This is a genomic window from Xanthomonas cucurbitae, assembly GCF_002939885.1.
In the GTDB taxonomy this organism is placed as follows: domain Bacteria; phylum Pseudomonadota; class Gammaproteobacteria; order Xanthomonadales; family Xanthomonadaceae; genus Xanthomonas; species Xanthomonas cucurbitae.
This window is the reverse complement of record NZ_MDED01000015.1, coordinates 1-105,102: the sequence shown is the minus strand read 5'-3', so window position 1 is coordinate 105,102 and position 105,102 is coordinate 1. Positions and strand designations below refer to the sequence as shown.

General features: G+C 65.4%; 79 protein-coding genes, 1 tRNA gene and 4 pseudogenes. 34 read left to right on the top strand and 50 right to left on the bottom strand.

Features of this window, described 5'->3' with window-relative positions:
- The 3 genes and pseudogenes from XcuCFBP2542_RS10020 to XcuCFBP2542_RS10010 form a co-directional block, all read right to left on the bottom strand.
- Positions 1-882 (bottom strand): annotated as a pseudogene (locus XcuCFBP2542_RS10020) (site-specific integrase); the annotation flags it as partial.
- A 251-nt stretch (positions 883-1,133) separates the two neighbouring features.
- Positions 1,134-1,207 (bottom strand) — tRNA-Gly (locus XcuCFBP2542_RS10015).
- Between the two features lie 216 nt (positions 1,208-1,423).
- On the bottom strand, positions 1,424-3,208 hold the full coding sequence (locus XcuCFBP2542_RS10010; RefSeq protein ID WP_104603433.1) for an autotransporter outer membrane beta-barrel domain-containing protein: 1,785 nt from the start codon (positions 3,206-3,208) through the stop codon (positions 1,424-1,426).
- Positions 3,209-3,394: 186 nt separating this feature from the next.
- Between XcuCFBP2542_RS10010 and thiS the strand changes: the two genes are divergently transcribed.
- From thiS to XcuCFBP2542_RS09990, 4 genes are all read left to right on the top strand, one after another.
- Positions 3,395-3,595, top strand: a complete 201-nt coding sequence (gene thiS / locus XcuCFBP2542_RS10005; RefSeq protein WP_104603432.1) for a sulfur carrier protein ThiS — start codon at positions 3,395-3,397, stop codon at positions 3,593-3,595.
- A gap of 49 nt (positions 3,596-3,644) precedes the next feature.
- Positions 3,645-4,439 carry a thiazole synthase gene (locus XcuCFBP2542_RS10000; RefSeq protein ID WP_104603431.1) on the top strand — a complete coding sequence of 265 codons (795 nt, stop codon included), beginning with the start codon at positions 3,645-3,647 and terminating at the stop codon, positions 4,437-4,439.
- A 286-nt stretch (positions 4,440-4,725) separates the two neighbouring features.
- Positions 4,726-5,511 carry a tRNA (guanosine(46)-N7)-methyltransferase TrmB gene (gene trmB, locus XcuCFBP2542_RS09995; RefSeq protein WP_104603430.1) on the top strand — a complete coding sequence of 262 codons (786 nt, stop codon included), beginning with the start codon at positions 4,726-4,728 and terminating at the stop codon, positions 5,509-5,511.
- Positions 5,512-5,580: 69 nt separating this feature from the next.
- On the top strand, positions 5,581-7,443 hold the full coding sequence (locus XcuCFBP2542_RS09990) for an SLC13 family permease (RefSeq protein WP_104603429.1): 1,863 nt from the start codon (positions 5,581-5,583) through the stop codon (positions 7,441-7,443).
- 95 nt (positions 7,444-7,538) lie between these two features.
- Here the strand turns inward: XcuCFBP2542_RS09990 and XcuCFBP2542_RS09985 are convergent, their stop codons facing one another.
- On the bottom strand, positions 7,539-7,880 hold the full coding sequence (locus tag XcuCFBP2542_RS09985; RefSeq protein WP_104603439.1) for a Rieske (2Fe-2S) protein: 342 nt from the start codon (positions 7,878-7,880) through the stop codon (positions 7,539-7,541).
- 253 nt (positions 7,881-8,133) lie between these two features.
- Here XcuCFBP2542_RS09985 and XcuCFBP2542_RS09980 point away from each other — a divergent pair, with 253 nt between their 5' ends.
- The 5 genes from XcuCFBP2542_RS09980 (at position 8,134) to XcuCFBP2542_RS09960 (ending at position 12,473) form a co-directional block, all read left to right on the top strand.
- Positions 8,134-8,409: a hypothetical protein gene (locus XcuCFBP2542_RS09980; protein ID WP_104603428.1), complete on the top strand. Its 276-nt coding sequence runs from the start codon at positions 8,134-8,136 to the stop codon at positions 8,407-8,409.
- 222 nt (positions 8,410-8,631) lie between these two features.
- Positions 8,632-9,345 carry a fumarylacetoacetate hydrolase family protein gene (locus XcuCFBP2542_RS09975; RefSeq protein ID WP_104603427.1) on the top strand — a complete coding sequence of 238 codons (714 nt, stop codon included), beginning with the start codon at positions 8,632-8,634 and terminating at the stop codon, positions 9,343-9,345.
- 62 nt (positions 9,346-9,407) lie between these two features.
- Positions 9,408-9,839, top strand: coding sequence for a large-conductance mechanosensitive channel protein MscL (gene mscL, locus XcuCFBP2542_RS09970; RefSeq protein ID WP_104603426.1), 432 nt, complete (start codon positions 9,408-9,410; stop codon positions 9,837-9,839).
- A 111-nt stretch (positions 9,840-9,950) separates the two neighbouring features.
- The gene (locus XcuCFBP2542_RS09965) at positions 9,951-11,369 is read left to right on the top strand and encodes a M28 family peptidase (RefSeq protein ID WP_104603425.1); all 1,419 of its coding nucleotides are present in this window, start codon (positions 9,951-9,953) and stop codon (positions 11,367-11,369) included.
- Between the two features lie 51 nt (positions 11,370-11,420).
- On the top strand, positions 11,421-12,473 hold the full coding sequence (locus tag XcuCFBP2542_RS09960; protein WP_104603424.1) for a LacI family DNA-binding transcriptional regulator: 1,053 nt from the start codon (positions 11,421-11,423) through the stop codon (positions 12,471-12,473).
- Between the two features lie 137 nt (positions 12,474-12,610).
- Here the strand turns inward: XcuCFBP2542_RS09960 and XcuCFBP2542_RS09955 are convergent.
- From XcuCFBP2542_RS09955 to XcuCFBP2542_RS09940, 5 genes and pseudogenes are all read right to left on the bottom strand, one after another.
- Positions 12,611-13,651 (bottom strand): annotated as a pseudogene (locus XcuCFBP2542_RS09955) (cytochrome P450).
- 116 nt (positions 13,652-13,767) lie between these two features.
- Positions 13,768-13,857 carry a tryptorubin family RiPP precursor gene (locus XcuCFBP2542_RS20025; RefSeq protein ID WP_218956274.1) on the bottom strand — a complete coding sequence of 30 codons (90 nt, stop codon included), beginning with the start codon at positions 13,855-13,857 and terminating at the stop codon, positions 13,768-13,770.
- A gap of 340 nt (positions 13,858-14,197) precedes the next feature.
- Positions 14,198-15,880 carry a glycoside hydrolase family 6 protein gene (locus XcuCFBP2542_RS09950; protein WP_104603423.1) on the bottom strand — a complete coding sequence of 561 codons (1,683 nt, stop codon included), beginning with the start codon at positions 15,878-15,880 and terminating at the stop codon, positions 14,198-14,200.
- Positions 15,881-16,569: 689 nt separating this feature from the next.
- The gene (locus XcuCFBP2542_RS09945) at positions 16,570-19,506 is read right to left on the bottom strand and encodes a TonB-dependent receptor (protein WP_104603422.1); all 2,937 of its coding nucleotides are present in this window, start codon (positions 19,504-19,506) and stop codon (positions 16,570-16,572) included.
- Between the two features lie 139 nt (positions 19,507-19,645).
- The gene (locus XcuCFBP2542_RS09940) at positions 19,646-23,113 is read right to left on the bottom strand and encodes a glycosyl hydrolase 2 galactose-binding domain-containing protein (protein ID WP_104603421.1); all 3,468 of its coding nucleotides are present in this window, start codon (positions 23,111-23,113) and stop codon (positions 19,646-19,648) included.
- A gap of 216 nt (positions 23,114-23,329) precedes the next feature.
- Between XcuCFBP2542_RS09940 and XcuCFBP2542_RS09935 the strand changes: the two genes are divergently transcribed.
- Positions 23,330-25,294 (top strand): glycoside hydrolase family 97 protein, encoded by a 1,965-nt coding sequence (locus XcuCFBP2542_RS09935; protein ID WP_104603420.1) that lies wholly within the window; start codon positions 23,330-23,332, stop codon positions 25,292-25,294.
- A gap of 143 nt (positions 25,295-25,437) precedes the next feature.
- On the opposite strand, the gene XcuCFBP2542_RS09930 is transcribed toward XcuCFBP2542_RS09935, so the two are convergent.
- The 8 genes and pseudogenes from XcuCFBP2542_RS09930 to cysD all read right to left on the bottom strand — a co-directional run bounded on the left by XcuCFBP2542_RS09930 (position 25,438) and on the right by cysD (position 39,835).
- Positions 25,438-26,925: a neprosin family prolyl endopeptidase gene (locus XcuCFBP2542_RS09930; RefSeq protein WP_158251446.1), complete on the bottom strand. Its 1,488-nt coding sequence runs from the start codon at positions 26,923-26,925 to the stop codon at positions 25,438-25,440.
- 526 nt (positions 26,926-27,451) lie between these two features.
- Positions 27,452-28,963, bottom strand: coding sequence for a carboxylesterase/lipase family protein (locus XcuCFBP2542_RS09925; protein ID WP_372372298.1), 1,512 nt, complete (start codon positions 28,961-28,963; stop codon positions 27,452-27,454).
- Positions 28,963-29,874: a TrmH family RNA methyltransferase gene (locus XcuCFBP2542_RS09920; protein WP_104603418.1), complete on the bottom strand. Its 912-nt coding sequence runs from the start codon at positions 29,872-29,874 to the stop codon at positions 28,963-28,965. Before XcuCFBP2542_RS09920 ends, XcuCFBP2542_RS09925 begins: the two co-directional genes overlap by 1 nt.
- Before the next feature lie 478 nt (positions 29,875-30,352).
- Complete coding sequence (locus XcuCFBP2542_RS09915; protein ID WP_104603417.1) at positions 30,353-33,028, bottom strand: M1 family metallopeptidase; 2,676 nt, start codon at positions 33,026-33,028, stop codon at positions 30,353-30,355.
- 102 nt (positions 33,029-33,130) lie between these two features.
- Positions 33,131-35,627: pseudogene (locus XcuCFBP2542_RS09910) on the bottom strand (efflux RND transporter permease subunit).
- Positions 35,624-36,695 (bottom strand): annotated as a pseudogene (locus XcuCFBP2542_RS09905) (efflux RND transporter periplasmic adaptor subunit). The pseudogenes XcuCFBP2542_RS09910 and XcuCFBP2542_RS09905 overlap by 4 nt, the downstream one beginning before the upstream one ends.
- A gap of 255 nt (positions 36,696-36,950) precedes the next feature.
- Positions 36,951-38,927 carry a sulfate adenylyltransferase subunit CysN gene (cysN, locus tag XcuCFBP2542_RS09900; protein WP_104603416.1) on the bottom strand — a complete coding sequence of 659 codons (1,977 nt, stop codon included), beginning with the start codon at positions 38,925-38,927 and terminating at the stop codon, positions 36,951-36,953.
- On the bottom strand, positions 38,927-39,835 hold the full coding sequence (cysD, locus tag XcuCFBP2542_RS09895; RefSeq protein ID WP_104603415.1) for a sulfate adenylyltransferase subunit CysD: 909 nt from the start codon (positions 39,833-39,835) through the stop codon (positions 38,927-38,929). The genes cysN and cysD overlap by 1 nt, the downstream gene beginning before the upstream one ends.
- A gap of 178 nt (positions 39,836-40,013) precedes the next feature.
- Here cysD and XcuCFBP2542_RS09890 point away from each other — a divergent pair, with 178 nt between their 5' ends.
- The 3 genes from XcuCFBP2542_RS09890 to XcuCFBP2542_RS09880 all read left to right on the top strand — a co-directional run bounded on the left by XcuCFBP2542_RS09890 (position 40,014) and on the right by XcuCFBP2542_RS09880 (position 44,398).
- Positions 40,014-41,861 carry an assimilatory sulfite reductase (NADPH) flavoprotein subunit gene (locus XcuCFBP2542_RS09890; RefSeq protein ID WP_104603414.1) on the top strand — a complete coding sequence of 616 codons (1,848 nt, stop codon included), beginning with the start codon at positions 40,014-40,016 and terminating at the stop codon, positions 41,859-41,861.
- Positions 41,862-41,969: 108 nt separating this feature from the next.
- Positions 41,970-43,676: an assimilatory sulfite reductase (NADPH) hemoprotein subunit gene (gene cysI / locus XcuCFBP2542_RS09885; protein WP_104603413.1), complete on the top strand. Its 1,707-nt coding sequence runs from the start codon at positions 41,970-41,972 to the stop codon at positions 43,674-43,676.
- Positions 43,673-44,398, top strand: a complete 726-nt coding sequence (locus tag XcuCFBP2542_RS09880; RefSeq protein ID WP_104603412.1) for a phosphoadenylyl-sulfate reductase — start codon at positions 43,673-43,675, stop codon at positions 44,396-44,398. The genes cysI and XcuCFBP2542_RS09880 overlap by 4 nt, the downstream gene beginning before the upstream one ends.
- 1,470 nt (positions 44,399-45,868) lie before the next feature.
- On the opposite strand, the gene XcuCFBP2542_RS20015 is transcribed toward XcuCFBP2542_RS09880, so the two are convergent.
- The 4 genes from XcuCFBP2542_RS20015 to XcuCFBP2542_RS09860 form a co-directional block, all read right to left on the bottom strand.
- On the bottom strand, positions 45,869-47,667 hold a 1,799-nt coding region (locus XcuCFBP2542_RS20015), incomplete at its 3' end, for a zeta toxin family protein (protein ID WP_249027635.1).
- A gap of 14 nt (positions 47,668-47,681) precedes the next feature.
- The gene (locus XcuCFBP2542_RS09870; protein ID WP_104603411.1) at positions 47,682-48,305 is read right to left on the bottom strand and encodes a hypothetical protein; all 624 of its coding nucleotides are present in this window, start codon (positions 48,303-48,305) and stop codon (positions 47,682-47,684) included.
- Between the two features lie 234 nt (positions 48,306-48,539).
- Positions 48,540-50,543 (bottom strand): TonB-dependent receptor, encoded by a 2,004-nt coding sequence (locus XcuCFBP2542_RS09865; protein ID WP_170066976.1) that lies wholly within the window; start codon positions 50,541-50,543, stop codon positions 48,540-48,542.
- A gap of 193 nt (positions 50,544-50,736) precedes the next feature.
- Positions 50,737-51,171 (bottom strand): DUF2946 family protein, encoded by a 435-nt coding sequence (locus XcuCFBP2542_RS09860; protein WP_104603409.1) that lies wholly within the window; start codon positions 51,169-51,171, stop codon positions 50,737-50,739.
- Positions 51,172-51,482: 311 nt separating this feature from the next.
- Here XcuCFBP2542_RS09860 and XcuCFBP2542_RS09855 point away from each other — a divergent pair, with 311 nt between their 5' ends.
- The gene (locus XcuCFBP2542_RS09855; RefSeq protein ID WP_104603408.1) at positions 51,483-52,679 is read left to right on the top strand and encodes a sensor histidine kinase; all 1,197 of its coding nucleotides are present in this window, start codon (positions 51,483-51,485) and stop codon (positions 52,677-52,679) included.
- 612 nt (positions 52,680-53,291) lie between these two features.
- On the opposite strand, the gene XcuCFBP2542_RS09850 is transcribed toward XcuCFBP2542_RS09855, so the two are convergent.
- Positions 53,292-54,275, bottom strand: a complete 984-nt coding sequence (locus XcuCFBP2542_RS09850) for a LysR family transcriptional regulator (protein WP_104603407.1) — start codon at positions 54,273-54,275, stop codon at positions 53,292-53,294.
- A 163-nt stretch (positions 54,276-54,438) separates the two neighbouring features.
- On the opposite strand from XcuCFBP2542_RS09850, the gene cobA reads away from it, so the two are divergent.
- The 4 genes from cobA (at position 54,439) to XcuCFBP2542_RS09830 (ending at position 58,124) form a co-directional block, all read left to right on the top strand.
- Entirely contained in the window at positions 54,439-55,638 is a 1,200-nt protein-coding gene (gene cobA, locus XcuCFBP2542_RS09845; RefSeq protein WP_104603406.1) for a uroporphyrinogen-III C-methyltransferase, read from the top strand.
- 16 nt (positions 55,639-55,654) lie between these two features.
- Complete coding sequence (gene cysK, locus XcuCFBP2542_RS09840; protein ID WP_104603405.1) at positions 55,655-56,614, top strand: cysteine synthase A; 960 nt, start codon at positions 55,655-55,657, stop codon at positions 56,612-56,614.
- A gap of 343 nt (positions 56,615-56,957) precedes the next feature.
- On the top strand, positions 56,958-57,401 hold the full coding sequence (locus tag XcuCFBP2542_RS09835) for a methyltransferase family protein (RefSeq protein ID WP_104603404.1): 444 nt from the start codon (positions 56,958-56,960) through the stop codon (positions 57,399-57,401).
- A gap of 183 nt (positions 57,402-57,584) precedes the next feature.
- Positions 57,585-58,124 (top strand): O-acetyl-ADP-ribose deacetylase, encoded by a 540-nt coding sequence (locus XcuCFBP2542_RS09830; protein ID WP_104603403.1) that lies wholly within the window; start codon positions 57,585-57,587, stop codon positions 58,122-58,124.
- 281 nt (positions 58,125-58,405) lie between these two features.
- Here XcuCFBP2542_RS09830 and XcuCFBP2542_RS09825 read toward each other — a convergent pair whose 3' ends face one another.
- The 5 genes from XcuCFBP2542_RS09825 to XcuCFBP2542_RS09805 form a co-directional block, all read right to left on the bottom strand.
- Positions 58,406-59,410: a class I fructose-bisphosphate aldolase gene (locus tag XcuCFBP2542_RS09825; RefSeq protein ID WP_104603402.1), complete on the bottom strand. Its 1,005-nt coding sequence runs from the start codon at positions 59,408-59,410 to the stop codon at positions 58,406-58,408.
- Positions 59,411-59,778: 368 nt separating this feature from the next.
- Positions 59,779-61,245: a pyruvate kinase gene (pyk, locus tag XcuCFBP2542_RS09820; RefSeq protein WP_104603401.1), complete on the bottom strand. Its 1,467-nt coding sequence runs from the start codon at positions 61,243-61,245 to the stop codon at positions 59,779-59,781.
- 248 nt (positions 61,246-61,493) lie between these two features.
- Positions 61,494-62,141 carry an HAD family hydrolase gene (locus XcuCFBP2542_RS09815; protein ID WP_104603400.1) on the bottom strand — a complete coding sequence of 216 codons (648 nt, stop codon included), beginning with the start codon at positions 62,139-62,141 and terminating at the stop codon, positions 61,494-61,496.
- Positions 62,138-63,313 (bottom strand): phosphoglycerate kinase, encoded by a 1,176-nt coding sequence (locus tag XcuCFBP2542_RS09810; protein WP_104603399.1) that lies wholly within the window; start codon positions 63,311-63,313, stop codon positions 62,138-62,140. The genes XcuCFBP2542_RS09815 and XcuCFBP2542_RS09810 overlap by 4 nt, the downstream gene beginning before the upstream one ends.
- A 331-nt stretch (positions 63,314-63,644) precedes the next feature.
- The gene (locus XcuCFBP2542_RS09805; RefSeq protein ID WP_211292994.1) at positions 63,645-64,073 is read right to left on the bottom strand and encodes a hypothetical protein; all 429 of its coding nucleotides are present in this window, start codon (positions 64,071-64,073) and stop codon (positions 63,645-63,647) included.
- A 287-nt stretch (positions 64,074-64,360) separates the two neighbouring features.
- Here XcuCFBP2542_RS09805 and XcuCFBP2542_RS09800 point away from each other — a divergent pair, with 287 nt between their 5' ends.
- Entirely contained in the window at positions 64,361-64,840 is a 480-nt protein-coding gene (locus XcuCFBP2542_RS09800) for a hypothetical protein (protein ID WP_104603397.1), read from the top strand.
- Between the two features lie 104 nt (positions 64,841-64,944).
- The gene (locus tag XcuCFBP2542_RS09795; protein ID WP_104603437.1) at positions 64,945-65,343 is read left to right on the top strand and encodes a hypothetical protein; all 399 of its coding nucleotides are present in this window, start codon (positions 64,945-64,947) and stop codon (positions 65,341-65,343) included.
- A gap of 74 nt (positions 65,344-65,417) precedes the next feature.
- Here the strand turns inward: XcuCFBP2542_RS09795 and gap are convergent, their stop codons facing one another.
- The gene (gap, locus tag XcuCFBP2542_RS09790) at positions 65,418-66,419 is read right to left on the bottom strand and encodes a type I glyceraldehyde-3-phosphate dehydrogenase (protein WP_104603436.1); all 1,002 of its coding nucleotides are present in this window, start codon (positions 66,417-66,419) and stop codon (positions 65,418-65,420) included.
- Positions 66,420-66,818: 399 nt separating this feature from the next.
- Here gap and XcuCFBP2542_RS09785 point away from each other — a divergent pair, with 399 nt between their 5' ends.
- The 8 genes from XcuCFBP2542_RS09785 (at position 66,819) to modC (ending at position 72,897) form a co-directional block, all read left to right on the top strand.
- Entirely contained in the window at positions 66,819-67,331 is a 513-nt protein-coding gene (locus XcuCFBP2542_RS09785; RefSeq protein WP_104603396.1) for an SgcJ/EcaC family oxidoreductase, read from the top strand.
- Positions 67,332-67,632: 301 nt separating this feature from the next.
- The gene (locus tag XcuCFBP2542_RS09780) at positions 67,633-68,256 is read left to right on the top strand and encodes an OmpW/AlkL family protein (RefSeq protein ID WP_104603395.1); all 624 of its coding nucleotides are present in this window, start codon (positions 67,633-67,635) and stop codon (positions 68,254-68,256) included.
- Between the two features lie 122 nt (positions 68,257-68,378).
- Positions 68,379-68,993, top strand: a complete 615-nt coding sequence (locus XcuCFBP2542_RS09775; protein ID WP_104603394.1) for an OmpW/AlkL family protein — start codon at positions 68,379-68,381, stop codon at positions 68,991-68,993.
- Between the two features lie 81 nt (positions 68,994-69,074).
- Positions 69,075-69,890, top strand: a complete 816-nt coding sequence (locus XcuCFBP2542_RS09770) for a S1/P1 nuclease (RefSeq protein ID WP_104603393.1) — start codon at positions 69,075-69,077, stop codon at positions 69,888-69,890.
- A gap of 13 nt (positions 69,891-69,903) precedes the next feature.
- Complete coding sequence (locus XcuCFBP2542_RS09765) at positions 69,904-70,728, top strand: MBL fold metallo-hydrolase (protein ID WP_104603435.1); 825 nt, start codon at positions 69,904-69,906, stop codon at positions 70,726-70,728.
- Positions 70,729-70,803: 75 nt separating this feature from the next.
- Entirely contained in the window at positions 70,804-71,580 is a 777-nt protein-coding gene (gene modA, locus XcuCFBP2542_RS09760; protein WP_104603392.1) for a molybdate ABC transporter substrate-binding protein, read from the top strand.
- A 16-nt stretch (positions 71,581-71,596) separates the two neighbouring features.
- Positions 71,597-72,283 (top strand): molybdate ABC transporter permease subunit, encoded by a 687-nt coding sequence (modB, locus tag XcuCFBP2542_RS09755; RefSeq protein WP_208800673.1) that lies wholly within the window; start codon positions 71,597-71,599, stop codon positions 72,281-72,283.
- The gene (gene modC / locus XcuCFBP2542_RS09750) at positions 72,283-72,897 is read left to right on the top strand and encodes a molybdenum ABC transporter ATP-binding protein (RefSeq protein WP_104603390.1); all 615 of its coding nucleotides are present in this window, start codon (positions 72,283-72,285) and stop codon (positions 72,895-72,897) included. The genes modB and modC overlap by 1 nt, the downstream gene beginning before the upstream one ends.
- A gap of 30 nt (positions 72,898-72,927) precedes the next feature.
- Here modC and XcuCFBP2542_RS09745 read toward each other — a convergent pair whose 3' ends face one another.
- The 3 genes from XcuCFBP2542_RS09745 to XcuCFBP2542_RS09735 are packed head-to-tail and all read right to left on the bottom strand — an operon-like array spanning position 72,928 to position 75,150.
- Positions 72,928-73,515, bottom strand: coding sequence for a hypothetical protein (locus tag XcuCFBP2542_RS09745; protein ID WP_104603389.1), 588 nt, complete (start codon positions 73,513-73,515; stop codon positions 72,928-72,930).
- Positions 73,515-74,795 (bottom strand): TonB family protein, encoded by a 1,281-nt coding sequence (locus tag XcuCFBP2542_RS09740; RefSeq protein WP_104603388.1) that lies wholly within the window; start codon positions 74,793-74,795, stop codon positions 73,515-73,517. The genes XcuCFBP2542_RS09745 and XcuCFBP2542_RS09740 overlap by 1 nt, the downstream gene beginning before the upstream one ends.
- Positions 74,785-75,150, bottom strand: coding sequence for a BlaI/MecI/CopY family transcriptional regulator (locus XcuCFBP2542_RS09735; RefSeq protein ID WP_104603387.1), 366 nt, complete (start codon positions 75,148-75,150; stop codon positions 74,785-74,787). Before XcuCFBP2542_RS09735 ends, XcuCFBP2542_RS09740 begins: the two co-directional genes overlap by 11 nt.
- A gap of 147 nt (positions 75,151-75,297) precedes the next feature.
- Between XcuCFBP2542_RS09735 and XcuCFBP2542_RS09730 the strand changes: the two genes are divergently transcribed.
- The 3 genes from XcuCFBP2542_RS09730 (at position 75,298) to XcuCFBP2542_RS09720 (ending at position 79,176) form a co-directional block, all read left to right on the top strand.
- Positions 75,298-77,256: an acetyl-CoA hydrolase/transferase C-terminal domain-containing protein gene (locus XcuCFBP2542_RS09730; RefSeq protein ID WP_104603386.1), complete on the top strand. Its 1,959-nt coding sequence runs from the start codon at positions 75,298-75,300 to the stop codon at positions 77,254-77,256.
- A 271-nt stretch (positions 77,257-77,527) separates the two neighbouring features.
- Entirely contained in the window at positions 77,528-78,454 is a 927-nt protein-coding gene (locus XcuCFBP2542_RS09725; protein ID WP_211292993.1) for a L,D-transpeptidase family protein, read from the top strand.
- A 2-nt stretch (positions 78,455-78,456) separates the two neighbouring features.
- Positions 78,457-79,176: a M23 family metallopeptidase gene (locus XcuCFBP2542_RS09720; RefSeq protein ID WP_104603384.1), complete on the top strand. Its 720-nt coding sequence runs from the start codon at positions 78,457-78,459 to the stop codon at positions 79,174-79,176.
- A gap of 81 nt (positions 79,177-79,257) precedes the next feature.
- Here XcuCFBP2542_RS09720 and fhuE read toward each other — a convergent pair whose 3' ends face one another.
- Positions 79,258-81,450: a ferric-rhodotorulic acid/ferric-coprogen receptor FhuE gene (fhuE, locus tag XcuCFBP2542_RS09715; protein WP_104603383.1), complete on the bottom strand. Its 2,193-nt coding sequence runs from the start codon at positions 81,448-81,450 to the stop codon at positions 79,258-79,260.
- Positions 81,451-81,844: 394 nt separating this feature from the next.
- Between fhuE and XcuCFBP2542_RS09710 the strand changes: the two genes are divergently transcribed.
- Entirely contained in the window at positions 81,845-82,837 is a 993-nt protein-coding gene (locus tag XcuCFBP2542_RS09710) for an alpha/beta fold hydrolase (RefSeq protein ID WP_104603382.1), read from the top strand.
- Positions 82,838-82,943: 106 nt separating this feature from the next.
- Here XcuCFBP2542_RS09710 and tkt read toward each other — a convergent pair whose 3' ends face one another.
- The 11 genes from tkt to XcuCFBP2542_RS09655 all read right to left on the bottom strand — a co-directional run bounded on the left by tkt (position 82,944) and on the right by XcuCFBP2542_RS09655 (position 96,399).
- Positions 82,944-84,944, bottom strand: a complete 2,001-nt coding sequence (gene tkt / locus XcuCFBP2542_RS09705; protein ID WP_104603381.1) for a transketolase — start codon at positions 84,942-84,944, stop codon at positions 82,944-82,946.
- Positions 84,945-85,132: 188 nt separating this feature from the next.
- On the bottom strand, positions 85,133-86,413 hold the full coding sequence (locus tag XcuCFBP2542_RS09700; RefSeq protein WP_104603380.1) for a dicarboxylate/amino acid:cation symporter: 1,281 nt from the start codon (positions 86,411-86,413) through the stop codon (positions 85,133-85,135).
- A gap of 332 nt (positions 86,414-86,745) precedes the next feature.
- Positions 86,746-88,005: a hypothetical protein gene (locus XcuCFBP2542_RS09695; RefSeq protein WP_158251445.1), complete on the bottom strand. Its 1,260-nt coding sequence runs from the start codon at positions 88,003-88,005 to the stop codon at positions 86,746-86,748.
- A gap of 93 nt (positions 88,006-88,098) precedes the next feature.
- Positions 88,099-88,488: a 4-carboxymuconolactone decarboxylase gene (gene pcaC, locus XcuCFBP2542_RS09690; protein ID WP_104603378.1), complete on the bottom strand. Its 390-nt coding sequence runs from the start codon at positions 88,486-88,488 to the stop codon at positions 88,099-88,101.
- On the bottom strand, positions 88,485-89,942 hold the full coding sequence (locus XcuCFBP2542_RS09685; RefSeq protein WP_104603377.1) for an NAD-dependent succinate-semialdehyde dehydrogenase: 1,458 nt from the start codon (positions 89,940-89,942) through the stop codon (positions 88,485-88,487). Before XcuCFBP2542_RS09685 ends, pcaC begins: the two co-directional genes overlap by 4 nt.
- 55 nt (positions 89,943-89,997) lie before the next feature.
- Positions 89,998-91,389: a purine-cytosine permease family protein gene (locus XcuCFBP2542_RS09680; protein WP_104603376.1), complete on the bottom strand. Its 1,392-nt coding sequence runs from the start codon at positions 91,387-91,389 to the stop codon at positions 89,998-90,000.
- Between the two features lie 171 nt (positions 91,390-91,560).
- A complete protein-coding gene (locus tag XcuCFBP2542_RS09675) occupies positions 91,561-93,030 on the bottom strand; it encodes an aldehyde dehydrogenase (protein WP_104603375.1) in 1,470 nt (489 codons plus the stop codon).
- 2 nt (positions 93,031-93,032) lie between these two features.
- Positions 93,033-94,073, bottom strand: a complete 1,041-nt coding sequence (locus tag XcuCFBP2542_RS09670; RefSeq protein ID WP_104603374.1) for an LLM class flavin-dependent oxidoreductase — start codon at positions 94,071-94,073, stop codon at positions 93,033-93,035.
- Position 94,074: 1 nt separating this feature from the next.
- Positions 94,075-94,992, bottom strand: a complete 918-nt coding sequence (locus XcuCFBP2542_RS09665; RefSeq protein ID WP_104603373.1) for a flavin reductase family protein — start codon at positions 94,990-94,992, stop codon at positions 94,075-94,077.
- 41 nt (positions 94,993-95,033) lie between these two features.
- Complete coding sequence (locus XcuCFBP2542_RS09660) at positions 95,034-95,828, bottom strand: alpha/beta fold hydrolase (RefSeq protein WP_104603372.1); 795 nt, start codon at positions 95,826-95,828, stop codon at positions 95,034-95,036.
- On the bottom strand, positions 95,800-96,399 hold the full coding sequence (locus XcuCFBP2542_RS09655) for an amino acid synthesis family protein (protein WP_104603371.1): 600 nt from the start codon (positions 96,397-96,399) through the stop codon (positions 95,800-95,802). Before XcuCFBP2542_RS09655 ends, XcuCFBP2542_RS09660 begins: the two co-directional genes overlap by 29 nt.
- A 259-nt stretch (positions 96,400-96,658) precedes the next feature.
- On the opposite strand from XcuCFBP2542_RS09655, the gene XcuCFBP2542_RS09650 reads away from it, so the two are divergent.
- The gene (locus tag XcuCFBP2542_RS09650) at positions 96,659-97,330 is read left to right on the top strand and encodes a GntR family transcriptional regulator (RefSeq protein ID WP_104603370.1); all 672 of its coding nucleotides are present in this window, start codon (positions 96,659-96,661) and stop codon (positions 97,328-97,330) included.
- Positions 97,330-97,644, top strand: coding sequence for a DUF1330 domain-containing protein (locus tag XcuCFBP2542_RS09645; RefSeq protein WP_104603369.1), 315 nt, complete (start codon positions 97,330-97,332; stop codon positions 97,642-97,644). Before XcuCFBP2542_RS09650 ends, XcuCFBP2542_RS09645 begins: the two co-directional genes overlap by 1 nt.
- A 101-nt stretch (positions 97,645-97,745) precedes the next feature.
- On the opposite strand, the gene XcuCFBP2542_RS09640 is transcribed toward XcuCFBP2542_RS09645, so the two are convergent.
- From XcuCFBP2542_RS09640 to XcuCFBP2542_RS19365, 7 genes are all read right to left on the bottom strand, one after another.
- Positions 97,746-99,479, bottom strand: coding sequence for a BatD family protein (locus tag XcuCFBP2542_RS09640; RefSeq protein ID WP_104603368.1), 1,734 nt, complete (start codon positions 99,477-99,479; stop codon positions 97,746-97,748).
- Positions 99,476-101,296 carry a VWA domain-containing protein gene (locus tag XcuCFBP2542_RS09635; protein ID WP_104603367.1) on the bottom strand — a complete coding sequence of 607 codons (1,821 nt, stop codon included), beginning with the start codon at positions 101,294-101,296 and terminating at the stop codon, positions 99,476-99,478. The genes XcuCFBP2542_RS09640 and XcuCFBP2542_RS09635 overlap by 4 nt, the downstream gene beginning before the upstream one ends.
- Positions 101,287-102,294, bottom strand: a complete 1,008-nt coding sequence (locus XcuCFBP2542_RS09630; RefSeq protein WP_104603366.1) for a vWA domain-containing protein — start codon at positions 102,292-102,294, stop codon at positions 101,287-101,289. Before XcuCFBP2542_RS09630 ends, XcuCFBP2542_RS09635 begins: the two co-directional genes overlap by 10 nt.
- Positions 102,291-102,752 (bottom strand): DUF4381 domain-containing protein, encoded by a 462-nt coding sequence (locus XcuCFBP2542_RS09625; protein ID WP_104603434.1) that lies wholly within the window; start codon positions 102,750-102,752, stop codon positions 102,291-102,293. Before XcuCFBP2542_RS09625 ends, XcuCFBP2542_RS09630 begins: the two co-directional genes overlap by 4 nt.
- A 2-nt stretch (positions 102,753-102,754) precedes the next feature.
- A complete protein-coding gene (locus XcuCFBP2542_RS09620; protein WP_104603365.1) occupies positions 102,755-103,717 on the bottom strand; it encodes a DUF58 domain-containing protein in 963 nt (320 codons plus the stop codon).
- A 22-nt stretch (positions 103,718-103,739) separates the two neighbouring features.
- Positions 103,740-104,759 carry an AAA family ATPase gene (locus XcuCFBP2542_RS09615; protein ID WP_104603364.1) on the bottom strand — a complete coding sequence of 340 codons (1,020 nt, stop codon included), beginning with the start codon at positions 104,757-104,759 and terminating at the stop codon, positions 103,740-103,742.
- Positions 104,756-105,102 (bottom strand): hypothetical protein (locus XcuCFBP2542_RS19365; protein WP_211292992.1); only part of this gene is annotated, 347 nt, incomplete at its 5' end. The genes XcuCFBP2542_RS19365 and XcuCFBP2542_RS09615, both read right to left, overlap by 4 nt.

The window sequence follows — 105,102 nt, the reverse complement described above, 5'->3', positions numbered from 1 at the left end:
TGCCCAAGGTGGCCGAGGCGTGGGTATGGCTGGCTCAAGCGCGATTGCTGCTGGCGCGGCTGACTGGTTAATTATGTAAACACCCTCTGAGTAAAGCCCAAGCATCGGACCGAACCATCTGTGCGGATACTTCTTGGCCCATGCAGGAAACGCCACCGGATCGAAGATGGCCTTCAACTGGTCGTCGGTGAAGGGCTCGCCCGTGTCGTCTGCGTCAGGCGTCGAAATCGCCCGGATACCCGCCAATGGATTGCTCGCCAAAAGCCCTGCCGACACCAGCGACACCAAGAACACCGACAAGCGCTGCCGGTGCTTGGCAACGGTCCAGGCAGCAGGCTCTGGAACTTGATGGGCTCGGGCAAGCGCCACTACATCCATGACGGCAAGGCCCTTGTAGGGTGCGCGTTTGGTCGCATTCGATGGCCACCACCGCACGACATCGAAAAATGCCCGCACATGGTCTGCCGTCAATTCGGACACCGCGAGATCTTGCCCCACGGCACCAGCAAACAAACGCAATGAGTGGCGGCTTTCAAGCACTGTCTTGCTGTGGAGCTTCGCGCGACCCGAGTCCCCCAAGTGATCAGCAATCGCTTTGGACAGCAGCGGGCCAGACGCCTTGGCCTTCCCGGTGCGCCACCCGCTTGGCTTGGCAGGTGCGGCAAGCTCGGTGGCAGGCTCACGCAACAACTCAGCAAACAGCGCTGCGTCCTCGGGCGTGTCGATCTGGGCCTTGCCCAGACGCGTGCCATTAGGCAGCGTCACATCGGTCAATGTGAGTTCGCGCAGTCCTTGCTCTCGGATGCGCCGCAGCACTTCGTCCAGATCCACCGGCTTCCCCTGCCTCAACGCTTGGAACGCGTTTGATAGTGCCATCCCCATGTAGGCAGACACCAGACGCGCAGTATCGCCGGGGCGAAGATGGAGAGGACGAACCAAAAAACGCGAGCCGACCTGCCCCCGCAAATCAACAGGAACCAAGAAGCGCACGTAGAGGCCTGACGGCCGATGCAGCAAGAGGGGCTTTGGCAAAACGATACCTCAAACGATACCTTGGGAGGTCGTTCAAGGCGGTCTTCAGTCAGGCGAAATAGTCAGCACAATCAAGAGCTTAGCGCGGAACTTCGCAAGACTGGAGCGGGCGAAGGGAATCGAACCCTCGTCAGTAGCTTGGGAAGCTACAGCTCTACCATTGAGCTACGCCCGCGTGGCGTGGGCAGAGTTTAGGCGGGTGCGGGCATCGGGCGCAATGTGCGCGTGAGATGCAGTGATGCGCCTGCCTGGCCACAGCCAGCGCCGGGCCGGGCCGGGCCGCATCTCGCCGTGTGCGGCCGGGATCAGTGCTCCCGGATTCCACCTACAACGAGGGCCGGTTGCCCGGCCCTCGTGTCTTGCGGGTGCTGCGTGGTCTACGGGGTGTGGATCAGAATGCGCCGCTGAAGTTCACGAACAAGGTGGCATCGCGGGCATCGCGCTGGGCGGTCGTGGTGCTCAGGCCGATGTTGCTCTGCAGGCCCCACAGGCCGGTACGCGCGCCCAGCACCACGGTGGCGTAGTTGCGGTCGAAGTTCTGGCCAGGAACGGTGTACATGCCGAACTCCGGCATCGACTGCAGCCAGGCGCTGGCTTCGCCGCCGTCCTTGAACTCGTGGTCGTAGGTCGCCTGCAGGTACGGCTTGACCGCCGCGCCGTCCAGACGCACCTGGAAGCCGACGCGGCCGACCAGCGAGTCGATGTCCTGGTTGGCGTAACCCAGCGCGGTGGCGCTGTCGTTGCTTTCGGTGTAACCGTCGAGCTTGATCTTCTGCCAGGTCAGGCCGGCAACCGGGCCGTACTTGACGTTGCCTTCGCCCAGCGAATACCCGGCGTTGAGCGCGGCGGTGAGGTTGCTGCCGTCCGGCGAGCCGCTGTGTACGCGGGTGGCCGGCCCAAGCTGCACTTCGCGGTCCAAGTCGTAGCTCAGCCAGCTGTAGCTGACCTGGGCGTTGACCCACACCGGGCCGGTGTACCAGCCGAAGAAGCCGCCCAGGGTGGTGTCGTCCTGCTTGAAGCTGCCGTTGCGGTTACCGAAATCGGCGTCCATGCGGCCGAAACCGGCAAAGCCACCGAACACCAGGTCGCCTGCGGTCCAGTCCACGCCGAACAGGCCGGCCGGGGCCATGCCGTCGTACAGGTCGGCATGGTCGTAGCGCTGCATGTCGCCGCGCACGCTGCCCCACCAGCGCAGGCCATCGGCATCCGGCTTGCCATCCAGATGCCAGGCCACCTGGTCGGCGCGCGCGCGGCCGCCGGCCTGCGCGGAATGGGTCAGCACCTGCTGCAGACGCGGGGCCTCCAGCAACGAGATCGCGTACTCACCCAGGATCTGGTGCACGGCGGTGGTCGGGTGGATGCTGTCGGCGAACACATAGGTATTCTGTGCGTTGGCAGCGACCAGGCTGGTCGGGTTGCAGGCCGGCAGCGCCAGGGCCGGGTTGCAGGCGGTGCTGGTGACGTTGCTGAAGCCGAACGTGCCCGGCGTGGCGACGATTTCCTGCAGGATGTGGAAGGTATCGACCGGAATCACCCGCAGGCCGGCCGACCGCAGGCCGTTGAACAAGGCGGTGTTGTAGGCGGTGGCAGCGCCGGTGCCCTGCGCCATTCCGACAGCGCCACCAGCGCGGAAGCGCGGGGTGAGGCCCACATCCGGAATGGTCGGCACCATGACGTAGCGCGCGCCGGCATTCTGCAAGGTGGCCACGGCACCCACCTGGGCGGTGACGGCGCTACCGATGATGGCCTGCGCCTGGGCCGGCACGGTGGCCGCAGCCAGCAGGTCGTTGGCGCCGCCCCACACGGTGTAGAGCGCATTCGGGTCGGCGCGGCCACCGTTGGCGGTGAGGTAGGTGTTGATCTGGCTGGTCACCGACGGCGCGGCGCCCAGCGCGCTGACCGAACTGGCCTGGATGCGCGCGCCGCCGGCGGCATAGTTGTCGCCGATCTGGCCGTTGCCGTTGGGAGCGGCGTTGGTGCCGAAATGATCGGCCACGTATTCGGCCCACACCCAGCCCGGGTTGGTGGTGAACTTGCCGGTGACCGCGCGCGAGGCAGCCGGCAACAGCGGGTTGTAATAACCGCTGTCGGTAAGGCTGTCACCGAAGAACACGGTCCGGTCGAAGGCCGACTCGGCCATGGCCGGAGTGGCCGCGATGGCGATGGCGACCGCCATCAGGGAGCGGATCGGGCGAAATGTTGAAGCCATGGAAGTGCCTGCTTGGAGTGAGTGGGACCGGACCGGCCTGCGCACGTACGCAGGCGAATGGCAATGGTTTCACCCCCGCCGGCTGCGCTCACGCTGCAGTGCCGCATAACGCAAAACGCGCGCCCGGACGGCACGCGATGCGACAATGAGGCCATGAACATCCAACTCAACGGCAGCCTGCGCACGCTGCCCGACAACCTGCCGCTGGCCGCATTGCTGGACCAGGAAGGTTTGGCACAACGGCGCGTGGCGGTGGAGGTCAATGGCGAAATCGTGTCGCGCGGGCAGCATGCCGAGCATGTCCTGCACGAAGGCGACATGGTGGAAATCGTACACGCATTGGGCGGCGGTTGATGCGTCATGCAGGCCAACGCACCCGCGCGTGATGGGTGATAATTGCCCCATGACCACTCCCGCCCCCTCCGACGCGTTGCTGATCGCCGGCAAACGCTACCGTTCGCGCCTGCTCACCGGCACCGGCAAGTTCAAGGATCTGGACGAAACCCGCTTGGCCACCGAGGCCGCTGCCTCCGAGATCGTGACCGTGGCAATCCGCCGCGTGAACATCGGCCAGGACCCCAACGCGCCCAGCCTGCTCGATGTGCTGCCGCCGGATCGCTACACGCTGTTGCCCAACACCGCTGGCTGCTACACCGCCGATGATGCGGTGCGTACCTGCCGACTGGCGCGCGAGCTGCTGGATGGCCACAACCTCACCAAGCTGGAAGTGCTGGGCGACGAGAAGACGCTGTACCCGGACGTGGTGCAGACGCTCAAGGCTGCCGAACAACTGGTGGCCGATGGTTTCGAGGTGATGGTCTACACCTCCGACGACCCGATCCTGGCCAAGCGGCTGGAAGAGATCGGCTGCGTGGCGGTGATGCCGCTGGCCGCGCCGATCGGCTCGGGCCTGGGCATCCAGAACAAGTACAACCTGCTGGAAATCATCGAGAACGCCAAGGTGCCGATCATCGTCGATGCCGGCGTGGGCACCGCTTCCGATGCGGCCATTGCGATGGAGCTGGGCTGCGACGGCGTGCTGATGAACACCGCCATTGCCGGCGCGCGCGATCCGATCCTGATGGCCAGCGCGATGCGCAAGGCGATCGAAGCCGGCCGCGAGGCGTTCCTGGCCGGGCGGATTCCGCGCAAGCGCTATGCCTCGGCGTCGAGCCCGGTGGATGGCGTGATTGGATGAGCGGGGGGTTTGCTGGCGCCGTGCGTTCGACCGTCTGCAGTGCGCAACCGCCAGGCAGCGGCCGCGCGACTGCCTGCGGTGAGCAGATCCGGCGCTGCTTCGCCCGTCCCCTCACCCCCGCTCTGCGCGCCGGCGTCGCGGGCGCTCCCCGGCCTGCGCGCCCACGGCGCGCAGGCCGTGCCTCCTCGTCCCGGTGGGAAAGGGGCTTTTTTCAGCTTCTGTGTGGGGCGCGATGTGGTTGCCGCGCACGCGTGGGGCATGTGTTTGCTGACGTGACCGACCTTTCATGACCGACCCGTTTACCAGCGACGGCGCCAAGATGCCGCCCAAACCCTTCACCATCGAAGAGGGCCGCCGCCAGGTGCGCAGCTTCGTATTGCGCCAGGGCCGTTTCACCCCCGCGCAGCAGCGCGCCTTCGACGAGCTGTGGCCGCGGTTTGGGCTGGACTACACCGGCGCGCCGCGCGATCTGGATGCGGCATTCGGGAGCGACGCGCCCAAGGTGCTGGAGATCGGTTTCGGCAACGGCGCCGCCTTGCGCTTTGCGGCCCAGCACGATCCCAGCCGCGACTACATCGGCATCGAGGTACATGCGCCCGGCGTGGGACGCCTGCTCAACGCGCTGGACGAAGACGGCAGCACGCATGTGCGCCTGTATCACCATGACGCGGTGGAAGTGCTGGAACATGAGATCGCCGATGGCGCGCTGGATGAAGTGCGCATCTACTTCCCGGACCCGTGGCACAAAAAGCGCCACAACAAGCGCCGCCTGATCCAGCCGGCATTTGCGCAGTTGCTGGTGCGCAAGCTACGCGATGGCGGCCGCCTGCATGCAGCCACCGACTGGGCCGACTACGCCGAACAGATGTGGGACGTGCTAGACGCCACCTCCGGCCTGGTCAACCGCGCCGGCCCGCGCGGCCACGTCGAGCGCCCCGCCTGGCGCCCGCAGACCCACTTCGAAACCCGCGGCCAGAAGCTTGGGCATGGCGTGTGGGATCTGCTGTATGACCGGGAATCGGGAATCGGGAATCGGGAATCGCAAGAGCAACTGCCTTCGGCATCCGGATAGCGCCTGCTTGCCTCGGCCTTACCCGCTTTTCCCCATTCCCCATTCCCGACTCCCCATTCCCAGCCCCCAATGGACACCGCGCTGACGCTGACCAACGATATGAAGCTCGTCCTCGGGCTGGTTGGTTTCACGATGGCGATGTTTCTGTTCGAGCGCATCCGTGCCGATGTGGTGGCGTTGATCGTGCTGGTGGTGCTAGGCGTGACCGGGCTGGTGGCGCCGGAAGAATTGTTCGGCGGTTTTTCCGGTAATGCGGTGATGAGCATCATCGCCACCACCATCCTTGGTGCGGGGCTGGAGCGTACCGGCGCGCTGAACCGGCTGGCCAGCTGGCTGCTGCGGCGCTCGCACGGCAGCGAGCAGCGGCTGATGATGATGACGCTGGCCATCTCCGGCTTGAACTCGTCATTCATGCAAAACCCCTCGGTGATGGCCTTGTACCTGCCGGTGGCCTCGCGGCTGGCCGCGCGCACCGGGCTCACCCTGCAGCGCTTGTTGTTGCCGATCGCCGCAGCCATCGTGATGGGCGGTGCGCTCACCATGGTGGGCAATTCGCCATTGATCCTGCTCAACGACCTGCTGGTGTCGGCCAACAACAACCTGCCCTCGGGCATGGCCAGCATCGAGCCGCTGACGATGTTCGCGCCGCTGCCGATCGGTCTGGCCTTGCTGATCGCCGCGCTGCTGTATTTCCGCTTCTATGGCGATCGCAAGCTGATCGAGGAGGAGCGCCTGATTAACGAAGGCGTTACCCCCTCGCGGACCGAAAGCTACTTCGCCAAGACCTACGGCATCGATGGCGATGTGTTCGAACTCATCGTCACCGCCGAAAGCCCGCTGGTCGGCATGACCCTGGGCGAAGCCGAGGCCTTGCACGATGCGCCGCTATTGCTGGCGCTGAAGACCGGCAACGACACCCGTCTGGCACCGCCGGCGGACATGCGCATCTGGGTCGGCAGCGTGCTGGGGGCGATGGGCCAGCGCCAGGACGTGGCCGACTTTGCACAGAACCACTTCCTGCGCATGTCCTCGCGGCTGCGCAACTTGGGCGACCTGTTCAACCCGAGCCTTGCCGGCATTTCCGAAGCGGTGATCCCGCCCAACTCGCGGTTGATCGGCAAGAGCGCTGGCGAACTGCGGCTGCGCAAGCAGTCCGGCATCAGCCTGCTGGCGATCAACCGCGACAAGCAGGTCATCCGCGAGGACGTGCGCAAGGTGCCGCTGCGGGCCGGCGACATGCTGGTGTTCCACAGCATCTGGCAGGATCTGGCGCAGGCGGCGGAAAGCCGCGATTTCGTGCCGGTGACCGACTTCCCGAAAGGCGAGCAGCGCCCGCACAAGTTCAAGATCGCCATGGCGATCTTCGCCTTCACCTTCCTGATCGCGCTGACCTCGCGCCTGCCAGTGGCGCTGACGCTGATGACCGGGGTGGCCTGCATGCTGGTCAGCGGCGTGCTGCGCATGGACGAGGCCTATGCCTCGATCAACTGGAAGACCATCTTCATGATGGCCGGGCTGATTCCGCTGGGCTGGGCAATGGACAGCAGTGGCACTGCCGCCTGGGTAGCCGGCCACACCATCGATCGCCTGCCCGAAGGCATTCCGGTGTGGGCACTGGAAATCAGCCTGGCACTGCTGACCACCGCGTTTTCGCTGGTCATCAGCCATGTCGGGGCGACCATCGTGATGGTGCCGATTGCGGTGAACCTGGCATTGGCGGCCAACGGCAATCCCACGGCGTTCGCGCTGATCGTGGCGTTGTCGGCGTCGAACAACCTGATGACCGCCTCCAACCCGGTGATCTCGATGGTGGCCGGCCCGGCCAACTATCAGCCGCGCGAGCTATGGCGCGTGGGCGCACCGCTGTCGCTGATCTACATCGTGGTGATGGTGTCGGTCATCAACCTGATGTTCTGGTGGGCCGCACGCTAGGGCGCAGGCGCGGTGCGGCGTATCGGGTGCGCCATCCGCTCGAAGCTGACTTCCGTCCGCACCTGCTCGCTGTACTGCCGCGCTATCGACCGCAGTTATCCCAGCACCACCTGTTCGCCATCGACGCGCACCGGCACCGCCACCAGCGATTGGCCGCGGCAGGGACCGCTGATGCACTCCCCGGCAGTCAGTTCGAAGGCGGCCCCATGTGCGGCGCAGACCAGATGCCCTTCCTTGGTCTTGAGGAACTGGCCTGGCGCCCAGTCCAGCCGCCGGCCGGCATGCGGGCAGACGTTCAACCAGGCACGTACCTGCGCACCCTCGCGGTACAGCACCAGCGATTCGCTGGCCTGCTCCCAGGTCGCTTCCACCTCCAGGAATCCGGCATCGGGAATCTGCGCCAGGCGGGCGAGCGTGGTGGGTGAGGACGAGGGCATGGGCCACGGCGGAGTCGGGAACGGGCCGCCGATTGTGGCATGCGCGTCCTGCCACGCCTGCGCAAGGCTGGCAGCGGCTCGGTGCCGATAGCCCGGCAGCAGCCAAGCCAATGGATGCTCACGGTAGACGTCGGTTAGCACACCCAGCGTGATGCATTTAACAAAACGCGTGTTGAATTAACGAAGTTTTCACTCAATGACATGAAACCGCAACGATACTGCGCCCTTGTTTCCTGCCCGGCAGCCCACCGCCATGTCTGCACGTCTGTTCCAATTCGGCAATCTCCATCACCTGTTTGCGCCACGCAAGCCGCGCCATCCGTTGGTGCGCATTGCGGCGGGCCTTGCTGGACTGGCTATCCTGGCAGTGCTGATCTTCTTCAGCGTGTTCGTTGGCGCGGCGATGATCCTGGGCGGCATCGCCTGGAAGCTGTTGAGCAAGGCCAACCGCCGTCCGTCGCCGCAGGCGCGCGTGGTCGAGGCCGAGTACCGCGTGGTGCGCAAGCCCGCGTTGCCGTTGTCGCACTGAGCACCAGCGCTAGCGCTGCGTTCCGGCCGCGCCTGGAGCCGGGCTGTCGCGCTGCATGATCGATCGGCATGTCTTTGCACATGCCTATTTGCGTTTGGCCGCAGCCTGACCAACCCAATGGCGCGAAGTGGGCCGATGATGCGTCCCGCGTTTCAGCAGTGAAGGTTCCGTGTTGCACGGCGTAGCGGCTAGACTCACGCGTCCCGTTCCGAGGATGCGCGCATGACCCACGATGTGATTCCCCCCACCGATGTTCCGCGCATTCCGGTAGTCGGCGGCGGGACGTTTCCGGTGCACCGCATCTATTGTGTCGGCCGCAACTTCGCCGACCACGCGCGTGAGATGGGCGCCAGCGCGCCGGCCTCCAAGGCCGAACGCGGGCAGCCGACCTTCTTCATGAAGCCTGCCGACGCCATCGTGGTCGGTCATGGCGACCACATCCCCTACCCGCCCGGCACCAAGGAGCTACATCACGAAGTGGAGCTAGTGGTGGCGCTGGGCAGCGATGCGCCTGCCGGGCTATTGCCGCTGGACCAGGCCGAGGCGCTGATCTACGGCTATGGCGTGGGCCTGGACCTGACCCGGCGCGATCTGCAGGCCGCTGCCAAGGCCAAGGGGCTGCCGTGGGATACGGCCAAGGGCTTCGACCATTCCGCACCCATCAGCGAGTTGGTGCATGCCGGCGAAGTGGGTGCACTGGAGGCATTGAACCTGTCGCTGGAGATCAATGGACAGGTGCGCCAGCAGTCGCTGCTGGACCAGATGATCTGGAACGTGCCAGAAATCCTGCACGAGTTGTCCAAGCTCTACGCCTTGCGCGCGGGCGATCTGATCTTCATGGGCACCCCGGCCGGCGTCGGCCCGTTGCTGCCGGGCGATCACTTCAGTGCGCGCCTGGAAAACGTGGCCGAACGCCACGGCATCATCGCCGGCTGACATCGGCCGGGCTACGCTCGGCATAGCGGCAGTGGGTCCGCAACTGCATCTGGAGAACACTTATGGGAATGGTCAGCGAGTTCAAGCAATTCGCGATGCGCGGCAATGTCATCGATCTTGCGGTCGGTGTGGTCATCGGCGCGGCGTTCGGCAAGATCGTCACCGCGCTTGTCGAAAAAATCATCATGCCGCCAATCGGCTGGGCCATCGGCAACGTGGATTTTTCGCGGCTGGCATGGGTACTCAAGCCAGCCGAGCTGGATGCCGCCGGCAAGGAGATTCCGGCGGTGGTGGTCGGCTATGGCGACTTCATCAACACCGTTGTGCAGTTCGTCATCGTCGCGTTTGCGATCTTCATGGTGGTCAAGCTGATTAACCGCCTCAGCCATCGCAAGCCGGACGCCCCCAAGGGCCCAAGCGAAGAAGTGCTGTTGTTGCGCGAGATCCGCGACTCGCTCAAGAACGACACGCTCAAGCCGCCGACCACGCCCTGACCAGGCGCATCCATTGCGCGCTTCGCGCAGAAGGATGACCTTTCGCACGCAGACGGGGGACCTTGCGCTGATAAGCTCGGGGTCTGCCTTGTCGTTTTGGAGCCGCCCTGCATGCGTCGCCTCGCCGTTGCCATCTCCGCCCTGCTCGCCTGCTCGTGCGCATTTGCTGCGCAGACCACCATCCCCGACAGCGCACTGCGCACCGCCGCGCAGCTGCGCGAGCAGGCGCTGGCCGACAACACCGGCTTTGCGGTGGTGCAATCGCTGACCACCGAGGTGGGGCCTCGCCTCGCCGGTAGCGAGGCAGACCCGCGTGCCGTGGCCTGGGCCAAGGCCAAGTTCCAGTCGCTGGGCTTTGACAAGGTGTGGACCGAGCCGGTGACCTTTCCCAAGTGGGAACGTCGTAGCGAACACGCCGCCGTGCTCGGCGCGCACGCGCAACCGCTGACCATCACCGCGTTGGGCGGCAGCCCGGGCGGCAGTGTTGAAGGCGAGGTGGTGCGCTTTGAGAATCTTGCCGCGTTGCAGGCCGCGCCTGCCGGCTCGCTGGCCGGCAAGATCGCCTTCGTCGACTACCAGATGGTCAAGGCGCGCGACGGCAAGGATTACGGCAATGGCGGCGCGGTGCGCAGCAAGGGGCCGTCGGAAGCGATCCGCAAGGGCGCGATTGGATTCGTGATGCGCTCGGCCGGCACCGATTCGCACCGCGTGCCGCATACCGGCATCACCCGGTTCGACGAAGGACTCACCCCGGTGCCGGCAGCGGCCTTGTCGGTGCCCGATGCCAACCAGCTCGCCCGCCTTGCTGCCTTGGGTGCCACACGCATCCGTCTGGCACTGGATTGCGGCTGGGACGGCACCGCGACTTCGTACAACGTGATCGGCGAGATCACCGGCCGCAGCAAGCCCAAGGAAGTGGTGGTGATCGGCGGGCACCTGGATTCATGGGATCTGGGCACCGGCGCGATCGACGACGGCGCCGGCGTGGCGATCACCATGGCGGCAGGCCACCTGATCGGGCAACTCAAGCAGGCGCCCAAGCGCAGCATCCGCGTGGTGGCCTTCGCCAACGAAGAACAGGGCTTGTACGGCGGCAAGGCGTATGCCGCGGCGCACGGCAACGATGCCAAGGACATGGCGCTGCATCAGATCGGCGCAGAGAGCGACTTCGGTGCCGGGCGCATCTATGCATTCAATACCGGCGCGGCTGCGCCAGAGGACTCGCGGGCAGCGACCAAGCAGATCGCCGACGTGCTTGCGCCGCTGGGCATCGCGTATGAGCCGAGCAAGGGCGGCCCCGGCCCGGATGTCGGGCCGATTTCCGCCAAGGGTGGCGCCTGGGGATGGCTGGCGCAGGATGGCACCGACTACTTCGACCTGCACCACACCGCCGACGACACCCTGGACAAGATCGACCCGAAAGCGCTTGCGCAGAACGTGGCCGCCTACACCGTGTTCGCGTATCTGGCGGCCGAAGCCGATGGCAATTTCGGCAGCCGCGCCAGCGCCGTGCAGCCGCCGAACGAGTAAGCTGGCACCGCGTCGCACGCTTGCGCTTCTACTCCAGGACGAGCACACACCATGGTGGCCAGGCGGCAACGCAGTGCGAACAATGCGGCGACCCTGCTGGACGTGGCCAAGCACGCCGGGGTGTCGCCGATGACCGCCTCGCGCGTCATCAACCGCCACCCGCATGTCGGCCAGGACATGCGGGCACGGGTGGAAGCATCGGTGCAGGCACTGGGCTACCGGCCCAATCTGGCCGGCCGCTCGTTGCGCACCAGCGGCCTGCTGCGGATCGGCGTGTTGTACAGCAACCCCAGCGCGGCCTATCTCAATCAATTCATGCTGGGGCTGCTCGAGCAGAGCAGCCTCAATGGCAGCCAGGTGCTGGTGGAAAAATGCGGTGCCATCCGCAGCCAGCGCGCTGCCACCGAGCGCCTGCTGGCGGCCGGCGTGGATGGCGTGATCCTGCCGCCGCCGCTGTGCGATTCGCGCCAGACCATTGCCGAGCTGGATGCACGCGGCATTCCCGTGGTGGCCGTGGCCAGCGGCGCGCCGATGGCGCAGATCAGTTCGGTACGCATCGACGATTACCAGGCTGCGCGTGCCATCGTGGGCCACCTGATCGAGCTCGGGCACCGGCGCATCGCCCTGGTCAAGGGCGACCCGAACCACACGCCCAGCGCATTGCGTGCCAGTGGCTACCTCGACAGCCTGCAGGCGGCAGGGCTGGCGATTGTCGATGAACTGATCGCAGACGGCCTGTTCACCTACCGCTCCGGCCTGATCGCTGCACACGGCCTGCTCGCCCGGCCGCAGCCACCCACCGCCATCTTTTGCAGCAACGACGACATGGCCGCCGCCACCGTCGCGGTTGCGCACGGGCTGGGGCTGCGCGTGCCCGAGGACGTCTCGGTGGCCGGTTTCGACGACACGCCGGTGGCCACCACCATCTGGCCCGAACTCACCACCGTGCATCAACCGGTGGCGGCGATGGGGCGCGCCGCCGTCTCGTTGCTGGCCGACGCCATTCGCCAGCGGCGCAAGGGCGTTGCCGCAGCCGGCGTGCACCAGATCATGAAATACACCGTGGTCAAGCGCGGTTCGACGGCTGCGCCAACGAAAGGCTGATGAATTGGCGCGCGTCCTTTGGCCGTTGAGGTGACCGTGGCTGCTGCACGCGCAGGCGCATCGGGCAGACAGAAGCGCCGTTGGGATCATCCATTTTGCCGATGCAGCGCGGTCACCGTGCAACCAAGCAACCTGCACTAACGGCGCACGACGTCAACCTCTGACACACCTAGCAAACCTGCCAACGGTACCTGCGCCCGGCGTTGCCGTGGGCTGACAGCCAATCCCTGAGCGCGCAGCCTATCCAACAACTGTTCGGCCAGGGGCATCACCATGTGCCTGCCCCAACAACGCTCCGAGGCATGACCGAACGGGAGATAGCCGGGCAGATCATCTGGATCCAGCTGGTCCCAACGCTCAGGACGAAATACCTCGGGAGATTCCCATAACGCAGGATCGCGGTGACTCAACAAGGGCAGGACCAACACATCGTCCTGCACGCCGATGCGGGAATCGAGCAATGGATATTCCGGCGATGCAGTGCGCAAGATATTCCAGGAGGGCGGCAACAGGCGTAGCGATTCGTAGACGATATTCCGGCTGGAACTCCCAGGATCAAAGGGCGATCCCAGCCAAAGCGCATTGGCGACCAGCGTGGAAATGGTGAAGCACACCGGCACGGCAGTTCGTCGATACAAGCCCATCGCGAAGCGACGCGCCTGGTAGCCGTCTGCAGCAGCAGTGAATGTCGCAAGCGCTGACGCATTGGCCTGCAAGCTGAGTGGCGTGATCGCACCGGCAGCGATGACCGCCCAGGTCAGCTTGGGAGTCAGCTCCAGCGTGCGGTCCATCAACACGCGTAACCGCAGTGGATCGCCACCCAGCAACAGATCGCGCAAGTACACATGGCCCACATGCGGCTACGGGCCTGCCAGGTCCACATCTGCCGCGATGGGGCGCTTCAATGCCTCGCGTACATCGCGCCCGATGGCTTGCATCAGTTTGGAGGCATGCGTGCGGGCGATCGATCGCCCCTGTAACGGCTTGAAGGTCGGCCGCTCGCCCTCGGTCGCCGGACGCGCATCGAGCAACCGATGTGTCAGCGTCGGCCCGGCAACACCAACGGTATCTCCGTCCAGCCGAAACATCTCCTTGCCCATGTGCTCGCGCAGGAGCGCGAACAGGCGCGGCGCGAACACAGTCTGCCTGCCGCATTCAGCGGCACTGGATAAAGACATGGAGATCACTCGGCTTCGATAACACCCGCGTCCGGCAAAACACTCACCTCGCGCGGGCGAACACTACCAATAGCACGCTGGATACAAGGCGTTTTCGGCCGCCCTGGTCAGCGCGGTCAGTACCAGATGTACCAGGAGTAGGACTTCAGGCTTTTGTTGGACGCGAGCAGGTTCTTGAGCGAGAACAGCATTTTCATGAGCGACATCCTATTCTGGGGAGTGGTTTACCCTGATGGGCGATGCGCACAATCAATCACGTGTCACACGAGCGGCAATGGTCGCGCCCGCCACGCTAACATACGCCCGGCACTCAGCGACGAACATTGCGTGCGCGCACAGATTCGTCAGAGTGCAGAAACCGTAATGCAGTCATTTTCGTTCTGCAGCACGTAACTTCGTGTCACCTGAAAGCAACCATGGCAGGCAGGTGGCCAGGTAGCCACCCTCGGTTTTCATGCGACATGCGTTCAGCGCAGCGATACCGCAGGAGTCACAAGCTGCCACGCACATCGGCTGGCACCGGCATGCCGGCGCCAGCCGATCGCATCACCTGTTCGGTTTGGTGCGCACCACAGCCGACGGCGTACCCATTCCTGCCGCATTGTTGGCGCTGACCACATACTCGTAGCTGGCAACATTATTGACCCACTGATCGACGAACGAAGCCCCAGCGACATTGGACGCCACCGTCGTGAACGCACTGCCGGCACCACTGCGACGCTGCACCGTGTAGCTGCTCGCACCGATCACCGGCGACCAACTCAGCTTGACGCGGCGATCGCCGACGGTGGCGATGAGACCACGCGTTGCCTCAGGCACTGCGATCGGCGCAGGCCGCACTGTTGCCGCACTGGCCGTGGCGATCACCGGGTACGCATTGTTCACCAGCTCCACGAATTGGTTGTGGAACCAGGCGCCGGAGATCGGTGCGCTGGGGAAGGCACCGGTCAACACGCCATCGGCCGTGGTGTAGGTGGGATCGCACATGCGGTCGAAGCCCTTGCCCTCGTTGTTCGCGATGAGTGAGCTGGAACCATCGGATTCGCCCGGTGGCTTGACCCAGGCGTAGGCATCCAGATGCGGACCCGGCGCCGCCGTGGGCAGCTCGCCAATGCCGGCGCCCTTCTGATTGCACCAGTTGCCACGATGCAGACGGCGATCGATGCGGCCGGAATTGACGTAGCTGGTGACGTCGTTCCCGAACGCGCCACTCGGACGATTCGGCCCACCCCAACCATTGCGGCCCGTATCGATGATGAAGCCGATGGTGCTGGGCCAGCCCGCGCTGACGAAGCCATTGTACAAGGCCTGGGTAAAATCGGTCTCGTCGAAATATGGGTTCCATTCGTAGTATTTCGACGACTTGATCGGCTGCCCGTTGATGCTCAAATCGGGATTGGGGAGATTCGGTTCGTTCAACGGCGTGGTATTGGCGGTATTGGTGACGAACCCATCCACGCTCGCAAGGCCAGAACTGGTGCCCTGCACCACCCGGGTATACAGCGAAATCGATGGACCACGATTACTGTCCCAACCCAACCAGCCGGAGTGCCCGATATCCAGATAGTTGTAGGTATTGGAAACGGCATGCAGCTTGTTGATGGCGTATTTGATGCCCTCCTCGTAAATACCGATGGAGCTGGCCAGCGCGCAGCGCATGTCGTTCAAATTGGTGACCAGATTCGGCAAGCTGTCCGGCTCGATCACATTGACGATGCGGATATCCTTGTACTTCGGATCGGCGAAGATCGCGGCAATGACGTCGATATACTCTTTCTTGTAACGGTCCAGCGCTGCCGGCGTCAGCGGCAGCTCGCCATTGGAAGCAAGTGCATGACAATCGCGGCCCGGCAGGTTGTAGATGACGAAGCTGGCGGTGATCGGCATATTGGGCTTTTTCTGTGCCAAGGCCGCATCCAGGTGGCCGCGCAACCCCAGCCGCCCGGCGTTCTGGGAGCCGCCGCTGATCGCGGCAATGCGATCCAGCCACACCGCAGTGGGATAGGTCTTGACCACGCCCATCTGGGCCTTCAGCGTCGCACCTTTCACCTTTGCAATCGATGCATCGACCTTCTTGGCGTAGTCGGGATTGACATACCCGCTCGCACCCACGAACGGATTGTCGACATGGGCTTGCGCGCCCACCGCCCCGATCACGAACGGATTCACTGCCAATAGCGAAAACGCCAGCGAGCGCTTGAGATTGCGACGAATGCCTTTCCTGGTCATGACCTTCACCTTTATTGATCTTCGGATGGTTGGTACGAACGTTGGATTGCGGCGCGTCCTTTCGGCAGCCTTGCCTTGTCGTTCAAAACACTCGTCGGATCGTTTCCGAGGCCGGCCGAAAACGCTCCATCGACGCACGGCCGAAGAGAATTTCTGGAAGTTATGTCGGCAGCGCCCAGGACAACGCGCAGCCTGGGATGGCTGCCGATTCCTGAAAACTTGCCTGTCACCTCAGACGCGTCGAAGGCCTGGATATCGCGACGACATTATCTTCGCGACGGCAGCCTGCGTAATGTTCGGAGTGTCTCCAGGGAGCGATTGAGCGAGCAGCATCGATGCTGTGCCTGCGAACGGGTGATCGTGTTCGCCAGGCGGAAACTACGCCGCATACCTGGCATAAGCAATCGTCAAACATTGCGTTTGCACACAGATCCAGAGACTGTCCATGGCGACATTTCGACTGCGGGCATTACGCCACAAACGGACGTGCCATTCCGCACAAAAAACGGTCGCATCGCTTCCCGACGATGCGACCGAATGGGAGGGTACCCGGCGTTGACGCCGGGCGTACTGCAGCGCCGGACAACCGGCGACGGGAAGAACGCGCAATCACCACTTGGAGAGGACACACGGTAGAGCCTGTGTGGCACGCCACGCGAGAATGGCGTGCCACACGAGGGCAGGTCTGGTCAGAAACGCAGGCGTAGGCCAGCGTAGTAACGACGCTCGAAGATGTTCTGGTCGTAGTAGTGGTTGCTCCACTGCGCGTAACGACGCTCGCTTTGCCCGGTCAGGTTGGTGGCCTGGGCGTACAGCGTGAGGTGATCGTTGACGTCGTAGCTGAGCGACGCATCCAGGTAGCCCACGTCGTCGTTCCAGATTGCCAGCTTGTCGCCCCATGCGCCGCTATTGATCTGGCTGAAGCGCTTGCTGCGCCAGTTATAGGCCACACGCGCCTGCAATCTGTCTTTCTGATACCACAGCACCGCGTTGGCCTGGTGCCTGGAATTATCGCCGATCGGCAGTGTATTTCCCTGGATATCGGTGTTGTCGGTGTCGGCATCGGAGAACGTGTAGTTGAGGTTGGTGCCGAAACCGCTGAGCCAGCCTGGCAGGAAATCGAAGGCCTGCTGATAACCGATCTCGAATCCCTTGATCTTGCCGCCACCACCATTGACGATGCGCTCCACCGGGCCGCCCAGGCGTGCCACGCCATCGGCATCGGGCAGTGGCTCGATGTTGGTGACGGTGGTGGGGAAGGACTTCACGTCGATCAGGAAGGCACCCACGCTGAGCAGCGAGGCATCGGCGAAATACCATTCCCACGAGGCGTTGTAGTTGGTGGCGCGGTACGGATCCAGATCCGGATTGCCGGAGCGGCCATTGAGGAACAGCACCGCATCCGATGGCAATGCGGGATTGCGCGGCGGCGTACCGTTGACGGCGTAGAAACTCACCAGGCCACGACCGAGATCGGGCAGGTCCTGACGTGCCACAGCCTTGTTATAGGCAAAGCGCAGCTTCTGCGCGTCGGTGATGTCCAGCGACAGGTTGGCACTGGGCAACACGTCGGTGTATTGCCGGTTCAGGCGATTGGTGCCGATCGCAGGACTCACGCCGTTCCATTCGACGTTGCCGATAAAGACATTGCCACTGCTCAGGTATTGATCGATCGCCAGCTTGGTCTGCACGATGCGCGCGCCGATATTGGCCGTCCACGGCACGCGGCTACCAATGCCACCCTCCAGATTGGCGAGGAAGTACGCCGCGCTGCTCTTCTCGGTGACCTGATAGGAATCGGCGGCCTGCTGGTAGGCCACGTTGCCCGGATACAGGCTGTTGAGATAGGCGACCGGGTCTTTCATCACCTGCGGGTTGATCGCCGGCAGCCCCTGCGGCCCCAGGCCGTTGACCTTGAGCGGATCGAAGTCGTTGAAGTAGGCCCAATAGCCGGGGATGGTATTGAATGGCAGCAGGCGTGCCTCGGACACGCCGCTGCAGGTGTCGACGATCAGCGGATCCTTGAAGTAATACAGCGAACGGTTCGGATCGGCACACGCGGTGGAGACCGGCGACAGGTAGCGATAGGTGTCCAGTTTGAAATCGCGCTCGCCGTAACGGATGCCGAACTGGAAGCCGCGAACAACGCCATCGTCGAACTCGAACGTGCCGTCGGCGCGGAACGCATCCATCGTGGCTTCGATCTTGTTGCCCTGTGCCCAGGTGGACATCAGCTGCCAGTTGTCCGGATTGGACACGTCGGTACCAAGATTGACCGCCGGATAGGTACCGCGGAAATCCACCGAGGCATCCACCACCGGCAAACCGTTGGCGTTGGCCCATTGGCTGACGCCACCGGCGCGGGTGATGCGGTCGCCGCGCGTCACCACCGCATCGGCGCGGGCTTCGTCGTAGGTGCGCTGCGCATCGCCATGCACCCAGCGGAACGAGGCACGGAACGGGCCGCCGTCGTCGTAGCGCAATTCCAGATTGGTATTGAGCGCGTCCGAATCAGCCACGCCGGCCATGGAGTGCGCCTGGAAGCGGTTGTAGCGGAATTGGCCGTACTCGAGCACGCCGTTGGGATCGACCACCGATCCCGGCTGCAACTGATTGGTCGCCCAGCCGGTATGCAGCTGCGCGGCCACCGAGGTATCGTGATCTTCGAGCTTGGTGTAGGCCGCATCGGCCAGCACCGTCCAGGAGTCGTTGATATTGAACTGGAACGAGCCATTGATGCCGGTACGCTGGCGATCGGTGCTGCGGTTGTCCAGCTCGGTGGCCACCCAGTTGTAGAAATAATCGCGCGGCAGGTTGGACGGATCGGTGTTGCTACCGATGCGGCCGTCGCCGTTGAAGTCGAAGCCCACGTTCTGCTCGGTGGACTTCTGCGCGCCATTGGAATACACGCTGGGGTGCTTGTTCTCCAGCGTGGCATCGGAGTAGGACACCGCCAGCAACGCGCCCCAGCGCTCGGTGCGGAAGCTGGCCAACCCCGAATACAGCTGATTGGGTTCCTGCACGCGATCGCCGTACGACCCCTCGGCCTGGCCGCTGAAGGTCCAGCCTTCCGGCAATTCGAACGGGCGACGGGTCTTCAGCGAGACGGTGCCGCTGATGCCGCCATCCAGATCCGCGGCAGTGGGTGACTTGATGACATCCACACCGCTGAACAGCGTCGGCGGAATGTCGACGAAATCCGGCTGCGCGCGGCCGATGTTGGGCTGGCCGTACTGGTCGCCGCCACCGGCACTCAGGTACATTTCGCCGTTCATGGTGGTCTGCACCTGCGGCATGCCACGAATGTTGAGCTGCGAGCCCTCGCCGGCCGAGCGCCGGATCTGCACCCCCGGCACCCGCTGCAGCGAGTCGGTGATGGTGACGTCGGGCAGCTTGCCGATGTCTTCAGCCGAGATCGAATCGATAATCTGCGCGGCGGTGCGCTTGTTCTCGATCGCCTCGGCCTGCGCGCCGCGCACGCCCTTGACCAGGATCTTGTCCAGCTCGGTGACGCCGTTGCCGGTGCCCGCATCCTGCGCGGCAGCATGTGCAGCCACCAGTGCAAGCGCCGCCGCCAGCGCGGCGGCCAATGGGGTGTGATGGGTACTGCGAGACAGCTTGTTCATGGTCCCCTCCCAGGGATGACGACAAATCCACGACCGTTTCGAATGGCAGTGCCAAGGCACTGCGGTGTTGGCTGACCTACCGCACGGCAGGTCAGTGCGAATGCCGTGCACGCCACGGCACTTCAGCTCGCAGACGCATCTACGGCGATCCGTTGCCCGCGTCTGTCGAAGGTTCAACGTTCCACCCGCGCACCTGCAGCCGGGCAGTGCGCAGGACGGCGGCAGCCGGGCCGCGAATCTCGATCTCGCGCTGTTCGCCGGGCACCAGGCTCAGGTAGTTATCGCTGTAGTACGCCGGCAGGATGCGCTGCCCTTGCGCATCGACCAGCGTCAGCTTGGTATTCAATGCCACCTGCGGCGAGCGATTGCGCACGCTGGCGCGCAACACCGGTTCGGCAGCGTCGTCGAGCCGGGTAGCGATCTGCACCGGCACCGTTGCCAGTGCATCCAGACCACGCATGGCCTGCGCATCGCGCGCCACCCAGTAAAAGTTGCGCGACCGCACCAGCCCATCGTGGTCCAGTAGCTGCAGGCGTACGAAGCCCAATCCGTCGGTGGCCTGCAGCGCCGGCGCCAGTTGCAGCACCGGTGCCGACACCGCCACCGCTGCAGCGTCCAGCGCTTGTTCGTGCTGTTGCAGCAGCGCGCCTTGCGCCGAGTAGATCTCTGCTCGCACGCGCAGGTTGGCAACCGGTGTGGGGGCATTGTTCACCACCACCTCGTGCCCTGGCAGGTTCATCTGCACATGCAACATTTCGGCCGCGTTGCGCACACCGTAATACGCCGCGTGGGTGTCGTAATCGTGGCTGTAGATCTGCCACATGTTGCTGGGCCAGGCCGGATGGCTCATCCACAACAACCGCCCGCTGTTCCTGGTCCACAGCTGCGCGTTGAAGCCTTCGAAGATGGCGCGATGGGTTTCGTAGTTGAGCAATTGCGCCTTGCGCTCGAAGTCCTCCAGGCCGGTCGGCGCACCCAGTTTATCGGTCAGCGAACGCATGAAACTGGCGGTATCGCCGTTACCGGACTGATGCCAGTCGTGGTAGGCCCAGACATCGCCGATCGGCCACTGATCGGGCGCTGTCGGAACCGAGGCTTTGAACGATTCGAGTGTGGAGAACGAGGGCGTTCCCACTTCCACCGAAAACCCCTGCGCCAGCGCCGTGAAGTAGGCAGTCGGTTCGCGGTAGTTGTAGGGCCCACTGCTCTGCAGATTGATTTCGTTGGAGCTGCCGGTGTACCAGCGCGTGCCGTCCAGTTCGGCAACCAGCTTGTCTAGCCCTTCATTGAGGATGGGAGCCGGCACGCCCTCGTTGCGACCGAACCACAGCACGATGGAAGGATGGTTGCGGAAGCGCTGGATGACCTCGGCCGCGTTGTCCAGGAACAACGCCGCATCGGCCGGCTCCACGTTGTAGTTCTGCGTGGACTGCCAGAAATCGTTAAGGACCAGCATGCCGTATTCGTCGGCAAGGTCGAAGAAGCTGGCTTGCGTGTTCTGCCCAACCCAGTTGCGTACCACGTTGAAATGCGCCTCGCGCTGCAGGCGGAAGTACGGCTCCAGGCGCTCGCGCGATACCCGCTTGCGCCAATCGTCCATGCCCCAATTGCCGCCCTTCACCGCGATCCGCACCCCGTTCATGCGCAGCACCAGGTGCGGCGCCAGCGTGGTGTCGTCCAGCGGCTGCACCGCCGGCGAGCCGAGCGCGCCGGGATACAGCGATTGCGCATTGCCGCCGGGAACGGCATGGATCGCCTCGTGACGCACATCCACGATACGCTCGCCGCGTTGGCGTGCCTGGTTGAAATCCACCAGCACCCGCCGCAGCGCACCGCCCTCATCGAACAGCGACAATTCGTAGCTGACCTGGCGAATGCCGAAACGCACCTGCTGTGCGTCCGACTGCGCACCCGCCACTTCCACCCCCACCTGCAAGGTGTACAGCGCCGGCTCGCCATAGCCGTTGGGCCACCACAGCCGCGGATTGGCGATGCGTAGCTGCGGCGTATCGGCAGCGGTCAGCTTTAGCGTGCTGCCGCCGGCCGGCACGCGCACCTCGCGCTGGATGTGTATATCGCCTAATGCCAGCTGCACCGTGCCCTGTACTGCGGCGGCAGAGTCGTTGCGCAGCGGCAGGTTGATCTCCAGTTCGGCGTGACGGTGATCCGCTGCCAGACCGGCGGTCACCACCTGGACATCGCCGATCGCCAGCGGGCCGCTCGCATGCAGCTGCACGTCCTGCCACAGCCCGGCATTGCGATCGCGCACCGCCGGAATCCAGTCCCAGCCCTCACTGGCGATGAAGGTGGGCCCGTCCAGCGCCTGCATGCCGCCGTTCTCGCCCACCCCGGCGGCCATCGACTGCTCGTGTGCGATGCCCGGATGTGGCGGCGGCGACACGCGCACCGCGACGATATTGCGACCAGGCCTGAGCTGCGTGCTGACATCGAAGCGCCCGCGCGCAAAGGCACCGCGCGTGCGTCCGAGCTGGACGCCGTTGACCCAGATCTCGCCGGCATAGTTGATGCCGTTGAACACCAGCTCCAACCGCTTGCCCTGTGCGGCAGCAGGCAGATCGAAACGACTGCGGTACCACCAGTCCTGGCGGCTCAGGGATTCGGGAATGGCCATGTTGTTGAGGCCGATATCCGGATCCGGATACACGCCGCGATCGACCAGCGTGGTGAGCACCGTGCCTGGAACCGTGGCGACATGCCAGGTGTCTACGCCGGCCACCTCATCGCCGCGCGACAGGCCTGCACCCGTGGCGCTCCCGAGGTCCGAGGCCGCCGCCAGTTGCCAGCCACCCACGCGCCATGCAGTGGTGTCCAGCGGTTGCAGCACGGGCGCCGCGACGACCGGCCTGGCCACCGGCACGGGAAACGGTGCGGCGCTGCGCGGCAACGTGGCGGCGGCCTGTGGCGCGACCTGGCCGGTCATCTGCTTGACCTGCACACGCCACGCCGGCGATGCCTCCTCGAAACGCTGCAAGGCCGACTCCGGCCGCTTGGCCGCCTGCTGCACGATGGCTGCGGCTTCCAGCGCGCCGGCATGCGCGGCGAAGCCGGCAATCTCGCCGCCGAAATGCTGCGTGTAGGCGGCCGGTTGCTGGCGCGGACCAAAGACCAGCATCGGCGCAACTGCGGCCTGACGCACGCTGCCGCTGGCAACCTGGCGGCCATTGGCGTAAAGGGTCAGCCGTCCACCACGCGCCACCACCGCCACATGCGTCCACACGCCCGCAGGCAACGCCTGCCTGCTGCGCAGCACCGCATCGCCCCCTTGCACAAAGCCGAGCCTGCCCTGTTCGATCGCGAAGTAACGCCCGGCGGCCGATGGATCGCCCACCCCGGCAATCAACGCCGGCCCGCTGATGGCAGGCGATGGCCGCACCCAGCCGGACACGCTCCAGTCCGCATCGGCGGCCAGCAATGGTGTCTGCGCCGCCAGCGTCTTGGTCAGCCCCATGCCGCCGGTCAATACGCGCACATCGTACGGGCCGGGTGGTTGTCCATCGACCGGTGCGGCCTGTACCGCACCCCAGCCCATGCAACCACACAGCAACCACAGCGCTCCACGGCGGAGCGCATTGCGAACCATCAGCATTAGAGGCCTCTCCCAAGCTCTATTGCCAAGCAACGGTGCACACCGCTGCCACGCGATCAGCGAGCGGCGAACGCCGTCTTGCCGATGCCCTGCAATGGTGCCGCCCGTGGCTGCCGCCCCTGTTTCAGCGGCCATGGTGCGAGGTAACGTTACCCCAGCGCGATATCGACGACAACCGTTCTGGGTTAGGGTTGACGCTTCCAGGAGGAGGGACTCATGCGAAACCTGATCCAGTCCGTAGTACCGGCGGCCTGCGCGCTGCTGTGCCTGATCGCTGTGCCCGCCGCCGCGCAAGCGCTGCACGTGCAGTCGCCCGATGCACGCACGCGCGTGGAATTCTCGCTACGCGACGGCGGTGTGCCCAGTTACCGTGTGCTGTATCGCAACAACGTGGTGCTCGACGACGCGCCACTCGGATTGGACCTGGGCAGGGCCGATAAACTCGGTCGCGGTATGACGGTGTCCGGCAGCAGTATCGACACCCACGACAGCCGCTTCACGCTGCAGGTCGGCAAGACGCGGCAGGTGCGCGATCACTATCGGCAACTACGTGTGCAGCTGACCGACCCGCAACGCCGGCCGCTGACGATCGAATTGCGTGCCTACGACGATGGCGTCGCGCTGCGCTATGTCTTGCCCGATGCCGGGCAGGTGCGCATCCGCAACGAACTGACCAGTTTCGCGTTCCCGCGCGACTACCCATGCTGGACCTTGAACCTGGGCCGTTTCGGCACCAGCCACGAGGGCGAGTACGACGCCATCGCTGCGTCGAAACTGCGGCCGCACAATCTGCTCGAACTTCCGCTGGTCTGCCAGACCGATGCGAAAGGCACCACGCTGGCGATCGGCGAGGCGAATCTGCGCGACTACGCGGGGCTGTATCTCACCGGGCGCAGCGAGGGCGGGCTGGGCGTCTCGGCGAAGTTGTCGCCGCGTCTGGACGACCCGTCACTGGCAGTGCGCATCGATGCCAAGGGACGCGATTTCGCAACCCCATGGCGGGTCATCCTGTTGGGCGACACACCGGCCAGCCTGATCGAATCCACGCTGATGTCCGCGCTCAATCCACCACCGGCGTTCGATGCGAGCTGGGTGCGCGCGGGCAAGTCGGCGTGGGACTGGTGGTCGGGCAACCTGGCCAGCGGCGTGGCCGATCCGGGCATGAACACCGCCACCATCCGGCGCTACATCGATCACGCCCAGCAGTTGAAGCTGCAGTACATGCTGATCGACGACGGCTGGTTTCACGGCAGTACCGGCGATGGCCAATACAACGCCGATGCCGACATCCGCCGCCCGGTGGAGCAACTGGACCTACCAGGCCTGGTGGCCTATGCGCGCGAGCGCAACGTGGGCCTGTGGTTGTGGGCGCACTGGCGCGCGCTCGATGCGCAGATGGATCAGGCGCTGGCGTGGTACCAGCAACTGGGCATCAAGGGCATCAAGGTCGACTTCATGGACCGCGATGACCAGCAGATGGTGGATTTCTACCATCGTCTGTTGGCCAAGGCTGCAGAGCACAAGCTGCTGGTGAACCTGCATGGGGCTTACCATCCCACCGGGTTGACCCGCACTTTTCCTAACTACCTGACCCAGGAGGGCGTGCTGGGCGCCGAGTACAACAAGTGGACCTCCCGCATCACCGCCACCCACAACCTCACGCTGCCGTTCACGCGCATGCTGCTTGGGCCGATGGACTACACGCCCGGTGGTTTCCGTAATGTGCGCCCGTCCGAGTTCAAGTGGCAGCACATCGCCCCGCAGGTGATGACCACCCGTGCACAGCAGCTGGCGATGTATGTGGTTTATGAAAGCCCGTTTGCGGTGGTAGCCGACAGCCCGGAGCAGTACGAGAACGTGCCGGCTGCGCAATTCTTGCGCGATGTGCCGGCCAGCTGGGACGAAACACGCGCACTGGACGGTGCCATCGGCGAACACATCGCACTGGCGCGACGTAGCGGCACCGACTGGTACATCGGCGCAATGACCAACGAGCAGGCGCGTACGCTAGCGCTGCCCCTGTCGTTTCTGGACAAAGGCAACTGGGTCGCCACGATCTATGCCGACGGCCAATCACCCACCGATGTCCATATCGAAACACGCACGCTCAATCGCCAGGACACCTTGCAGCTGACACTGGCCGCAAGCGGTGGCGCTGCGGTCAGGCTGCAGAAAAAGTAGCAAGGCCGTGCTGCGGAAACGTGATCGCGTGTACCTTGCACGCGATCACGATTTCAGCATGCGATGCCGTCAGCGCATCACGGCATCGCAGCCATTGACTCGGCCACGCCGCATGCACCGACGCAGTGCATGCGGCGCACTACTCAGCGCGTGCAGCCAGGTCCGCCGAAATAGAAACCGCCGTTCTTCATTTCCGGCGACAGGCTGGTGCGGGTGACGCCCGCGCCTAGGGCAAACGGATAGGCAAAGCCTGCAATGGCCATCGTATAGCACGCAGGTTGCTTCACATTCATCGACGACAGGCGCTGCGCCGGGTGAGTCACCAGTTCCGCATCGCGATAGAAGTGGTTGGCCTGGAAGGCTGCCTGGCGATAGCCGGCCGCAGCGAAACGACCACTGCCCATCGGGGCGCTGGGGCGACCATCCCAAGTGGAGATCTCCCCCCCCGCAGAGATGTAGATCTTTGAACTTCCTTCGGCCAGCTCGCCTTCGTACAGCTCGGCCTTGTAGTAACCGATCCATTCGCCGTTCAAGCGGAACCACCAATAGCCATCGGCATTACGCTGGAATTCCACACGCATCATCGCCTGCGCCCCGCCAGCGGTGCTGTAGCCACTGGGTGGTGGGGCACCAAGCACGTTGGCAGTACTGACCTGCACGAAGTCGGCGCAGTCGAGATTGTGACAGCCCGTGTGGGCATAGCCGTCCTGGGTCGAATAGATGAACAGCAACGGTCGCGTGCCCCAATTTGCAGCCGGCTGGGTCTGCCAGCCTGCTTCCACGGTCTGAGCCAGGCCTGCGCTGCTATTGCCAACCAGCCAGATCTGGCTGATCGACTGGGCATCGTTGTCGCCCACTGCGGGCACCCAGGTATTGAGGTCAGCGCCGGCGCCGGTCACTGGCGAGCCGGCGGTGTCCAGATAGACGACGGAGTGATAGTGCTGCACCAACGAAACATCCCGTACCGCCGATACCGTCGCAGCCTGCTGCGCGGGTGCGATCGCACGCGGCGTGGTGCCACGCAGAAAGCTGCGCAGATCTGCATGCTTGCTCATGTCCGACAGGCCAACCCGTTCAAGCGGCACACTCCCGGCATCGCAACGCTGTGCGGTATCGGTCGCAGTCAATGCGCCGGTGCCTGCATCCATGGTGGGTGGTGCCACCAGTGGGCTGCCATCGCGCAGTGCTGGTTGCTGCTCGCGCGGAATACAGTCGAATACCTTGCCGCCCTGATGCACGCTGCGCAGGACCGTCACTCCGTTATAGCGATTGAACAGATAACGCTGCATCTCGGCGAACGCGGTGGGGTTGGCGACCTTGGCCGACGCGCCGCGCCTGGCGTAGCTAAGCTGTGCCTGCGCGTCAAGAAACTGCTTGAATTCGCTCGTGACCTGCGGGAACGCGCGCGAGGCTGCGGTAAGCAACACGGTGTCCTGTTGCACGGCTGCGACGCGTGCGGTTGCAGGCGTTTGCAGCAGCGGCGGCATCACGGCATCGACCTCGCGGTCGCGCGTTGCAGAGATCGATGGTGGCAACAGCGTGGCGGCGATGCTGGCCGGAGCCAATACGCAAACAGCGAGCGCGGTCAAGGCACGGCCGATCACGATCGGCCGAGTAAAAGTACAACTCATGGATGTTTCCCCTGTACGCCGAAAAGAAGCGGCCTGCATGCGGCGCAGCCTGCAGACAGCACCAACACGATGCAAGGGCATACCGATGTTCACCTGGATATGCACGACTGCCGTGAAGGCGTGCAGATACTAGTAGTTGCGTTCGCAGGGACAAGGGCAATTGCGTGTTGCGTGACATGCAGCACGCGAAGAATGCGATATGCCATACAACTCTGTAGTTGCTGTCCGACGACACTTGTGCGTACGGTAGGCAACGTTGCGCAAAGGTGCGTGCGGTCACGTCAACTTGGCATGGCTGCTCTTACTTTTTTGTCTTACTTTTTGCAGCCTGATTGCAGCGCCACTGGCAGCAGTTAAACATCCGCTGCGGAGCGGCTGAGCTGTAAGCGTAAACGCATGCCTGCAGATACCGCTGCAATATACCAAGGCCACGCATTAGGTGCCGCAGGGTGTGCCGGAGCGGGCGGCAACAGCTCCCGCGCCGCCAGGTCACAACGCTGCTACTGCCGTCACGATGACCGTCGCTTCAGGGCAAGTCGAGGCCCGCGCAGCTGTCTGGCGCCGCGTCGCTGATCTGCTGTACTCCACGCGCATCGAAATGCAGCGCCGCATGCCCGGGCGCAAACGCCGGCCAGGCCGGCAACTGCTTGGCATTGGGGTTGCCTTGCTGCACAAAGGCAGCCCAATAGCGCTGCAAACTCACCGGCGGCTGTCCGATCGGCAGATCCTTGAACAGGAACGGCAATTCGGCGCTATGGGTCACCTGCGCGCCGGGTGCGGCGGTATCGAAGACGTAATGCCATACCGGTACGCCCAGTGCGGCCTGGTGCTGGGCGACGATCAACGCCGGACAGCGGAACGTGAGATCGGTGGACAGCTGCATCGCCGCATTGCCCTGCCGCGCCGCACGCTGCTCTGCGCGCGCGCGCTGCGCCTGCAGCACGGCATCGGCACGATCCGGATAGTCGCGGCGCAACCGTGCCTGCGCTCCCTGCTCGCCGCCATAGGTGAGTTCCTGCACCACGTAACCGATCAGCAGCGGCACCTTGGCTTGCGCGCCGCTTGCCAACAGTTCGGCTGGCGCGCGCGGCAGCACGCGCCCATCGACAACCGCCTGCAGCCAGATGTAGCCATCGTCGTCCAGCGCCGGCACATCCACGCCCTGCCCGGCCTTGAGCAGTTGGTCCACCGGCAGCGCACGCAATTGCGCCAGGCGCGTGGCCGGATCGTCGATACCGGCACGCTTGGCGATGCTCACGCCCAGCGCGCGATTTTCTTCCAGGCTACGCGCCGGCAAGCCGAAGCCGGCGGTGCCACTCTGTTCGATGGCGGCCGAAAACAACCCGCGTGCAGGTGGACTGAGCATCAGCAGGCCCACGTCCTGGCCGCCGGCCGATTGCCCGGCAATGGTGAGCCGCGCCGGGTCGCCGCCGAACTGCGCAATGTTGTCGCGCACCCAGCGCAAGGCCGCAATCTGGTCGAGCAAGGCGTAGTTGCCGGCCGCCGCGTTGTCGCCATCGCGCAACTCCGGCAACGACAGGAAACCCAGTACGCCCAACCGGTATTGCAGTGTCACCACCAGCATATTCTGCGCAACCAGGTTGGTCGGTAGATGCCCGTCCGCACCACCGGCCACATTGGCGCCACCATGGATCCACACGAACACCGGCAACGGCGTGGCCGGATGCAGCTGCGGCGTCTGCACTTCCACATACAGGCAGTCTTCGCTGGCGCGGCTGGCCATGGCGTTGTTCCAGCCCAGCGCAGGCTGCACGCACGGCGTGGCGGCCTGGGTGGCGTCACGCACCTGCGTCCATGCGGCGGCCGGTTGCGGTGACCGCCAGCGCAACGCGCCCAGCGGCGGTGCGGCGAACGGAATCTTGCGGAACACCGCGCTGCCATCGTCCTGCCACTGCCCGCGCAGCGCACCGTGGTCGGTGTGCACTTGCGGCGGCGCGGCAGGCGTGGGCGCCTTGGCAGCAGCAGCGCTGCCGGTGACAACGCAGGTTGCAGCAAGTAGCCAGGCAGATGGACGCATCAGAGCTCTCCAGTCATCACACGGGCACGCCAGGCGGCCTGGAAAACCGCAGTGGCCGAGGCCACGTTGAGGCTTTCGACCTTGCCGCTGCCGCCGATGGACAGCTGCAGATCGCAGTCGCGCGCGAACTGGCGGTCCATTCCATCGCTTTCCGCCCCCATCACGTACACCAGGCGTTGCGGCAGGCGGGCAGCGAACACGTCCTGGCCGCCATCAACGAGCGTGGCCGCCACTGCAAACCCGGCGTGCCGCAACTGCGCCAGCGCCTGCGCAGTCTCCGGCAACTGCACCAGCGGCACCGCTTCGGCACCCCCTTCGGCGACGCGGGCCGCCGCGCCGGACAACCCCAGCGTGGAGCCGGCCGGCAGCAGCAGGCCGGCCACGCCGAAGTGCGCCGACGAGCGCAGGATCGCGCCGAAGTTGTGCGGGTTGCCCACGCCGTCCAGCCACAGCGCCAGCACCGGACCTGGCGGCAGCGCGGCCAGCCATTCCTGCAGCGGCTGCGGTGGCACGCGCAGCACATCGGCCACCACGCCTTCGTGGTGCGCACTGGCGGCGAGCTTGCTCAGGTCGGCCTCCTCCACCACGCGGTAGCCGATGCGCTGGGCCACACACCAAGCCAGCAAGGCCTTGCACTGCGGAATCCGCGCCTGGCTCAGATAGAGCTTGCGCAGCGCCTGTGGGCGCGCCTTGAACACGGCCTGCACGGCGTTGATGCCGTACAGGCGCAGCTCGCGTGCATTGCCGCCCGATGGCGGCGCTGCCGACGGGCCGGCGTCGGGCGCCCGTTGCGCGAGCGGGTTAGGCGCGGGTGCGCGCGGCGCGGCGCGGCCCCAGGGATTGTGCGGGCCGCCTGATGGCTTGCCGCCATCGCGTGGCGGCCGTGGGCCGCGTCCATCGTGCTGTGTCATCGTGGTATCCAGAAGTTCGCGTGCATTGCCGTGTCGCCTGGGCCGTATGGCCGTTGAAGGCGCACTGCGTTCACCGCCCCCGCAGCGCCAGCCGGGGCCGTCGCTGCAGGTACAGTGGCGACGATGGTAAGCCAGTGCATCCCCGCGCGCGCATCGCGGTACTGCGGCACCAGGGCCGGGCATACGCCACCGGCCTGCGTGATTGGCCACAGAGCGAGCAAAGTACGACCGTGCCGGCCTCCGCTACTTGTTTCCAGCGCTGGCGATCCAGCGAGCGCGATGCCTCGTCCATCGCCCGGATCCTTGCGTGCGCAGCCTCAGAAGTACCGATGTTCGGCACATGGCGCAGCGGCTGCAACTGGAAGGCCGTTGCAGACGCAAATCTCTGCCATCGGCCAACAGCAGCAGCCAAGCGTGCGCATGCATGAGCGCCGGCAGTGTCCATCGGACCACTGCGGGCCGGTAGCATCTGGAAACCTCAGCGCTTGGCGGTCTGTGCCTGTTGCAGTGCAGCGCACAGGCGGATGGTCTCGCTGGCCTGAGCCAGGCCGCGATCGGCACCGCTGAGGCTGGTCAGGCGCGGCTTGAAGAAGGCCTCCAGGCGGTCGGCTTCCGCGCTGCTGCAACCGCCGCTCGCACCCAGCCCAGGCAAGCCACCACCATCGAACGAGCCGCTGCGTTGCACGATACGGTCGAAATTTGCGGTGAACCACGGCCACATCGACGCATGCGATGCCTGCTCGTCATGGCCGCTGCGCAGCAGGCTCTTCATCTCGCCGACCTTGATGGCATCAGTGAGTGCAAAATCCCGGACCTGCTTGAGCAGTGCCGGATCCTGCACCGCGCCCAGCCCGTCGATCATCGCGTTGCGCTGTGCCGGGTCGGCATGCGTGCGCAATGCCGCGATCAAGGCATCCACCGCGGCGGCGCCACGTTCCTGCACGCTCACCGCCAGTGCGTTGCCGAGCAGGTCGGGATTGGCCGCAGAAAAGTCCAGCGCACCGTTGCCGCCGGCCAGCACGGCATCGCCCTGGGCAAGCAGGGCCTTGCGTACTTCGGGGCTGCGCAGGCGCAAGCCGAACAGGCTGGTCAACGAACTCCGTAGCGTGATGTCGTCGATCGATTCACCGCTGCGCCGCGTGTAACCCAACTGACGCAGGCGCGGCAGGTAGGCCTGCTCGGCCACCTTGCGCAATGCGCCGCGTTGCGCGTCGGTGCTGGCCTGGTACTGCCAGATCCACACGAAGCGGTCCACCAGCGCGGTGGACACATCGGCCGATGGAGACGGCGCCAGCTGCTTGATCGCTGCCAGCACCGCATCGCTGTCGGCATCGCCATGGCGGTAGGCCGCATCGATCGCATCGGCATAGGCGAGCTTCTCGCTGTCATCGAGCTGGCCGACCTGCTTGCCCAGTGCGGCCAGCTGCTGCTTCGGCAGGCTGAAACGGTAATAGCCGGCACCACGCGCGTTCGGGAACACCCAGGTGTTCTTGCCCGCCCCTTCCAGCACGATGCTGCCGCTGGCGCTGTCCAGCAATTGGCAGGCCGTACCGACCTGGTTGTTGCCCTTGCCGTACTTCACGCACACCGGCACGCCCCACTGCTGTGTGGTCGATCCGGTCGAGCCCAGCGGCAGATATCGCTGCTGCCGCAGGTTGACCACGGTCTTGCCACCGGCGCGGGCCACCTGGGTCTGCAGGTACGGCACGCCCGGCTGGTCGAGGAAACTGCGGAAGGCGGCCTTGAACGCCGCGTCCTTGCCGGCGCCTGCGGCGATCGCATCGACCAGGTCGTCGGCGGTTGCATTGGCAAACGTGTGCCTGGCGATATAGGCGCGCATGCCCTCGCGGAACACCTCTTCGCCGACAAAGGCTTCGAACATCGCCAGCACCGCCGCACCCTTCTGGTAGGTGATGCCGTCGAAGGCGGTTTCGATATCGCCGTTGCCGGTGATCGGTTGGCGGATCTTGCGTGCGCTGACCAGGCTGTCGTTATCCATCGCGTGCTGCGCGCCGCCGATGCGATCCAGGTTGGCGTGATACTCCGGATGCAGCTGCATGGTGATCTTCTGCTGCATCCAGGTGGCGAAGGCCTCGTTGAGCCACAGGTCGTCCCACCATTCCATGGTCACGGTGTCGCCAGTCCATTGATGCGCCAGCTCGTGCGCATTGGTGTTGAAGGAGCGCTGCACGTTCACCGCCGGTGAGTCCTTGTCCAGCAACAGTAGCCAGTCGCGGAAGGTGACGAAGCCGGGGTTTTCCATCGCGCCGGCGCTGAAATCCGGGGCGGCCACCAGGTCGAGCTTGTCGAACGGATAGCCGAAGGCGTAGTACTCCTCCAGCGCGGCGATGATTGCCGGCGTCTGGTCCAGTGCGGGGGTGATGCGCGGGCCCTGCCCCTTGGCCGCGATACCGCGCAACGGGGTGGCCGCAGGCCGCTGCGGCGTGGCCGGCATTGCCGGTACGTCCACCACATCCCACGGACCGGCCGCGTACGCCACCAGGTAGGTGGGCAACGGCACGGTGGGCGCGAAGGTCACTGTCTTCCAGCCCTTGCCGGCCGGCTTGGTCGAGATGGCGATGGTATTGGCCAACGCCTGGTCGTCCTTGGGCACGGTCAGGCTGATGTCGAACGGCGTCTTGAATGCCGGCTCATCGAAACCGGGAAATGCGTAGCGCGCGCTGATCGGTTCCATCTGGGTCATTGCATAGGCATTGTCCTGGTACTTCACTTGATACAGGCCCTGCAGCTGCTGATTGAGCGGCGCGCTGTAGGTGATGTCCACGGTGAGCGTCTGCGGCTGGAGCGTGCGACCGAATTCCAGCCGCGCCACACCGGTCTGCGCATCGGCCTGCACATAGCGCGCGGTCAGGGCCTTGCCCTTGCCGGGCGTGACCGTGGCCTTGCTAACCTTCAGCTCCTTGCCGTGCAACCAAAGGTGATCGGAGGCCTGCTTGAGCTGCACGCGGATGGTGCTACGGCCGCTGAACTGCGCCTGGTCCGGGTCGATCTTCAGCGCCAGGCTGTAGCGCTCGGGCACCGCCCAGGTCGGCAGCCGGCCGTTGGGCACCGGTTCGCTGGCGGACTGGGCCAGCGCGGCGCCACAGCACAGTGCAAGGACGGAAGGAGCGAGCAGGCAGACGAGACGACGCATGGGAGATTCCGGTCAGGGCAAGCGTCGGAGTCGACCACAGACCGGCACGGCTGTCACGCGCGCACCGGTCACCGCGACCGCCAGGCCAGGCACGCACGCCGCTTACGCATGCCCGCCCACCGATGGGGTTGTCGCCTCCAGCGCGTCCAATTCACGCGCCAACGCTTCGGGCGATTTGGTATAGGGCGCGATCAGGCTGTAGAACGCCGGCACCACGTACAGCGACAGCAGCGTGGACAGCGAGACACCGAAGATCACCACCACGCCGATGGTGGCGCGGCTGGCCGAACCGGGCCCACCGGCCACCACCAACGGGATCGCACCGACCACGGTGGCGATGGAGGTCATCAGGATCGGGCGCAGGCGCACCGATGCCGATTCGACGATGGCCGCGTGCACGCTGCGGCCTTCGTCGCGCAGCTGATTGGCGAATTCCACGATCAGGATGCCGTTCTTGGCCGCCAGGCCCACCAGCATCACGATGCCGATCTGGCTGAAGAGGTTGAGCGTACCGCCGGTGAGCCACAGGCCGACCAGTGCACCCAGCACCGCCAACGGCACGGTGAGCATGATGACCAACGGGTGGGCAAAGCTTTCGAACTGCGCCGCCAGCACCAGGTACACCACCAGCAAGGCCATGCCGAAGGTCAGCAACACCGCACTGCCGGATTGCTGGTATTCGCGCGATTCGCCCTTCCAGTCCACCTGGGCATATTCGGGCAATTCTTCGCGCGCGGCCTGCTGCGCCCAGGCGATGGCCTCGCCCAGCGGGTAGCCCGGCGCCAGGCCGGCGGTAATGGTGATCGCGCGCAGGCGATTGAAGCGGTTCAAGGTGCCGGCTTCGGCCACTTCGCTCAAGCTCACCAGGTTGGACAGCGGAATCAGCTCGCCACGGGTGGAGCGCACGCGGATGGCGGTGAGGTCTTCCGGCGCCATGCGGCCTTCGCGCCCGGCCTGCAGCATCACATCGTATTCCTCGCCGTTGTCGACGAAGGTGGTGACGCGGCGCGAGCCCATCATCGCTTCCAGCGCGCCACCGATCGCGGTCACCGGCACGCCCAGGTCGGCCGCACGCAGGCGGTCGATGTTGACGCGCATCTGCGGGCGGGTTTCCTTGTAGTCCGAGTCCGGGCCGACCAGGCCGGGATTGGCTTCCATGCGCTGCAGGATGCGATCGCGCCATTGCGCGATCTCGGCGTAGTCCGGCCCGCCCAGCACCAACTGGAACGGCTGGCCGCGGCTACGTACCAGGCCACCGCTGACCTGCGTGCGCGCACGCACGCCGCTGAGCGCGTTGAGCTTTTGCTGCAGTTCGTCGGCCACTTCGGTGGTGGGGCGGGTGCGCTGCTGCCAGTCCTGCAAAAACACGCTGACGCGACCGGTGTGCATTTCCTCGCTGCTGCCAAAGCCCCCGGGCACGCGCGGATTGGCGCGCACGATGGGCTTGTCCGGGCCAACATAGGGACGCAGGATGTCTTCCACCTGATGCATCTGCCCCACGGTGTAATCAAAACCGGCGCCCTCGGGGCCATCGATCATGATCTGGAAATTGCCGCGGTCCTCGACCGGTGCCAGCTCGGAGGGAATGAGGCCCATCAGCCATGCACTGGCGCCCAGCGCCAGCAGCATCAGCAACGCAAAGACCCAGGTGCGTTGCACATGGCGTTCCAGCGAGCGGCCGTACGCTCCGGACACTGCCTGCATGCGCCCGTCGAACCATTGATGGAGCGGTGGAATTGCGCACGATGCCCAGGCCGACGTTGGGCACGCCATTGCTCTGGAAATACGCGCGCCGCTCGGCCGAGGTGAGCTCCACCCTGGCCACGTCACCCAACCGCACGACATAACCGCCCTCGCCCTTGCTCAGCGGCAGCCTGGCGAAGTCCTCCGGCTTGAGATAGCTGCGCTCCACGCGCAGGGTGAAGTCGCGCTGCGCCGATTCGATGCTGCCGGCCGGCAGCTCCACGTTTTCGTTCTGCAGCGCCGCCTCCACGTCGGCCACGGTGAGCGCGCGTGCGGCGAGCTGGTCGCGGTCCAGCCAGATGCGCATGGCATAGCGCTGACGCCCACCAATGCGCACCTGCGCCACGCCATCCAGGCTGGAGAAGCGATCCACCACATAACGTTCGGCGTAATCGGACAGCTGCAGCGTGTCCATCGTGCTGGAGCTCATATTGAGCCACAGGATGGGGTCGGCGTCGGCTTCGACCTTGGAAATTTCCGGTGGGCGCGCCTGGTCGGGCATGCGGTCGGAGACCCGGCTCACCGCATCGCGCACGTCGTTGGCGGCCGCTTCCACATCGCGGGTGGGTGCGAACTCGATGCTGATGTCGGAGGACCCATTGCGGCTGCGCGCCTCGATGGTCTCGATGCCCTCGATGCCGGCGAGTGCGTCTTCCAGTACCCGGGTGATGCGGCTTTCCACCACTGCCGCCGAGGCGCCGGTGTATTCCACCTCCACCGATACGATGGGCGGGTCGATCGCCGGCAATTCGCGCAGGGTGAGCCGGGTGAACGACATCACCCCCAGCACGATCAGCAACAGGCTCATCACCACCGCCATCAACGGGCGGGTAATGGACAGGTCAGAGAGTTTCATCGTGCAGCCTGCGGAGTGGCCCGCGCGGGCGCGGGCTGGTCGGCGACCTGCAGGCCCGGACGCAGCTTGCCGGTGCCATCCACCACGATGCGCTCACCGGCCTTGAGGCCGTCGAGGATTTCCACCTTGCCATCGCGCCGCTCGCCCAGGCGCACATCGGCGCGCTCCACGCGGCTGTCGGGCGTGACCCGGAACACATAGGATTCGCGCCCCACCTGCACCACCGCGATTTCCGGAATCACCACCGCCTGCCGCGCGGGCTGGTACAACCGCACATCCAGCAGCATGCCCGGGCGCAGCCGGCGATCGTCGTTGGGGAAATCCGCCCGCACCGTCACCGAACGCGTGGTCTCATCGATCCGCGAATCGATCGCGGCCACCTCGCCTTCGAAACGCGCCCCCGGATACGCCGCCGCGGTGCCGTTGACCGTGTTGCCCAGTTGCACCAGACCGAATTGTGATTCGGGCACCTGGAAATCCACGTACATGCGCGCCACATCGTCCAGCGTGGCGATCACCGTACTGGAGGTAATCAACGAGCCCGGGCTGATCTGGCGGATGCCCAGCACGCCGGAAAACGGCGCACGCACCTCGCGGTCGATGATCTCCGCGCGCATCTGCTGCACCCGCGCCTGCGCCGCATCACGCAACGCACGCTGGGTATCGACCGTGGACTTGGCCACCAGTTGCTGGCTCACCAGGCTCAACTGGCGGCGGTACAGCTGGTCGGTTTCCTCGAAGGTGGCCTGCGCGGCCGTCAGCGCCGCCTGCTGCGAATTGCCGCGCAGGCGCAGCAGCAGCTGCCCGGCCTTGACCTCATCGCCACTCTCGAAATAAACCTGTTCGACCACATCGCTGACCGCAGCGGTGAGCGCCACCGACTCGCGCGCACGCACGCACGGTGGCGATGGATTGCACGGTGGAGTTCCAGGGTTGCACCGCCACCGGCTGCACCACCACGGGGATGGGCTTGGCTACCGCCGGCGCACTCGCCTGACGGGCACAACCGGACAGCCATACGGCCAACAGAAGCGCAACGCAGACGCGCGCGCTGGGCAGAACAAGCATCAGAGCATCCTGGCGGGGTACCGCGAAAGTTTACCGACCTTGCCGCCATGAATTGACAAAAAGGGCGCGCTTTGCACCATGACCAACGACCCTTGCCGCGGGCGCCACGATGCGCTGTCGAGTGTGACGCCTTCCGCAATAGCTACAGCGCCAAGCGAGCCCAAGCGGCAACTCGATCATGGCGTACATGATGCCCACCGATCACGCGTACCGCCTACTGCCTGGTCACTGTCCGCTTTGCCGCATGCGTCGCGCTCAGCGCTCCAGCCCGAGATACCCCAGTACCTGGCGCGCCAGCGCTGCTACATTCTCACCGTCGGCGTGAAGATGGACTTCCGGCACCTCGGGCGGCTCGTACGGCGAGTCGATGCCGGTGAAATTGGGAATCTGCCCGGCGCGGGCCTTGCGGTATAGCCCCTTCACGTCGCGTGCCTCGGCCACCGCCAGCGGCACATCGACGAACACCTCGACGAACTCGCCCGCCTCGAAGCGTTCGCGCGCCCGTTGCCGCTCGGCGCGGAACGGCGAGATGAAGCTGACCAGCACGATCAGCCCGGCATCGGCCATCAACCGGGCGACTTCGGCCACCCGGCGGATGTTTTCCACGCGATCCTCGTCAGTGAAGCCCAGATCGCGGTTGAGCCCGTGGCGCACGTTGTCGCCGTCCAGGATGAAGGTGTGATAGCCCAGCGCATGCAGGCGCTTGTCGACCAGGTTGGCCACGCTGGACTTGCCGGCGCCGGACAGGCCGGTGAACCACAGCACGCGCGGCGCCTGGCCCTTGATGCGTGCCCGCGCACTGCGGTCCACATCCAGATGCTGCCAATGCACGTTGCCGGCACGGCGCAGCGCGAACTCCAGCGTGCCAGCAGCCACGGTGGCATGGGTCTGCCGATCGATCAGGATGAAGCCGCCCAGCACGCGATTGCGCGCATACGGGGTAAACGCGATGGGCTCGTCCAGCGACAGATTGCAGTAGCCCACCTCATTGAGCTCCAGCCGTTTGGCGGCCAGGCGCTCCTGGGTATTCACATCGACCTTGTGCTTGATCTCGCTGATGCTCGCGGTGACCGTGCGTGCGCCAATCTTCAGCCAGTAAGGGCGCCCCGGCAGCAGCGCGGCATCGTCCATCCACAACAGATGTGCGGCGAACTGGTCGGCCACTTCGGGCGGATCGTCGATACCGGCGATGATGTCGCCGCGGCTGATATCGATTTCGTCGGACAAGGTCAGCGTCACCGCCTGACCGGCACGTGCAGCATCCGCCGCGCCATTGGCATCGAGCACGCTGGCGACCTGCGAGCGCCGCCCGGAGGGCACCACCACCACCGCATCGCCTACCCGTACCTGCCCGGCCGCGAGGGTGCCGGCGTAGCCGCGAAACTGCGCATTGGGTCGATTGACCCATTGCACCGGCAGACGCAGGCTGCCGGCGTCCTCTGGCGACGCCAGTTGCACGCTCTCCAGATGCTGCAGCAGAGACGGCCCCTGGTACCACGGCATGCGGGTGGACGGGGCGGACAGGTTTTCGCCGGCCAGCGCCGACAACGGGATGCATTGCACATCGGCGATGCCCAGCTGTGCGGCCAGCGTTTTGTAGCCTTCTGCAATCTGGGCGAACACCTGCGCGTCGTAGTCCACCAGATCCATCTTGTTGACCGCCAGCACCACGTGGCCGATGCCCAGCAGCGACACGATGTAGCTATGCCGGCGGGTCTGGGTCAGCACCCCCTTGCGAGCGTCCACCAGCACCACCGCCACATCCGCGGTGGACGCACCGGTGGCCATGTTGCGGGTGTACTGCTCGTGGCCAGGGCAATCGGCCACGATGAACTTGCGCCGGTCGGTATCGAAATAACGGTAGGCCACATCGATGGTGATGCCCTGCTCGCGTTCGGCCGCCAGCCCGTCCATCAGCAAGGCGTAATCGATGCCCTCGCCCTGCGTGCCATGGCGGCGGCTATCACTTTCCAGCGCCGCCAATTGATCGTCGAACAAGCGCTTGCTGTCGTACAGCAACCGCCCGATCAGCGTGCTCTTGCCATCGTCCACGCTGCCACAGGTGATGAAGCGCAGCAGCGGCTTGGATTCGTGCTGTTGGAGGTAGGCAGCGATGCTGCCGGGAATCGGGAATCGGGAATCGGGAATCGCAACGGCGTCCTCCTCCGTCTTGACGTTCGCGGCTAGCCGCTGTTCCGATTCCCCATTCCCGACTCCCGATTCCCGGCTCATCAAAAATACCCCTCCAGCTTCTTCTGTTCCATCGAGGCGCCCGGTGCGTGGTCGATCATGCGGCCCTGGCGCTCGGAGCTGGTGCTGACCAGCATTTCGGCGATCACCGCTTCCAGCGTGTCGGCGGTGGAATCGATCGCGCCAGTGAGTGGGTAGCAGCCCAGCGTGCGGAAGCGGACCGAGCGCAGCTGCGGGGTTTCGCCAGGGTGCAGCGGCAGGCGCGCGTCGTCGACCAGGATCCAGGCGCCGTCGCGCTCCACCACCGGGCGCGGTGCGGCAAAATACAACTGCACCACAGGGATCTGTTCGCGGTAGATGTACAGCCAGATATCCAGCTCGGTCCAGTTGGACAGCGGGAACACGCGCACGCTCTCGCCGTGGCGGGTGCGTGCGTTGTACAGATTCCACAGCTCCGGGCGCTGGTTCTTCGGGTCCCAGCGATGGCGCGCATTGCGGAACGAGAACACCCGCTCCTTGGCGCGCGACTTCTCCTCGTCACGCCGCGCCCCGCCGATCGCCGCATCGAAGCGGCCCTGCTCCAGCGCCTGCTTCAGGCCCTGGGTCTTCATGATGTCGGTGTGGACGGCGGCACCGTGGCTGATCGGGCCGATGTCCTGGGCGATGCCGTCGGGGTTGATGTGCACGCGCAGCTCCACGCCGGTGTCGGCCGCGCGGCGGTCGCGGAAGGCAATCATCTCGCGGAACTTCCAGCGCGTGTCCACATGCAGCAGCGGAATCGGCGGCGGCGACGGCGCGAACGCCTTGAGCAGCAGATGTAGCAGCACCGAACTGTCCTTGCCGACCGAATACAGCATCACTGGTGCGCGGAATTCAGCGGCGACTTCGCGCAGGATGTGGATGCTTTCGGCTTCGAGCCGGTCGAGGTGGGACAGCGGTGGCAGGGTCATCGGGATGGCGTCGGCATCGGTGGCGGGCCATCCGATGGTAGGGCAAGGCGCCGCAGTGTGTGCCGGGCGACTGCCTGCCCGAAATAAGCGGCCGGCATAACGCGATAACGGCTGCTCCTTTCTGGCGGCCGCAACGCATCCCTAACATCGTCGGTCTCATCCAAGCCCCTGGACCCGAATGACTGCCGCCAGCTCCGCGCTACCGCCCAGCCCCTTGCCCGACGAGCGCAAGGCACTGCTGGAGCGGTTGGTCGACGGCCTGGATGCCGCGTCGCTGTGGTGGCTGTCCGGCTACACCGCCGGGCTGGCCCAGGGCCAGCCGCCGCGCGCGCTGGCGGTGCTGCCGGGCGGGCAGCCGCAGGCAGTGGCGCAGGACAGTCAGCGCCTGACCGTGCTGTATGGCAGCCAGACCGGCAATGCCCGCCGACAGGCCGAGCAGTTGGCCGCCGACGCCGAGGCAGCGGGCCTGGCCGTGCGGCTGCTGCGCGCCGATGCCTACCCTACCCGCGAGCTGGCCAGCGAACGCCTGCTGTACGTGGTCATCAGCACCCAGGGCGAAGGCGACCCGCCGGACGATGCGATCGGCCTGGTGGAATGGCTCACCGGCCGCCGCGCCCCCAAGCTGCCCGAGCTCAAGTACGCGGTGCTGGGCCTGGGCGATTCCAGCTATGCGGACTTCTGCGGAATTGCGCGGCGCATCGATGAACGCCTGGCCGAGCTGGGCGGCAGCCGCGTGCAGCCGCGCGGCGAAGCCGACCTGGACATCGACAGCGTGGCCACCCCCTGGCGCACGCAGGCACTCAAGCACGCGCGCGAACAGCTCAAGAGCGGCCCGCACTCGGCCACGATCACGCCACTGCGCAGCAGCCCTGCGGCCCCGGTCTGGTCGCACCAGCGCCCGTTCGGCGCCGAGCTGCTGGCAAACCAGATCATCAGCGGGCGCGACTTCAAGGGACCGGGCTTCGGTGTCTACGCACAACCGGGCAAGCGCGTGCGGCATCTGGAATTCTCGTTGGAGGGCAGTGGCCTGAGCTACGAGCCCGGCGATGCGCTCGGCATCGTCCATCGCAATCCGCCGGCCCTGGTGGACCCGCTGCTGGACGTCTTGCAACTGGATGGCGATGCCATTGTCACCATCGGCGAAGACAGCCTGGCCCTGCGCGACTGGCTGGGCAACCGGCGTGAACTGACCAAGCTATCGCGGCCATTTCTTGCCGCACATGCCGAGCGCGCCGGTGTCGCCGAGCTGCAGGCGCTGCTCGCCCCGACCCAGACCGCCGGCCTGGCGACGCTGCTGGCCGATCACCAGGTGATCGACGTGCTGCGCCGCTGGCCGGCGGATTGGGACCACGCCAGCCTGCTGAGCAGCCTGCGCCCGCTCACGCCACGGCTGTACTCCATCGCCTCCAGCCGCAAGCGTGTGGGCGAGGAGGTGCATCTGGCCGTGGACGAGCTGCATTACCAGGCCCACGGTCATGCGCACCTGGGGTCGGCCAGCGGCTTTCTCGCCGCGCTGGCCGAAGGCGACACCGCACCGGTCTACATCGAGCCGAACGCACGCTTCCGCGTGCCGGCCGGCATCGACCGCGACATCCTGATGATCGGCCCGGGTACCGGCGTGGCGCCCTTCCGCGGCTTCGTGCAGGAGCGCGCCGAAATCGGTGCCAGCGGCCGCAACTGGCTGTTCTTCGGCGCCCAGCACTTCAACACCGATTTCCTGTACCAGGCCGAGTGGCAGCAGGCCCTGCAGCGCGGCGAGCTGCATGCCCTGGACCTGGCGTTCTCGCGCGATCACAGCGAAAAGGTCTATGTGCAGCACCGTCTGCGCGCGCGTGGCGCCGAGGTCTATGCCTGGCTGCAAGGCGGCGCGCATGTGTACGTGTGCGGCGCCATCGGCATGGGCAAAGACGTGCACGCCGCACTGCTGGACATCGTCAGCACCCACGGCGCGCTGGATACGGAAGCCGCGGCGGCCCATCTCACCCAGCTGCAGGTGGAGGGACGGTATGCGCGCGATGTCTATTGAGGCCGGGAATCGGGAGTGGGGAATCGGGAATCGGTACAGCCCGCAACTGAACTCTCCCGGCAGACCAAGCCGCTTTCTACGATTCCCCGTTCCCGATTCCCGATTCCCATGAGCCACTCCGTCGAAGACATCAAATCCGAAAGCCGTCGCCTGCGGGGGTCGCTGGAACAGAGCCTGGCCGATGCGGTGACCGGGGCGCTGCGCGAGGACGATCAGACGCTGATCAAGTACCACGGCAGCTACCAGCAGGATGACCGCGATATTCGCGACGAGCGGCGCCGGCAAAAGCTGGAACCGGCCTATCAGTTCATGATCCGCACGCGCACGCCGGGCGGGGTGATTTCGCCCAGCCAGTGGCTGGCGCTGGACGGCATCGCCACGCGCTACGCCAATCACTCGCTGCGCATCACCACCCGCCAGGCGTTCCAGTTCCACGGGGTGATCAAGCGCGAGCTCAAGGCCACCATGCAGGCGATCAATGCCACCTTGATCGACACCCTGGCCGCCTGCGGCGATGTCAATCGCAATGTGCAGGTCGCGGCCAACCCGCTGCTGTCGCAGGCGCATGCCACGCTGTATGCCGACGCGGCGCGCGTGTCCGAGCATCTGTTGCCCAACACGCGTGCGTATTACGAAATCTGGCTGGACGAAGAACGCGTGTCCGGCTCCGGCAGCGAAGACGAGCCGATCTACGGCGAGCGCTATCTGCCGCGCAAGTTCAAGATCGGCTTCGCCGCACCGCCGCTCAACGATGTGGACGTGTTCGCCAACGACCTGGGCTTCATCGCGATCCTGCGCGAGGGCGAACTGCTCGGCTACAACGTCAGTATCGGCGGCGGCATGGGTGCCACCCACGGCGATACCGACACCTGGCCGCGCGTGGCCAATGTGATCGGCTTCGTCAGCCGCGAGCAGTTGCTGGATGTCGCCACCGCGGTGGTCACCACCCAGCGCGACCTGGGCAACCGCGCGGTGCGCAAGCGGGCGCGTTTCAAGTACACCATCGACGATCACGGCCTGGGCACCATCGTGGCCGAGATCGAGCGCCGCGCCGGGTTCGCCCTGCAACCGGCGCAGCAGTTTGCGTTCGACCACAACGGCGACCGCTATGGCTGGGTGGAGGGCGAAGACGGCCTGTGGCACCTGACCCTGTCGCTACCGGCCGGCCGCATCGCCGACACCGACACTGCCGCACACCTGAGCGGTCTGCGCGCCATCGCGCAGCTGCAGGTGGGCCAGTTCCGCATGACGCCCAACCAGAACCTGGTCATTGCCGGTGTACCGGCGCAACAGCGCACGCGCATCGATACCCTGGTCGCGCACTACGCGCTGGATGCCGGCAACCATGCGGCCACCGCGCTTGCACGCGGCGCAATGGCCTGCGTGGCACTGCCCACCTGCGGCCTGGCGATGGCCGAAGCCGAGCGCTACCTGCCGGACTTCAGCACGGCGCTACAGCCACTACTGGAACGGCATGGCCTGGCCAACACGCCCATCGTGCTGCGCCTGTCCGGCTGCCCGAACGGTTGCTCACGGCCCTACCTGGCCGAGATCGCGCTGGTGGGCAAGGCGCCCGGCCGCTACAACCTGATGCTGGGCGGCGACCGACGTGGGCAACGCCTCAACACCTTGTACCGCGAAAACATCACCGAAGCGGAGATCCTCGCCGCGCTCGACCCGCTGCTGGCCCGCTATGCGACAGAACGCGACCAGGCCCGCGACGAAGGCTTCGGCGACTTCCTGCATCGCAGCGCGTTGATCGCGTTGCCGCCCTACCCCACCCACCGTCACCTCGACCTGGAATTGCTTGCATGACTGCGCTGCCCGCCGCATCGAACAGCGCTTCGGCGCTAGACGACCTGGATGCACTCAACGCGCAACTGGAACCCCTGCGCGCCGACGAGCGCGTGGCCTGGGCGTTGCAGCACGGGCCGCAAGAGGCGGCGCTGTCGTCCAGCTTCGGTGCGCAATCGGCGGTCACGCTGCATCTATTGTCCCAGCAGCGCCCAGGCATCCCGGTCATCCTGATCGATACCGGCTACCTGTTTCCGGAAACCTACCGCTTTGCCGATGCATTGACCGACCGGCTCAAGCTCAACCTCAAGGTATATCGCCCGCTGGTCAGCCGCGCCTGGATGGAAGCGCGCCACGGACGCCTGTGGGAGCAGGGCATGGTGGGCATCGATCAGTACAACAACCTGCGCAAGGTCGAGCCGATGCGGCGCGCACTGGACGAGCTCAACGTAGGCACCTGGTTCACCGGCCTGCGCCGCAGCCAGTCGCGCGGCCGTGCGCAGACCCCGATCCTGCAGAAGCGCGGCGACCGCTACAAGATCAGCCCCATCGCCGACTGGACCGACCGCGACGTCTGGCAATACCTGCAGGCCCACGACCTGCCCTACCACCCGCTATGGGAGCAGGGCTACGTCTCCATCGGCGATTTCCACACCACCCGCCGTTGGGAGCCAGGCATGCGCGAGGAAGACACGCGCTTTTTCGGGCTCAAGCGCGAGTGCGGTATTCACGAGGACATTTGAGCGGTTTTTCACATGCTCTGAAAGTCAACCGCAGCAGGAGTCGTCTTGTCTGGGCCAGCCATCCCCATGCCTCTGCAACGCAGGTCAGCCGCGCATGGCGAATCGGCGTGCAGGCTTGTTCCAGGCATGCATGCGCTCCACCACCCCGCACTTGGCCAGTACCACCGCTCATCGAGCCTTGGCACAGGGCTTCCCGCTTCTTCCTGCACGCTGGCGCCATTGTGCGCGCAGACGACCGTGCGTCCGACTGCCTTACATGCCCATGCCGGGCTGCGACTGTGCTTGCGCCTGCAGGCGGCTCTGGGCGATGTACTCACTGATCTGCGCGTGCTTCAGATCGCCGGCCTGTGCCACCTCCATCGAAGCCTGGACCGACGGTGCCGCCTCGTGCATCTGCACGCGCGCGATGCCAAGCGGGTGGTCGTAATTGAGCGCAAACACGGTGTCGCGCGCCACATAGAACTCGCCCTTCCAGCCGGGCTTGAAGTAGGATTCGTTCAGCGCCGCAGTGATCTGAGTCAGGCGCTCTTCCGAAAAATCGTGGCCCTGCTTCTGCATCCGCTCTTGCACGTCCGCATACAGCGCATGCTTGGGATGCGCGGGATCGCTATAAGGGCGTAGACCTGGCGGCGGTGTGTGCGCATCGTCTTGGACGGCGGTGGCCGACAGCTCCTTGTCGCGCTGCGCCTTGCGGCTGTTCTCGTCCTCCTCGCGCTGTGCCTGCTCCTGCTGGTATTGCCGGGCCTGCAACAGCAGCTGTTGATCCTGCTGCAGTTGCAGCTGGCGTTGTTGCTCCAGCGCTTGTTGCTGCTGTTGCGCATGCAGATCGGGTTGGCTGCGTTCGGGCGCTGTTGCCGGCGATGGTGTGGAGGGCATGACCATCGTGCGATGTGGCGCATCCTGCAGCGCGACGCCACGGTCGCCAGGGCGTAGCGCGGTGTCCGGTGAGTGGGTGTGGTCGGGTGCGGCGTGTTCGGTTGGCGCCGCGTGCGCCTTGGCCGGTTGCAGGGACTGGGCCTGGAGTTGGTCTACGGCCTCGCGGATCTCCTCGGTGGTGGTGGTTGCCGCAACCCGCACCGTGCCATCGGCATCGCGACGCAAATGCCGTACCGGGCTGTCCACCGAGTAATGGCCGGACCCATCGCGCTCCAGCGCCAGCGAGGTGGTGGAGGCGTCGATGGCGTTTGCATCGCGGGTGTGTTGTAGCGCCTGCTGGATGGCCGCTGCGGTCGTGGCATTGGGCGCAACCCCGTAGGCGGCATAGGTCGCCTGGAGATTGGCCTGATCCTGCTGTTGCGCCGTGGGAAGCTGCCGTTGGGGCATCTGCGCCATCGCCTGTGCGTGCTGCGCCAGGGCGGGCTGCAGCTGTTGGCGGGTGGCATCCAGCTCCGCTGCGAGCGTGCCGTGCGCCACGTCCTCGCCAGCGCGCCATTGGCCACGCGTATCGCGCAGGTAGTGCCTGCCGTCAGNGAGGCCTGCAGGGCGTCCGCGCTCAACGCGGCTTGCACGGCGGCGGGCATTGGGCCGAAATCGTCCCAGCCGTTGCGCCGGTGGGCGGCTTGATAGGTCGCTGCAATGGCTGCTTGCCCATGGGCGATGTTGCCGTCGATCACCTGCGCCGCTTGCTGGTCCAGTTGCACAGCGCGCTCGGGGCTGGCCGGGTCGAGAGTCCAGACTGGCCGATCATTGCGATCAACCTCGTCGGCCACCATCCGCGACCATTGCCCGTTGTCGGCATCACGCCGCCAATCGCGTTGGTACAGATGCGCGGCATCTGCCTGGCTGGACGGCTGCACGAAGGGATTGCGCGGCGCTACCGCGCCAAGCGCCTGCTCGGTCGCCTGGCCACTGGCGTAGTAATTGAGCTCGCGTGCCTTCTCGGGCAGCGCGAACATGGCCTGCCGGTGCGGCGTATCAACACCGTCGCGCAACAGGTCGGCCCGCTCATGCCGCAACCACTGGCTGCCATCGAATTCCCAGCGCACATGCTGCTTGTCGGTCTGGGTATGGATCTGACGCTGATCCCAGAGCGTGGCGGCCTTGTCTGCTGCCATGCTGAACAGATAGGCGTCGGCCATGACCAGCCCCACCGGCCCGGCTCCCGTGGTGCCCACCACCGCAGCAGCGGCCGTTCCGCCGACCCAGCCACCCATTCCACGCGCACTGAAGTGCAGCGCTTGCGAACGGGCAGCGGCAAGATTGTCCTGCGCCAGCAAGCTGCCGATGCGATCGCCGGTCTGCACGGCATCGTAGGCGCTTGCGGCAACTCCTACACCCGCCAGCCCCGCTGTCATGCCTGCACGACGCAGGCCGGGGAATTCGGGGTCGGGCATCGGCGCGCGTGCGGGTGGCGCACCCGGGCGTACCAGTTCGTCGACGGTGGCGATGCCTTCCAGACGACTTGCAGCCCCATCCTTGACGTGCAGATCGGCATGCTCTGCCAGCAAATGCTGCTGGATGGCGCCAGTGGCGTTTGGGATCTGCTGCACATGTGACGGCAGATCGCGATGCCAATCGGCTTGTTGCTGCCAGGCGTCCCGAAGCTGCCGGGTAAACTCCGGGTCCTTCAGGCGCGCATGACGCGCGGCTTCCAGCGCCTGCCCCGGCGGACGTGCATCGCTGCGGCTGTCATAGACCTCGGTGCCTTGGCGGTTGAAAATGCGGATCGGTGCAGTGGTCTGCGCGTGCACGATATCCAGGCTTTGCGGCAATTTGGTGTAGATCGCGTCGCGGGCGCCTTCGGGGACGTAGCGGCCATGGCCGCGCTGATCGAGCGAGACTGAAAAGCGCTCATCGACGCCATGCTCGCTTTCCAGCTTGGGCGCAGCCATCGCCCGCACTTCGACGACATAACCGCGTGACTGCAATTGCTGGATTAACTCCGAACTCCACTGACCGTTGCTGAGCGTGGTGTCGAAGATCAGGTTCTTCTTGCCTTCCACCGTGGCCTGCAGCAACTCTTCAGCCCATTGGCTGGCATCGGCCTGGGTGTAACCGGACCAGGTGTAGGGGTGTGCGTTGCGGAGGGCTGATATTTGGGGGTGGAATTCGCGCAACTCATCCGGATCAATCGGAACAACATCTCCTTGAAGCTCAAGTGCTGCCGACTTGGCAAGTCCACCTTTGCCGGCACCGGGCTGCCCTGCCAGGATAATTGCTTTGGGTTCCAATTGAGTAGTGGCATCATTCAAGCCACTTTCAGGGATAATTTCATCAGAAAAAATATGGCTATGTAATTCATCATCGACCTTGCCTGGAGCGATGCTCATTGATTTATCCTCAATCAACTGAAGTAAGATCCAAACTCATCATCGGTAATCCATACATACTTTGAGCTAGCCCGAAGCATTAGGAGCTTTTTCTGCTCGGCGCTCTTTATTTTTTCAGCATCATCATCGGCCTGTGCGCGCTCAATCTCCTCGCGAGCCTCGGAGATAAATGAACCGAGTTCATCCTCCAACATCCATATCGCCCACTCGAATGGCGGAGTTACTTTTGATGGTCGCCGCACGGCAAAGTTCAGCTGCTGTTGAAGCCGCTCGATGAGCTCGGGGTAGTCCTTCAATAGCTCTCTCAGTTTCTGCGGCACAGGAGGCGCAGGCAAGCCGTTTTCAACGGAGGACGGAGTGGGCTTGTGCATGGCAATGTCTTTTCTCTCAGCAGTGGCCAGGTGCGGTCCAGGCGGCGCGTCGGCATGCGGTGGTGTGGAATGCTGGACTGGCTGCGCCCAGGGTGCCGACTTGGGCTTGCGCTTGACCTGTACCGGCAGCCCGCCATGTGGCAATGGACCAAGCTCACGCAGCGTGCGCTCGTTGATGCGTTGCACATCGTGCAGCAGCTGGGCTGCATGCGCCTCCACCACACGGCGCGCCAGGGCAGCATAACGGGATTCTTTGGCATCGCTCATATGCGTTTCCTTGCAGATGTTGCGTTGATAGCGGCTAGCGGGGGATGTTATCCCACGGATCCGGCGGGGATGCTTGCACGTCGCGCTGGGGTTACTGACGGCCAATTGCGCGATGGTAAGCCCGCTCCCAGGCAGTGCGAAGTGGCCTGCAGGTGTGGTGCATCGACACCGTCGCGAACCAGATCGGCTTGCTGCTGCCGCAACCACTTGGCGTCAATGCGCGTGTAGGTCGTCTCAAAAGCTCCAGTCCCAGGACAGCGACAGCGCGCGGCCATCGCCCGGCGAATAGCCCGAACTACCACTGTCGTACCACGCATAGACATAGCTGCGATCGGTTGCATTGCGCAGCTGCAGGCTCAACGCATTGCGTGCGTTCACGCTCCAGCGCGCGCCGAGGTTGAGCAGGGCATAACCGCCGGTGCGGCCAAGCGTGTTGCTGCGTTCAAGGTAGTAATCGCCCTGCGCATTGCCCCAGACGCTGAGCTGCACCGCTGCTGTGATCTGCCACTCCAGCCCGGCGGTGGCCAACCAATGCGGCACGTTTTCGATCTCCTTGCCACGCGTAGTCGGCGCGCTTGGGTCCGGCGTGGCAATGCTGGCCTTTTGCCGTGAATACGACATCCATGCGCGCCAGTGCTCGGCTGGCTGCAGGTTCAACTGCGCATCCCAGCCACGCCGCAACGTGCGCCCCACGTTGGCCACATCGCCAATGCCGGGCACACCATTGACGCCAAGCACGGTCGCCACCTCGCCGGAGGCGCGTTGTTCCCAATACGCCAGGCGCCCATCCAGCACCGCCGACGGCGCAAACTTGAATCCGGCCTCCCAACCATCGTTGATCGATGGCCCCAGATTGGCAGCGTGCCGACGATAGGCTCCGTCGCCGCTACCAATCTGGAAGCTGCGCCCCCAGTTGGCATAGGCACTGCCCTGCTCGCCCACGCGATAGCTGGCGCTGAACTTGGGCTGCTTGATGGTGCCGTAGTCATAGGTGGGAGCAGACACGCCCGCCAGCACATCGTGCAACTGGCCATCGATACGATCGATGCGATAACCGGGCACCAGCTGCAGGCGCGCGGTAGGTTTGAGCACCGCCTGCACATAGGCGCCGTGCGTGCGCAGGTCGTACTTCCAATCGCGCAACTGCGCACCGCGCACACGCGCTGCGGTGCGATACCGCTGTGACTGATTGGACTGCCACTGCCCATCCACGCCGGCTTCCAGGCTGGCGTCCATCGCCTCCCAGCCGGGCTGCCAGTTGCCACGCAGCACCACGCCGCGATGGGTTTCGTCGGTCTCCCGCTCCTGCTGCAGGCCAGCGGCAGAGAAGCGCACCCAACGCTGGTTGTGGTAATCGTTCTGGTAGGCCTTGGCGCTCCACTGCGCCTGCGCACCCAGCGTACCGTCTGCATGCAGGGCAGTCTGCCGCACGCGACGTTCGCTGCGATCGTCCTGCGCATACGCCAGTGAACTGCGCGGCGCCGCTGCGGCGGTGGCCGCATCCAGATAGCCGGCCTCCAGCGCATGGTTGTCGTAGTAACGCGTGGTCAGCCCGGCACGGAAGGCACCATCCGGGGCGGTGTAGAACCACTTGCCGGCCACGCTGCGCTTGCGTGCATCGGCGTGATCGCGGTAGCCATCAGAATCGCGCCAGGCCAGCACATAGTTCTGGCTCCAGGCACCGCGCTCGATGCCCTTGCCCAATTGCAGCTCGCGTGCGCCGAAACTCCCTGTGGTGACGCTCAGCCGGCCATCGTTGCCGCCACTGCGGGTCAGCACGTCCACGCTGCCGGCGATGGCGTTCAAGCCGTAACGCGCATCGTTGGTGCCGCGCGCGATCTCGATGGCGCTGATGTCCTGCGGAAACACCGCGTCCAGATACGGCATGCCGCCGGCATTGTCGTTGCTGGGGATGCCGTCGATCAGCAACTTCACCGCATTGATCCGCCCCTCGCCATTGAAACCGCGAAAGGAAAATCGCCCGGCGTCGGTGCCCATGCGGAACTGGGTGACCTGCACGCCAGGCGCGCGCATCAACAGCTCCCAGCTGTAATCCACGTGCTGATCGTGCAGCAGTTCGCCGCCGATCACATCCACCGAACTGAGCACCCGCACCGCGCCCGGGAAGCGCTGGGCGTGCTCGCTGACCTGCACCTTGCCCAGCGTCAATGCCGCCTCCTGCGCCTGTAGCTCGCACACAGGCCCGTACATCAGCACCAACGACGGCGCGTACCACAACGTTCTCAACAACCCACAACGCATGACCAATCCTTTGCCGTTGCAAAACGGCACGACAGCCGCGCACCGCCGCAACACGGCGGGCGCGCGCTTGATTCAAGGCAACCGGCGATTCATCCAGCCGCGCACACGCTGGCCGAGGTGTCGGCGACGTAGCGGCTGTGGTGAGACGAACGCCCGCGACGGGCAAGGTTCACGCGGACAGTGGTGGCCCGCGCGCGCCATGCGCTGCCCGGCGCAGCGCCGTCCGGCATGACGTGCAGACGCGCGTAGCGACCGGCGCTGGCCGCAACTGCAACAGGCACAGCACGGCCAGCAACAGCCAGGGCAGCAGCCGTGCCGCCAGCGTGCAGTAGTCGCAGGCTTCGCCATGCCGGGCGGCAGCGTGGTCGCCTGGCTGTTGCCCGATCCCGGCCGCATGCCCGGTGTGATGCCACGCGTACGGCGACGGCATCGCCTGCCCGGGAAACGACGCGGCCACGATGCTGCCGGCCGGCCCGCTGCTGCACATCGGCTCCTGCGATGGCACCTGGCTCCAACGGCTGATCGGCGGCGCTGCCAGCAATAGCAGCAGCGCCAGCCAGACAAGCAGATGCAACAGCCGGTGGCGGTGGAACGAGCGCAGCATGTCCGCAGTGTAAGCGGCCCGGCACTCCCGCCGCGCTGCCGGCTGCCCCGGCGCGACCGGATGTCGCACCCTTTGTCCTGGGACCTTCGCGTGGAAGCGTTCCCTGGCAACCCCGCGACAAGAGACTGCCAGACAGCTTGCGGCGGCACTGCGCACTGGCCGACGAACCGCACGGCTGGCGCCCATCGAGGCAGTGGCAACGCCCGCGTGTCCACGCCGACAGTCACAGTTCCCTACCAGCGCGTCGGGGCACGCACCTGTTGCGCACGGTCATGCACTATGCTTGCGGCTCATCCCATCACCTTGCGCGCATGAGCACCGTCCTGTCCGATCCAGCGGCCGAACCACTCCCCTGCGCGCCCAAGCCCCCGAGCGAAGCACTCCGCCTCCAGGCGCTGCGCAGCTACGGCGTGCTCGACACCTCGCGCGAGGCGGCGTTCGAAGACATCACCCGGCTCGCGTCGATCATCTGCCAGACCCCGATCGCACTGATCAGCCTGGTGGACGCCGACCGCCAGTGGTTCAAGAGCGAACTGGGCATGGGCGAGCGCGAGACGCCGCTGTTCAAGTCGATGTGCGCCTACGCACTGCTGGACAACGACGTGCTGGTGGTACCGGACACCCGCCAGGACATCCGCTTTTCGCGCAACCCGCTGGTGACCGGCGAAGCGCCGCTGTATTTCTATGCCGGCGCGCTGCTGAAAACGCCCGACGGCCTGCCGCTGGGCACGGTCTGCGTGCTCGACCGCAAGCCGCGCCAGCTCACCGACGAGCAGGTCGAAGCCCTGCGTGCCCTGGCGCGGCAGACCATGGCGCAGCTGGAATTGCGCCGCGCACTGCTGATCGCCGAGCAGTCCGATCGTTACCGCAGCCGCTTGATGGCCATCGCCGGGCACGATCTCAAGACACCGTTGCGCACCGCAGCCTACGCCATCGACAAGATGCGCCGGCATGCCAACGTCGATTCCGTTCCCACCCTGGTGACTGCACGCGATGCCATCAACCAGGTCGGGCGCGAGCTGGACGAACTGGCCACGCTGGCGGCAGCCGGCAAATCCGCGATGCCCGACCTGCAGACGCTGCAACTGGAAGACGTGCTGCATGCGGTCCTGGGCGTGTGGCGCCAACCGGCCATCGACAAGTGCCTGGCGCTGCGCCATGTCCCGACCTCACTGCGCGTGCGCAGCCACGCCACCTTGCTGACCACGTTGATCGGCAACCTGGTCGGCAACGCGGTCAAGTACACCGAGCGCGGACGCGTGCTGGTCGGCGCCCGCCGCCGCCCTGGCTACGCCGTGGTGGAAATCATCGACAGCGGGATCGGCCTGAACCTGGACCAGCCAGAGCAGGTATTCCAGGCGTTCCGCCAAGCCGATCCATGCAGCGATGGCCTCGGGATCGGGCTGTGGATCGTGCACCGCACTGCCGAAAGCCTGGGCTGCGAGGTCGGCGTGCGGCTGCGGCCTGCGGGAGGCACCTGCTTTTCGGTGCGGATTCCCCTGGCCTGACCGCAGCGCCACCGGTCAACGCCGCACGCAGACGCTGGCCGGTGGTGCGCGCGTCCTGGGACGGCTGCCCTCACCCCTTCGGCTGACTGTCTACCCGGAACGCCCCGGCAAGGCGCGATGAACCACAAAAAAGGCGGATCCGAGCTCCCGACCCGGATCCGCCGCCAAGCACGCCGGGCCTCTCCCCAGGGACCCGGGTGCGCCAGCCGCGACTGCACGCAGTCTCGCGCGACAGTGATGCGACAGCGCTAGCAACCCCACAACGACACCCCACTGACCAGGCCGGCAAAGCGATCACCGCATCGCCGGCCCTGCGTCGTCCACCCCTAGACATCCGAAGATGTCGTGTCATGGCTGCTATAAGGGTTTACGACAGCGCCGGGGGCAACTTGATGGACACCATCCACCCCACCGCCGCCAGCCCTGACAGGGAGCAGGAAAATCACTGACAGCGCGCCTGTTGGCGCGCCCGGCAGCATATCCAGATTATTGATTCCAAAGGGTTTTAAAGCACTTCACCGACGGTGCAGTGCAACATCAAATCGCAAATCGCAGATTGGTGCGGCAAGCACCGCTGTTACGAATTCCCAATTCCCAATCTCCAATCCCGGCTCAACTGGTAATGGTCTGGGTCAGCGATTCCCAGGTCGGCGGCAGCGGCCAGTTCGGTGCCTGGTTGCCATCCAGCACGCGGCGCAGGTCGCGCTTGTCGATCTGCGGGGCCAGCACATGCACCAAGTCCAGCGCGTAGTCGCGCAGCACCCGGTCGCGCGGCAGCACCGCCCAGGCGATGCATTCGGCAATCGGTGCCGGTGCCGGCCAGGCGCGCAGGTCTTCGTCATAGGCGCTGACCGCCATCTCCGCCACCAGCCCCACGCCCAGCCCGGCGCGAACATAGGTCTTGATGAGGTCCGCATCCAGCGCGGTCAGCGCGATGCTGGGCTCCAGCCCCACTTGCGCAAATGCGCGTTGCAGCGACGAACCCGGCCGGGTGGAGGATTCGTAGCTGATCAACGGATGTTCGGACAGCGCCTGCATGTCCGGCGCCGCGCGCGGGTGATCCAGCGCGTGCCCGCGCGGCACCACCACCAGCCGCCGCCAGCGGTACAGCGGCACCGCGATGCCGGCACTGGGCTCGCCGCCGGCCGTACTCACCACCGCGATATCCGCATCGCCCTGGCTGAGCAGGTCCAGCGCCGCGCTTTCGGCGGCCTGCTGCAGGTGCACGCTCACCTGCGGGTAGGCGTGCTTGATCTGCGCCACCGCCGGCGGCAGCACGAAGCGCGCCTGGGTGTGGGTGGTGGTCAGGGTCAGCTGCCCCTGGCTCTCGCGGCGCTGGTTGGCGGCGTAGGTGCGGATGTTGTTGGCTTCGGACAGCACCGCGCGCGCGCGCTCGATCACTTCCACCCCGGCCGGTGTCACCGTATCCAGGCTGCGCCCCTTGCGCACGAACAACAGGAAGCCCAGCTCGTCCTCCAGCTGCTTGAGCTGCTTGGATAGGCCGGGCTGGGTGGCATGCACCCGCGCAGCGGCCAGGGTGATGTTCAGCTCGGCATCGGCAATGGCCACCAGATAACGAAGTTGGGTCAGCGTCATGGGCTTATCTCCAGAAAAGCGCGAGGCGCCACAAGGACTGCGACTGTAGAGGAGTTCTGCGGGCCAGCTTATAACCGAACGCTATTTTCGGGGTGTATGAAGTCATTTCCGACGGCTATATGCCGGCGGTACGGTCTGGCCCTCCCCTTCGATCCCCCGGACCGTGACTGCTGCGTTTCCGCTCCTTGCCGACCTGCGTGGCCGTGCCGTCCTGGTGGTCGGTGGCGGTGCCGCCGCCGAGCGCGCCACTGCTGCGCTGTTGCAGGCCGGTGCACTGCTGCTGGTCGGCGCCCCGGCACTGACCCCGCAACTGCAGCAATGGGCCCAGGCCGGAGACCTGCGTTGGCTGGTCGGGCGTTTCGACCCCGCCTGGCTGGCACTGCCCGATGCGCCGTTGTGGCTGACCATCGCCGCCAGCGACACACCCGAGTTCAACGATGCCTTGCGCGCTGCCGCCGCCGACCACCGCCTACTGACCCACAGCGCCGCGCCCGCCATTGCCCCATCTGCGCCCTCCCCCACGCAGCGCGCCCACATCGCGCCACTGTCCCCCGGCAGCGTGACCCTGGTCGGCGCAGGCCCCGGCGACCCCGGCCTGCTCACCCGGCATGCGCTGCGCGCCCTGCGGCAGGCCGAGGTGGTGCTGCACGACCGCCTGGTCAGCCCGCAGATCCTGCGCCTGGCCCGCAGTGACGCGCTGCTGGTGGAAGTCGGCAAGTCTGCGCAGGGTCACAGCACGCGCCAGGAACAGATCCACGCGTTGATGCTCGACCATGCGCGCGCTGGCCGCCGGGTGGTGCGCCTGAAGGGCGGTGATGCGTTCGTGTTCGGCCGCGGCGGCGAAGAGCTGGAATTCCTGCATGCGCATGGGATCGGCTTCCAGGTCATCCCCGGCATCACTGCCGCACTGGCCTGCGCGGCCTACGCCGGCATCCCGCTCACCCATCGCGACCATGCGCAATCACTGCGACTGATCACTGCACACTGCAAGGACTCGCTGGACACGCTCGACTGGCAGGCGCTGGGCCAGGAGCGGCAGACACTGGCCTTCTACATGGGCGTGGCGGGTCTGGATGGCATCCAGCAGCGGCTGCTGCAGGCCGGCCGCGCACCTGCCACCCCGTTTGCACTGGTGGAAAACGGCTCGCGCCCGCAGCAGCGCGTCATCACCGGTACGCTGGTCACGCTGGCCGCCACTGCCCGGTTGCACGCCGTACGCGCGCCGGCGCTCTTGATCCTGGGCGAGGTGGCCGCGCTGGCGCAGACACTGCACTGGTTCGGCGCAGCGCCACTGGGCGCGCCACCGGCCCTGCACTCACCCATCGCAACGCCGCACTCGCCCACACTCGCCCACGCAGCCTGATTCCGACGGAGACCCCATGGCCCTGTACGACACCATCCTCGACACCATCGGCCGCACCCCGGTGGTCAAACTCAACCGCCTCGCGCCGGAGCACGTCTCGCTCTACGTCAAGGTGGAATCGTTCAATCCCGGCGGCTCGGTCAAGGACCGCCTGGCACTGGCGATCATCCTGGACGCCGAGCAGCGCGGCCTGCTCAAGCCAGGCGACACCATCGTGGAAGCCACCTCCGGCAACACCGGCGTGGCCCTGGCCATGGTGGCCGCCGCACGTGGCTACAAGTTCGTCGCCACCATGGTGGAAACCTTCTCTATCGAGCGCCGCAAGCTGATGCGCGCCTACGGCGCCAAGGTGATCCTGACCCCGGCCGCCGAGCGCGGCAGCGGCATGGTGCGCAAGGCCAAGGAGCTGGCCGAACAGCACGGCTGGTTCCTGGCCAGCCAGTTCGCCAATCCGGCCAACCCGGCCTACCACCGCAACACCACCGCCGCCGAGATCCTGCGCGACTTTGCCGGCCACCAGCTGGACCATTTCGTCACCGGCTGGGGCACCGGCGGCACCCTCACCGGCGTGGGCGAAGTGCTGCGCGTGGCGCGCCCGGAAGTGCGCATCACCGCCACCGAGCCGGCCGGCGCCGCCCTGCTGCAAGGCCAGGACTGGAAGCCGCACAAGATCCAGGGCTGGACCCCGGATTTCGTGCCAGAGGTGCTCAACCGCGAGGTCGCGCACGAGGTGCTGAGCGTGGAAGACACCGACGCCATCAGCGTGGCGCGCCGCCTGGCCGCCGAGGAAGGCATCTTCACCGGCATTTCCGGCGGTGCCACGGTCGCCACCGCGCTGCGCGTGGCCGAAGGCGCCGCGCCCGGCGCGGTCATCCTGGCCATGCTGCCGGACACCGGCGAGCGTTACTTCTCCACCCCCCTGTTCGCCGACATCAACGAAGGCTCCGACGACGACTGGCTGGCTGGCTTGCCCTGAGCAGGCCCGGAGTGTGGGGGGCGGTTTGGGCTGTGACTTTTTTTCGGGACCGGGGACCGGGGACCCGGGACTCGGGACCCGGAAGAGCAAAGCCTTGCGAAGCGCTTGGTCGCACGCCCCCCGCCTCGCAGCAACCCGGAAAACCCATCCGGCGGGACCCCACCACCGATGCGCGAGCGCTTCGGCTTCTGGGGTCCCGGATCCCGTGACCCAGCCTTCCGCGCCCCCCTCCTCGTCAAGGAAACGTTAGGATGACGACCTGACGCGGGGGAGCAATGTAGTGGGCAATGGAGCGTGTGGACACAGCGACGGTGGCGCCGCGCGGGCACCATGGCTGGTGAAGATGACCTCGCCGGCGCATTTCGTGCTGGCGCTCGGCCTGGGGGCCTGGCTGCAGGCGCTACTGGAACTGCCGCTACCGCATCCATCGTTGCTGGCATGGATCCAGCTGGCGGGCGGGATCGTCGCCTGCCTGGGGCTGGCGTTGGCGGTGAGCTGCCTGGTGCTGTTCGCCCGCCGGCGCACCACCATCCTGCCCAGCGGCCATCCCTCGCGGCTGGTGCTCGACGGCCCGTATCGGCTCACCCGCAACCCGATGTACCTCGCCCTGGTGCTGAGCCATGTCGGGCTGTGCCTGCAACTGGGTCAGCTGTGGGCCGTGTTGCTGGTCCCGCTGCCGTGGCTGGCCCTGCAGCGCTACGTCATTCCGTTCGAGGAAGCGCGCCTGCGTGCCGAATTCGGCCGCCCATACGCGGACTACTGCGCGCGCGTACGCCGCTGGCTGTAGCGCCCCGGGCGCAGGCACGCTCTTCCGGTCGATGGAGTCAGCCGCGATACCAGCGACGCTCCGGGCGCTCGATCGCGTGCTGGGCGCGGTCGCAGCCGATGAGATGAATGCAGGTTAGCGTGCAGCCACTGCAACGCTTACCCCATCACGCTTTCATCATTCAAATCGCATAATTATCGCCGCATGAAAATCGAAGTCTGGCAGGGCGACATCACCGAACTGGACGTTGACGTCATCGTCAATGCCGCCAATGAATCGTTGCTGGGCGGTGGTGGGGTGGACGGCGCCATCCACCGTGCCGCCGGCCCAGGCTTGCTGCGTGCCTGCCAAGCGCTGCCCCAGGTGCGTCCAGGCGTGCGCTGCCCAACCGGCGAGATCCGTGTCACCGACGGCTTCGCGCTCAAGGCCCGTCACGTCTTCCACACGGTGGGCCCGGTGTGGCGCGACGGCAAACACAATGAGCCCGAACAACTGGCCAACTGCTACTGGCAGTCGCTGAAGCTGGCCGAGCAGATGCGACTGCACTCGATCGCGTTCCCGGCCATCAGTTGCGGCATCTACGGCTACCCGCTGTACCAGGCCGCCCGCATTGCCGTGACCGAAACGCGCGATTGGCAGCGTTCGCACAAGGTGCCCAAGCACATCGTGCTGGTGGCCTATAACGAGGCGACCTACAAGGCCTACCAGCAGGCCCTGGCGACGCAGGACACGGTCGCCGCCTGACGGCGCGGCCACACGCTTGCGATGACGAGCGCCGCAAGGCGCTCGTTGCGTTTGGGCAGCGGCAATCGGCGCGCTTGCGGCAGTGCCATGGCAGCCGCACGGCTGACGGCCAGGCCACATCCGGATGCCACGCGTGCAGCTAGCTTCCAGGGTGCGTGCTGCAATCAAGCCCATCGCTCCAAGGGCTCGCACGCCGCCACCCATGCAACAAAAAACGCCGGCATCACTGCCGGCGTCTTCGCGTTGACCTTCGCTCCGGCCTTGCGGCCGCGATCAAGCGATCAGCCCTTCCACTTGCCCAGTGCTGCCAGGCCGTTTTCCTTGGCGCGCTCGTAGATCACCTGCTGCGCCTTGGCGTAGTTGCCGGTCATGTCCTGGGACCATAGCTTCAACGCCGCCTGCTGCATGGCGCGGCCGTAGGAGAAGCTCAGCGGCCACGGCAGGTTGCCCAGCTGGTGCATCTCGTTGAGGTGCGCGGTGGACTGCTCGTCGGTCTGGCCGCCGGACAGGAACACGATGCCCGGCAGGATCGCCGGCACGGTGGACTTCAGGCACATCACGGTGGACTCGGCCACTTCTTCGACGCTGGCCTGCTCTTCGCAGCTCTTGCCGGAGATGACCATCGAAGCCTTCAGGATGGTGCCTTCCAGCACGACGTTCTGCTCGTACAGCGCGCCGAACAGCGAGCGCAGCGTGGCTTCGGTGACTTCGTAGCAGGTCTCGATGTCGTGGCTACCGTCCATGATGACCTCCGGCTCGACCATCGGCACCAGCCCCTGCTCCTGGCACAGCGCGGCGTAACGCGCCAGCGCATGCGAGTTGGCCTCGATGCAGGTGCCGGACGGAATGTCTTCGCCGATGTTGATGACCGCACGCCACTTGGCGAAGCGCGCGCCCAGCGTGTAGTACTCCTCCAGACGTGCACGCAGGCCGTCCAGACCTTCGGTCACCAGCTCGCCCGGCATGCCGGCCAGCGGCTGCGCGCCCTTGTCGACCTTGATGCCCGGGATGATGCCGTGGTCGGTCATGTACTTGGCGAACGGCACGCCATCCTTGGTCTTTTGACGGATGGTCTCGTCGAACAGGATGGCGCCGGAGATGTAGTCGCTCAGCTTGGGCGTGGTGAGCAGCAGTTCGCGATAGGCGCGACGGTTTTCTTCGATGTTCTCGATGCCGACGCTGGCAAAACGCTTGGCGATCGTGCTGGTCGATTCGTCGATGGCGATGATGCCCTTGCCCGGGGCGACCATGGCCTGGGCGGTTTCGGCAAGCTGTTCGATGCTCATGTAGTTCCTGTGGCAGCAGCGGGGGAGGACGAAAGTATAGCGACCAAAGTCGCTGGCATTCCTTCACGGAATGGCTGCAACCGATTACACCCGGATCCGCCTCTCCCGATGTGTGGCGCGGCTCGCATCACGGGAATCGGGAATCGGGAATCGGGAATCGGGAATCGGGAATCGGGAATCGGCAAAGCCGAGCATGATGTGCAGCTTGTTGCTTGCTTCGCCGTATCCGGCCGTTGAGCAACACGCCGCCCACGGCAGAGCGCTTGCCCGCGCCCGGCATCTCCACTCAGCACAACGGCAGCCCTGGGGCTGCCGTTGCGTGTCGCGTCGTCCGGCTCAGGTCATGCGCCGGGTGCCATCGACAGGGGTTACAGCTCGCCCAGGCCGGTGGCGCGACCGTCCTCGCCCACTTCCAGCAGGCGCAAGGTATTGGTGGCGCCGTGGGTCTCCATGTGCTCGCCACTGGTGAACACCACGCGGTCGCCCGGGCCCATGCGCTCGTTCTCCACCAGCAGGCGGATGGCCGCGCGTGCAGCCTCGCGCGGGGTCAGGCCACGGCTGTCGAAGTTGATCGGGAACACGCCCCGCATCATCGCCATCTGCCGACGCGCGCCGTCATGACGGGTGAAGGCATAGATCGGCATGTTGGAGCGGAAGCGCGACAGAAAGCGCGGGGTGCCGCCGGATTCGGTCAACGCCACCACACCGCCCAGGCCGATGTGCTCGGACAAGAACATGGTCGCCATCGCGATCGCTTGGTCGGCACGCTGCAGGTTGCGTTGCGCCGCTTCGAAGTCGGTATCGAATTCGAACTGGTGTTCGGCCCCCAGGCAGATACGCGCCATCGCTTCCACCGCACGCACCGGGTAGGCACCGGCAGCGGTTTCGGCCGACAGCATCACCGCATCGGTGCCGTCGATGACCGCGTTGGCCACGTCCAGCACTTCGGCGCGGGTGGGGATCGGGCTTTCGACCATCGACTGCAGCATCTGCGTGGCGGTGATGACCACCTTGTTCTGCGCCAGCGACTCGCGAATGATCTTCTTCTGCAGGCCCGGCAATTCGGCATCGCCGATTTCCACGCCCAGGTCACCACGCGCCACCATCACCACGTCGGAGGCTTCGACGATCTCGACCAAGTTGTCGATCGCTTCGGTGCGCTCGATCTTGGACACCAGCTGCGCATCGCAGCCGTGCTGCTGGGCGATCTGGCGGGCGTCGTGCATGTCCTGCGCATTGCGACAGAACGACACCGCGATGAAGTCCACGCCGATCTTGGCGACGATGCCGATCAGCTCCTTGTCGCGCTCGGTCAACGCGCCCAGCGACAAACCGCCGCCCTGCTTGTTCAAGCCCTTGCGGTCGGACAGCACGCCATCGTTCAACACCTTGGTAACGATGCGCGCACCCTGCACATCGGTCACCTGCAGCTGCACCAGACCATCGTCGAGCAGCAGGACGTCGCCGGCGGTCACGTCCTGCGGCAGGCCGAGGTAGCTCACGCCTACCTGCTGCTGGTCGCCGGCCGGTGCATTGGCATCGGCCACCAGGTCGAAGCGCTCGCCCATGGTCAGCTTGATCTTGCCTTCGGCAAAACGCTCGATACGGATCTTCGGGCCCGGCAGGTCGGCCAGGATGCCGACTTCGGCACCGACGCGGGCGGCGGCAGCGCGCACCTCGGCGGCACGCTTGGCCTGGCCGGACGGGTCGCCGTGGCTGAAATTGAGGCGCACCACGTTGACGCCCGCCTTGAACAAGGCGTCCAGCACGCCGGGCGCATCCGTTGCCGGTCCGAGGGTGGCGAGGATCTTGGTGCGGCGTTGACGTTCTTTCATGATGGCCTCCCTGTAAAAGCCGCGAAACTTAACATACACCCCACGCATCTAGGATGGCATTGCGGCATAGCCCGCCGCTGATTCCGGCATGTCCTACAGACAGTGCGGGACAGTACGCGCCTCTGTACCCACACCGCAGCGGGCAGTGCGGGTGCCCGTTACCCTGATCCAGCAGCGACGAAAACTGTTCGGCGTGCCGAAAACAGCCAGGCTCCGGACACGCTTCGAGCCAAGCCGACACCCGCTGCTCATGCGTGGATCACCTGCATCAGCTCGGCAGGCGTTCGCGCCAAGGCGCCAGCGCCTGCGGCACGCAATTCGGCGGCGTCGCCAAAGCCCCACAACACACCGATGCTGTGGAGGCCGTGGTGATTGGCGCCTTCGATATCCATGCGGCGGTCGCCGATCATCACGCATCCGGTCTTGGCGATGTCCAGCCGTCGCAGCGCTTCGGCGATGAGGTCGGGCTTGAAGCGGCGCTCGCCATCTTCGCTGGCGCCGATCACCTCTTCGAAGCAGGCACCGAATGGCAGATGCTCGACGATACGCCGCGCATAACGCTCATTCTTGGAGGTGACCACGGCCAGGCGATGACCGGCGCGTTGCAGGCCGGTGACCACCTCGCCGATGCCGTCGAACACGCGCAGTTCGGTCCAGCCCACCGCGTCGTAGCGCTCGCGGTAGATAGCGAGCGCGCGCTGCACCAGCGCCGGATCGTCCGGGAAGCACTCGGTGAAGCTGTCGCGCAACGGCGGGCCGATCCAGGCACGCAAGGTCTGCGGCGGCGGGCAGGGCTGGCCCACCCGCTCGAAGGCATGCGCGATACTGGCGACGATACCCGCTTCCGAATCCACCAGCGTGCCGTCCAGATCGAAGAACAGCGTGGCTGCACTCACTGGCCGCGCGCCTGCAGCGCGGCCACGGCCGGCAGGGTCTTGCCTTCCAGGAATTCCAGGAACGCGCCGCCACCGGTGGAGATGTAGGTGACGTCCTGGGCGATGGCGTACTTGTCCACCGCTGCCAGGGTGTCGCCGCCGCCGGCAATGGAGAACGCCTTCGATGCGGCGATCGCGCGCGCCAGGGTTTCGGTGCCGTGGCTGAAGGGCTCGAATTCGAACACGCCCACCGGCCCGTTCCACACCACGGTACCGGCATTGGCGATCAGCTCGGCGTAGCGCTGCGCGGTCTGCGGGCCGATATCCAGAATCAGATCGTCTGCTTCGACAGCATCGAGCGACTTCACCGTGGCTTGTGCATCGGGCAGGAACTGCTTGGCCACGACCACGTCGGTGGGCAGCGGAATCTCGGCGCCACGCGCCTTGGCATCGGCCACGATCTGGTTGGCGGTGGGAATCAGATCCGGCTCGTTCAAGGACTTGCCCACGTCATGCCCGGCGGCGGCGATGAAGGTGTTGGCGATGCCACCGCCGACAATCAACTGGTCGACCTTGTTGACCAGGTTGGAGAGCAGCTCCAGCTTGGTGGACACCTTGCTGCCGGCCACGATCGCCAGCAGCGGCTTGGCCGGGTTGTCCAGTGCCTTGGCCAGTGCGTCCAGCTCGGCCATCAGCAGCGGGCCACCGGCGGCCACGGGCGCGAAGCGGATCACGCCATGCGTGGACGCCTGCGCGCGGTGCGCAGTACCGAAGGCATCCATGACGAACACATCGCACAGCGCGGCGTACTTGCGCGCCAGGGTCTCGTCGTCCTTGCCCTCGCCGACATTCATGCGGCAGTTCTCCAGCAACACCACCTGGCCCGGCGCGACGTCCACGCCATCGACCCAGTCGCGCACCAGCGGCACGTCCACGCCCAGCAGCGCGGTCAGCCGCGCGGCCACCGGGGCCAACGAATCGGCTTCGCTCCAGCTGCCTTCCTTGGGCCGGCCCAGATGCGAGGTAACCATCACCGCCGCACCGTTTTCCAGCGCCAGCTTGATGGTGGGCACCGAGGCGGTGATGCGCTGTTCGGAGGTGATCTGGCCGTTGTCGATCGGCACGTTGAGATCCTGGCGGATCAGCACGCGCTTGCCGGAGAGATCGAGGTCGGTCATACGGACAATGGACATGGGCTTGGCTCGCTAAGTCGGGGGAATGGGGAATCGAAAGAGCCGCGATGCGCAGCGTGCCCCAGACGCGCGCGCGGGTCGTGACCATGCGCGCCGCCACCGCTGGGGCGGTGGAGGGACGGTGGTCGGTCGTACACGGCGGGCAAGCGACTGCCTTGGCGACGGGGGCGCCCATTGTCGGACCTTCGCGCCGCAGCGGCAAACCGGCCGCCCGACGCGCGCCGCTTACAGCTGGCGGCGGCATGCGTGCCGCCCGGCCAAAGACGCACCGCGCAACCACCCTGCTCGCAGTTCGCCTAAAAAAACGCCCGGAAAACCGGGCGTCTAGGAGTCATTCGCGGTAGCCGCTGTCGTTCTTGTTGTGGATAATCCAGATCAGGTTGCCGCCGGTATCCATGGACTTGCCGGCAAACACCAGCCGGCCCTGGCCCTTGTACGCCATCTCGTAACGGTAGCGGTCCCCGCCGAAGAAGAACGGAATGAACGCCTTGCCGGTCACGTACGCGCCCTGGTCGGTCGGCTGGCCGATCAGATCGGTCACCTGCTTCATCGGCATGCCGATCTTGAGCTGGGTGAACTTGCTGTCGGGCGCCGGCTTGCCGGTGATCTCGCCTTCGTAATCATTGATGCCCTTGACCGTCTCGCCGTAGCCGGCTTCAACGTCGGACGACTTGGTGACCTCACCATCGGCGTTCATCCAGGCCGGGGTACCGGTCTGCTTCTTGGCGATGGCCTGCGGCGCCAGCCCTGCCAGCACCAGGGTCAGCACCATGGCTCCCACCCACATACGACTGCTCTGCACGTTTGTCTCTCCTTGAGTTCGTTGAGTGCTCTTGTACGTCATCTGCCATTCCAGCGCAGGAACAACCGCTGGTCGGCCGGAGATTAGGGCATGCGCTCCGGCCAATGTCTACGCCGGGCCGGCGTGCAGGCAGCAGCGCCAAGTCCTTGCCGAAGGCGGCCTGCAGTGCTAAAAACGCGCCAGCGCACGGGCGAGCCCGCTTCGCAAGGACCCATCGCACCGCCGCCCTGCAAGGATGTATCGCCATGACTGCCTTCCGCCCTCACTCCCTGCCTGCACTGTGCGCAATCGCACTGCTGGCGCTCGCACCGCAGGCATCGGCCGACGTGTTCGGCAGCGCCGAAACCATCGCCCGGAGCTGGATTGGCCACGACGCCAGCGAGCTCATCATGCAATGGCCGGTCGGCAAAGGACTCTATACCGCCGAAAACACCGAGACGTTGGAGACGGCCTACACCTACAACTTCGGCACAGAGGCGTACTACCGCACCAACTACTGGTCCACGCAGGGGGGAGTCATCGGCGTGGTCGGCGGCGGCAATGGCGTGGCCCCCACCCCGATCTTTCAGGAATATCAGCATAGCGAAGAAGTCTTCGTTCCTGCGCAACATCATTGCGAAATCACCTTCATCGCCGACTCCAGCGGCACCATCACCCGATACGATTTCGCTGGCAGCAAGTGCAACGACCATGTGCGCAGCTGGGGGCGCCCGAAGAAGAGATAGCCCCATCGGCCGGATATCGATCTACCAACCAAGGAACGCACGGAATGAAAACAAGGAACTGGATGTGCCATGCCGCATGGCTGACGCTCTTGCTGACGCAAGGGGTGCTGGCTGTCCCAGGCATGGCCCAATCGGTGCGACATGGGACCATTGCGTCAATGGAACCCATCGAGAACAAGGCTGACAACGTTCCCGAACGCAACCAGAGGCTCAAGAGCGCAGCCTCGGACTTTGGCGCCATCGCGGGCGGCTTCATCGGCCTCAAAGCCAACGCACGCATTGGTGCAGAAGCCGGCGCAGCCGCAGGCAATTATGCCGGCACCAAGGCGGGCGAGAAGGTGGTCGGCAACGGCGTCCCCGCGTACTTCATGCTGAAGATCCGTTTCGACAACAAGTCGCAGGTGGTCGTGACAAAGCCGCGTGCGGACGTCGCAGGGCTTGCCGTCGGTAGCCGGGTCGCGGTCACCGGCAAGGGCGAAGACATGCGGATCGCTGCGGAATAAGTGCCTGCCGGCGCGCGTGATTGCAAACAAAAAAGCGCCCGGAGGCGCTTTTTTGTTTCATTCGGATCGGCCGATCACCTGGCGACCACGCGCACCATTTCCAGGCACTTGTTGGAATAGCCCCACTCGTTGTCGTACCAGGACACCAGCTTGACAAAGGTGGAATCCAGCGCGATGCCGGCGTCGGCGTCGAACACCGAGGTGCAGGTCTCGCCGCGGAAATCGGTGGCCACCACCTTGTCTTCGGTGTAACCCAGCACGCCCTTCAGCGCGCCTTCGCTCTGTGCCTTCACTTCGGCGCAGATCTCGGCATAGGTGGCCGGCTTTTCCAGTTCCACGGTCAGATCGACCACCGACACGTCCGAGGTCGGCACGCGGAAGCTCATGCCGGTCAGCTTCTTGTTGAGCTCGGGAATCACCACGCCCACGGCCTTGGCCGCACCGGTGGAGGAGGGAATGATGTTCTCCAGGATGCCGCGGCCACCGCGCCAGTCCTTGTTCGACGGGCCGTCCACGGTCTTCTGGGTGGCGGTGGCCGCATGCACGGTGGTCATCAGGCCGCGCTTGATGCCCCACTTGTCGTTGATGACCTTGGCCAGCGGCGCCAGGCAGTTGGTGGTGCACGAGGCGTTGGAGATGATGGCCTCGCCCTTGTAGGTGGTGTCGTTGACGCCGTAGACGAACATCGGGGTGTCGTCCTTGGAGGGGGCCGACAGGATCACCTTCTTGGCGCCCGCATCGATGTGCTTCTGCGCGGTGTCCTTGGTCAGGAACAGGCCGGTGGATTCGATCACCACATCGGCGCCCACCGCATCCCACTTGAGGTTGGCCGGGTCGCGCTCCTGGGTCAGGCGGATCTTCTTGCCGTTGACGACCAGCGTGTTGCCATCGACCGAGACATCGGCCTTGAAGCGGCCGTGCACCGAGTCGTACTGCAGCATGTAAGCCAGGTAATCGGGTTCGAGCAGGTCATTGATGGCCACGATCTCGATGTCATTGGCGAAGTTCTGCACCGCAGAGCGCAGCACGTTGCGTCCGATGCGACCGAATCCGTTGATGCCAACCTTGATTGCCATGTTCACAAGCTCCTGCGACCGCGACAGCGCGGCGGATGGAAAGGGGCCGCCATTCTAGCAGCGTCGCCCATGCGCGGCCGTGCAGCGGCGACTGCTACCGGGACGACACTCCTCCCGCCCGACGCATGGCCGACGCGGTTGGCAATGCCCATCCCACAGCCAACCCTGAATGGCGCACATCGGCAACCGAGCCATCGCGGCGACCGCATCGAGTGGCGACAGCTCCTATAAAATCTTCGCTATGGATATTTTCTATTAATTTCAGTAACTTAATACTATAAAGAATATGCCGAAAAGCGTATTCATCCGTATGCCGAACGGCAGCATTTCTCCCCTCCGTGGATTTCGATACTGGCCCTGCCAACCAAGGCACCCACTCACCCACACGGAGGCTCCCCCATGCATCGCACCCTGCTCTCTCTGGTCCTGGCGTTTGCCACCACCCCGGCACTGGCCGCCGGCGTCATGCACTACACCGAAAAAGCATCGCTGCCTGCCGATGGGGAAGCGCGCGAAGTGGCCGCGCTGTTCGATACCTGGAACGCGGCCCTGGCGACCGGCAACCCGCACAAGGTGGCCGACCTGTATGCGCCCGATGGCGTGCTGTTGCCGACCGTGTCCAACGAAGTGCGCGCCTCGCGCGAGCAGATCGAGAAGTACTTCGAGCTGTTTCTGACCAAGAAGCCGAAGGGCGTGGTCAACTACCGCACCGTGCGCCTGCTCGATGACGACAGTGCAGTGGACGCCGGCGTATACACCTTCACGCTGACCGACAAGGACGGCAAGAAGAGCGACGTGCAGGCGCGCTACACCTTCGTCTACGAAAAGCGCGACGGCAAGTGGCTGATTATCAATCACCACAGCTCGGCGATGCCGGAAAAGGACGCAGCACCGCTCGCCCAGGTCAGGTAATGCCGGCCGATCGCCGCGTCACACCGCTTCCCTGCGAGGTAACGCGCGCTGGCGTCGGCTCACCTCCCCGGCCGACGCCCGCTTCGGCGCTTTGCCCGCCTCCTTCCAGCCTTGGTGCGTCCTGCACGCACCGCACTGGTGTACGGCGATGCAGACATTGCCCAGCACTGCCGCCCTCGGCGCACGACGGCCGCCTGTCTCCGGATCACCGGTCGTGTCACGACACTGGATTGATCCGGATCAAGGCGGTCATCCCCCCAACGCCGAACACTGCACTCATCCCTACTCAACGAGACGTCCTATGCACATGCGCTCTGCCCTGCTCCTCGCGGCTCTGGCAACCAGCTTCACCACCGTCACCGCATCTGCTCAAACCAAAGGCGACTGGGCCGTTGCCGTCGGCGCCCACCAGGTCGCTCCCAAGTCCGACAATGGACGCCTGGTCGGCGGCACGCTGGAAGCGGACGTGGGCAAGGACATCAGGCCGACCTTCAGCGCCGAATATTTCATCGCCGACAACCTGGGCATCGAAGTCCTGGCCGCGCTGCCCTTCGAACACGACATCGCCCTGCGCGGCCTGGGCCGGGTCGGCAGCACCAAGCATCTGCCGCCGGTGATCTCGCTGCAGTATCACTTCAACAGCCAGGGCAAGGTTTCCCCGTTCCTTGGCGCCGGCCTCAACTACACCCGCTTTTTCGACACGCAGACCCGCGGGGCGCTGGCCGGCAGCGAGCTGGAGCTGGACGATTCGTGGGGCCTGGCCTTGCACGCGGGCCTGGATTTCAAGCTCAGCGACCGCGGCGCCTTGCGGGTCAACCTGCGCTGGATCGATATCGATACCGAGGCCCGCTTGAACGGCAGCCGCATCGGCACGGTCAATATCGACCCGCTGGTCTATGGTGCGGCGTACGTACACCGGTTCTGAGCGGTAGCGGCAAGCACGGGACATCTCTGGCACACTGGGTCTCCAGGGACGTGCATCCACCGCCGGAGTTGCGGACAGGTCGATCGCGTCGAGCGCCTGTCCGACGACCTACCGGGGATTCCATGAGCAGCTTGTTCCGCACCGCACTTGCCATCGCACTGGCCGCTTCGACCAGCCCTGCCCTCGCCCAATCCGCCGGGCACTGGACGACCGGCTACGGTGCCGGCTACGTATCGCCGAAGTCCGATAGCGGTGCCTTCGGCACCGCGCGAGGCGAGATCAAGGGCGCGCCGACGCTCTCGTTCACCTACGAATACTTCCTGCGCAACAACCTCGGCATCGAGGTGCACGCCGCCGTTGCTGGCAGGCACGACCTAGAACTGCAAGGCGTCGGCAAGGTGGGCAGCTATTGGTCGGTGCCACCGAGCGTGTTGCTGCAGTACCACATCAATGGCTACGGCACGGTGTCGCCGTTCGTGGGCGTTGGCATCAACTACACCGCCTTCCTGGGCGAGGACACCGAGCCGGCGATCGGCAATGGCTCGCTGCGCTTTGAAGACTCGGTGGGCGCCACTGCGCATGTCGGGGTGGATTTCATCTTCAATGATCGCAGCGGCCTGCGCGTGGACGCGCGCTGGACCGATTCGCGCAGCAAAGTGGATTTCAACGGCAGGCGGCTGGGCGAAGCACGCATCGACCCGCTGACCTACGGGGTGTCTTACCTGGTCTACTTCTGATCGAGCGGCCGCCGCCCACCCGCGGCGGCATGCCGGAAGCCGCCATGAAGCCGACCCTGGCGGTTGCGTACAATCCGGCCAATGAAGACCTTCTCTCGCTCGCTCTGCATCCTTGCCGTCGCCGTTGCTGCGGCGATCCACTCCAACGCGGCATTCGCCTGGGGCGCGCAGGGCCACCGCCTGGTGGCCCGTATCGCCGAGACCGAACTGAGCCCGCAGGCACGCGCGCAAGTCGCATCCTTGCTGGCCGGCGAGCCGGACCCGACCTTGCACGGTGTGGCGACCTGGGCCGACGAACTGCGTGAACACGACCCCGACCTGGGCAAGCGTTCCGGGCCATGGCATTACGTCAACCTTGGCGAGCACGACTGCAGCTATGCGCCGTCGCGCGATTGCCCGGATGGCAACTGCGTGATCGCCGCGCTCGAACGCCAGACCGCCCTGCTCGCCGATCGCAGCCAGCCGCTGGAGGTGCGGCGGCAAGCGTTGAAATTCGTGGTGCATTTCGTCGGCGACATCCATCAGCCGATGCACGCCGGCTATGCGCACGACAAGGGCGGCAACGATTTCCAGCTGCAGGTCGATGGCAAGGGCAGCAACCTGCATGCACTGTGGGACAGCGGCATGCTCAACGACCGCCACCTCGGCGACGAGGCCTATCTGCAACGTCTGCTGGCGCTGCCGGCCGCTGCTCCTGTCTCGCCAGTGCTGCCGCCGCCGGCAGCGGCGTGGGCACAGGCGTCCTGCAAGATCGCCATTGCCCCGGGCGCGTACCCGGGCTCCCACGTATTGCCGGAGGGCTACATGGCGACCTACCGGCCGATCGCCGAAACGCAGTTGCGCCTCGCCGGCGACCGCCTGGCCGCCGTACTCAATGCGGCACTGGCCGGCTCCTGACGTGGAGACGCCGATGCCGCCGGAGGTGCTTGCGTTCTTCCATGCCGATAGCAACACCTTCACCTATGTGGTGGCCGATGCGGCCTCCGGCGCGGCGGCGGTGATCGACCCGGCACTGGACTATGCAGCCGACAGCGGCGCTATCGGCACGCAGGCCGCGCAGACGATCGTGGATGCCATCCGGCAACGCGGATGGCAGGTGCAGTGGCTGCTGGAAACCCATGCGCATGCCGATCACCTGTCTGCCGCACAATGGCTCAAGCCGCATTGGCCGCAGGCGCGCGTGGGCATCGGCGCCGGCATTGCCCAGGTGCAACGCACGCTCGCACCGCGCTACGCATTGCCGCAGGACTTTCGCGCCGACGGCTCGCAGTTCGACCAGTTGTTCGCCGATGACGAACGCTTCCTGCTCGGCGGCATCCAGGCGCGGGTCATCGCGGTGCCCGGCCACACCAGCGACAGCGTTGCGTACCTGATCGGCGATGCGTTGTTCCCCGGCGACTCGCTGTTCATGCCCGACGCGGGGACTGCGCGCTGCGACTTCCCTGGCGGCGATGCGCGGCAGCTGTATGCCTCGATCCAGCGCCTGTACACGCTACCAGATGCCACCCGCGTATTTGTCTGCCACGACTATGGCCCGGGCGGCCGGCCGGTGGCGCACCAGACCAGCATCGGCGAACAGCGGCGCAGCAATCTCCACGTGCGCGATGGCGTGGACATCGAAGCGTTCGTGGCGCAGCGGCAGGCACGCGACGCGACCCTGCCCGAGCCCAGGCTGATCGGCCCCGCGCTGCGGGCCAACCTACAGGCGGGGCGTTGCGGGGATGGAATTCCGTAACCCCAGCTGGCGGTCGCCACGCTGGTCACCGTGCAGCCGTTATGATCGGTGCCCGCCACCTGTTTGGAACGTCCCATGCGCATGATCGGTTTCTGGCAGCGCGCCCTGTGCGTGCTGATGCTTGCCCTGCCCGTGCTGGCCTGCGCGCAAGCCGCGCCGGTGACCGTCTTCGCGGCGGCCAGCCTGAAGGAGTCGATGGACGACGCCGCTGCCGCGTACGAAAAGGCCACCGGAACGCCGGTGCGCGTGTCGTATGCCGCAAGCTCGGCGCTGGCGCGTCAGATCGAGCAAGGCGCGCCGGCGGACGTGTTCTTTTCGGCCGATCTGGAATGGATGGACTATCTGCAACAGCGCAACCTGGTGGAGCCGGCACACCGCCAGCAGCTGCTTGGCAACACGCTGGTGCTGATCGCGCCAGCGGCCAGCAACGTGCAGGTGGATCCGCGTACACCGGGCAGCATCGCCAAGGCCTTGGGCGAGCGCGGCCGCCTGGCGGTTGGCCAGACCACCAGCGTGCCGGCCGGCAAATACGCCGCGGCGGCGCTGCGCTCGCTTGGTCAGTGGGACAGCGTGCAGGCACGCCTGGCCGAATCGGAAAGCGTGCGTGCAGCGTTGATGCTGGTGTCGCGTGGCGAGGCACCGTTGGGCATCGTGTATGGCTCGGATGCGCGCGCCGACGCCAAGGTGCGCGTCGTGGCAGCCTTCCCTGCGAGCAGTCATGCGCCCATCGTCTATCCGGTCGCTGCCTTGAAGAACAGCCGCAACCCCGCCGCCACCGCTTTCGTTACATGGCTGCGCAGCGCGCCGGCCAAGGCAATCTTCAGCCGTCGTGGCTTCTCGCTGCAGGATTGAGGCGCAGCGCTTGTCGATGTTCACCCCGCAGGAACTGATGGCCATCGGCCTGAGTCTGAAGGTTGCGCTGGTGGCGGCAGTGGCCAGCCTGCCACCGGGCATCGCCTGCGGCTGGCTGCTGGCGCGCCGGCGCTTCCCCGGCAAGGCACTGCTGGATGCGCTCTTGCATCTGCCGCTGGTGATGCCGCCGGTGGTGACGGGTTATGCGTTGCTGGTGACCCTGGGCACGCAGGGGGTGATCGGCAGCTGGTTGCTGGAGCACCTCGGCGTGCAATTCGCGTTCCGCTGGACCGGCGCGGCATTGGCCTGCGCGGTGATGGGATTTCCACTGATGGTGCGCGCAATCCGGCTATCGATCGAGGCCACCGACCGCCGCCTGGAAGCGGCGGCGGCCACGCTGGGTGCCGGGCCGTGGCGGGTGTTCTTCAGCATCACCTTGCCCCTGGCCTGGCCTGGCCTGATGGCCGGCATGGTGCTGGCGTTCGCCAAGGCACTGGGCGAGTTCGGCGCCACCATCACCTTCGTGTCGAATATCCCGGGCGAAACCCAGACCTTGTCGTCGGCCATCTACGGCCTGATGCAGGTACCCGGCATGGAATCGGGCGTGTGGCGGTTGGCGACGGTAGCCCTGGCGATCTCGCTGGCGGCATTACTGCTCTCCGAATGGCTGGTACGCCGGCCGCATCCGCGCGAGGACGGCTGATGCTGGATCTGGACCTGCATCTGCGCCGTGGCACGTTCCAGCGACACCTCTGCATCCAGGACGCGGCACGCGTGGTGGCCTTGGTGGGACCGTCCGGCGCGGGCAAGACCACGGTGCTTAACGCCATCGCCGGCCTGGTGCAGCCGGATGCGGGCCATATCCGCATCGATGGGCGCTGCCTGTACGACCACCAGCAGCGTGTGGACCTGCCCACGCACCAGCGCCGTATCGGCTATGTCTTCCAGGACGCGCGGCTGTTCCCGCATCTGGATGTGCGGCACAACCTGCGCTATGGCCGGCATGCGCGCGGTGCGGCGACCTTCGGCTTCGACGATGTGGTGGCCTTGCTCGGCATCGCGCCGCTGCTGCAGCGCCGGCCGCGCAACTTATCCGGCGGCGAAGCGCAGCGGGTGGCGATCGGCCGCGCGCTGCTGTCGCAGCCGGCAATCCTGTTGTTCGATGAGCCGCTGTCGGCGCTGGATCAGGCGCGCCGCGAAGAATTGATCCCCTACCTGCAGCGGGTGCGCGATGAAATCCGCCTGCCGATGTTGTACGTGAGCCATCACCCGGACGAAGTACAGCGCATCGCCGACAGTGTGCATGTACTGACGTGACCCGCTGATCCGGGCATCCGCATGCATGACTCAGCGTGCCACGTTGCCGGACCGCACACTTGCCTTGCCCTGCCGTACCTCGAAGGTGAAGGCAAACGGCAAGGTCACCGGCACCGGCTCCACACGCGCCGCGCCGGTACAGTCGTCCAGGTCTGCCGGAGGTGTTGCGCCGGGCGTGTAGGTGCACATCGCCGCCGGCACGAACTGCCACTGCATGACGGCGGTGCGCACGGCCTGCAGCAGATCGGCATGTTCGGGCAGCTGCCCTTTGCTGCACTCGTCGCGATCGGACAGCGGGTCCACGCGCTGCACCGCGCCGTCGGCCGTGAGGATCACCTGCACGCAGACCGTGGTCGGCGCCAGGGTCTGCTGCGACCAATCAGCTGGCAGCGTTGGTGGATCGCTGCGCACGGCGCGCGGCATGCGAAAGCGCTGTGTGGGCGACAGCGTGTACGCCTGGATCGCGCCTGTACCATCCGCAGCGGACTGCACCGGCAACATGCGTTGATCGACCGAATCCTCGCGTTGACTGCGCTCCTGCTCCACCGCAGGCTGGCTCGCGCAGCCGCTCAGCAGCAGCGCCAGTACACCGCCTCCAGACACCAGCGCGCGCCGCATCACCGCGTCTCCTGCGCGGTGCAACCCGATGCCGGACAGCCGGTTTTGTGCGCAAGCTGCGCAGTGTCATGCGCACTGTCGGTGGGCGGAGCAATATCGGACGCGTCTTCCGGTGGATCCATTTCGAAGCGCACCGGCACGCGTACCGTCGAGGTCACCGCCCTGCCGTCGACATGGACGGGCTTGAAGCGCCAGCCGTGCGCCGCCTCAAGCACGGACTGGTCGAACACACCGGCCGGCTGGCTATGCACAATGGCGATGCGTTCGGGCGCCCCACTCGGGCCCACCAGGATCTGCAGCTCGACCAGGCCGGCAAGACGCGCAGCGACTGCCGCAGCAGGGTACCTGGGCGGCTGCATCGTGCTGAAATCCAACGGGTTGCCGGCCACCGGCGTGGCTTGCAGACGCGCTGGCTGGATCACCCAACAGGCGGCACTGGCGATGACCGCCAGCAGCAGCACCACGCGACGGTTCGTGCGCGCACGCTGCCCGGTGATGGTGGGCATGCGCAGGGCCGCCAGACGCTGGGTCAACGGATGCGACGGCGCCCAACCACACGCAAGGGGCATCCAGCGGCCACCAAGCTGGCATTTGAGCATCGCATCGGCATAGCTGCGGCGCTTGTCTGGATGTCGCGCGATCACCGCAGCATCGCAGGCCAGCTCCTGATCCAGACGAAACGCGCGCCACCCCAGATGCAGCAGCGGATTGAACCAGCCCAGGCACAGCAGCACGATGGCCAGCGCGTTGGCGCGTAGATCGCCGCGGCGCAGATGCTGCTGCTCGTGGGCCAGGATCAACGCGCGCTCGTCGGCGCTGTAGCGGGTGGTGAAGTCCAGCGGCAGCACGATGCGTGGACGTCGCACGCCCAGCGACACCGGCAAGCTGGCATCATGGGTTGCCACCCATAGCGTCTTGTCCAGGGCCACCAGCGGGCCGAGACTGCGCACGAAACGCCGCTGCCCGCGCCATGCAGCGATGCCCATCAGCATCGCACCGGCCAGCCACACTGCAGCGAGCAGTTCGCGCCCACCCGCGCCGCTGCCCTGGATACCGGTTGCCGATGGCAGCACCACCAGCGCCGGTACGCGGGACAACACCGTGCCCACCGGCAGGCCTGGAAACATGGCGGCCACCAGCGCCAGCGGCACGCTTGCCCAGATTGCATACGCGGCGACCGCACCCAGCCAGCGCCGCAGCGGTCGCCGCAGCAGCAGGCAGATCAGCACCGCAACACTGCTGTAGCAGATGGCACGCAGCAACACGGCATCAAGGCTCATCGTCCAGCTCCCTGAGCAAACGCTTCAACTCGGCCACATCCGACGCACTGAGCTTTCCGCGCTCGCTGAAGTGCGCCACCAGCGGCGCGACCCGGCCGCCGAACAGCCGCTGCAGCAGGCCCTCGCTCTGTTGCTGCACCCACTGGTCGCGCTGCAGCACCGGCGTGTACAGATACTTGCGCCCGTCCTTCTGCGCGGCAATGGCGCCTTTGGTGAGCAGGCGATTGAGCAAGGTCTTGATGGTGGGCTCGGCCCAGTCGGTCTGCGACAGCGCTGCCACCACCTCCTCGGCGGTGCGTGGCGCGCCATCCCAGAGCACTTGCATCACCACCGCTTCCGCATCACTGATCGGCATACGATTACGCCCGTAATTTTTTACGATTACGCGCGTAAACTCAACCGATGTCAAGCGTCCGATCGACGCATTGCGGTTGCGGTGGCCGCCCATGCGCAGCGGCCGGCCTGCAGGCATCGCCGCGGCGGCTCGGCTACCCTTGCACGGATGACCAACCACCTGACCGACCTGGACTCCGCGCTGGAGTGGATCCTGCAGCGCATCGACGGCCCCCTGCGCGTTGGCGCGCCACTGGGCATCGGCAAACCGCACCGGCTGTTGAACGCGCTCTACGCACGGCTCAAGGACACCCCCTCGCGGCCGCTGGCGCTGTACACCGCGCTGTCGCTCAATCCCCCCAAACCGGGCGCCGGCCTTCAGGCACGCTTTGCAGCGCCGTTCATTGCGCGCCACTTCGGCGAGGACTTCCCGCAGCTTGCGTATGTCGATGCCATGCTGCGCGACGCCCTGCCTGCGCATATCCAGGTGGAAGAGTTCTACATGCAATCCGGTGGCCTGTTGCAGTCGACGCAGGCGCAGGCCGACTACACCAGCCTGAACTACACGCACGCCGCGGCGGCGGTGGCGCAGCGGGCGCCGAACCTGATCGTACAGAAGGTGGCACGCGAACCTGGCGGCACCCGGCTGTCGTTGTCGTGCAACAACGACATCACCCAGGACACCCTGGACGCGGTGCAGTCACTGGGGCTGCCGCGCCCGTTGCTGGTAGCCGAGGTCGACCCGCAATTGCCCTGGATCGGCGGCACCGCGGCGGTGGACGCGGCGTTCTTCGATCTGGTCATCGACCTGCCCGGCCCTACGCCGCGCCTGTTCGGCCTGCCGCGGCAGCCGGTGAACACCGTCGATTACGCCATCGGGCTGTACGCAAGCACCCTGGTGCGCGATGGCGGCACCTTGCAGATCGGCATCGGCACGCTGGCCGACGCCCTGAGCCATGCGCTGGTGCTACGCCACACCGACAACGCCACCTATCGCCGCGTGCTGCAGGCACTGGACCCTGACCTGGCAACGCATCCGGCCGTGCAGGCCAGCGGCGGGCTGGAGCCGTTCGCGATCGGCCTGTATGGCTGTAGCGAGATGCTCAACGAAGGCTTCAAGCAATTGGTGGACAGTGGCGTGATCGGCCGCAAGGTGCACGACGACCTGCCGCTGATGCAACGCATCGCCGATGGCCGTGCCAATGCCGACGACCACGCACGCCTGGCACGCGAGGGCCAATTCCTGCATGGCGCGTTCTATCTCGGCTCGCCGGACTTCTACCAGTGGTTGCGCACCCTCGACGAGCACACCCGCACTGCTATCGGCATGCGCCGCATCAGCGAGATCAATCAGCTCTATGGGGGCAACGAAGCGCTGGAACGCCTGCAACGGCGCGATGCGCGCTTCTTCAACTCCTGCATGATGGCCACCGCGCTGGGGGCGGCGGTGTCCGATGGTCTGGAGGATGGACGCGTGGTGTCCGGTGTGGGTGGCCAATACAACTTCGTGGCGATGGCGCATGCGCTACCGCAGGCACGCAGCGCGCTGATGTTGCGCGCCACCCGCGATGCCGGCGCGCGGGCGGTGAGCAATGTCCGTTGGAACTATGGTCACACCACCATCCCGCGTCACCTGCGCGATCTCTACATCACCGAGTACGGCATCGCCGACCTGCGTTACAAGACCGATCAGGAATGCGTACTGGAGATGGCCGGCATCTGCAACGCCCGCTTCCAAGACACGTTGCTGGCGCAGGCGACGCAGTCGCGCAAGCTACGCACCCCACCGCAACTGGCTACACGCGCGCAACGCAATACGCCCGAGGCGCTGGAGCAGGCCTTGGCCCCGTTTCGCCGCGACGGCAGCCTGCCCGACTATCCGCTGGGCAGCGACTTCACCGAAATCGAGCAGCATCTGCTGCGCGCCTTGGCCTGGCTAAAGGCTGCAACGGCCAGCCCCGGCAGCAAGGCTGCAACCGTGGCGCGTGCGGTACTTGCACCCGGAGCGGTGCAAGCCGTCGAAGCAGCCTGCCTGCAACGCATGGCGCTGGATGCACCACGCGGCCTGGGCGAGCGCGTGCAGGCCAAGCTGCTCGTCTACAGCCTGCGGCAGTGCGCATCCGCCTGACACCGCAACGCGGCGCAGCGGTGTTCCCTGCATCGAGGCACATGCGCAATGGTCCGGCTCGCACATGCGTGGTGCCCGTGCCCCGGCGACGGTGGATCGGGATGAATCGGTCTTGGCGCGCTCGCGCGTTGGCCGCTGGCCTGGCGACTGCCATTTCACGTCGACACGCGGGCGGCTGCGGCAAGGTGCCCGCATACTTCTTACGGACCCGCCCATGTCATTACGCTCCAATGCTCGTGTCTGTTTGCTCGCCCTGGCGCTCGGCGCCTGGCTGCCTGCGCTGGCACAGGCGCCGCAATCTGCAGCCGCATCTGCGGCATCTGACGCCACACCCGCAGCAACGGGCGTTCCCACCGGTCCACGCTCGGACCTGCACGCACAAGTCTTGCTTGATCGCGCGCATTTTTCGCCCGGCCAGATCGATGGCGAACGCGGCTCCAACCAGAAGCGTGCGGTCTCCGGGTTCCAGGCAGCGCACGCCATCAAGGCCACCGGCGAGCTGGATGACGCAACCTGGCAGGCACTGCAGGCCGACACCACACCGACGCTGGTGCAATACACCTTGACCGAGGCAGATGTTGCCGGGCCGTTCCAACCGATCCCAAAGGGCCCGGCCGAGCAGGCCAGGCTGTCCGCACTGGGCTATGCATCGGTCGATGAGGCATTGGGCGAGCGCTTTCATGCCGACCCCGCGTTGCTGCGCCAACTCAATCCGGGCGTGGACCTGGGCAAGGCCGGCGGCGTGATCCAGGTACCCAACATCGATGGCGTAACACCGCTGGCCAAGCCGGCCAAACTGGTGGTCGACAAGTCCGATTCGACGCTGCGCCTGTTCGACGCGGACGACAAGGTGTACGCGCAGTTCCCGGTCTCATCCGGCAGCAAGCACGACCCGCTGCCGATCGGACGCTGGAAAATCCTGGGCATCTCGCGCGAACCGGTGTTCAAGTACAACCCCAAGCTGTTCTGGGACGCCAAGAAAGGCGACAAGAAAGCCACGCTACCGGCGGGCCCCAATAACCCGGTGGGCCGCGTCTGGATCGATCTATCCAAGCCGCATTATGGCCTGCATGGCACGCCGGAGCCGGGTCATGTCGGCAAGACCGAATCGCACGGTTGCGTGCGCCTGACCAACTGGGATGCCGTAGCGCTGGCCGACGTGGTTGGGCCGTCGGTCCCGGTGGTGATGCAGGAGTAAACATGAAATTGCTGATGATCTTGATTGCAGGCGTGGCGATTGGCGCTGGCGGCTACTGGTGGCTGGAACGTCATGCACCGGAAGCAGCGGTCCCGGTGGCCGCCAGTGCCGCGCCCATCGTTGCAGCGCCGGCTCCCGCAGTGGACGTGGCTGCGCCTGCTGCGCCAGCGATGGCGCCGGCTGACTCCGTGCCTGTGACCCCGGCAACGGCATCCGCTGCGCCGGCCATGCCGGCGCCCGCCGCTGCCACTGTCCCGTCAGCAACCGCATCGGTGACACCCGCCGGCCTGCTGATTCCGGTACAAGGCATCGGCCGCGATCAATTGCAGGACACCTTCACCGATGCACGCAGCGAAGGCCGCGTACATGACGCCATCGACATCCTCGCACCGACCGGCACGCCGGTACTTGCGGTCGCTGATGGAACGGTCGAAAAGCTGTTCGACAGCGAACGCGGTGGCCTGACCGTGTATCAATTCGATCCAGGCGGCACGTATTGCTACTACTACGCGCATCTGGAACGTTACGCCGATGGCCTGGCGGAAAAGCAGTCCATCACGCGTGGCCAGATCATTGGCTATGTCGGCAGCACCGGCAACGCAAATCCTGCCGCGCCGCACCTGCACTTCGAAATCCACCACCTGGGACCGGAAAAACAATGGTGGAAGGGTGAGGCATTGAACCCCTACCCCATCCTGCGGGGCGATCAGCCGTTGCAGTAAGCAAGACAGGCACCTTTTGCAAGGTGCCTGTGCAATGACACAGCGAGGCGTAAGGTCGGCAACGCCTTGACGTGCGCTCGGTCAGAACGAATAGTTGAAGGTCAGCATGCCGTTGCGCGATGCGCCCCACGCGCCATAGCCACCGTTGAACTGCGAGAGGTAGTGCTTGTCGAGCAGGTTGTCGACGTTGAGTTGCACCGAGAACTGCGGCGACAGGCGGTAGCGGGCAAATGCACTGACCAGTGCGTAGGCACTCTGCTGGAAGGTGCCATACACCGGGTCCACGTAGTAGGAACGGTTCTGCCAGTTGACGCCGCCGCCCACGGTCAGGTCGCTCCACGCCCCCTGCGGGGTGTAGCTGCTGAATACCTTGATGGTGGTGCGCGGCAAATGCGTGTTGATCGAAGCGCCACCGGAATCACGCGCGGTGTAGTGCGACGCACCGACCGTGGCATTCCAGCCCTGGGTCAGGCGCCCGGACACCTCGAGGTCGAAGCCTTCGCTCACCACGCCATTGGCGGCCTGGTAAGCGGACTCGCTGCTGCCGGGAACAAAGCCACCGGTGGGCACACCAAGGTTGTCCTGCTCGATGCGGAACAGCGCCAGCGAGGCGTTGAGCTGGTCGTCGAACCACGCGGCCTTGACGCCGGCTTCGTAGCCCTTCCCGCTCAGCGGGTCGAGATAGCCACCGTTGGCATCGCGCAAGGTCTGCGGATTGAAGATTTCGGTATAGCTGACGTAGGTCGACCACACATCGTTGATGTCGTAGACCAGGCCGGCATATGGGGTGACTTCGGTCTGGGTGTCGGAAAACGGCAGCAACTGCTGCGTGGTGAAGTCGACGTTGCGGCCATCGATCTGCCAATCGGTGTAGCGCGCGCCCACCAGCAGCGTCAGCGGGTCGGCCAGCGAAAAACGTGCAGCCACGTAGGCGGCCTTCTGTTCGATGGTGGCTGCGCTCTGCAGCGTGCGCGGGTTCCAGTTGGGCTCCGGATAGGCGCCATTCCAACCGAAATAGCTGGTCAGAGGCGCGGGAAAATCGAAGGTGCCGTTGTTGACGTACTCGCGACGGTTGTAGCTGGCGCCGGCCACCAACTGATGCTCGCGGCCGAACAGCTGGAACGGACCTTCGGCATAGACATCGGCGCCATCGGCCTTGCGCTCGGTCTGGTAGTTGCCCGAATACGGCACCACACCGCCACCGGTGGCACGGTCGAAGCCAAAGATCGTATAGAACGGGTAGAACAGATGATTGGCCGCTTCGGTCTTTTCGTGGCTCACATTGGCCTTGAGCAGCCAGCCACTGTCAAAGCTCTGCTGCAGGCTGGCGAAGGTACGCTGCAGGCGCGTGTCCCAGAACGTCCAGTCGGCCGCCGGGTTGAACGAGCGGTCGAAGCGGGTGCGGCTGCCATCGCTGAAGAACAGCGGGAATCCGCCCCAGGTGACATCGTCCGATTCCTTCTTCTGGTATTCGTAGCCCACACTCAGCAAGGTGCTGTCGGTGAGGTCGGCATCAATGATGGCCGAACCGATCTTCTTGCGCAGCGAGTAGCGTTCCATGTCCGACTCGCCGTCCTGGTAGACGCCGACCACGCGCGCACGCACGGTGCCTTCGGGGTTCAGCGGCACGGTGACATCGGCCACGCTGCGGGTCTTGTTGAAGTCACCACCACCCACCGACACGGTGCCGGTAAAGTCGCGGCTGACCGCATGCTTGCGCACCAGGTTGATCGAGGCCGACGGGTTGCCCGAGCCGGTCAGCAGGCCGGTGGCGCCACGCACCACTTCCACGCGCTCGTACAACGCCACGTCCAGCGCGGAGTCGCCGTAGCTCCAGGCCTGTTCCATGTAGGCCGGGATGCCGTCGAACTGGTAGTTGTCGATGTAGAAACCACGCGCATAGAACTCCAGCCGCTCGCTATCGCTTTGCGCAACCGAGATGCCGGAAACGTTGTTGAGTACGTCGCTGATGCTTTGTAGGTTCTGGTCGTCCATGCGCTCGCGCGTCACCACCGTCACCGACTGCGGAATCTCGCGCAGCGACAGATTCATGCGGGTGCCGGCGGTGGTCTTCTCCACGGTATAGCCCTTGACCTGCTCGCCCTGCACGTTGAGCCGGTCCAGCGTGGTGACCTCGGCAGCGGCGGCGGCAACGGGCGTCTCGGCCAACGCCTGGCCGGCGGCCAGCGTGCACAGCGCGACGAACAAAGCGCGCGGCAGGGCGTGGCGACGCGCGCCCACGGAAACAAGACGCAACTCGGTACTACGGATCATCGGGAACTCCAACACAGACGGATCAGACCCAGCGCTGCGAAGACGCCGCGCCGGCAACAAGGGTGGAAAAGGTGTGCGCTAAGAGCGGCAGCGCGCTATCTTAATGGGAATGATTCGCATTTTAAATAGCCGATTGAGGTTTATTTAGCATTTGCTTGACACAAGCGAGCGCTACCCAAGCGAAAGGCGCATGGTGCAACTCCCGGTCCAACCGCAGCCATTGCAGCCGAACTCGCATAGACGCGACACTCACAGCGGGAGCTGCCGAACAGGTGGCTGATGCGATGACGGAACGCACTGCAACGGGAATCACATGAAGAAATGCTGGGTAGCGATCGCTCTACTGCTGGTGTGCGCGCCGGCAGTGCGTGCGGAGGAGTCAGGAAAAACGCGGTTGAATGACGCTTGCCGGGTCCCCGGCAACGCCGTCCACGAGGCAGGTCTTGTCCAGATCGGAGGCATCCAGCAATGGGTCACGATCGAAGGCCAGGACTGCCGTAATCCAGTGGTGCTGATCGTCCATGGCGGGCCGGGCAACCCGAATACGCCGTTCGCGCATCGCCTGTTCGGCAGCTGGACGCGCGATTTCACCATCGTGCAGTGGGACCAACGCGGTTCCGGCAAGACCTATGCGGCAAGCAAGCCTGCCGACGGCGAGTCGCTGACCATGCAGCGGCTGACCCAGGACGGTAGCGAGGTCGCACGCTATGCCACGCAACGGCTGGGCAAACCCAAGCTCATCCTGATGGGCGGGTCGTGGGGCTCGGCACTGGCCGTCACTCTCGCCAAGGCGAATCCCAACCTGTTCCACGCTTATGTCGGCACGGCGCAACTGGTCAACTACCAGGACGACATGGCGTCGAGCTACGCCAAGACACTGAGCCTGGCCCGCGCAGCCAACGATGCGGATGCGATCGGCAAGCTGGAGACGATCGGCCCGCCGCCTTGGACAAACCCACGCAACTTCGGAGTCCTCAGGCGCCTGACGCGCAAATACGAAGCCTTGCGTACCGACCCGGCACCGGAAGACTGGTTCACCTTCGCAGCGGACTACGACACGCCCGACTACCGCGCAGCCTATGAGGCCGGGGAAGACTATTCCTTCCTGCAGTTCGTCGGGCTGGCAGGCGACGGCATGGGCCCGCAGATCGACCTGCGCGCACTCGGGCCGCAGTTAGCCATGCCGGTCTATCTGATCCAGGGCGAGCAGGATCTGGTCACTCCGGCGCACATCAGCAAAGCCTATTTCGATGGTCTTTCTGCACCGAGCAAGGAATTTCTCCTGCTGCCACGCACAGGACACGATCCCAATCCGCCGATGATGGACGCACAGCTCAAAGTGCTGACCAGGATCCGTACAGCCGTGCTGGCCAACGAGGCGCACTGAGCCACGCAAGGCATCCGTTGAACGATGACGCACTGCGCATGGCTCGCGAAATCCAACAAAAAAGCCGGCTTTCGCCGGCTTCTTTGTTCGAGCACCACGCAAGGCGTTACAGCGCCTTGGCCGCCGCAACCACATGCGCGGCCGTGATCTTGAAGTACGCGTACAGCTGATCGGCCGGCGCCGAGGCGCCGAAGGTATCGATACCGACCACATCGCCATCCAGGCCCACGTACTTGCGCCAGAAGCCGGTCACGCCCGCTTCCACTGCCACGCGCTTGCGCACGGCGTTCGGCAGCACCTGTTCGCGGTACGCCGCATCCTGGCGGTCGAACACATCGGTCGACGGCATCGAAACAACGCGCGTCTTCAACCCCGCCGCATCCAGCGTCTGCTTGGCTTCCATCGCCAGGCCCACCTCCGAACCGGTGCCGATCAGGATCACATCGGGCGTGCCGCCTTCGGCATCGGCCAGCACGTAGCCACCGCGTTCGATCAACTTGAGCTGTTCGGCGCTGCGCGGCTGGTGCTGCAGGTTCTGGCGGCTGAAGATCAGGCAGCTCGGGCCGTCCTTGCGAGTGATCGCGGCCTTCCAGCTCACTGCCGATTCCACCGCATCGCCCGGGCGCCAGACATCGTTATTGGGGATGTAGCGCAGCGAGGCCAGGTGTTCCACCGGCTGATGGGTCGGGCCGTCTTCGCCCAGGCCGATCGAGTCGTGCGTGTACACATGGATGGCATGCGCCGGATTCAGCGCGCTCATGCGCACGCCATTGCGCGCGTAATCGCTGAACACCAGGAAGGTGGCATCGAACGGAATGAAGCCGCCATGCAGCGCCAGGCCATTGGCAATGGCGGTCATGCCGAACTCGCGCACGCCGTAATACACGTAGTTGGCGTCCGGGTCATCGGTGGCCACCGACTTGCTGGCCTTCCACAGGGTCAGGTTGGAATGCGCCAGGTCGGCCGAGCCGCCGATCAACTCGGGCAGCAGCGGCGCGAAGGCTTCGATGGCCAGCTGCGAGGCCTTGCGCGAGGCGATGGTCTGGCCGTCTTGCTGCGCCTTGGCGATGTAGGCATCGGCCTGGGCGATGAAGTCGGCCGGCAGCTCGCCGTGCGAGCGGCGGGTCAGCTCATCGGCTTCGCTGGTGTACTGCCTGGCGTACTTGTCGAACAGCTGTTCCCACTCGGCCTGGCGCAGCGTGCCGGTGCCACCGGCGCGCCAGCCGGCGTAGATCTCTTCGGGAATTTCGAACGGGCCATACGGCCATTCCAGTGCCTTGCGCGCGCCTTCCAGCTCGTCCTTGCCCAGCGGTGCGCCGTGCGAGGATTCCTTGCCGGCCTTGGTCGGCGCGCCGAAACCGATCTTGGTGCGGCAGCAGACCAGCGTGGGCTTGTCGCTGTTGTCCAGCGCCGCCTCGATGGCGGCCTTGATCTTCTCGGCATCATGCCCGTCCACGTCGCGGATGACGTGCCAGCCATAGGCTTCGAAACGCGCCGGGGTGTCGTCGCTGAACCAGCCGGCAGTGTTGCCGTCGATGGAGATCTGGTTGTTGTCCCAGAACGCCACCAGCTTGCCCAGGCCCCAGGTGCCTGCCAGCGAGGCGGCTTCGTGCGAAATGCCTTCCATCAGGCAGCCATCGCCCATGAACACCCAGGTGCGGTGGTCGACGATTTCCAGCTCCGGGCGGTTGTAGCGCTGTGCCAGCAACTTCTCGGCCAGCGCGAACCCGACCGCATTGGCAAAGCCCTGGCCGAGCGGGCCGGTAGTGGTCTCCACGCCCGGGGTTTCGCTGTGCTCCGGGTGGCCGGCGGTCTTGCTGTGCAGCTGGCGGAACTGCTTGAGCTGCTCGATCGGCAGGTCGTAGCCGGACAGGTGCAGCAGCGCGTACTGCAGCATCGAGCCGTGGCCGTTGGACAGCACGAAACGGTCGCGGTTGAACCACTGCGGGTTGTTCGGGTTGTGCCGGTAGAAATCGTTCCACAGCACTTCGGCGATATCGGCCATGCCCATCGGCATGCCGGGATGGCCGGACTTGGCGGCTTCGACCGCATCTGCGGCAAGAAAACGGATGGCGTTGGCCAGCTGGCGGCGGGTGGGCTGGGTCATGGGCGTCTATGGAAGCGGAAGGGAACACCGCTGGAAGCGGAGCCTTCATTCTCCCATACACAGCGTTACGGGAATCGGGAATCGGGAATCGGGAATCGGATGCAGCGTTGCGGGTTGGTCGATGGGCTCACCTTCGCGCCAGCCCGCTTTTACCGATTCTCGATTCTCGATTCTCGATTCCCGATTCCCTATTCCTCGCCCTTGGCCACCAGGGTCGTCAGCGCCAGATCCCCGGTCACGTTCAAGGCCGTGCGGCACATGTCCAGGAAGTGGTTGACGCCCAGGATCATGCCGATGCCCACCGGGTTGACCCCCACCATCGCGCAGATCAGCGCCACCACCGGCAGCGAGCCGGAGGGCACGCCGGCGGTGCCGATGCCGCCCAGGATGCAGACCAGCATCACCATGAATTGCTGGCCGAGGCTCAAGTCCACGTTGAAGAACTGCGCCAGGAAGATCACCGTCACGCCCTCGAACAACGCGGTGCCGTTCTGGTTGGCGGTGGCGCCCACCGTCAGCACGAAGCGCGACACCCGCGGCGGCAGGCCCATCTCGTCGGCCACGCGCAGGGCGGTGGGCAAGGTGGCGTTGCTGGACGCCGTGGAGAACGCCATCAACGTGGCTTCCTGGGTCTGCTTGAAGAAGCCCAACGGCGAGCGCCCGGCAAACTTCACCGCCAGCCCGTAGCTCACCACCATGTGCAGCCCCAACGCCAGCACGACCACGCCCACGTAGGCGCCCAGACGGATCAGCAGGTCGAAGCCAAACAGCGCGGCAAGATTGAACATGAAGCAGGCCACCGCATACGGCGCCAGGCGGATCACCAGGCCGATCAGGGTCATCGAGATCTCGAAGACGCCTTCGATCCCGCGCCGCAGCGTGGCGACCTTTTCATCGGCGCTCAGCACCATGCCCACGCCGAACATCACTGCAAAGAACATCAGCGACAGGATGGCGCCATTGCTGGACGCGGCGGCAATCACGTTGCTGGGCACGATCGACAACAGCATGTCCATGCCCTGCGGCTGGGTGCCGGAGCTGGAAATGATCTCGCGGGTGCGCTCGGCATTTTCCTGGATCAGCTGATTGGCCAGTTGCGGGTCCACCCCCGCACCGGGCTTGAGCACATTGACCAGCACCAAACCGAGCAGCACTGCAATGCCAGACAGCACGACGGTGTAGCCCAGGGTGCGCCAGCCCACGCGGCCCAGCGCGCGGATGTCGCCCATGTCGGAGATGCCCATCACCAGTGCCGAAAACAGCAACGGCACGATCAGCATGAAGATCAGATTGAGGAAAACCTGCGAAAACGGCGTGGTGACGTACTTGGTCGCCAGGCGCACCCAGTCGGCGTCGCTACCGGCCAGATAGTAGACCGCCAGCCCCAGCACCAGGCCCACGGCAAAGCCAATGCCCATCTTCCAGTGCAGGGGCAGGCCCGGGCGGCGTGCGGCAGGGGATGCAGTCATCTGGTCGGCCTTGATCTGAACACAAAGACTGGAGCTTAACAAACGCCATCGGTGCGACCACGCGTGGATGGCCCGCTGCGCGAGTTTTGCGGGGCGATAGGCAACCCCACAATTCCGTCTGGATGCTGAACATACTGGCGACTACCCGGCTGCCTTGGTTGGTTCGGCCTGGCGTAGACCGCCGCGCGAGCAATCGCAGTCGGCCTCTCATCGCAGGCAGTCGTCCGCTGGCCTGGATGGCGCGCAGGGCCTGCAGCAGACCCGTGGTAGATGCCGATCCCGGACACCGGCCACGCCTGCCTGGCGGCGGCGCAGCAGGGGGCTTGGCCGCTCTAGAAGTGGTAGCCAATGATCGAGAAAATGGATGTCTTCGTCCGGCCGTCGCCGCCTTGCGCTGCACCGCCGAGGTATTGGCCGGCACCGACGAAGGGATCGTTGCGCCCAACCAGTAGCTCGGTGGAAATCTGCAACGCAGCGCGCTTCCAGGCAATCCCCAGCGTCAAGCGCTCGCTGTCCTGGAACGCGGCCCGGTCCTTGAAGAAGCGTGAATAGCTGGCGTACGTGTTGAACGATTCGCTCCCCAGGGTGACCGGCATGCCAAATTCCGCAAACACCACGGTTCCGCAGGTTGCGATGTTGTACGACGCATCGAAGCCGCCGACGGTCACAATGTCAGGGTTCCGCACTCCCGACAGGTTGATTTGCTGGCGCGCGGCAAGCAACTTCGCGCTCCAGGACGTGGCCACCAGCTTGAGACTGGCGGCATACGCCAAACGCTGACCATCGCGATGACCGAGCCCGCTTTCGTCCACCAGCCGGGAGTGCAGGCCGGACACTGCGGCAGTGAGTTTCGCATCGCAACCACTGGCTACATCCCAATCGTAGGTGGCGGCCAGCAGATCGCGTTCGGAGGTATTCGTCCCATCGGGTACGTAACCGTCGGCCTGCACGAACGTGGTGGAGTAGCGGGCACCATCGCGGCTGAGACCCTTGCCGTTCGGCGTGGAGATCGGGTAATAGCCGGTGGACAGGCGATACCCTGGCCCGTCGTGCTTGTAGGTGATGCCCGGGGCATACACCTCTTCAAGACCGATCACGAATCCAATGCTACCCAACACCTGCGCACCCCAGTACTGATCGTCCAGTACCACCGGCGGCAGGCCTACCGCGATGCGATCGCCATTGGCAAGCCGGCGACCGGCGTACGCCTGCAGCGGGAAACCCACCTCGCCTGGATAGTTGCGATAGCCGGAGGTGGTTGGATACAGAAAGCTTCCGCCATAGAACCGGTACTGCGCTGACGCAAAATAATCGCGGCCGTCGAAGTCGGCCTTCAGGATGAAGGTGTCGAACGAAAGATGATCGGAGGTCCGCCGTTGGCCGCCGCCGCCGACGTCGTTGAAACGCACGTCCCAACGTGCGCGCAACACCGCACCGGCCGTCCAGCCAGCCGGCGCCACGGTCGCTGGAGCCGCATATTCCACTGTCTGTGCTTGCACGCTGGCAGAACACACCAAAGCCACTGCCAGGGCACTCGCGCACAAGCGCAATGGCAGGCGGGAGGGCAAAGCAAAACGATGAGCAATGGCCATGTTGAGATTCCCGGACAGGCGTGCAGACGGAAGGCAACCGCAGCCCCTCCGCCCGTCACGGCGGCAAGGCCACTGCATGAGGGAATGCCGCGTTTACGCCGGGTCAGCCGTATCGAACTCGGCGATCGCTTCCCGGGCGATGCGGAAGCTATCCACGGCCGCCGGCACGCCGCAGTAGACCGCTACCTGCAGCAGCGCTTCACGGATTTTTTCGCGGGGGACGCCATTGCGCAGTGCGCCTTTCACGTGGATCTTCAGCTCGTGCGGCCGGTTCAAGGCGGAAATCATCGCCAGGTTGATGAGACTCCGCTCGGAGCGGGCCAGATCGCTGCGCGCCCATACCGTGCCCCAGCAATATTCCGTGACCAGTTCCTGCAGCGGCTGGCTGAAGGCATCGGCCTGTGCCAACGCACGATCCACATAAGCATCGCCCAGCACTTCACGTCGAATCTGCAGGCCTTTCTCAAATCGTGCGTCGTTCATGCTGTCATGCCTCCGAAGATGGTGTACTTGATGTCAAGGAAGTCTTCGATACCGTACTTGGATCCTTCGCGCCCCAGGCCGGACTGCTTGATGCCGCCGAACGGCGCAACCTCGTTGGAGATGGCGGCACGGTTGATGCCAACCATGCCGTAGTCCAGTTGCTCACTCATGCGCCAGGCGCGGTCCAGATCGCGGGTATAGCAGTAGGCGGCCAAGCCTGAATCGGTATCGTTGGCCAGTGCCACGGCCTCGCTTTCAGTGTGGAAGCGGAAGACCGCCGCCAGCGGGCCGAAGGTTTCATCACGGGCGACCTGCATGTCCGCGACCGCGTCGGCAATCAGGGTCGGCGCGTAGAAACATTCACCGGCCGGCAAGACGTGCCCGCCCGCGAGCAGCCGCCCGCCTTTGGCCAGCGCGTCATCCACATGCGACTGCACCTTGGCCACTGCTGCCGGATTGATCAGTGGGCCCACGTCGGTGTCGGCATCCTCACCGGCGCCAACCTTGAGCGCGCTGATGCGCGCCTGCAGCGCGCTCAGAAAGACGTCGTAGACGGCATCCTGCACCAGGAAGCGGTTCACGCAGACGCAGGTCTGGCCGGCATTGCGAAACTTGGCCAGCATGGCGCCATCGACGGCGGCCGGGATGTCCGCATCGTCGAACACGATGAAGGGCGCATTGCCACCCAACTCCAGCGAGACCTTCTTGATGGTCTTGGCGGCCTTGCCATACAACAGACGCCCAATGGGAGTGGAGCCGGTGAAGGTGAACTTGCGCACATCGGTACTTTCGAAGAACGCTTCGCCGATGGCTTGTGCGTCGCCGGTGACCACGCTGAGCATCGCCGGCGGCACTCCCGCCTGCAGGGCCAGGTCGGCCAGTGCCAGCGCGGTGTACGGTGTTTCAGCCGCAGGCTTGACGATGCAAGGGCACCCAGCCGCGAGTGCCGGAGCCAGCTTGCGGGTAATCATCGCGGCAGGGAAATTCCACGGCGTGATCGCTGCGACCACGCCGATGGGCTGCTTGGTCACCATGATGCGTGCGTCGCCATGCGGACTGGGAATGATGTCGCCGTAGACGCGTTTGGCTTCTTCGGCAAACCATTCCACGAAACTGGCCGCGTACACGACCTCGGCACGCGCCTCGGCAAGCGGCTTGCCCTGTTCCAATGTGAGAATGGCCGCCAGTTCGTCGGCATGATCGACCATCAGCTGGAACCAGCGCTTGAGGATGTCCGAACGCTCCCGCGCCGTGCGGCTGCGCCATTGCGGCCACTGCGCTTGCGCCAATGCGATGGCACGCCGGGTCTCCTCACCAGCCATGCGCGGTACCGTGCCGATCACGCCTTGGGTAGCGGGGTTGAAAATGTCGTCGGTCTGGCCATTGTCGGCGGCGCACCATGCACCGGCGATCAGGGCCTTCTGGTGGAACAGGGCGAACGATTGAACGTCCATTGCGACCTCGTAGAATGGGCAAGCCACAGCGCGCGTGGCAGTGCGCGTGCAGCGCTCAGTTGACTGGAATGTTGGCGTGGCGTGGACTGCGCACCACGAGCAGCGCATAGCAGATCGCGCTGACGATCAGGCCGACGATCCAGGAAACGTCCACCCCACCGAACAGGCTGGCCCACGGCCCCTGGAAGAAGGTGTTGCTGATGAAAGGAACCTGCACCAGCGTACCGATGACATAGGCCGTCATCGCCTTGCCGTTGAACAGGCCGTAACGACCGCCGTCACGCGCGAAGATCGAGGCGATGTCGTACTTGCCACGGTTGACCACGTAGAAGTCCAGCAAGTTGATCGACACCCACGGGGCGAGGATGAACAGCAGCGCGAACACGGCGTTGATGAAGATCTCGATGAAGTTGGACGACGCCCACAACGCACATATCGTGGACACGGCCAGCAGCACGCACGACAGCGTGATCCGCGCCAGACGCCCCGGTGTCCACATGGGCGAGAAGGTCTGCAATGAAGTCACGCAGGACAGCACCGCGCCATACAGGTTCATTGCGTTGTGACCGATGATGTTGACCAGGAACAGGATCATCAGCACGTAGCCGAAGCCGCCGGTATGGATGCGCACGGCCTCCATGGCATCGGTCTGGCCACCTCCGCTGACTGCCAACATGCCGAAGGTGAAGGCCAGGATGGGCCCAAGCGATGCGCCAAGATAGGTGTAGATGAAGGGCTTGAACACGCCCACGCTGCGCGGCAATGCGCGCGAATAATCCGAGGTGTAGGGAGAGAAGCTGATCTGCCACACGCAGCCGATGCCGAACATGGAAACCCAGCCGGCTGGCGTGAAGCCACCTTGACTCAGCGTATCGGCGCTGAGGTTGGGCACCATGATGGCCAGGCCGATGACCAGCGCCCCGCCCATGAACCAGATGCCGATCCGGTTGAAGCTGTGAATGAAGGTGTAGCCGATGATACCGATGACGGTCGCCAGGGCCGCTCCCAGCACGGTCGCCAACGGCACGGGGATGGCGGGGATCACCGTGTGCAGCGTCTTGCCGGACAGGATGATGTTGGAGATGAAGTAACCCAGGTAGATGAGCGTGGTGAAGCCCACCACCAGCAACGAACCGAAGCGACCGAACTGCGCGCGGCTCTGGATCATCTGCGGAATGCCCGCCAGCGGACCTTGTGCCGATGCCAGCGCCAGGACGATGGCACCGAACAGGTGGCCGGCCACGATGGCGGTGATCGCGCTGACCACATCCAACTTGAAGGTCAGGATGGACATCGCTCCGGTGATGACCGCCAACGGCGCGATGTTGGTACAGAACCAGAGGGTGAACAGGTCACGGGGATTCCCGTGGCGCTGCTGGTCCGGGATGTAGCCGATGGAGTGACCCTCGATGGCGAAAACGCCGTCTTGCTTGTCTGCGATGCTCATGTTCGTTGATCCTTGGGCAGGATCGACCACGCCACCCGCAGACACTCTGCGCGGATGTGGACCGATTCAGTCATCAGTTTGGGAGCACTGCAACGCCCATCGAGGGGGGAAGGCGGGCAGTGCCGGCGGGTGACGCGTTGGAGTGCCGCCAATGCGGAAGAGCACAGCGCCCTAGCGCATCACGAAGGGGTCATCCATGGGCGTATCGGAGGTGCGTAACCACACCGTCTTGGTGGTGGTGTATTCCAGGGCCGCCGCCGCGCCACCCTCCCGGCCGTGACCGGAGAGGCCGAAGCCGCCAAACGGGGCCAACGGAGAGATCGCGCGGTACGTATTGATCCAGACCACGCCGGAGTGGATCGAACGGCTCAAACGGTGGGCGCGGCTCAGGTCGCGGGTGAAGATGCCGGCGGCCAGTCCGAACGAGGTTCCGTTGGCCTTGGCCACTGCCTCCTCCTCGCTGCGGAAGACATCGACCGACAGCACCGGTCCGAACAGCTCGGTGGTGATGCTGTCTGCCTGCGGGGTGTGGCTGCAATCAAGAATGGTGGGCGGGAAGTAATAGCCCGGTCGTTCGAGGCGGGTGCCACCGCAGAGCAACCTGCCCCCCTGCTGCAGGGAGGAGGCAAGCACCTGTCCGATGTGCTGCAACTGGCGCGCAGTGCATAGCGGGCCGAACTCGGTGTCGGCTTCGCCGGGGGCGCCGATGGTAATGGCAGCCACTTTCTCCAGCAGTTTGGCCAGGAAGGCGTTCTTGATGTCGGCATGGACGAGCAGCCGGGAACCGGCCACGCAGCTCTGTCCACTGGCCGCAAAAATCGCCGCCAACTGCGCGTTCACTGCACTTTCCAGGTCAGCATCGTCGAACACCACGAACGGCGATTTGCCCCCCAGTTCCAGCGAAACACGGGCCAGGTTGTTCTGGCTGTTGCCCACGATATGCCGTGCCGTTGCCGGGCCTCCGGTAAAGGCAATCTGGGCCACTGTGGGATGCGCGCTGAGCACCGCGCCGCATTCCGGGCCGAAGCCGGTGATGACATTCACCACGCCCGGTGGAAAACCGGCGTCGTGCAGCAACTGCGCGAAGGCCAGCAGCGGTGCCGGCGCGTCTTCCGAGGCTTTCAGCACCACCGTGCAGCCGACGGCCAGTGCCGGACCCAGCTTCACTGCCGAAAGGAACAGCTGGCTGTTCCATGGCACGATGGCAGCCACCACGCCGATGGGCACGCGATTCAGCCAGACCTGCATGTCCGGCTTGTCCACTGGCACGACGCTGCCTTCGATCTTGTCGGCAATGCCGGCGTAGTAGCGATAGTACTCGGCGATGTAGGCAATCTGGCCGCAGGTTTCGCGGATGATTTTGCCGGTGTCGCGCGTTTCGATCGCGGCCAGCTCCGGTGCCGCCTTCTCCAGTAGGTCTGCCAGCCGGTACAGCAGCTTGCCGCGCTGGGAGGCGGTCAAGCCGGCCCAGGCTGGCGCATGCAGGGCGCGGTCGGCCGCCTCGACGGCACGCTCCACCTGCTCGCGACGCGCCTCGGGCATGCTGGCCCACGGTTCGCCTGTGGCAGGGTCCACACTGTCGAACGTGGCCGCCCCAGCCTCGAAGTGACCATCGATGTAGAGTTCGAATGGACGGGTCATGGTCAATCCTGGAAGGCAGGCATCACGTCACGGACCATTCGCAATAGCGAGGCTTTCTTTCGTTCAAAGCTCATGCCGGTGTCGATCCAGAACGCGTATTCGTCAAAGCCCATCGCCTCGTACGCCTTGAGGCGAGCAATCACCTCGGCAGGCTCGCCGATGACGTTGTTGCGACGCATGGCCTGGGCCGAGTACATCGGATGGGCGGCGATCTCTTCCTCGCTCAGCGGAGCGATCAAGCCCTGGCTGATCTCGCGCTTGTTCATGAACCACGCGCCGAAGTAGTTGTAGAACACGTTGATCTCATCGGCCGCCAGTTGGGCATCGGCCTCTGAGTCCGCTACGTAAGTGTGGCGCAGCAGCATGATCTTCGGGCGCGGCACCTCGGTGAATTTGGCACAGGCCGCATTGAAGTGACCGATCAGCTTTTCCACTTCCTCGTCACCGAAGTGGAGCGGAGTGACCTGCACATTGCAGCCGTTTTGAACGGCGAATTCGTGACTATTGGGGTCGCGCGCGGCCACCCAGATCAGCGGATGTGGCTGTTGCACGGGTAACGGAGCCGAGGTCGTCTTGGGAAACTGCCAGAACTCCCCGTCGTGGGTGTAGTCGCCCTTCCACAGCCCCTTGATGGCGGGAATCAGCTCGCGCAAGCGCTGGCCCGCAGCCCAGGCATCCATCCCCGGCATCAGACGCTCGTACTCGAACGAGTACGCACCGCGCGCAATGCCCAGATCCAACCGGCCATTGGAAATGATGTCGGTCATGGCCGCTTCGCCGGCCAATTTGATCGGATGCCAGAACGGGGCCACCACAGTGCCGGTGCCCAGGCGGACGTTCTTGGTCTTGTTGGCAAGATCGACGAGGTTGAGCAGTGGGTTAGGGGCAATGGTGAAGTTCATGCCGTGGTGCTCGCCGGTCCAGATGGCATGCATGCCACCCTCGTCGGCGATCTTGCACAACGAAATCATCTCGTCGTACAGCTGCTGTTGGGCTTGCTGGTCCGAAACCCGTTCCATATGGATGAACAAGGAAAACCGCATCTCAACTCTCCCTTCCAATCAGTTCTTTGACCACCCCGTGGGTATGGTCGCCGTAGTAGGTGCCGTAGGTTTTCAGCTCGCGTTCCCGGCAATAGCGTTGCAGCATGCTTTTGATGGCTGCATCTGGAATGTCCAGCCCCGGAACGTCCTTGAGTTCGACGTAGATGCCGTCGGTGGCGCTTGCGTAGGGGGTGCTGCACAAGAACGCCACGAACTGTTGCTGCGTCCGGGTATCGGTGTAGACCGAGTAGACGAAGTTGGCCGAGGCCCCACGCTGGTAGCGGGCGAAGATGCGCTCCAGCGCTGCATCGGCGCCTTCGTTGCCGGTGGCGACGGTCGGCAACGTGTAGCCTCCCGACGGCGCGGCCACCAGCAACACGCGATTTTCGTGCGCGATGATCGCGCTGATGAGCATCTTGGCGTCGGCGATGACTTCGCTGGCGATCTTGGCCGGGGTGAAATAGCCGCCGCGGTAGTAACCTAGCCCTGGCCGGCCAGCGGCATGGAAATCTTCCACCAGTCCAATCAGGATGGCGTGGTCGCCAGCCTCCACCACCTTGTGCATGGTGCAATCGAACCAGGCGCTGACATCCTCGAGTACCGGGTTGCCGCGAGCGCTGCTGGACCAGGTAACCGAAGCGAAGCGGTCCGGGTGACGGCGCGCAAACGTGTTTGACGCCTCCGTCTGCGCCTCGGCCAGGATGTTCACCGCAAAGCGCTCCGCGCCGGTGAAGTTCTCGAAGTTGCCTGACATGCAGGCGATGCTGACCAGCAACAGTGGCGGATCCAGCGAGACCGAACTGAACGAATTGGCGGTAAAGCCGATCGGCTCACCGTCGGCGGTCACTGTCGTCACGATGGTGACGACAGTCATGAACGAACCGAAGGCATCCCTCAGTTCTTTTGGATTGATGGCCATATGTTCCCTCCAACCGATGGCTCAAGTGGTGTATCCGGTGGTCAGCGCGTCGTGGTCTCCAGCCATTCGGCCATTGCCGCGTTGACTTTGGCCGGTGCGGTCAGATTGACCATGTGGCGTTCGTCGGGAATGACCACGGCCTTGGCATTGCGCGCCAGCCGGGCCATCGTTTCGGCCATGGCCGGTGTGGAATTGCCATCGTCGGCGCCGGTCAGCGCCAAGGCAGGGCAGGTCACTTCGTTCCAGCGACTTGCGTAGCTGGCATCGCCGCGCGCGAATGCCCGGTAAGCGGCGGCATACCCTTGCATGTCGACATTCTCCAGCCAGCTGCGAACATCCTCGACCAGCGAAGCGTCGGTAGATTCTTCGCAGAACCAGCGTTGCAACGGGGTGTCGACATCCAGGCGGCCACTGACAAGCTCGTTGGAGCGGGCGATCACCGCCGCACGGGCCGCCTCGGTCCGCAGATGGACACCGTTGATGACTGCCAGACGCTTGACCAGATCTGGTCGCTCGATCGCCACGCCTGCGGCGATCAACGCACCCATCGAATGTCCGGCCAGATTCACCGGGCCCAGATTCAGTGCGCTGATGAACGCCGACATCCAGGACACGTAATCGGTCAGCGCCGGTTCGCCCGGCAACAGGCTGCTTTGGCCGTGGCCGGGCATGTCCACCGCCACGACCCGGAACGTGCCGGCAAAGCGGTCGATCTGCGGCCCCCATGCGGCGGCCTGCATGCCCACGCCGTGGACCAGGACCAGGGGTTCCCCCCTTCCCTGCTCCAGATAGTGGACCTGACGGCCGTCAGACAGCGGCAGGATTCGAGACGTCATGGCCAAGCTCTTTGAGATCCTGATAACGGTCGCCGATGCGATGGTGCGGACGACCGGTGGTTGCTGCACCCAGCACGATCACCAGTTCGTCGGCAGCCGGTGCATCGGAAATCGCAAACTGCACCGTGAGGTAGTGCGAACGGCGACCTTCATCGTTCTTGTCCATCATCGGCAACACGATCGGGCTGTTGGCCGGGCCGCGCGTGTTGGTGAAGGCCAAGTAGGACTTTGCCTTGACCGCGTTGCGATAGATGTTGCCGAAATGCAGCGTGTGGATGAGCGCCGAGGCATGTTCCAGTTCGCCGCTCAAGCCGACCAACGCGCTCTTGCCGAAGGCCTCCACCGCATCGCCGGAGCCGAGCTCGCCCAGGATCAGGTTCGTGAGGTGCTGGCTCAGCTGCGGCCCCAGCGCCCTGATCTCCGGCGAGAGATCCTCCACATAGCCGCGACCGGCCCACGGATTCTGGATCACCGCTGCGGCGGCAATCAGCTTGAGCGGCTTGGCCGCCACGCGACCACCGTCGACATGGACGGTTTCAATATGGAGAACGGTTTTTCGTATCAGGCTCATAGAGAACTTCCTGGTGTGCGGAGCGGCGACATCTTTTGGAGTACCGTATGTTGGTATACTAGTGAAACGGACGGTAGCATGCCTAGAAAACGGCTTGCAAAACACCTATCCGTATTCATTTTCGATCTTCGGCGGACAGCATCGACGGAGTCTTCCGAGCCTGCTATTCATCATTCGTGTTTGAATAGCAAAGACGCTGGAACGCGACGAGATCGGCCCGACATGCGCGACGGCCAGCTGAGAGGAAGCACCAACCATCATGAATCTGAGAATCGACCACACCCCGGTGACACTTCGGGAGAAATGCCAGGAGAAATTGCGCAACGCGATCATCACAGGCTATTTCCCGTCGGGGGCACGGCTGGTGGAACGCACCTTGTGCGAACAGCTGGGTGTAAGCCGTTCGGTGGTGCGTGAGGTCATCCGCTACCTGCAGGCCGAAGGGCTGGTTGAGATACTTCCTCAAAAAGGCCCGATCGTTGCCGTGCTCAACTGGAATGTGGCCAACCAGGTCTACCGGATCCGCATGGTGATGGAGCAGGCGGCCGTCGCCGACTGCGTGCGAAACCTCACCGATGAATCGGCCAGTGACATCATGCAGGCGCTTGAACGGCTCCGGCTGTCGTACGATTCACCCGAAATCGCAAACGTACTTGAAGCATTGTCTGCCTTGTACGAGACCATCTTTCGAGTAGGCAACAACCCTATCGCGTGGGAAATTGTCCAGCGCCTCAATGGCCGTATCAGTCGCCTGCGTGCGATGACGATGACCCACACGGCACGAGAGAAAACCGGATTCGAACGAATTCGTGCGATCTGCGAGGCAATTTGTGTACAGCGCGATGACGCCGCTGCGCGCGATCGGGTGGCCGAACACATCAGGGAAGCCCAAGCCATCGCATACACCCTTCTTGAAGGAGAACCCCGCTGATGGCGGCTTACTGGATTGCCCACGTCACCGTTCTGGATCCGCACAACTACCAGAACTACATGAGTTTGGCACCGGCGGCCTTTGCCCAGTACGGAGCCAGATTCCTGGCGCGCGGCGGACCATCGGTCACGCTGGAGGGCCAGGAGTTACAGCGGCACGTCGTCATCGAATTCGAGGATTTCGCCACGGCGCAAGCGTGTTACCACTCCGAGGCGTATCAACAGGCAAAAGCGCAACGAGACGGATGTTGTAGTGCACACATCGTCATCGTCGACGGCATCGCGTCACTCGAAGCGCCTGTTCCCCGGCAATAACTGCCAGGATCGGCAACCCGTGATTGCGCGCGTCCCTCAAGACTTCGTGCCTGCGCAAGATCCAGAGAGCCGCGCGGCGATGGCAGTCGTCTAGCCGCCGATCAGGGCGCTGGCGGATACAACGGCGCCAACACGTCCGGCTCTGCCGCGCTGGCATTGCGCCAACGCGGCCCCTTGGCAAACGCCTCACGCAAGGCGGCGCGGGCAGCGGTCACATCACCATCGCCACCCCAACGGGCCCGCTGCATGCGGACCACGGCGGCACGCTGGGTGGGATCGTCCAACGCAGCCAGCACGCCATCCATCTCGGCAACACCGGCCATGCTACACAGTACAGTCGCGATATCGTCCATGCCGCCGGTATCCAGGGCGCGATGCAATTCAGCCACGCCACGCGCAGCGCGTCGACCCGAGGCCTGCGCTACTCCCCCTGCCGGGCGCGATGCCGTCCCTACACCGGATCGCCGCCGCAGCGCCCAGAGCAGGGTTGCGATCCAGAGCGCTGCAAACCCGGCGGCCAGACCGATCCAGCCCCAAGGTGGCGGCGCCGACTGCCATCGTTGCAGCGTCGCGTTGTCGGCGAGGGGGGCGGTGACGTTGGTCGGCTGGCTGGGTGCTGGCGCACTGGCGGGGACTGCAAAAGCGCCGCTACCGGGTGCCACCTTCAATATGATGTCCGGCAACGTCGTGGTGCGCGCTTCGGCGACGGTGACGTCCCACCACGCTAACTGCAGCCCCGGGATGACCAGTTGCCCGGCGCGATTGGGGACCACCGAATAACGACGCGTCACCCGCAACTGCGGCGAACCGTCCACAAACCGTTCGTCGTACTGCGGCGGTTCGGCAAACACCTGTGCATCCGGCACGCTCGGCGTGGGCAGGTCCGGGAACTGTGCCTGCGTGGCGCCACGTGCACTGGCCTCCACCACGAACTGCGCGGCCTCGCCGGCAGTGGCGCGCTGCGGGGTGGCTGTGTAGCGCAACTGCAGGCTGCGCAGCGGCAACCACGGTTGCGGCGCGTTGGCCGGCTGCGCCCGCACCTGCAGCGCAATGCTGGCACTGCGCGCGCTCAGCTCGCCGTTGCCACGGCCGAAGTAATCGTCGAAGAAACCGCCCACGGCACGGCCAGTGAAGCGCGCCGAGGGCAGCAGCAGACGCCCGCTGCGCTCGGGCACCAGCAGGTAGCGCCGCTCCACCACGTTGTATTGACGCCCGTTGACCAGCTTGACCGAACTGACGTCATCGCCAATGCGTTGCAGCGATGCGCCATCGGGCGCTTCCAGATCCAGCTCGCCGGAGGCCAGCTGGTTGGCGTAATACAGGCGCACCACCACGCCTACGCTTTGCTGCACGAAGGGCTGCGGGTCGTCCACCTGGGTCTGGACGAAGGCCTCTTCGTTGCCCTGCGCCGCACTTGGCCCGCTTGCGGCGCCAGCGCCACTGTCTGCGGCATCGCTCGCCGAGCCCACCACCTGCAACCGCAGCGGCTCGGTGCGCTCGCCGCCGACGCGAATCGCCGGCACGATCAACGCACCGCTCTTGCGCGGCGTCAGCACCACGCCAAACAACGCGCGGACCGTCACCCCACCGTTGGCCACCTGCATCTGCTGGTTGGCGCTCTTGGCGCCCAGTGCGAAGTCATTGCGCAATGGCGCGTAGTCCGGATCGACACCGCGCTGATCGGTTTCGATGTTCAACGTCACCGCATCACCGGCATTGACGCTGTCGCGGTCCAGCCAGGCGCGCGTCACCGCGCCCAGCGGTGCGCAGAACACCAGCGCGGCGCTGCTCAGCATGCCGATCGCCACACGGCGCAAATGGTATGTGCCGATCATCGTCCGTCCCGTTGCCTGCGTTCGTATTCCAGCCTGAATTTGGTCCGCAGCAGGCTGCCCGGATCGTCCGGTACCCGCCGCAACCATGCCTCCACCGCCTGGCGCTGTTCGCGTTGTTCCGGCGTTTCGTCCGCCACTGCCGCTTCCGCCCTGCCCTTGGCATCGGCGCCCTTGTCGCCGGCCTGCGCCATGGCCTGCTGCATCTTGCGGCGCTGCGCTTGGTCGGCCTGTTGTTGCGCCTTGGCGTCGGCCGACTGCGGTGCTGCGTCCTGCGTGTTCGGCTCGCCCTTGCCATCGCTGGACTGCGGGGCCTGCGTCTTTCCATCCTGCGACCCAGACGGGGCAGACGATGGATCCTTGCCCTCCTGATTGCCTTGCGCGTCCTGCGGCTGCTGTCCATTCTGGCCCGCGCCCCGAGTGTTCTGCGGGTTCTGGCCGGCCTTGTCCTGCCCCGATGGATTCTGATCCTTGGACTTGCCCTGCCCGTCCTTGTTGCCCTGCTGCTGCCGCTTGCGCGCTGCATCGACCGCAGCGCGATTGGCGATGGCATCGGCCTGGTTCGGATGGTGCTCGAGCGCGCGATCGTAGGCCGCAATCGCCTCGTCGTAGCGGCCTTGCCGTGCCAGTGCATTACCGAGGTTGTAGAGACCTTCGTCGGTCGGCACGCGTTCGAAGGCTTTTTGCGCGGCGGCGAAATCACCGCGCCGGTAGGCTTGCACGCCAACATCCAGGCGTTGCTGCTGTACCTGGTCGGCGCGTTGCCACAGCGTGCCATCGGCTGCCCGTGCAGGCTGGGCCAGCGGCAGGACACACACCAGCGCCAGCAGTGCCACCACCGCACGCCGACGGAATGCAAGCAATGCCAGCGCCATCACCGGCAGCACCAGCCAATAGCCTTCGTCCAGCCAGGTCTTGCCGCCGTTGGCGTCGGCGGTCTCTTCGGCCAACGACTGTTGCGCGGGATCGAGCACGCCCAGCGCCTGCAGATCCGCATCATCGGGCGTGATTCGCGCATAGCGCCCGCCGCCCTGACTGGCCAAATCGCGCAGAGCGGATTCGTCCAGGCGTGCCTGCGCGATCTCGCCACCTGCGGTGCGATAGGCAGCGCCGCGCGCACCGCCCACGCCCAGGGCCGACACGCGGAAGCCTCGCGCACGCGCAGTGCGCGCCGCACTTTCTGCCGAACCGTCCGCGCCATCGCTCAGCAGCAGGATCTCGCCCTGCTTGAAGCCGGCCTGTTGCAGCAGGCGAGTCGCCGCATCGATGGCGCGGTCGGCGCGTTTGCCATCCACCGGCATCACCGATGGCGAGAGCGCGTCCAGAAACAGGGCCACATTGCTGGCGTCTTCGGTCAACGGGGCGACGGTAAAGCTTTCGCCGGCATACACCAGCAGCGCGACATCGCCGCCGGCGCGCTTGCGCAGCAGCGTGGCCAGCTTCGCGCGCGCCTGCAGCAGCCGCGATGGCGGCAGATCGGTTGCATTGCTGCTGGAGGACAGATCCAGCACCATCACCAGGGGCATGCTCGAATGAAACACCGGGCGCTCGGTCTGCCGCCAGCTGGGCCCGCTCATCGCCACCACCGCAAGCGCGTAGGTCAAGGCGGCCAGCACGAAGCCCAGCCACCCGCGTCGGCCACCGGCGACCAGCAAGCCAGGCAATAGATGCGCATCCACGCTCTGCCGCCATGCGTTTGCGCTGCGGCGACGCAATTGCCACAGCACCGCCGCCGGCACGATCGCCATCAGCGCCCACAGCCAGTCCGGACGCAGGAGATGCAATGCGGCGAGTGGGCTGGTCAGCACCGTCATTGCCATCTCCGTGGCAACACGAACGCCAGCAACGCCACCATCAGGGCCGCACCCAGCGGCCAGTAGTAGCGCTCCACGCGTGGCTGCACCGACGGGCCCAGCGCCTTCACCGGCTCCAGGCGATCGAGCTCGGTGTAGATTCCGGCCAGCTCGGCGGTATCGCGGGCGCGGAAGAAGCGCCCGCCCGTCTGCTCGGCGATCTTGCGCAGCCCCTGCTCATCGATATCGTCATTGCCGCCGGCCGGAATCGGTACGCCGAACAAGGAATAGCCGCCACTGCCACCGAAGGCAATCGTGTGCACGCGCACCCCTTCGGCCTTGGCCAGTTCGGCCGCCTTCAAGGGATTCAAGACGCCGGCGGTGTTGACGCCGTCGGTAAGCAGCACCACCACGCGCTGGCCCTGTGGCTGCTCGCGCAGCCGCTTGACCGACAGCGCAATGGCATCGCCGATGGCGGTCTCGCGCCCGGCCAGCCCAACCACGCTGTCGGCCAGTTGGTCGCGCACGGACGTCAGGTCCGTGGTCAGCGGAGTCAGCGCATAGGCGCGCTGTCCGAACACCAACAGGCCGACGCGGTCGCCATCGCGCCGATCAAGAAAATCCGACAGCACCGCCTTGGCCGCAGTCAGGCGGTCCACCACGTTGCCGCCCAGCACCATGTCCGGCTCGCTCATGCTGCCGGACAGGTCCACCGCCAGCATCATCTGCCGCGCCTCACGCGGCGGCTGGATGACCTCTCCCAATTGCTGCGGGCGCGCCAACGCGGCGCACAGCAGGAACCAGCCCAGCCAGGCCAACCAGCGCGGCATGCGAAGCGCGGGCACACGCTGCGCCTGCGCGACCGCGCGTAGTTGATCGGCATACGGCACGCGCAATGCCGCCGCATCGGCGGCGCGGCGCGGCCAGAACCGCATCAGCAGCGGCAGCGGCATCAGCCACCACGCCCACGGCCAGGCGCACTGCGCCAGCGCGTCCTGCCATTGCGACCACTGCAGCCAGTTCATCGCCGCCCCCGCATCAGCGACAGGAAGCGTTGCCGCACCAGCGCCTGGACGGCCTCGATGTCGGCCACCGCCGGCGTGCGCTGGAAACCACCTTCCAGCAGCGCGCGGCCCGGCCCCTGCGAAAACGCCTGCGCCTTGCGCTTGCGGCCGTCCAGGAACTGCAGCCATGCCTCGCCCTGCAGGCGGTCGGCGTTTGCATCCACCGTGCGCGCGGCACGTCGCAGCAACGCCGACAGCGTTGCCAGGCGCTGCGCCGGCGTCGCCGCGCGGCGCAGCTCGGTATCGAACGCCGCCAACCAGCGGCGTTGCTGGCGGCGACGGCGCCACCACCAGAACCAAGCACCGGCCACCACCAGCGCGACAACCGCGATGACCAGCCACCAGCCCGGCGCCAGCGGCCACCAGCCCGGCGACGGCGGCAGGTGCACATCACGCAGTGGCAGCGATTGCGGTGCCATCGTCATGCGCCCCGCACGGGTGGGCCGCCACCCAGCCAGGCATCGCTGGCATCCTCGGTGGACAGGCGATGCAGGCGCACGCCGCGTGCTCGCAGCAGTGCGGCCAGATGTTCCACGGGCGCGACGAACTCGGCCTGCCAGCGCGCGCGCGCGGACTGGCTGGCCAGGTCCAGCGCAATGCGTTCGCCGCGCACATCGAAACTCAGCGCGCGCGCCGGTGGCGACAGCTCCAGCGGATCGACCAGCACGATCACCACCACCTCGTAATGCAGCGCCAGGCCGGACCACCGGGTCACGGAAATCGCGCTAGCACTGCGCGCATCGGCCAGTACGGTCAGCCGCGCACCGGGACGCAGCAGGCGCGCGGCATGGTCCAGCGCGACCTCCAGCCCGGCATCGCCGGACGGTGGCTGGGCGTACCAGCGCGCCAGGGCGTCCAGCACCGGCAACACGCCACGCTGCCCCGACCGCGGCGCAATCGGCGCTTCGCTGGAGGTACCGCGCAAGGCGGCGATGCGGTCGCCCTGTCGCTGTGCCAGCCACGCCGCCACTGCCCCGGCGCGCGCCGCCTGTACCGACTTGTAGCGCACCCGCGTACCGAAGAAGAGCGCCGGCGAGGTGTCGGCCACGATCAGGCTCAAGCGCTCGCGCTCGGCCTGGAACAACTTGGTATGCGCGCGCCCGGTACGCGCAGTGACGCGCCAGTCGATATGCCGTGCATCATCGCCCGCCACGTACTCGCGCGACTCGGCGTATTCCATCCCGCGCCCACGCGTGGTCGCCGGCACCGGACCCACCAGGCCATGCCGGCCGCGTCCGGGTTGCCCGCGATGCAGCGCGGTGCCACGCAATGCGATCAGCTCCGCAAGACTCGGGCGCAGGCCGTCGCCGGCAACGGACGAGGCGGGATGTGCGGGGGGCGGAGACGGCATCGAAGACATCGGAGTGGGGCGGGAGGACGGCATACCTGGGCAACGCGCTACCCGATCAGGGCAGAGGGATCTTTTCCAGCAAGGCGGATACCAGACGCTCGCCATCCCAGCCTTCGGCAGTCGCCTCGTAGCTGGGCAACACGCGATGGCGTAGCACATCCGGAGCGATGGCGCGGATATCGTCCGGCGTCACGTAGTCGCGCCCGGCCAGCCATGCACGCGCACGCGCGCAGCGCTCCAGCGCGATCGAGCCACGCGGGCTGGCGCCCCAGGCGATGCGCCGCCCCAATGCAGGGTCGTAGCGCTGTGCATCGCGCGAGGCGAGCACGATCTCGATCAGATACCGTTCCAGTTGCGGCGCCAGGTGCACATCCAGCACCACTCGCCGGGCCGCGAACACATCTTCCAGCGGAATCTTGTCGGAGACGGTCTCGTGTTTTTCCAGCGTATCGCGCGCCGCCTCACGGGCCAGGCGCAGGATCTCCGCCTCGGCGTCGGCCTGCGGGTATCCGATGCGCACATGCATCAGGAAGCGGTCCAGTTGCGCTTCGGGTAGCGGAAAGGTGCCTTCCTGCTCGATCGGGTTCTGCGTTGCCATCACCAGGAATAGCTGCGGCAGCGCATAGGTGTGCCGGCCCACGGTCACCTGCCGTTCGCCCATCGCCTCGAGCAGGGCCGACTGCACCTTGGCCGGCGCGCGGTTGATCTCGTCGGCCAACAGGATGGGATGGAAGATCGGCCCCGGCATGAATTCGAACCGGCTGTCCTGCGGGCGCCAGATCTCGGTGCCGGTCAGATCGGCCGGCAGCAGATCCGGGGTGAACTGCACCCGCGCAAAATCCGCTTCCAGCCGCGAGGCCAGCGCACGGATCGCCGTGGTCTTGGCCAGCCCGGGCGCGCCCTCGACCAGCAGGTGGCCATCGGCCAGCAAGGCAATCAGCAGTCGCTCGACCAACGCCGACTGGCCGACGATACGCTGCGCCAGCGACTCGCGCAGGGAGGTGAATTGACGATGCAGCCGGTCCTCGGCGGGCGCGGCAGCGGCTTCTGGGGGGAGGAGCGGCGGTGCGTTCATAGGTCCAGTGTGACCGATCCGGGCGCGATTGGTTCACTTCCGACCTGGAAGATGTTCAGTGAGTGATCGGGGTCATGCTCGCTAAAACTGCGACCATTGGTATTGGCTGCTTCGCTGCATTTTCTGATCGCGCGCCGTGCTGGCGATTCAGTCGCAACGTAGAAACGGACGACGACCTGAAAAGGATGGGCGACGTTCACCGCCCCGTTCCGGCGTACAAAAACGCCGCCGCAAATGGAAAAGCCCGGCATTGCCCAATGCCAGTCAGTTAAGCCCCGAGGGGAGCTGATCCAGTAAAAAGGGAACGTGTTCAACACGTTCCCTTTTTTGCTTGATGAGCCTG

What these genes read in the sequence shown, in the direction of transcription:
- XcuCFBP2542_RS10010 (WP_104603433.1), bottom strand. Translation starts at nt 3,208, where the DNA reads ATGGCGGTCGCCATCGCCATCGCGGCCACTCCGGCCATGGCCGAGTCG.
- thiS (WP_104603432.1), top strand. Translation starts at nt 3,395, where the DNA reads ATGAACATCCAACTCAACGGCAGCCTGCGCACGCTGCCCGACAACCTG.
- XcuCFBP2542_RS10000 (WP_104603431.1), top strand. Translation starts at nt 3,645, where the DNA reads ATGACCACTCCCGCCCCCTCCGACGCGTTGCTGATCGCCGGCAAACGC.
- trmB (WP_104603430.1), top strand. Translation starts at nt 4,726, where the DNA reads ATGACCGACCCGTTTACCAGCGACGGCGCCAAGATGCCGCCCAAACCC.
- XcuCFBP2542_RS09990 (WP_104603429.1), top strand. Translation starts at nt 5,581, where the DNA reads ATGGACACCGCGCTGACGCTGACCAACGATATGAAGCTCGTCCTCGGG.
- XcuCFBP2542_RS09985 (WP_104603439.1), bottom strand. Translation starts at nt 7,880, where the DNA reads ATGCCCTCGTCCTCACCCACCACGCTCGCCCGCCTGGCGCAGATTCCC.
- XcuCFBP2542_RS09980 (WP_104603428.1), top strand. Translation starts at nt 8,134, where the DNA reads ATGTCTGCACGTCTGTTCCAATTCGGCAATCTCCATCACCTGTTTGCG.
- XcuCFBP2542_RS09975 (WP_104603427.1), top strand. Translation starts at nt 8,632, where the DNA reads ATGACCCACGATGTGATTCCCCCCACCGATGTTCCGCGCATTCCGGTA.
- mscL (WP_104603426.1), top strand. Translation starts at nt 9,408, where the DNA reads ATGGGAATGGTCAGCGAGTTCAAGCAATTCGCGATGCGCGGCAATGTC.
- XcuCFBP2542_RS09965 (WP_104603425.1), top strand. Translation starts at nt 9,951, where the DNA reads ATGCGTCGCCTCGCCGTTGCCATCTCCGCCCTGCTCGCCTGCTCGTGC.
- XcuCFBP2542_RS09960 (WP_104603424.1), top strand. Translation starts at nt 11,421, where the DNA reads ATGGTGGCCAGGCGGCAACGCAGTGCGAACAATGCGGCGACCCTGCTG.
- XcuCFBP2542_RS20025 (WP_218956274.1), bottom strand. Translation starts at nt 13,857, where the DNA reads ATGTCGCTCATGAAAATGCTGTTCTCGCTCAAGAACCTGCTCGCGTCC.
- XcuCFBP2542_RS09950 (WP_104603423.1), bottom strand. Translation starts at nt 15,880, where the DNA reads ATGACCAGGAAAGGCATTCGTCGCAATCTCAAGCGCTCGCTGGCGTTT.
- XcuCFBP2542_RS09945 (WP_104603422.1), bottom strand. Translation starts at nt 19,506, where the DNA reads ATGAACAAGCTGTCTCGCAGTACCCATCACACCCCATTGGCCGCCGCG.
- XcuCFBP2542_RS09940 (WP_104603421.1), bottom strand. Translation starts at nt 23,113, where the DNA reads ATGCTGATGGTTCGCAATGCGCTCCGCCGTGGAGCGCTGTGGTTGCTG.
- XcuCFBP2542_RS09935 (WP_104603420.1), top strand. Translation starts at nt 23,330, where the DNA reads ATGCGAAACCTGATCCAGTCCGTAGTACCGGCGGCCTGCGCGCTGCTG.
- XcuCFBP2542_RS09930 (WP_158251446.1), bottom strand. Translation starts at nt 26,925, where the DNA reads ATGAGTTGTACTTTTACTCGGCCGATCGTGATCGGCCGTGCCTTGACC.
- XcuCFBP2542_RS09925 (WP_372372298.1), bottom strand. Translation starts at nt 28,963, where the DNA reads ATGCGTCCATCTGCCTGGCTACTTGCTGCAACCTGCGTTGTCACCGGC.
- XcuCFBP2542_RS09920 (WP_104603418.1), bottom strand. Translation starts at nt 29,874, where the DNA reads ATGACACAGCACGATGGACGCGGCCCACGGCCGCCACGCGATGGCGGC.
- XcuCFBP2542_RS09915 (WP_104603417.1), bottom strand. Translation starts at nt 33,028, where the DNA reads ATGCGTCGTCTCGTCTGCCTGCTCGCTCCTTCCGTCCTTGCACTGTGC.
- cysN (WP_104603416.1), bottom strand. Translation starts at nt 38,927, where the DNA reads ATGAGCCGGGAATCGGGAGTCGGGAATGGGGAATCGGAACAGCGGCTA.
- cysD (WP_104603415.1), bottom strand. Translation starts at nt 39,835, where the DNA reads ATGACCCTGCCACCGCTGTCCCACCTCGACCGGCTCGAAGCCGAAAGC.
- XcuCFBP2542_RS09890 (WP_104603414.1), top strand. Translation starts at nt 40,014, where the DNA reads ATGACTGCCGCCAGCTCCGCGCTACCGCCCAGCCCCTTGCCCGACGAG.
- cysI (WP_104603413.1), top strand. Translation starts at nt 41,970, where the DNA reads ATGAGCCACTCCGTCGAAGACATCAAATCCGAAAGCCGTCGCCTGCGG.
- XcuCFBP2542_RS09880 (WP_104603412.1), top strand. Translation starts at nt 43,673, where the DNA reads ATGACTGCGCTGCCCGCCGCATCGAACAGCGCTTCGGCGCTAGACGAC.
- XcuCFBP2542_RS09870 (WP_104603411.1), bottom strand. Translation starts at nt 48,305, where the DNA reads ATGAGCGATGCCAAAGAATCCCGTTATGCTGCCCTGGCGCGCCGTGTG.
- XcuCFBP2542_RS09860 (WP_104603409.1), bottom strand. Translation starts at nt 51,171, where the DNA reads ATGCTGCGCTCGTTCCACCGCCACCGGCTGTTGCATCTGCTTGTCTGG.
- XcuCFBP2542_RS09855 (WP_104603408.1), top strand. Translation starts at nt 51,483, where the DNA reads ATGAGCACCGTCCTGTCCGATCCAGCGGCCGAACCACTCCCCTGCGCG.
- XcuCFBP2542_RS09850 (WP_104603407.1), bottom strand. Translation starts at nt 54,275, where the DNA reads ATGACGCTGACCCAACTTCGTTATCTGGTGGCCATTGCCGATGCCGAG.
- cysK (WP_104603405.1), top strand. Translation starts at nt 55,655, where the DNA reads ATGGCCCTGTACGACACCATCCTCGACACCATCGGCCGCACCCCGGTG.
- XcuCFBP2542_RS09835 (WP_104603404.1), top strand. Translation starts at nt 56,958, where the DNA reads ATGACCTCGCCGGCGCATTTCGTGCTGGCGCTCGGCCTGGGGGCCTGG.
- XcuCFBP2542_RS09830 (WP_104603403.1), top strand. Translation starts at nt 57,585, where the DNA reads ATGAAAATCGAAGTCTGGCAGGGCGACATCACCGAACTGGACGTTGAC.
- XcuCFBP2542_RS09825 (WP_104603402.1), bottom strand. Translation starts at nt 59,410, where the DNA reads ATGAGCATCGAACAGCTTGCCGAAACCGCCCAGGCCATGGTCGCCCCG.
- pyk (WP_104603401.1), bottom strand. Translation starts at nt 61,245, where the DNA reads ATGAAAGAACGTCAACGCCGCACCAAGATCCTCGCCACCCTCGGACCG.
- XcuCFBP2542_RS09810 (WP_104603399.1), bottom strand. Translation starts at nt 63,313, where the DNA reads ATGTCCATTGTCCGTATGACCGACCTCGATCTCTCCGGCAAGCGCGTG.
- XcuCFBP2542_RS09800 (WP_104603397.1), top strand. Translation starts at nt 64,361, where the DNA reads ATGACTGCCTTCCGCCCTCACTCCCTGCCTGCACTGTGCGCAATCGCA.
- gap (WP_104603436.1), bottom strand. Translation starts at nt 66,419, where the DNA reads ATGGCAATCAAGGTTGGCATCAACGGATTCGGTCGCATCGGACGCAAC.
- XcuCFBP2542_RS09785 (WP_104603396.1), top strand. Translation starts at nt 66,819, where the DNA reads ATGCATCGCACCCTGCTCTCTCTGGTCCTGGCGTTTGCCACCACCCCG.
- XcuCFBP2542_RS09780 (WP_104603395.1), top strand. Translation starts at nt 67,633, where the DNA reads ATGCACATGCGCTCTGCCCTGCTCCTCGCGGCTCTGGCAACCAGCTTC.
- XcuCFBP2542_RS09775 (WP_104603394.1), top strand. Translation starts at nt 68,379, where the DNA reads ATGAGCAGCTTGTTCCGCACCGCACTTGCCATCGCACTGGCCGCTTCG.
- XcuCFBP2542_RS09770 (WP_104603393.1), top strand. Translation starts at nt 69,075, where the DNA reads ATGAAGACCTTCTCTCGCTCGCTCTGCATCCTTGCCGTCGCCGTTGCT.
- XcuCFBP2542_RS09765 (WP_104603435.1), top strand. Translation starts at nt 69,904, where the DNA reads ATGCCGCCGGAGGTGCTTGCGTTCTTCCATGCCGATAGCAACACCTTC.
- modA (WP_104603392.1), top strand. Translation starts at nt 70,804, where the DNA reads ATGCGCATGATCGGTTTCTGGCAGCGCGCCCTGTGCGTGCTGATGCTT.
- modB (WP_208800673.1), top strand. Translation starts at nt 71,597, where the DNA reads ATGTTCACCCCGCAGGAACTGATGGCCATCGGCCTGAGTCTGAAGGTT.
- modC (WP_104603390.1), top strand. Translation starts at nt 72,283, where the DNA reads ATGCTGGATCTGGACCTGCATCTGCGCCGTGGCACGTTCCAGCGACAC.
- XcuCFBP2542_RS09745 (WP_104603389.1), bottom strand. Translation starts at nt 73,515, where the DNA reads ATGCGGCGCGCGCTGGTGTCTGGAGGCGGTGTACTGGCGCTGCTGCTG.
- XcuCFBP2542_RS09740 (WP_104603388.1), bottom strand. Translation starts at nt 74,795, where the DNA reads ATGAGCCTTGATGCCGTGTTGCTGCGTGCCATCTGCTACAGCAGTGTT.
- XcuCFBP2542_RS09735 (WP_104603387.1), bottom strand. Translation starts at nt 75,150, where the DNA reads ATGCCGATCAGTGATGCGGAAGCGGTGGTGATGCAAGTGCTCTGGGAT.
- XcuCFBP2542_RS09730 (WP_104603386.1), top strand. Translation starts at nt 75,298, where the DNA reads ATGACCAACCACCTGACCGACCTGGACTCCGCGCTGGAGTGGATCCTG.
- XcuCFBP2542_RS09720 (WP_104603384.1), top strand. Translation starts at nt 78,457, where the DNA reads ATGAAATTGCTGATGATCTTGATTGCAGGCGTGGCGATTGGCGCTGGC.
- fhuE (WP_104603383.1), bottom strand. Translation starts at nt 81,450, where the DNA reads ATGATCCGTAGTACCGAGTTGCGTCTTGTTTCCGTGGGCGCGCGTCGC.
- tkt (WP_104603381.1), bottom strand. Translation starts at nt 84,944, where the DNA reads ATGACCCAGCCCACCCGCCGCCAGCTGGCCAACGCCATCCGTTTTCTT.
- XcuCFBP2542_RS09700 (WP_104603380.1), bottom strand. Translation starts at nt 86,413, where the DNA reads ATGACTGCATCCCCTGCCGCACGCCGCCCGGGCCTGCCCCTGCACTGG.
- XcuCFBP2542_RS09695 (WP_158251445.1), bottom strand. Translation starts at nt 88,005, where the DNA reads ATGGCCATTGCTCATCGTTTTGCTTTGCCCTCCCGCCTGCCATTGCGC.
- pcaC (WP_104603378.1), bottom strand. Translation starts at nt 88,488, where the DNA reads ATGAACGACGCACGATTTGAGAAAGGCCTGCAGATTCGACGTGAAGTG.
- XcuCFBP2542_RS09685 (WP_104603377.1), bottom strand. Translation starts at nt 89,942, where the DNA reads ATGGACGTTCAATCGTTCGCCCTGTTCCACCAGAAGGCCCTGATCGCC.
- XcuCFBP2542_RS09680 (WP_104603376.1), bottom strand. Translation starts at nt 91,389, where the DNA reads ATGAGCATCGCAGACAAGCAAGACGGCGTTTTCGCCATCGAGGGTCAC.
- XcuCFBP2542_RS09675 (WP_104603375.1), bottom strand. Translation starts at nt 93,030, where the DNA reads ATGACCCGTCCATTCGAACTCTACATCGATGGTCACTTCGAGGCTGGG.
- XcuCFBP2542_RS09670 (WP_104603374.1), bottom strand. Translation starts at nt 94,073, where the DNA reads ATGCGGTTTTCCTTGTTCATCCATATGGAACGGGTTTCGGACCAGCAA.
- XcuCFBP2542_RS09665 (WP_104603373.1), bottom strand. Translation starts at nt 94,992, where the DNA reads ATGGCCATCAATCCAAAAGAACTGAGGGATGCCTTCGGTTCGTTCATG.
- XcuCFBP2542_RS09660 (WP_104603372.1), bottom strand. Translation starts at nt 95,828, where the DNA reads ATGACGTCTCGAATCCTGCCGCTGTCTGACGGCCGTCAGGTCCACTAT.
- XcuCFBP2542_RS09655 (WP_104603371.1), bottom strand. Translation starts at nt 96,399, where the DNA reads ATGAGCCTGATACGAAAAACCGTTCTCCATATTGAAACCGTCCATGTC.
- XcuCFBP2542_RS09650 (WP_104603370.1), top strand. Translation starts at nt 96,659, where the DNA reads ATGAATCTGAGAATCGACCACACCCCGGTGACACTTCGGGAGAAATGC.
- XcuCFBP2542_RS09645 (WP_104603369.1), top strand. Translation starts at nt 97,330, where the DNA reads ATGGCGGCTTACTGGATTGCCCACGTCACCGTTCTGGATCCGCACAAC.
- XcuCFBP2542_RS09640 (WP_104603368.1), bottom strand. Translation starts at nt 99,479, where the DNA reads ATGATCGGCACATACCATTTGCGCCGTGTGGCGATCGGCATGCTGAGC.
- XcuCFBP2542_RS09635 (WP_104603367.1), bottom strand. Translation starts at nt 101,296, where the DNA reads ATGGCAATGACGGTGCTGACCAGCCCACTCGCCGCATTGCATCTCCTG.
- XcuCFBP2542_RS09630 (WP_104603366.1), bottom strand. Translation starts at nt 102,294, where the DNA reads ATGAACTGGCTGCAGTGGTCGCAATGGCAGGACGCGCTGGCGCAGTGC.
- XcuCFBP2542_RS09625 (WP_104603434.1), bottom strand. Translation starts at nt 102,752, where the DNA reads ATGGCACCGCAATCGCTGCCACTGCGTGATGTGCACCTGCCGCCGTCG.
- XcuCFBP2542_RS09620 (WP_104603365.1), bottom strand. Translation starts at nt 103,717, where the DNA reads ATGCCGTCCTCCCGCCCCACTCCGATGTCTTCGATGCCGTCTCCGCCC.
- XcuCFBP2542_RS09615 (WP_104603364.1), bottom strand. Translation starts at nt 104,759, where the DNA reads ATGAACGCACCGCCGCTCCTCCCCCCAGAAGCCGCTGCCGCGCCCGCC.